This is a genomic window from Paraglaciecola sp. G1-13 (assembly GCF_055809255.1).
In genome coordinates this window covers 2,997,489-3,112,831 of sequence record NZ_CM147903.1, presented here as the reverse complement: position 1 = coordinate 3,112,831, position 115,343 = coordinate 2,997,489, and the positions used below count along the sequence as shown (strand labels likewise).

Genomic DNA, 115,343 nt, shown 5'->3' with positions numbered 1-115,343 from the left:
CACTGCATCCTGTGTATTCATCTCCATTTGCTGACGTTCGCTCTGCGCCAAATAAAAAGACATGTCTACTTCGTAACGTATATACCTAGGTGGCAGCTGGTTCAGTGCTAAACAACATAAATCTGCTAAGTAGTCCTCGTTCTGGGACAAAGGCAACTTTAACTTTGCAATGTGTTCAAGCACCAAGTGTTCGTAATAATTATGTATGTCATCATCAAGCTTCATCCTAATTGTTCCTGTGTTGCTTAAATAATTGATCTCGCGCGCACTTTTTAGCTCAGGTGCGTGTCAGAACGAAGTCAGCATAAACCAACACGAAAAATATGAAAGTCTTTGTTTCAGAGACTTATACTTTCCACCTCCCAATAAAATGTTTAATCGCCTAGATGAATAAATGTTGTCACTTTTACTTTGATGCCTTTCTCCAGCTAAACTTCAAATTATTTTTAACATCGCTTACCAAATTGAGTCTTGGACGTGCATTCCTAGTTATATAAGTGTCGGGAGAACAGGTTAAACGTTATGTATTGTAAATATAAATTTACTTTTACCGCCCTATATTGGTATTTCATTCATAACTTTTGAGTATTAGATGTTCTAAAGCATTGACCTAGGCAAGTTTGTTTGGATACTATTCAGATGAGGTTCACTACCTTTATTTAATAAAAAATCGCATTAGCGAATAAACACTAAACACATATAGTGGTCCAGGGAGACATACATGTTTACAAACTCAAAGTTGACGAAGTCGATTCGTCTTGCTATGGCTGTTGGTACAGTTGCAGCTATTTCATCTAGTAATGTTTACGCACAGGAAACAGCTAGTGATACTGATCAAGCTTCAATCGAAAAAATTCAAGTAACAGGTTCTCGGATTCAGCGCGCCAATATGGTTAGTGCAAGCCCAGTTACTGAAATTTCAGCTGCTGATATCAAAGTAAGTGGTATTACTCGCGTAGAAGATATCTTAAATGATATGCCAGCAGTGTTTGCTGGACAAACTTCAGGTACAGCTAACGGGGCTACCGGTACTGCTACTATTGATTTACGTAACCTTGGTCCTGAGCGTACACTCGTTCTACAAAACGGTCGTCGTTTACCATCTGGGTCACCTTCTGCTGGTGGTATCAGCGCGGATGTTAACCAAATTCCAGCTGCACTAATCGAACGTATCGAAGTACTGACAGGTGGTTCTTCTGCTACTTACGGCTCAGACGCGGTTGCTGGCGTAGTTAACTTTATTCTCAAAGATGACTTCGAAGGTTTCTCCTTTGATTATCAACATAGTTTTTACCAACACGACAATGATAACTCTGGCATTCAAGACCTAGTATCAGGCTCGGGTTTCCCAGTTGCCAGCGGCAGCGTTGATGATGGTAATGCGAACGACTTCTCATTTTTGTTTGGTGCTAATACAGCTGATGGACGAGGAAACGTTACCATGTACGGTACTTTCCGAGATATTCAAGCCGTGGTTCAGTCATCACGTGATTACAGTTCATGTGCAATAAATGGCTCACCAGATGCAATGGGGTGTGGTGGTTCAAGTACTACTCCTTTAGGTCGTTTTACCGATTTTGACACATTTAACTATCAATTAAGCGGCGAAGAGTTTGTGCCGTTTACTGACCTGTATAATTATGGTCCTTTAAACTACTTCCAACGCCCAGATGAGCGTAAGACGTTTGGCGCTACTGGTCATTATGAAATTAATGAGCATGCAGAAGTCTATGCTGAACTAAGTTACATGGATGATCGCAGCGTTGCGCAAATCGCTCCATCTGGTAACTTCTTCAGTACAGATCGATTATTTTGTGGTAACCCGTATCTTTCAGATTCTCAATTCGATCTAACATGTGGTGCTGCAGGTTTAACTGATGAAGATTATTATGAAGGCTTTTATATTGGCCGTCGTAATGTTGAAGGCGGCCCTCGTCAAGATGATCTTCGCCATACTTCATTACGTGGGGTACTAGGTGTTCGCGGTATTATCGATGACAACTGGTCCTATGACGTGTTTGCTAATTACGGAACAGTTTCTTACCTCGAAACGTACCGTAATGAACTATCTGTTGATCATATGAAAAAAGCGTTAGACGCTCGAATTGATCCTGATTCAGGCGACATTGTGTGTGCATCAGTCCTAGATGGGAGCGATCCTAGCTGTGTAACATGGAATATTTTCAGTGAAGGCGGAGTCACAGACGAGGCATTAGCCTATTTAATTAAGCCTCTTTACTCTCGCGGTGATACTAAATCAACGCAAGTGAGTGGTTATGTAACGGGTGATTTGACCGACTCAGGCATTGTTGTTCCGGGCACATCAACGGGTGTTGGTGTTGTAGCTGGTTTTGAATATCGTAAAGAACAACTTATTCTTGAACCCGATTTTGGGTTCACATCTGGTGACGGCGCAGGTCAAGGTGGACCGACTGCAGGTGTTCGTGGTGACTTCAGCGTTAAAGAAATTTTCGGTGAATTAAACGTTCCTTTATTAGAAGGAAAAGAGTTTGCTGAAGAACTAACATTAGAACTTGCATATCGTTATTCTGATTATTCGACTGATAAAACAACGAATACTTACAAATACGCAATGAACTGGGGGATTAACGACCAAGCACGCGTTCGAGCCAGCTTCCAACGTGCCGTAAGAGCCGGCAACATACGTGAGTTGTTCCGTCCTTCTTCTCTAGGTTTGTTCAACATGGATATTGATCCATGTGGAGTAGACGGAGACTTTACATTGGCCCAGTGTCTAAATACCGGCCTTACAGAGGCGCAGTATCAAACGAGTGCTTTAGAAAGCCCTGCTGGCCAGTATAACAGTATCACTGGTGGTAACACTGAAGTGAACCCAGAAGAATCAGATACGTTCTCCTTCGGTGTCGCTTTATCGCCTGATTTCTTACCAGGTTTCACACTTAACGTCGATTACTTCAAAATTGAAGTTAAAGATGCCATTTCATCAATACCTGAAACAACTATACTTCAGTTATGTGGTGATACCGGTAACTCCGCGTACTGTGATTTAATCAATCGTGGACCTAACGGTAATTTGTGGGTTGGTACTTCGTCTATCACAGCTACTGATTTGAACATCGGTTACTTGAAAACGGAAGGCGTTGACTTTGACGCTAACTACGAGATGGACTTAGGTGAAGGTGGTGAGCTTAGACTTGGCTTTATCGCGACATTACTTGATTCATTAGCTACACAATCAATTCCTGGTGGCGACATCGACGAGTGTGCTGGCTACTGGGACCGTACTGTATGTGGACAGCCGACCCCAGAATGGCGTCATAATTTGAAAGCGACTTGGGTTTCACCTTGGGACGTGAATGTGACGGCTACTTGGAGACATATGTCTGAAGTCAATGAGTACGAAGGTGTTGGCCAAGAAGATGGTCCAGGTAAAATTGATGCTCAAAACTATCTTGATTTGAGTGCTAACTGGCAAGCGCATGAGAATGTTAATTTACGTGTTGGTGTGAATAACATTTTAGACCGCGATCCACCTATCATTGTTAACGCGCCTTCTGGTACGGGTAATGGTAATACTTTCCCTGGATTCTACGATGCTTTAGGTCGTTATGTATTCGGTGGCGTTACAGTAACGTTCTAATTACTGATTTACCGTTTAAAAGGTCGGCTTATATGCCGACCTTTTTTTTGACATTTTAAATATTTAGAGTTTTTAAAACGAGAATAGATTTGCAAAATGTAGGATTGGAAAAAATAGTTGGCTTATTTGAATCGCTCAAGTTAGACGAGGCGGAAGAGAGTTGTTTAGCCTTGTTAAAGCAGGATAATCTTGAAAAAGAATCGTTATATATCATCCTCCTAGAGATATCAAAAAAGCGAAAAGATGACGCACTTACTTTTCGATACCTTGAGATTCTTATTGAACTCAATAATCAGAAAACGTGTTTCTATTACGAGAAGGCGGAACTTTGTTACAAGAGGGGAATGATAAAGGAAGGCATATCCTGCTATGAGAAGTTAATTGCTATAAGGCCTGACTATGCAAATGCAAGATATAACTTCGCTATATATTTAAAGAGATGCGGTGAGCCTAATCGAGCATTAGAAAGTTATCGTGTGGCGCTATCGTTAAATATTGATAACCCAAGCGAAGTTTATTTAAATATGGGAGTGACATACGCAGGAATTAACGATGCTCATAATGCGATTGAACATTATTTCAAAGCTCTGAAAGTTAACAAAAGTTATCTACCCGCTATGTATAATTTGGGGGGGATATACGAAGAGCTAGGAGAAAAAAATCAAGCTGCTGAACAGTATTTGAAAATTTGTAGCCTTGAACCTGACAATATTAAAGCACTCACCAGATTATTATATCTAAAAGGTGACCAAGCGTTAGGTAGCGAAGAGCTTCAGAGGCTCGAATCGATCCTAAGAAGGTCAGGTACAAATATTTCAAATATTGAATTAGAAGCTTCTTATTTTGCTTTAGGTCATAGCCATGATGTAGGTAGAGATTACCCTAAAGCTTTCTACTATTTTACGCTTGCAAATGATCTAGGAAGCAGGCGTGTGGATAAATATTTACCAATTCGGACTGAAAACGAAACAATAAAAATTCTTTCACATTTTACGGAGCTTTGGCGCGAAAAAAATCAACTTGATAATGATTTCGCTCCAATATTTGTATGTGGCATGTTTAGAAGCGGTTCAACTTTAATTGAAAGCTTATTATCAGAACATCCCCGTGTAGTACCGGGCGGAGAGCTTAACTTTTTACACCAATCAATTCGAAATTTGGAAGTTGACATTACGAATTTAGGAAAATCAGAGCTCAAAATAATTTCAGAAAATTATCGAAACCTTGTCTCAAAGGCAAACATACAGAATGGATTAGTAGTGGATAAACGTCCAGATAACTTTAAATATATTGGCTTAATTAAAGCTATTTTTCCAAACGCTAAAATCATCTGTACTGATAGGAATACCATAGATACTTGCTTATCTGTGTACTTTCAACAATTGGATTCATCATTGGGATACGCTGTTAAACTTGAGTACATTGCACACTATTATCAAGAATATAAAAAGCTTTTACGCCATTGGCAGAATCTTTTCCCAAATGATATTTACGTAGCTGACTATGAGCGTCTCGTCGACTTTCCTATGGAGGTGTGTACTGAAGTGTTCGAACACTGCAATTTGGTTTGGGATGACGATTACTTAAACTTTTATAACAGTAATAGATTAGTTAAGACCGCTAGCATATGGCAAGTTAGGAAACCTCTAAAAAGGGGCGTTTCGAGAAGTCAAAACTACAAATCTGAAATACATCATATTAAAGCTTTCGAGGGTTTTAATTCTACAGGCCAATAGAATGAGACTAATTTGAAAAGTAGATTGTTGTTTGATGGTGGAAATTATAAGATTGAAACTCAAATATAATAGACTTAAGTATATAAGTCACAGTTAAAAGGGAATATTCATGATTTTCAAAAAAATTATTGTTGTTGGTTGCATTGCACTAGTTTCAGCTTGCAGTACCAATAATAACGCAGACCAAGTGGAGGCTGAAAACCAAGAGAGTGCTTCAGCAGCTAGTAACACAGGTGATTTACGCTGTAAAAACGTCACGGTGACTGGAAGCCGTTTTCCTGTGAAGAGATGTACTACTGCAGCTCAAAGAGCCAGAGAACTAGAGGATGCGAAAAAAGTCTTAAATGATGCGCGAAATAATGTAGGTGCACAAGGTAGTTAACAGTAATAGCTCAGACCTGATCTGACAGGTAACTACATGTAATTTTCGTGGAGTTCTGGTTAGGTTCGAGCTAAATTAACTTTATACTTTGCAACTATCAATGGTCGTTCTGTTAGAGTCTGATTGCCTTAAATTCTCAAGCTCATGCTAAGCATTGAGGTAGTCTCTTAGAGCTCATCATAACTTGTGTAGTAAGATCTTGGGGGGGAGAGTCAATTTGAATGACGAAGTAGATAAATTATTAAAACTCCAAAAGGATTAAATGTTAACAGACACCTCGTGTATGGTTTTGTAATAGTTAACGCTTGGCTTTAGCATGGTTTAATTACACAACAACGATTACTAAAAGACCTCAATTGCCCAAGCAAATGGTTTAAAATTTCGATTAGCGCTCAAAACATCGATTTTAACGTTTCTAACCCCATTAGCTGTAAACGCTTCGACTGCTTTGTTCAACGATAAATTATTGAGTGAACTTTGAAGCATCAAAATCATTCTTTCTTGATAATTGGTTAACTCTTCTTCCATTTTAGTTAGCCAATGCAACACAGCAGACGTATCGAACCGAGTTAAATTTTCATACATGTAACGCGTGTCGTTAAATAGCCTAAGTAACTGTCCCCCAGCTGCATATGGTTGCCGCGTTACCAAATCAGAGACGTCATAAAGCGCATTCCTAAATGTTGCATCAATTTTTATGGAAAAATCTCCAGACATTTTGTCATCTTTTGCGTTAAAAGCACGCCTAGCATGTGCAAAAAAATCAATATCGCTTAAAGCATATAAGACTTCTAAGTTACGCTTACATTCGGCTTGAATAGCGCCATCTTGGTAGTGACATATAGCAATAAACCTACCGTCTTTACGCAATACACGACTGCATTCTTTAAATGCGCTGAGTCCACAGTACTCAATTCCAAATTGACTTACGATGAAGTTAAATGATTCATTTTTAAATGGGAGCTGTGCACAGTTAGTTTGCAAAACTTTGCTAAGTGGATATTTTGATTTAACAGAGTGTAAAGCAGAATAAGATAAGTCTGCAGAGTAAAATTCAGACAGTTTTTCAGGCAATATACAGTCTTGTCTAACCAAAGTTTCAAGCAATGCTCCCCCACCAGAGGCTATGTCTAATAACTTATTTCTCTCCAGCGAGATTGCACTGAACCTATTTTTCCAAAAATGGTTTAGGGTTTTTACGTGCGTTGCATTAGCATCATAAGCAGCGACATCAGACGTTTTGCCCCAGTGATTATTCCATGAATTGTTGTTCAGTTGTGATTTCAGGGGAACAGCAGAAGCCATAATATATCCCATTATTGAATGCTCCACGGGATAATAGTGCGTTATAGCAGACATTAGTATTCACAAAAGTATCACGGCAGACGCTCACCTCTAGCGGTTGATGATTTAATTAAGTCTTGGAGAAAATGTAGGTTCTTTTAAGTCTAAAAATTTTATTTATATTACAATACGGAAAATTCATGGGTATTCATTTAAGTATCAAGTTTTCTTATTTTTATAACTGTTAGTACTTACATTGTATAAAAAATAATCTCGTTTGGTCATGTAAAGCCAGTTTTGTTCGAAATTTGAGTAAGAACAATGAAAAACAGTGAAATCTCTATGCATTTAGTTCAGCTACTTTGTCGCTTAATATGAATGTGTCACCTTGACAATTCGCAGGGTTCCATGTGAATATCTTGAAGTCTTAGTGTTAAATTCCATTAATGCTAAGCCCCTATAACTTATAAAGCTTAGAAGCCCCTTGCGACGTTTTTTTACCTGTCGGCGAGGATCCAAAACAAGAAAATTGGTTGGGAATTATGTCCAAAATGAGCAAGAGAAACCTTATTGCTTCTACCGTTATCGGTGCACTAGCACTCGGTAGTAGTGCTGTTGTCTCTGCAGACCCGTTGAATGATCTTCATAAAGAAGAGTCAAAGATTCACGTGGATGCAGCGAAGTCTCAAGAAAAAATTAACAAACTATACGAGCAATCGTTAGACATCTTTTCTGAATATCGCCAAGTTGTTGATGAAACAGAAAACCTTAAAGTTTATAACGACTATCTAGCAACTTTGGTTGCAGACCAGCAGCGCGGTATCGATTCTCTTCAACGTCAAATTGACGGTATTGAAGGTGTTAAACGTGGTGTTGTTCCATTGATGTTCAGAATGATCGATAGTTTAGAGCAATTCATTGAACTTGATATTCCAATTAACCTTGAAGAACGTCGTGCTCGTGTTGAGCGTCTTCGTGACGTTATGGCTAATTCAAACGTAACTACGTCTGAACAGTTCCGTCAGGTAATTGAAGCTTACCAAATCGAAAACCAATATGGTCAGAACATTCGTGCATATCAAGGTAAACTTGATTTCGAAGGAACTGAAATTACGGTAGATTTCTTTAACCTAGGTCGTACTGTTTTAGCAGCACTTTCTTTGGATCAGAAAAACGCTTGGGTGTGGGATAATGACGCGAGAGCTTGGCAGAAATTAGGTGATGAATACCTAAGCTCTGTTGTAACGGCTGTTCGTATGGCCAACAAACTCGTGCCAGCTGACCTAATCAAACTACCCATTAAAGCTGCGGAGTAATATCGATGAAAACAATCTATAAATCAGTATTAGCTGCGGCATCGGTAGCTTTATTCGCATCCTCAGTGCATGCGGCTACGTCTCTAGAAGACTTACTGCAAGAAGTTAAGAAAAATCGAGTTTCTGAAGCTCGCATCAATAAAGAGCGTGAAGCAGAATTCCAATCTGCACGTGCCGATAAACAAGCTCTTTTGAGAAAAGCGCAATCTGCTCTTAAAGCTGAACAGACTCGTGGTGATAACCTTGCCAAGAAATATTCAGATAATGAAGTAGCCCTTGCTGAGAAAGAGCAGGAGCTTAATCAAGCAACCGGTACCCTTGGTGAAATGTTTGGTGTTGTTCGTCAAGCATCTTCTGAAGCATTCGGTCAGATTTCAACATCTATCGTAAGTGCTGAATTCCCAGGTCGTGGCGAGTTCTTGAAGAGCATGTCAGAAGAGTCTAAAGGTCTTCCGAATATTCAGGAATTAGAAGACTTATGGTTCGCACTTCAAACTGAGATGACTGAATCAGGTCAAGTATCACGTTTTCAAACTGAAGTTATCAGCTTGGATGGTGGTTCTACTACACAAGAAGTTGTACGTGTAGGTACGTTTAACTTGATTGGTGACCAAGGTTACTTGGTATATGATGATCAAAACGAAATCGTTCAGCCTCTAGGTCGTCAACCTGACGGTTACCTAGTTAGCTCAGCGCAAGATTTGCTATCAGCTACATCTGGCTTAGTGCCTTTCTACGCAGATCCATCACGTGGCGGTATTCTTGGCTTGCTTAAAGAAAAAGCAACTATGTCTGAGCGTTACCATGCTGGTGGTGTAGTGGGTTACGTTATTACAGCAATGTTGATTCTTGGTCTTCTTATTGGTCTTTATAAGATTATTACTCTGACTATTATCAGCGGCAAAATGCGTTCTCAGTTAAACAACACTGGTAACCCTTCAAATGGCAACCCTCTTGGTCGTATCCTTCAAGTTTACAAAGATAACAAAGCAACTGATGCTGAGAATCTTGAATTGAAACTTGATGAAGCGATCCTTAAAGAACTACCTAAGATTGAAAGCGGTATTAACATCATCAAGATTTTCGCAGCAATCGCTCCGTTACTTGGTTTGTTAGGTACGGTATTGGGTATGATTGCAACGTTCCAACAAATTACTTTGTTCGGTACGGGCGACCCAAGATTGATGGCTGGTAGTATATCAATGGCGTTGGTAACAACTGCTCAAGGTATTATTGCGGCATTGCCACTGATTCTTATGCACAGCATCGTTGCTGGTCGTAGTAAATCAATCGTTCATATTCTAGATGAGCAAACTGCCGGTATTATTGCGGCACACGCTGAGTCGGAGAAAGCCTAAGATGTTATACCTGATAGAACTATGGGAGTCTGTCAGGGACTTTATCGCTGCCGGCGGTGACGTTTTATACGTTGTCGCCCTAGCGCTCTTCTTAATGTGGGTTTTGATGATAGAGCGTTATTGGTACTTAGCTTCCGTATTCCCTAAAATGAGAAAAGAAATTGTCTCTAATTGGGATGCTCGAGAAGATACTACCTCTTGGTATGCGCATAGAATCCGTGACGCATGGATTTCGCAAGCATCCGATGGACTTAGTGCAAGAATGTTGTTGATTAAAACTCTTGTTGCAATGTGTCCACTAATCGGTCTTTTAGGAACGGTTACCGGAATGATCGGCGTTTTCGAAACAATGGCAACACAAGGCACAAGTAATCCGCGCCTGATGGCTGCTGGTATTTCAATGGCTACGATTCCAACGATGGCTGGGATGGTCGCTGCTTTATCTGGCGTATTTTTTAGTTCTCGTCTTGAGGCGAAAGTAAAAATGGCTAAAGAAAAGTTAGTTGACAGTTTGCCCCATCATTAGAGAGAGGAATTTATGGCTCGCAAAGTACGTGTTGAAGAAGAAGATGCTGCGATAGACATGACGCCGATGTTGGACATCGTGTTTATCATGCTGATCTTCTTTATTGTAACGACTGTTTTCGTTAAAGAAGCGGGCATCGAGGTTAACAAACCTGGTGCTACGCAAGCGATTATGCCCAAGAATGCCAACATCTTTATCGCAATTACTGAAGACGGTGACGTCTGGATGGATAAGCGTGAAATTGATGTTGACAGTGTTCGTGCTAATTTAGAGCGCCTGATGGCTGAACAGCCTTCAGATGTTGTAATAGTTCAAGCTGACGAAAATGCAGAACATGGTGTGGTGATCGACGTAATGGATCAAATCAAAGCTGCAGGTATAGATCGCATTTCTATTGCTGCGAAGGGGAACTAATATGGGACGTTTAATTGTTTCTGTACTCCTTGGTGGGGTAATCGCGTTTGTATTATTTGTTGTCATGGCCAAGTTAATTGCTAACTCGTCACGTCCAGCAGATAAGGTACCACCTGCGCCTGTAATTGATATTGTCATGTCTACACCGGATGATTCTACTCAAACTAGAACTCGTGTACCGCCTCCGCCTCCGCCTCCGCCCCAGCAGCCTCCTAAATTGGAGCCAGTTGAGCCGGATACAGCAGATGCTAATACTGATGGCTTGAGTTTTAATATGCCAGCTGTCGATATTGGTGGAGCTTCAGTTGACATCGGTGGTGTTGGTGCAATGCAACGAGATGGCGATGCAACACCTATCGTTCGAATTGAACCTAAGTATCCTGCACAGGCTGCTCGTGATGGCAAAGAAGGGTGGGTTAAACTGTCTTTCACCATTAATGAAGTTGGTGGTGTTGAAGATGTCGACGTTATCGAAGCTGATCCTAAGCGTGTATTTGACCGTGAAGCTAAACGTGCACTGAGAAAGTGGAAGTATAAGCCTAAGGTTGAAGACGGTAAGCCTATGAAGCAGTTCGGTATGAAAGTTCAGTTAGACTTTAAGTTGGATCAATCATAATGAATAAATATTTTAAAACATTGTTGGTTGGCGCAACGTTTGCTGCTTCTACATTAAGTTCCAGTTTCGTTAGTGCTCAGTCCGCAGCGATTGTTTGTCCTGGTTACAAACGTGGCCCTACAAATATTCCTAGTGAGCGAACCGGTAAAAAAGTTCAAAAAGCGTTCGAAGCATACAACGAAGATTTGGTTGATGAAGCCCTGTCTATTTTGTATGACATTGATACGTCGCAGACTTTTGACCGTGCTTTTACAGACAGATTTATCGGTAACTTGTTAGCGACTAAATCTGAATCTGGCCCCAAGGCCTTAGAATATTTGGAAAAGTCAGTAAACGCTAAAGCGCTCAATGACACTGAACAAGCTGGTACCTTACGTTTAATTGCAGATCTGAACATGCAAGAAAAGCGTTATGAACAAGCTGTTAAGCGTTATCAAGAGTGGATGGACTTTACCTGTAAAGAAGATGCTGATGTGTATCTTCGTATGGGGCAAGCGCTGTATGAGACGAAAGCATATGCAGATATGATTTCGCCTCTGAATAAGTCTATCGCACTGGATGATAAGCCCAACAAAAATGCATATGCATTGAAGTTGACCTCTTATTATAGTCGTAAGATGTATAAAGAAACTGTGGAAGTCGCTGAGGAAATGGTGAAAATCTTTCCTGACAACAAGGCGAATTGGACGCAGCTTGGTTTCTTCTACATGTTAGTTGAAGACTATAAGAAAGGTTTGTCTACGTTCGAAATGGCTTACGACCAAGGTTACTTGACGAAAGCAGCGGAAATTAAGGCATTGACTCAGTTGTACGCAACTAATGAGATCCCTTACAAAGCCGCTGTGGTATTCGAAAAGAACGTTGAAAGTGGTTTGATCAAACGTGATGATAAAGCACTAACTAATCTTGCGAACTCTTGGCATCAGGCTAAGAATCATTTGAAAGCTGCCAAGTACTATGGCGAAGCTGCTAAGATGAATTCAGACCCTGACCTTTATCGCAAACAAGGTACGTTATTGCTAACGGCTGAAAAGTACAGTGATGCACTTGCTGCCCTTCAAAAGGCATTGGATGAGGGCGCAGATGATCGCGGTCGTATTCATATGGCCATGATGGAAGCGAACTTTTATACAGGCAAATACAGAAGTGCTTACAAGCACGTCTTAGAAGCCAAAAAGGACAAATCAACTTCACGCAGTGCGAGAAGTTGGGAACCTTATATAAAAGAGAAAGCGAAGAATCGCGGTATTACGCTTTAGTCATACTAGACAGTAGTTGGTTAAAAAGGCTCCCTTGTGGAGCCTTTTTCGTTTCTAAAGCCCGTTTATTTGTCTATTGATGTCTTTTATCTCGAGACTTTTATACTTGATCAGTGCGTTATACATTAGGCGAATATCTGATAGTTTAGGAGTTCTGATAGACTACGAATTGAAGATGAATAATTTAAAGAGGACATTATGAAAAAAGGATTAGGATTTTTAGTTTTATTATTATTGCTTGCCGTAGGCGTAGCTTGGTACCTACTCAGTGGTGCGGGGGATTTCATTCGTACCCAAATAGAGGAGCAGGGGAGTGACTTTCTTGGTACTAGAGTTTCCGTTGCGAAAGTTGAATTAGCGCTTGCAGATGGCCGCATGAGCATTGGTGGCTTAAACGTAAAAAACCCACAGGGTTTTAGTGGTGAAAATGCGTTTAGCCTGGCAGACATCACCCTTGATATCGGTGAGGTACTCAGCGAGCCTTACGTGGTACAAACTATTAAAGTGAATGCGCCAGAAGTATTGTATGAAGTCGATGCAAGCGGTAAGGGAAATCTACTTGTATTAAAAAATAACGTAGAAAGTAAACTTTCAAACACAGAAAGTAAGGCTGAACCTGAAACGACCGGCGGGGCTAATCCGTTGGTCATTGTTGAAAACGTAACTGTGAGTAACGTACGCCTGAAGTTAAATTTTGAGCAACTTTCTACAGGAGACTTAGCACTTAAAACTAAAGCCTACGAAGTCACTTTACCGACATTCAATGCGGGACCTATTGGGGAACCTAGTGGTATGCCTGCTGATCAAGTCGGTGCAGCCGTAGTAAAGAGTATGCTCGATAATGTCATGGCAGCTGCTAAGTCTGAAGCAAAGAAGCGGTTAGCAGAGGAAGCTAAAAAGAAAGTAAATGAAGAACTTGAAAAGCAAAAAGAGAAGCTGCTAGATAAGGCGGGTGATAAGCTCAAAGGCTTATTTAATTAGATTGCTCATTATCCCTCAGGGCAGTTGATTATTGTTTAGTGTACGCCAACTAAGTAATTAAACTGCTCTGTTACAGGGCCATTTAATCTTACCTTGACTTAACTAATTCAGCCTATGCATCTTATTACCCTGTAAAGCGGTAATTATGTGGATTCATAAAGCTATTTATCCTATTTGCTGTGGCAGCAATCAAAACATTTAATGAAGAAATAATATTTTTACTTTACACTCCTGCGCTTTGTCTTCGAATAACTAACAGTGGATAACGTACAGCAGATATGGCAGCGATAGGTATTGATTACGGAACCTCAAATTCAGAGGTCTCTTATTTTGACGGAAAACAACATCACTTCATAAAACTGGATACGGATCTAGAAGGTGCGCATAAAATCCGTTCGTCTGTCTTTATCTATTACGAGAATGAATTACCTACTCCTCCTGTCTCGATGATTGAAGCGAAAGTAGCGCAAATAAAACGTGCTATTAGTGAGCAAATCGACAAAGCGAAGGACGGCTATTACGAAGCCCCTGATCCAAAAGAACAGCAGCGTTACAGCGATCGAATTGATTCCCTTCGAGTGGAATTTCACAACTTGCCTGAGCTGCAACGTCGCGCAATAGAAATATTACTTAAAGATATGACGGTGCAAGATCTGCCGTTAAAGCAGCTCGTTGAAACGGGTAAATTTGCCTTTGGCGAAGAGGGGTTCAGACGTTATCTGCAAACACCTGATAAGGGGCGTTTGATTTACTCACCTAAGAATTTCTTAGGTGCAAATTTGGTGGCAGGGCAGCAGCACGCTTTTGTCGGTCTTATTGCCAAGCAGCTAGAATTCTTTCGTTTAAGCGCTCAAGATCAGCTCAACATGGCCGTCGATAGTGCTGTAATAGGGCGTCCAGTAAAGTTCCATGGTACTCGCGGTCAAGAGGGAAATGAGCAAGCGATAGAGATTATGACCCAGGCCGCTCAGCAGGCTGGCTTCTTACATGTTGAGTTTTTAGAGGAGCCTATTGCTGCGGCTTATCAAATTGAGCGTACCCTCGATAAACAAACCAATGTGTTGGTGGCCGATATTGGAGGAGGTACCACCGATATCTGTTGTATCACGTTATCACCCGATAAGCAGATAAACCTTGACCGTCAGCAAGACGTATTATCAGTGACGGGGGCGCGCTTAGGTGGAATGGAGTGTGATAAAAATCTCATAATAAAGAGTATTGCACCCACAATGGGGCGTGGCTTATTGATGCGTAATGGGTTACCGGTACCGCCTACCTATTACTCTGATATGTGCGCAGTAGATGATATTCCGAAGTTAAATCATTTCTTTTCTGAAGAATACTGGTTAGCTATCGCACAAACCAAATCAGATGTGAAGGAGCCAAAGCTCCTAGCGCGATTACTCACGGTTCAGGAGGATAAGCTTTCTGCGCGGCTGGTTAATTCATCTCGCTTGGCAAAAGAAATGCTCTCATCAAAAGACAGCATTACCTTACCCCTGCATTATGTTGAGCAAGATTACGATGTCAATATCGATATAGAGGCGCTAAAAAGCTCTATGCAGCCTTGGCTGTCTCGCGTAAAGGGATTGGTTAAGGAGTGTCTGCAAAATAGTGCACAAGAGCCAGAGATGCTCTTTATTACGGGTGGTATGAGTTTATCTCCGATTGTAAGAAAAGAATTAGGAGAGGTTATGTTACCGCACTTACCTTTAATGCAGGGAGATGCGTTTAACTCAGTGTGCGAAGGGTTAGCCATCCAAGCAGCTAAATTGACTGCATGATAGAGGTTAAGTTGAAGCGTAATTCGTCGATGTATCTACTGATCTCCAAAAAAGAGCTGTTATGCAACTGATCAACGTTAACAAAGAGCGTTACCGTCGCCACTTGAACTGGGTTATTGGTATGTGTATTTTTGGATTAGCTGCTGGTAGCTTGGGCATTTCACAGCTATTGATTGCACTATTTCCGGATCAAAGCGGCAGCCACTTTCATTGGAATCTACTCGGTGTCATCGTATCTAGCGTCACCATTGGTTGGTTATTAAACAAATATCGCCATCACGACTTTATGACTGAAGTTACCTATGTTTGGGAACTGAAAAAAACGCTCAACAAAATTAATCGCAAGCTACCTAAACTTAAAGCTGCAGCGGCAAAAGGTAACCTTAATGCCATGATTGCATTGCAGTATAGCTACTCTGGCTCGCGTTTATTGTGGGAATTAGACGACAATACCATTGTGATGGAAGAATTAATGATAGAGCAAGCCAAGCTAGATGCACTAATTTCACAGTACCAACTCACTCTGCATGTAGAAGACTACAACGATTCACTCTTGAAGGAATTTTGACCCAAACCAGAGGGGGGCTAACTCTTCCCCGCAACAGGTTTTCAAAACGTAAGTTTGATGGCAATGTCATAGCGCCAGCTATACGACCATCATAACGGCTGCAGCACCTGTAGCGGCCAATATTAACCAACGATACTGCTTCTCTGGTATGTATCTCACTATCTTGATGCCAACGAACGCCCCGATCGCAATAAAAGGCAGCAAGGCCAAGTTCAACGAAAATGAATTGAGAGAAATGGTATGCCAGCTGAAAATATGGAAGGGTACCTTAAACACGTTCACTGCAAGAAAGAACCATGCTCCAGTGCCAATGTATTCGTTTTTCGGTAAGCGCATGCTGAGTAAGTAAAGCGCCATGACAGCGGCCGCCAAATTACCAATCATACTGGTGAAGCCACCTAGCAACCCCATCAATACGGCAAACCACATGTAATCAGGGATAGTCTCTTTGTTGGCGGTTTCCATCCACAACATGATGGCTAGGCTGACAAAGATAATACCCCCCATCACGACGCGAAATAGCTGATCGTCTATATAACTGCCTATTAAAGTGGCTAAAACAACCCCCACCGCCGCTGAGGGAAACAACTTCATCAAATAAGACCAATTGACATGCCTTCGGTAATAGGTAACGGCAAATAAATCAGCCATGACAAGCAAAGGTAACATCAAGCCTGACGAGTCTTTGCCGCCAAAAATGATAGCCATAATTGGAATAGTAAATAAAGCGACGCCACCGACACCGGTTTTTGACATGCCTATTAGAAAAGCCGTAAGCAGTAGCATGCCCGCAGTGGAGTAGGTCAATGAATACGAGAATAAATCAAACATTAGCAGTCGCTATTCGTACCCAGGTAAGCGAAATGGCTGACCCTTTAAGGAGGTGCTTCTTTGCAGTGATAGTTTAATTGTGAATAACCTTAACCCGGCCCACTTGACCGTCTTCGAGCCTTACTTTAATACCATGGGGGTGGTTAGGGGAGTTAGTCAGAAGCCTTGCAACGGTCCCCTGTGTTAATTCACCAGAGCGCTGATGCTCTTTTAGCACAACTGACACCTCAGCCCCTATTTTTACGTTCGCACGTTTAGTGCCGTCCATTGTTTGTTCCTTCTCGCATTAAAACTAAGGAGATCATTCGTCTGAAGTTTTCTCTTTAAACTCACATAAATCTTCCACTATACAGCTACCGCAACGCGGTTTACGAGCGATGCAGGTGTAACGTCCGTGGAGTATTAGCCAGTGGTGCACGTCCACTTTAAATTCAGCGGGTACGACTTTTAATAGTTTCTGCTCAACTTGATCAACGTTTTTGCCCATGGCGAACTTGGTGCGATTCGATACGCGGTCAATATGGGTATCTACCGCAATTGTCGGCCAGCCAAAGTATAAGTAAGGTAGAGGTTATTTCTAAGCGTTTAATATGATTACATTCGAATATTTACCCACAATATATTGAATGTGTGAATTCTAAAAGTAGAGATATTGTTTTATTGAAATGCTTAGGGGTATTTTCGCTTCATTTATAATTTTTTCTAGCATCAAAGCGTGAGTTCTGAGAAGGCATTCCAAATTTCAGTCGCTACTGGACCAAGCATTTTTGATTTGTTTTTTATCAAATAAAATGGAAACGTACTTGAACATTTTTTATCTGCGACCCTAATTTTCTGTAAGGCTCCCGAAGCTAATTGATTAGAAATGAAGTGTTCAGGCAACATTCCCCAACCTAGACTATGGGATATGAGTTTATGCTTCGCTTCAAAGCTGTTTACGTACCAGCGCTTTTGTCCTGTTTGTGTGTTGAAATAATTGTCCTGCGTTATTTTACCTGTGTCTTTCACTATGATCTGATTTTCATTGACAAGCGCTTCTATTGAATCCAATGGTTGATATCTTTCTAGCATTTGTGGTGTTGCTACGTTAATCAACTCACCTTCTGCGATCTGTTTTGAGAAAAGTTCGCTAGACTTGGCTAAGTAATCAATTGGGGCACCAGTCACGGCTAATTGTGCTCTACCTTCCGCCACAAGTTGTAAAGCGCCGGTCACATATTCTTGAGTTAACGAAAGTTGAGTCGAAGGGAATCGGTTCTTTATTTGTTCAAATACCGGAAAAAGCGGTTCAATAGGGAATGCTGCTTCAATAGCAATAATGACTTTTGCTTCATTTCCCAGATTTAAATGATTTGCATATTGTTCAATCAATGATACCTCTCGAAGGGCTTTAAGCGCCATTTGAAAAGTAGTTTTACCCGCGTTAGTTAAGCTTAACCTATAGCTATCTCTTGTGAACAGTTCCAATCCGAGTTGTGTTTCTAGCTGCTTAAGTGAATGGCTTAATGCGGGTTGTGTTTTGTTTAGTTTACTTGCTGCTGCCCTTAGTGACTTTTCTTCTGCAATTGCTTTCAACACTTTTAATTGTTCTATTGTAATCATGATAAAAATTATGCATCAAGTTTATGAGTTAATATCAATATATGTTAACTAAATGGTTGTTTATAGTCTACGCACTGAAATTGATAATCTTGAGAGAAAATGATGAAAAAAATATTACTTTGGGTGCCGCTGGTACTACTTGGATTGGTAATGATTTTGGCTGGTGGAGCCAAATTAGCTGGTTTACCGGAGGTACACGCTAGTTTTGCAAAAATGGGGTTGCCACAGTGGTTTGGGTATTTTATTGGGCTGGCTGAGTTACTCGCTGGTATTGCAATGTTTGTCCGCAAGTGGACCACACTGGCCGCTACTGGAGTCATTCCAGTAATGATTGGTGCTGTTTACTATCATATTGCTTATGAAGAACCTTCAGCAATTCCTGCTCTGATATTTATCGCTTTGGCAGTTTACGCGATTTTTATTCGTAAAAAAGATGCGATTTGGTATCCGGTATAACCTACAAAACGTATTTTATACATAAAAAAAAAATGTATTTTCTTTTTAAATTTGTCGCATTAGGCACAACACAATGTGCCTAATACGGTTAATAACCATGGTGACGAAAATTCTATAGTTGAATGGCAGTTTAGCGCTTTAAAAGCAAACGATTAACTAATCTACTTTATCTTTAAATTCACACAAATCTTCAATAATACAAGAGCCACAACGCGGCTTGCGCGCAATGCAGGTATAGCGACCGTGAAGAATTAACCAGTGATGCACATCTACTTTGAATTCAGCGGGTACGACTTTTAATAGTTTCTGCTCAACTTGATCAACGTTTTTGCCCATGGCGAACTTCGTGCGATTGGATACGCGGTCAATATGGGTGTCTACTGCTATAGTCGGCCAGCCAAAGGCCGTATTAAGCACCACATTTGCTGTTTTGCGACCAACGCCAGGTAATGCCTCTAGGGCTGCGCGATCCTCTGGAACCACGCTGTTATGTTGCTCGATAAGCATCTTGCAGGTTTTGATCACATTCACGGCTTTGGTATTAAACAGCCCAATGGTTTTAATAAACTCTTTTACGCCATCCACGCCCAAGGCGTAAACAGCTTCAGGTGTATTGGCTACAGGGAACATCTTGGCCATGGCTTTGTTAACGCTCACGTCGGTCGCCTGAGCTGAGAGCAAAACGGCAATCAGTAGCTCGAAGGGACTTGTGAAGTTCAATTCAGTTGTAGGGTGCGGGTTAGCATCACGCCACCTCGTTAACATCTCTACACGTTTCTGTTGGTTCATCTACGAGTAATGTCCTGTATTCGTCAAATTTCGCTTAGGTTTCGGCAGTGACACGAGCACGCTGAACGACTTTGGCTTCTTGTTTGGCTGCAAACATACGTTCAAAACGCTTATCAAGTATGTTCTTAGCGGCGATCAGCAAGCCCATACCTAAGAATGCCCCTGGAGGTAAAATGGCAAGTAAGAAGGGGGAATCTGTAGTGAAAATTTTCACTTTTAAACTGGTTGCCCAATCGCCTAACAGCAGGTTAGCTCCGGCAAATAAAGTACCGTAGCCAAGCAGTTCACGTATTGCCCCCAAAAGCACAAGCACCACGGTAAACCCGAGCCCCATCATCAACCCATCGAATGCGGCATAGCCAATAGGGTTTTTAGAGGCGTAAGCTTCAGCTCGGCCGATAATTGCACAGTTGGTCACAATAAGAGGAATGAATATACCAAGCGCCTGATACAACTCGTACGTGTAGGCATTCATTAAAAGCTGCACGACAGTGACAAACGCGGCAATAATCATGACGAAAATAGGAATTCGGATTTCATTTGGCACTAGGTTACGAATAATCGATACGGTCGCATTTGAGCCAATCAAGACCAAGGTCGTGGCTAAGCCTAGGCCTAGACCGTTGGTAACGGTCGCAGTAACGGCAAGTAGCGGGCACAAACCAAGTAGTTGTACTAGGGCCGGGTTATTCTTCCACAGGCCTTGCCAACTTAACTGTTTGAATTCATTCATTCTATTTTACCCTTGTGATGCAAGTTGGCTGCGACATTCGTTGCTGGCAGAAAAAATCGCCTCTTTGTTAGCTTGATAATACAGCGCGGTATTTTTAACGGCACTTACTACTGCCCGCGGGGTAATGGTTGCACCGGTGAACTGATCAAACTGACCACCGTCTTTTTTTACGGCCCAGTTGGATGCATTGTCTTCTGTCAGTTGCTGATTGTTAAAGCCCAAAACCCAATCACTGATACGTAAGTCAATTTTGTCACCTAGGCCTGGTGTTTCTTTGTGGTCTATCACTCTTACACCGGATACGGTTGCATCCCCTGACAACCCCACCACGAGCTCAATACGCCCGCTATACCCATTGGGAGCAGTGGCTTCGATGACTGCTGCAACTGGCTCGCCAGCTCTGGTTGCCCGGTAAATATGCTGCGGACTGTTGCTGCCAAGGTATGCCTGTGAGGTGACTAGCACACAGTCATGCTGCATCAGGTTATCGTAACTACCCCTTGGAACAAGTTCATCTAGGATCGCCAACAACGTTTGTTGACGTTGTAGCTCTATTTGTTCTTGTGTTCCGAAATAGGTGAGGGCAATCAAGCCGCTGGTAATAATTGCAAACAAACTTAGGATCAGTCCATTTTTGGCAATAACCTGCTTCATTTTGGCTCTCCCTTAGTGCGTTTTGTGTGGCCATAAGTGCGTGGGCGGGTGTAATAATCAATGAGCGGTACTGCCATATTCATGATTAAAACAGAAAAGGCAATTGCGTCAGGATAACCGCCCCATGTGCGGATCACATACACCCAAAACCCAATGGCAGCGCCAAAAATAATACGCCCTTTATTGGTGGTTGATGCGGATACAGGATCTGTCGCGATAAAAAATGCACCGAGGATCAAACTACCGTTAAAAATATGGAATAACGGAGACGCAAATCGGTCTGCATCGACTAGAAACATTACACCGGCACATAGAGCAGCGCCTGCAAGCATGCCGCCTGGAATATGCCAATTGATGATCTTAGCGCGTATCAGATATAAGCCACCAAGCAGGTATCCAGTGCTAACCCACCACCACCCAATGCCTAAACTGCCGTCAAAAATGGCCGACTGGAGTCCTTCTTCATAGGTTAAGCCCTGGGCAAGTCCTGTTTTAATGGCATCAAGAGGCGTTGCCATGGTATGACCATCTGCAGCGCCTTGCAGCTGAGCTAGGCTAAAACCATCGGCACTAAAGCCAGTAAAGACTGCATAGATAGCGTCGATAAGGCCGGGTTGATGCGCGGTGAGACTTTGCGCAGGTAGCCACTGGGTCATTTGTACCGGAAATGACACCAACAACATGACGTACGCCGCCATTGCCGGATTAAAGACATTGAAACCCAGCCCGCCGTATAATTGCTTAACCATGGCAATCGCGAAGAACGTGCCGATGACAATCACCCACCAAGGAGCAAAAGGTGGAATGCTGATAGCCAACAGAATAGCGGTTAATATCGCGCTGTAATCTTTGATAGCGCGCTCGAAGTTGCGCTTACGCATTTCTAATATTGTCGCTTCAGTGACAACCGCCGTTATTACCGCGAGTGCTATTTGCACCAACACCCCAAAACCGAAAAACCAAGTTTGCAGTAAAATGCCTGGTATTAATGCATAAATCACCATGCGCATAACCTGACCGGTGTTGCGTCGTACATGCTGATGAGGTGAACTGGCTAGTTTATAATTCATTGGCGCTTTTATTCTTCTGATGATTTCATTTGAGCCGCCTTTTTAGCTTTCGCTTTCGCTACGGCAGCAGCGATGCGGCGTTTCTTCTCGTCTAATGCGTGTTCTGCATCAGTTACTTGGGGCTCTTGGGTCTGTTGAGCATCTTGAGCCTCCGGTGAAGGCGTAATAGGTTTGTCATTCGGACTTTGCGTTTCACCCGACGTTTGGTCTTTAGCTAATTTTTTCGCTTTCGCTTTGGCTACCGCAGCGGCAATTCGTGCCTTTTTCTGTGCGGCAGGATCAAGCTCCTTAGATCCATGCTGTTCAGGTGCTTTATCTACCGGCTCTTGAGCAGGCTCACTGTGGTGGTTAGAAATCGACTCGGATGCCAAGCCGCTCTCGGCTGATGCATTCTCTATTACCTTTTGCACTTTTTTGGTTTTGGCTTTGTCGATAGCGGCTGCAACACGCTCATCTTTCGTCTTACCAGCGTCATTACTCTGTGTTTGTGCGTTCGGTTTATTTAACGAACGAATAGAAGCGCTATCAGATGCAGTAGTGGGGGCATCAAGCGAGGCGTCCGACTCAGTGGGGGGATTCGAAGCTAAATTTTCGGCAGATTTTTGTGCTTTTTTAGCTTTCGCTCTAGCAATAGCCGCTGCCACGCGCTCATCTTTGGCAGTACCAGATTTTTGGCTTGCGGTCTCTGCGCCTGTTGCTTGTGAGTTTTCCGCTGTCTTGGGCTGCGTTTCATGCTCAGAGCTTATATCAGCCTCCACCGGCGCCGAACGCTGTGCTTTCTTGGCTTTCGCTCTAGCAATAGCGGCTGCCACACGATCATCTTTGGAAGTACCAGATTTTTGGCTTGCGGTCTCTGCGCCTGTTGCTTGTGAGTTTTCCGCTGTCTTGGGCTGCGTGTCATGCCCAGAGCTTATATCAGCCTCAACCGGCGCCGAACGTTGCGCTTTCTTGGCTTTCGCTCTAGCAATAGCCGCTGCCACGCGATCATCTTTTGAAGTACCAGATTTTTGAGTTGCTGATTCTGTGCTTGTCACTGTCGCGGACTCAGCTGCTTTGGGCAGTGTTGCCTGTTCAGAACTGACATCTGGATTATTTGCCGTTGTTTGTACCTGCTCAGCCTTTTTAGCTTTGGCCCGGGCAAGCGCTGCGGCGATTTTATCTTGAGCGTCATTGCCTTTATTTTGCATGGCTGACTTGCGCGCTTCGGCTGCTTTGCGATGCTTTTCATCTCGGGCTTCTTGTTCTCGCACTAAGCGTGCCGCTCTGCTTTCAAAGCGCTCTCTCGCTTTGTCTGATTTTTGCTTTTCTTCTTGCTCCACTCGAATTTCGGCTTTCGCTACGCGGTAATAATGCACAAGCGGAATTTCACTGGGGCATACATACGCACAAGCGCCGCATTCTATGCAATCAAACAAATTGTAATCCTGGGCTTTGTCTAACTCTTTGGCTTTGCTGTGCCAGAATAACTGTTGTGGTAACAGGGATACAGGGCACGCATCAGCACACGCGCTACAGCGAATACAAGGTTGTTCCGCTTCAGGCTCAGCTATTTCATCAGATGTGGGGAGTAACAAACAATTTGTTATCTTAACCACGGGCACTTGATCGCTTGCCACGGTAAAGCCCATCATAGGCCCACCCATGATAATGTGTTTTTGCGCCTGCCTGTGGGCCACATAACCAGCAGAGGAAAGCAAATGCGCTACAGGGGAGCCGATCAACGCCCAAACATTTTTTGGGGTTTCAACTGCCTTGCCCGTAATTGTGACTACGCGTTGTATTAGCGGTTTGCCACTAAAAATCGCATCAGCAATAGCAAAACAAGTTCCCACATTATGCATGATCACCCCTACATCTATGGGCAACCCTTGTTTGGGGACTTCTCTGTTTGTGATGACTTGGATTAGCTGCTTCTCGCCACCCGCGGGGTATTTGGTCGCAATAGGAACGACTTTATATTGTTCGCTTTGCTGGCACGCGACGCGCATCGCTTCTATAGCTTCAGGTTTATTGTCTTCAATCGCGATATAAACTTGCTTAGGGGATAATAAATGACATAAGACATCGATACCTTGACGTATTTGCCAAGCGTGCTCCCGCATCAAACGGTCATCAGAAGTGATGTACGGCTCACACTCCACACCATTGATAATAATGAACTCGACATCTTTCTTCGGTGCCGCTTTTATATGCGTAGGAAACCCCGCACCGCCCATCCCTGATATGCCTGCATTACAAATCGCTTCAAGCACTGATACTTTGGGCAGTGATTGATAATCTTGTAATGGGCTTAAGAGTGCCCATTTGTCTAAATTATCAGGCTCAATGATAAGTGTTTGCTCGGGTAACGCAGACGGATGCGCTGAAATATGTGGACCGATACTCACAACCGTGCCCGAAGTAGGCGCATGCACCGGCACTGAAAATGGGTTTGCACTTCGCGTCAGTGGTTGGCCTTTTAGTACTTGCTCGCCTGGCGCAACGATTAATTGTCCTTCGACTCCGATGTGCTGCTTAAGCGGAATATACAGTCGTTCAGGCAGTGAGATACTTTCGATCGGTTGTTGATTAGATAATTCTTTTTGCTGTGCAGGAAAAACCCCGCCGGGGAAATCCCATAATTTGTTGTTCTGTACACGCGTCACGATGTCTTCGTAGGCAGGAATTAGTTCACGATTCATTAGCTCACCTGCTTAACGGGGATACTTTCAATGTTCCAGCGCCATGATGATGGCGTGGTCTGCGTAGGGATCATGTCAATACAATCAACAGGGCAGGGGTCGACACATAAGTCGCAGCCGGTACATTCGTCACTTATTACGGTATGCATTTGTTTGGCGGCGCCTAAAATCGCGTCAACGGGGCAAGCTTGAATGCATTTTGTGCACCCTATACATTCATCTTCGCGAATAAACGCGACTTTTTTTATGTCTTCACTGCCATGAGCCGCATCAAGAGATGTGGCTTCAACTCCCATCAAATCGGCAAGACGCTTTATGGTGGCGTCTCCTCCGGGGGGGCATTTATTGATATCATCACCATCAGCAATGGCTTGGGCGTAAGGTTTGCACCCCGGGTACCCACACTGACCACATTGGGTTTGTGGTAATAGTTCATCGATTTGTTCAACTAAAGGGTCGCCTTCAACCTTAAAGCGTATTGACGCGAAACCGAGTATGGCTCCGAATACTAAGGCAAGCAGCCCTACTGCGATAAGTGCGGTAAAAATGGCCCACATAAAACTCATTAAAATTTCACCAAACCAGTAAAACCTAAAAAGGCTAACGACATTAACCCTGCGGTTATCATGCTAATAGAGGCGCCTTTAAACGGCGCAGGTACATCTGCCACTGCTAAGCGCTCGCGCATCGCAGCGAACAAAATGAGAACTAATGAAAAACCAACGGCTGCACCAAACCCGTAAATAACCGATTCAATAAAGTTGTGATCATGGTTAATGTTCAGTAGCGCTACACCCAATACCGCGCAGTTCGTAGTGATCAACGGCAAGAAGATACCTAACAAGCGATATAACGTAGGGCTGGTTTTGTGCACGACCATCTCAGTAAATTGTACCACCACAGCAATAACAAGAATAAAGCTCAGTGTGCGCAGATACTCGATGCCTAAAGGCAACAAAATGTAGTGTTCAACCAAATAACTAGAAAGTGACGCTAGGGTTAAAACGAAAGTGGTCGCCATGGACATACCAATGGCGGTTTCGAGCTTCCCTGAGACTCCCATAAAAGGGCATAAACCAAGGAATTGAACCAATACGAAGTTATTAACTAGCACGGTTCCGATCAGTAAAAGTAAAAATTCAGTCATGTTGATTGCAACCTAGAAGCAATATCAAAATAATGAAACCTGTTTAAAGTAGTGCGTTAATGCGGCAATATCGGTCCACGGATAAACTAGGCGTTAAGGTTTACCCATTGGGTGTTTCAATCAGGTGTATATAGAAGGCACAATACGATTAATCAGCGTTAACGCGACATATCTCGTTTATCAGCAGCAAAATTACACCTTAGCGCGCACTAAAACCAATTACTCCCGTTAATGAACATAGATAAAAAGCAATTCGACATTAGCTGTATTAAATACAAGTTGGTCGAGCTGAATGCATCATCGAGAAAGTGTGCAGTATTATCCAAGTATTCAAGGCGATTAACAACTTGATATGCAAAAACTTTTGAAGGTAACTTGAGAATATAATGAAAGAGGATAAAGTAGATATTGAGCCTGATTGGCTCCCCCTCCCCGATTCGAACGGGGGACCTGCGGATTAACAGTCCGTCGCTCTAACCAACTGAGCTAAGGGGGAATCATATATCAAACTTATAGACCCAGAGGGAATATAATGCGCTTCGAATCAAACGTAATGAGCCAACTAATATAAAAAAATTGCTTATATCACGTTGGCTCCCCCTCCCCGATTCGAACGGGGGACCTGCGGATTAACAGTCCGTCGCTCTAACCAACTGAGCTAAGGGGGAATCGTATAACGCTCATCGAAACTCACTTTCATAGAGTTAATACTCTAGTAGAGTGTTGCCTTGGAGGCCGTTTCAACGGGGGCGAATATTAATGAGCATCCCGTCTTGTGTCAACACCGATTACAACTATTTTTAGGCTTTTTGCAGGTTTATTTATCAATTGATTTTTATTCGTACAATCTGTTGGGTTAATCGTACAAGAGTTGAACGTTTCCAAAATATTAAGAGATGAATTCATATTATTAAACCCAAAAAGAAAACATTTCCTTGGATATTGCTCCGTCGGGATACGGCGCTAAGGTGAACTTACCTTTTGACTATTATGATCTCAATACAAAGAGACGAGGGGGGAAGTCGCAAATAGTAATAACGGGTTTCTATATAACGAATAGTTATTTAAACTACAGTGATTACTGTATGTATAATCAGTGCTTAATAAAACTGTAACCTATTGTAAGACTGCTAGAGGTTAGTGACAACTTACAAACGGATCGCGCAATTATCATTCAAGTTCACGGATTTGTTGAGGCGGGGATAGTTATCCACTATATCTGTGGATAACTATGTGCATGAATTCGCAATGCATCCCGCCAGCCTAGTGAATTCGTTGTCAATACGAATTCTTAAAATCTTTTGATTTTTTGTTTTTTGCTTTTTAAATCATAGTGTTAAGCCTGTTGTTGGACATTTTAAGCTTAGCTTGGATGATTTTCGCTCAGGGCTTTTTTGCTTGTGTGTTGTTTTTAATTGCAACTAAAGTTTTATAAAAATAGTGCTTGAAATTACTGGATTTATGCCTACTGTTTTTGCCGGAAAAGTAGCAACTTAATGATCAATTCATCTGCAAATTGGTGCTAAGTGCATAGCAGTTGATCAAATATTGTCACTTTTCACATACAGTTCAGGGGTTTTGCTTGTGTGGTAATGAATTTAATTCATATAACCGTATTTTCTTATCTTTTTCCGCGACAGTGGGCCTGCTCGTATTTTGATACAGCTTTTCGTTAGTCATATGAAATGCGTTAGCTTAGTATAACCGGCTTGTTAACAAAGGAACCCCTAGAGTGAGTCAAAAATCTGAGTCTTCAGGCAGCCGTGATCTGTTAAATAACCCCATAGGTAAAACTCTTCAAAGTATGACAGTCCCTATGCTTGTGGGCATGATTATGATGATGTCTTTCGGATTGGTTGATACCTTTTTTATTGGGTTGTTGGGAACCGACGAGCTCGCAGCGATCAGTTTTACTTTTCCTGTCACTTTTACGCTCATCAGCTTACATATAGGTCTTGGCATAGGGACGTCAGCGGTTATTGCTAGGTTCCTAGGAAGTAATAGTCATAGTGAAGCACAGCTGTCTGGTACAGGTGCATTAATGCTGGCTTTTGTATTGGCAACTGTACTAGCGTTAATTGGGGTGTTTACCATTGACCCCATTTTTACCTTGCTTGGTGCCAGTGAAAATCTTCTGGAGTATATCCATCAATATATGGTGGTTTGGTACGCTGCAGGTGTGTTTTTGGCAATGCCTATGGTGGGCAATAGTATCCTGCGGGCATCAGGAGATACCAAAACACCCAGTTATGTTATGGCGGGCGGTGGGCTAGTTAACGTTATTTTAGATCCTATTCTGATATTTGGCTGGGGGCCTATTCCCGCCATGGGGATGCAGGGGGCAGCCCTTGCTACATTAATCGCTTGGGCGTTAGGGCTAGTATACATTCTTTATTTACTCGCTTATAAGCGCCGGCTCATACTATCTCGCTTACTTACTATCCCAGAGTTAAAGCAGGCCATCAGCGGCATTTTAAAAATTGGATTGCCTGCAGCCGGTGCAAATATGTTAACGCCGGTGGCTGGGGGGATCCTAACTGCTGTGGTCGCAGGATACGGTCCAGGCGCCGTCGCTGCATGGGGGGTAGGTGGCAGACTAGAGTCTATTGCCAGTATCGTTATTCTGGCTTTATCCATGTCATTACCGCCCTTTATCAGTCAAAATTACGGAGCAAATAATCTTTCTCGAGTCTCAAAGGCTTACCAACTTTGTGTGCGGTTTGTAATTCTTTGGCAGTTATTGGTTTTCGTTCTGTTTTATTTTTTATCTGGTGTTATCGCCAGTGCGTTTTCATCTGAGCCTGAAGTCATTGAGCTAATTCAAACTTATTTGATGATCGTTCCATTGGGATACGGTGTACAAGGCATTGTGATTTTAACCAACTCGTCATTTAATGCGATGCATCTACCTATGTCGGCTTTAATTATGAGTGTTTTACGCTTGTTTGTTTTTTTTGTACCCATATCTTATTTAGGGAGTTACCTATTCGATTTAAAAGGTATGTTTTGGGCTGGCATTTTAGCCAACATAATAACGGCCACGATCGCCTATTTGTGGTTCTGTCGTTCGCTTGCTAAGCGCATTGATGCATAACTTAATCGTTCTTTTCCCTTTTTCAAGGAGTATTCATGGCACGTGCCTTTCAACTTACGTCTAATTATTCACCGGCAGGGGACCAACCTAAAGCCATTCAGGCGTTGGTCGATGGGCTGGAAAGTGGACTGGCTGCTCAAACACTGTTAGGTGTAACCGGCTCTGGTAAAACATTTACTATGGCTAATGTGATTAATGAAGTGCAGAGACCGACCTTAATTCTTGCACATAATAAGACCTTGGCAGCCCAACTGTACGGTGAGATGAAGGAGTTTTTCCCGAATAATGCAGTAGAGTATTTTGTTTCTTATTATGATTACTATCAACCTGAAGCCTACGTACCATCGAGTGATACCTTTATTGAAAAAGATGCCTCGGTAAATGCGCATATTGAGCAGATGCGTTTGTCGGCAACAAAAGCATTGATGGAACGCAGAGACGTGGTCATTGTTTCTAGCGTGTCTGCTATTTACGGCTTGGGCGACCCTGATTCATACATGAAGATGCTGTTGCATTTTCGCCAAGGCGATATCATGAATCAGCGCGATATTTTGCGCCGCTTGGCTGAAATTCAATATAGCCGCAATGACGTAGCATTCGAGCGCGGCACTTTTCGTGTGCGCGGTGATGTCATTGATATATTTCCTGCTGACTCCGAGCGGGAAGCTGTGCGGGTGGAATTATTTGATGAAGAAGTCGAACGGATCAGTATTTTCGACCCGTTGACGGGGGCAGTGGAGAAAACTGTTGCCAGAGCAACCATCTTCCCTAAAACCCATTATGTTACACCCAGAGAAAAAATTCTCGATGCTGTAGAGCACATAAAAGATGAGCTGAAAGAGCGAAAAGCACAACTTTTGTCTGTCAATAAGTTGATTGAAGAGCAGCGTATTAGCCAGCGATGCCAGTTTGATATGGAAATGATGCAAGAGCTGGGGTATTGCTCCGGCATCGAGAATTACTCTCGTTATTTGTCTGGTCGTACGCCGGGCGATCCACCGCCTACCTTAATTGATTATTTTCCGGCTGATGGTTTGATGTTTATCGACGAGTCTCACGTTACCGTGTCGCAAATTGGCGCAATGTACAAAGGCGATCGCTCTCGTAAAGAAACGCTAGTGGAATACGGATTTAGACTGCCCTCAGCACTGGATAACCGCCCGCTGAAATTCGATGAATTTGAACAAATTGCCCCACAAACTATTTACGTCTCAGCCACACCAGGCAAATATGAGCTAGCTAAAACCCCAGACGACATTGTCGAACAGGTCGTGCGACCGACGGGATTGATCGATCCTGAAATTGAAATCCGCCCAGTGGGCACTCAAGTCGATGATTTACTGTCGGAAATCGAAAAGTGCGTAGCCCTTAATGAACGGGTCCTCGTGACCACGCTGACGAAGCGAATGTCAGAGGATTTAAGTGAGTATCTAGACGAGCACAACGTGAAAGCACGTTATCTTCACTCAGACATCGATACAGTTGAGCGGATCGAGATCATACGTGATTTACGCCTAGGTAAGTTTGATGTATTGGTGGGGATTAACCTATTGCGAGAGGGGTTAGATATGCCAGAGGTGTCGTTGGTCGCCATACTCGATGCAGATAAAGAAGGCTTTTTACGTTCCGATCGCTCACTTATTCAAACCATAGGTAGAGCGGCTAGGCACATTAATGGCCGCGCTATTTTATATGCCGATCGGATAACCGGCTCTATGCAGCGCGCGATGGATGAAACCGATCGACGTCGCGAAAAACAGCGGGAACACAATAAGAAACACAATATTGTGCCTACCCAGCTAAATAAACCCATCACAGATATCATGGATGTTGGGGAGAGCTCTGGCCAAGGGAAAGTCATGTTGCGTAAAGTGGCTGAGTCCGGCAAGAAATATAACGGCATGAGTGCCCCTGAGCTGATGAAAAATATTGCTGAGCTTGAAAAGAAAATGTTTCAAATGGCGAAAGATTTGGAATTTGAACAAGCGGCTTCTCTTAGAGATGAAGTGGAAACTCTGCGCAAGAAGCTTGTGGACATGTCATAGGTAAGGCGTTTCCTTTTCCGCTGACAATAAGAACTGCCCATTGCCAAAATTTTGGTAAATAAAATGCTCGCTTTTGAACGTTAGTCGAACTTTTGTGGTTTTTCGCGAAGGTTCGCCTCGTTTTCATGATATTTACATTGTAATCACATTTCGCCTTGCCTATTATGTTCTTAAGTATCAATAACTATACCTATAAGTGGTGCTAACCATGATTAATCGACTGCAAGAGTCTGATATAAAACTTTTACGTGTGTTTTACGCCGTTGCTTCGTGTAATGGCTTCACGGCGGCCGAGTCTGTATTGCGTATGCAGCGCCCGAACATCAGTGCTGCTATCAAGAAGTTAGAAGATCGCCTCGATCTTGTGTTGTGTCATCGCGGACGCGGTGGTTTCCAGATGAGTAAGGAAGGTGAGGTTGTCTTTCAAGAAACCAAACGTATCTTCAACTCATTCGATAATTTTGTATTCAACTTAAAAAGCTTGCACGACGATTACTCAGGGCATATTACTTTAGTGATGATGGCTGGCTTGCCGCTCAATTATCATCTTGCGGTGAGTAAAGCAGTCAAAAGCACCATGAAAAAATTCAACGATATACACGTTAATATTCAAACGCGTTTATACAACGAAGTTGAGCATGTGGCGTTGTCTGGCGAATGTCATTTAGTGCTGTCAACTTATGATATGGTCAAGCCTGAGTCGGTCACATTTCATCCCATAGATGTGAAATGTCGCGGGCGACTATATTGCGCGCCTACGCATCCGTTGGCAAAGTACGAAGACGGCTTACCTGATACGGTGCGTATCGATGATTACCCTGCTATTGGTATTTCTGGATTATCCTCTGGAAACTACATTGACGGTGAGCGACGCTTGTCTATTCAAACCTTTTCAGACTCGTACGATGGTTGCTTATCAGCAATCATGACGGGTGAATACATGGGGTTGCTGCCTGATTATATGGTTGAACATCAGGGCAAAGACTTAGGATTGGTGTCGATCAAAAACCGTCAGTTTGAGTTCAATCACGAGTTGTTCATGATGAACGGTAAAAATACGCGTTTGAATCCTGTTCTGCGCCATCTGATAAAAGAAGTGGCTTATTTTATTCAGCAAACCGAAAAGTAAACTTTATTAATGCGCGTAGTCCGTTCTTATTGAGCTTTTACGTGATTGAATACGCAGTCTTGCAGCGAATGTTGTTTGTGCAAGACTGACGAATTACCAAGTGAATTGATTGGGCTTTGAATAACGTGAATGCTTTATATTGAGTAGTGCCGCCCATACCCATATCGGCATTTATTCGTATTCTAATGGGTCTTGCGCGTTATTTTTGTCAAAGGCCTCTAAGCGTTCTTGGCAGGCACCACATTTTCCACAGGCTTTTTCTCGGCCGTTATAACACGTCCATGTCAGGTTATAATCCAGTCCCATGTTTAACCCTGCGGTTAAAATATCTATTTTACTTTGGTACAAAAAGGGAGACACGATTTCCACTTTTTCATAATTGGCAATTGCACAGACGTCATTCATGCGTTCAACAAACTCAGGGCGGCAATCAGGGTAAATGTCGTGATCGCCTGAATGCGCTCCGTAGTACACTTTATTTGCATCCAGCGAAACGGCGTAACCTACAGCCATGGATAATAAAATCATATTGCGATTAGGGACCACGGTCGACTTCATGCTTTCTTCGGCATAATGCCCTTCTGGAATATCCACATCAGAGGTAAGTGACGAGCCACCAATGAGCTCATTGATTGCGGATATATCAATAATTTTATGCGCCACGCCTAGGGTTTTACAAGCTCGGCTGGCGTAATCTAATTCTTTGCTATGGCGCTGTCCGTAGTTGAAAGACAGGGCATGCACTTCATAGCCCTCTTTGACAGCCATATTTAGCACGGTAAATGAATCCATGCCTCCTGAAAAAATTACCACCACCTTTTGTACCATTTGTTCTGCTTCTCTATAATCGACTGTTTCAAGATGCTAATGTTAAGCTATCCGGTCGATAAATCCCAGATAACCCTTAGTAAAACCACAGGAAAGCTGTTGAATACATACAAGATAAATGAGGTTTTTGAATCTCTGCAAGGTGAAGGCGCTCATACTGGAGTGCCTTCTATTTTTATTCGTCTTCAGGGCTGCCCTGTTGGCTGCCCTTGGTGCGATACAAAACACACGTGGGAAATAGACCAAAACTTAAAAGTAGCGGCGCCCGTTGTCATGGCGCAAAATGAAGATACCGCCCAATGGTTTGAACATACGCCCGAGCAATTGTTGGCCTTATTTAAACAGCATGAATATACAGCTAGTAATATTATTCTTACTGGTGGCGAACCTTGTATGTATGATTTAACCAATCTTTCCAGTGTTTTGATTGAAAATGGTTTTAGTGTACAAATTGAAACCAGCGGAACCTACGAAATTTTGACCCATCCTGACACATGGGTGACTGTGTCACCCAAAGTTAATATGCCAGGTAAACGTGATGTGTTAAAAAGTGCAATGCACCGAGCGAACGAGATAAAACATCCCGTCGCCATGGAAAAACACATTGAGGAATTAGAACATGTATTGACGCTGCTAGTGGGCTCTGACAACCCAAAACCTTTAATATACTTGCAGCCTATAAGCCAGCAAAAAAGAGCAACCGAACTGTGCATTAAAACCTGTATCGCCCGCAATTGGCGGCTATCTCTACAAACTCACAAATTCATTGGAATTGAATAACAAAGGTTTTTTATATGCAACGTGATGCAATAAAATTTTTACAAGACTATGCCCACGCGCTGGATCGTCGAGATGAGGAGCGTTTAATTGATTTTTGCTTATTACCAACGGTGGTGATGAATGATCATGACAAACGTGTGTTTATTCATGGTGAAGATTTAGCAAAATCTTGCCACGTGCTGGTGAAACGATTACAAGCAGCTGAAATTGTATACCATAAACCGAATTTGACTCAGGCGATCCGCTTGTCTGACTCGCTACATTTTTTGAAAATGCGCTGGCAGTTTTTAGATAAAGACAAACAAGTTATTTTTACCTGTGCTACCTCTTATACCTTGCAGCAAGTAAAAGACGGCTCCTTGAAAATTATTGTGGCTGTGGTGGATGATGATCGAAAGTCCATTTTCAGCTTTTTCTCAAATGATAGTGAGAGCGAAGTTAGTGGCTAAACTCATTATCCTGCTCAGCCTGTTGCTGTCTTTTGCAGTACAAGGGGCGACATGGCGCATCACTTATCCTAAACCGATGTCTGAATCAGACAAGCGTTCTAATTACCCGGTGAAGCTTCTTTCGCTAGCGCTTGAGAAAACAGGAGTGCAGTATTCCCTTATGCCATCAGAGCGGATCATGCTGCAGAATAAAGCGCTTAAACGCTTAATGGACAGCCGTGATGTTAATGTTGTTTGGAGTGTCACGGACAAACAGCGAGAGCAACAACTGCTACCAATCCGCATCCCCATTTACAAAGGATTAATTGGTTGGCGTTTGTTGCTGATACGTGACGATATGCCAGCGCGCTTTCAATATGTTCAAAAACTAGAGCACCTGATAAAGCTTATCCCGGTGCAAGGACGTGACTGGCCTGATACTAAGGTGCTGCAAGCTAATGGATTCAACGTTACTGCTGATAATTCTTATGGCAACTTGTTTAATTTATTGCGCCGTGCACAAGGGGATTTTTTCCCGCGCTCAGTTGTTGAGATATGGGATGAAATTGATAATCCTGCATACAATGCTGATTTGATGGTAGAGAAAGAAATCGCGATTCGATATCCAGAGGCGATGTACTTTTTCGTTAATAAAAAGAGCAGACCGCTGGCTAATTTATTAGAAAAAGGGTTAGAGAAAGCCATTGCCGATGGCTCATTTGAAGCGCTTTTTGTGCGCACATTTCAGGATAAGTTAAATAGGGCGAAGATGTCCTCTAGGCATGTATTTGAATTAGAAAATAGCTTTTTACCTTCTGTGACGCCTCTTGAACGAAAAGAGTTGTGGTATCAATTTGATGATCTCGCGTCTGGATCTGAAAAGTAGCGAATGTAGAGCAGGGTCTCTTGGATTACTTTTACTCGCAGTAACCTATAAAAATAGGCAGTGAAAGAGGCCACGGTGAATACTTCACTGTGGCCTTTCTGCGTTAGATATAGCGCTGGCGCAATCCGATAGTTGGGACCAAACCAGGCTCAACTGCTGTAATTTTATTCTTCTATGCCTCTTTTACATTGACCACATAACGGCCAACCACTTTGCCTTGTAGAAATCTATCCAAATATTCGGGAGTTTGGCTCAAGGTGATTTCTTGTTGATAGCGGTCTAAATTAGGTAGCTTCATGTCGGTCGCGACCCGCTGCCAAATGTGCTTCTTGTCTTTTAAGGGAATATACACAGAGTCCACACCCAGTAGGGATATACCACGAGTGATAAAAGGAATAACACTCATGGCAATGTCCGCAGAGGCTGCTAAACCAACTGAAGCCACACCGCCGCCAGGCTTAAGCTGTTTTAACAACCCTGTTAAGTAATCGCCCCCTAAGGTATCAATGGCGTGTGCCCACTTAGGCTTGCCTGCAAGGGCGTCTTTAACCTCTAAAAGACTGTCTCGGAGCAGGACATCACTGGCACCGAGTGCTTTTAACTTATCTGACTGCTCAGGTTTGCCTGAAAACGCTACCACTTCATAACCCAATTGCTTGAGTAGCGCGATGCTAATTGTGCCTACGCCGCCGGTGGCGCCCGTTATTGCCACGGGACCATCACTGGGCTTGGCGCCCATTTGCTCAAGCTTTTGAATACAAAGGGCCGCGGTAAGTCCGCCAGTACCATAGGTCATGGCTTCTTTTAACGACAAGGTGTCAGGGCAGACAACGGCCCAATCAGCGGGAATAGATATTATTTGGCCAAGGCCGCCCGGGGTATTCATTCCTAAGTCATACCCGAACACCAATACCTCGTCGCCAGCGTTAAACGTGCCTGATTTGTCGCTTATCACGATGCCGGCGGCATCTATGCCTGGTGTGTGAGGAAAGTGCTGGCTGATGCGTTTATTGCCGCTGGCGGACATAGCATCTTTATAATTAAGTGATGAGTAGTGCACTTCAATAAGCACGTCATTGTCTGGTAAATCACTGATGCTTCGCTGCACGATATTCTTGCTGAACGACTTGTCATTTTGCTCTTCAACAAGCAAAGCGTTAAAGGTATTGGGCTGAGACATAAAGTTATTACTCCGGTTATGAATATTGAAGACGGCTAGTGAACCAACGCTGCTGCCTAACTAGATTGAAGCAGTAGCATTACTAAACGATAAAAGCGCAAAGCAGCTAATGCAGCGGCCCCGATATTTTTGCTACCAGTAAATGTTGGGGGAGGTGTTCAGTATTCAAGTGGTAAATCAGATATTCTGAGGCATTGGGGAATGACAGGGGCATCTTGCTATGTGGATTTTCTATTCATCTGATGAAGTCAGATGAATTAGGCAAATAAAGTATATAAATCTTTCAAGCAGATTTACTCTAATATATAGAGAAAATCACGCGGGCTGGTTTTCATGCCAGACGGGTATTGCTTGAACCGGCTAGGCACCATTGAACGAGGAATAGCAATGTCGAATGAATTTACAGGTAAAACAGCCATCATCTCAGGTGCTGCTGGTGGGATAGGTCTCGCTTTAGCCGAAGCCTTAGGCAAACAGGGCATGAATATTGTTATGGGCGACATTGATATTCAGGCGTTGGCGGTATCTAGACAGTCACTGCTAGACAAGGGCGTCAATGTGCTGGCCTGTGAATTAGACGTGACAGATTATAAGCAATGGGAAGACGTGGTCGCTCGGGCGAAAGATACCTATGGCAATGTGCATATGGTGATTAATAATGCTGGTGTGGGCGGTATCCCCGGTAAGATCGAAGATACTGAACACGAAACGTGGCGCTGGGTAATGGATGTTAATGTCATGGGCGTTCTGTACGGTGCGCAGGCGTGTGTACCTGCCATAAAAGAGCATGGTGAAGGGGGATGGGTCGTTAATGTAGCCTCTATGGCCGGCATGTTGGGGATGCCTTATGCCGGAGCGTACTGCGCCTCAAAAGCGGCCGTGGTGTCTATGACAGAAAGCTGGGCAGTAGAGCTTGCACCGCATAATATTCACGTGTCGGCGTTGTGCCCTGCATTTGTAAAAACTCGCATTCACGAATCTCATCGTAATCGACAAGAAAAATACGCGGTTGCCCCCGCAGATCGTCAAGATAAGAAGAAATTACAAGCTGGCGCTAATGCTGCGACTTTGGCGGTAGAGTCGGGCATACCCGCTGGCGTACTTGCACAGCGCGTGCTGGAAGCTCTGAAGTCAAAGCAGACTTATATTTATACTCATCCGAATTACCGTAAGGTGACAAGTGGTCGTTCAAAAGCAATTGATAAGGCCTTTGTTGATGCCCAAGAAAGCCCAGTTGTAGGCCACTTGATTGATGAAGAAATAGTGACTTTCTAATAGATATTAGTTCATTTTGTAAATCAGTGAATAAGGGGCGTAAGCTCCTTTTTTATGACTGTTTTTGATATTTATTAGACTTTTTCCGACTTCCATTAACACTCGCAGGTACACGATTCGCCGATTAACAGGCACAAAAAAACCGCCGAAGCGGTTTTTATTAGTTTGCTAATCGTATTGAACCACTCAACTAGTTAGCTTGGTTGTGCACATCTCGCATAGCTCGTCCCGAAGGGTCAGCATTGCCTTTAAAGCTTGCATCCCATTCGAGTGCTTCAACGGTACTGCAGGCGATTGACTTACCACCTGGTACACAGTTTGCGGCACTTTCTTGCGGGAAGAAAGACTCAAACACTGTACGGAAGTAGTATCCTTCTTTCGTATCTGGTGTATTGATAGGAAAACGGAACGCAGCAGTTGCGAGTTGTTGATCAGTGATGTCTTGCTCAACTTTTTCTTTAATCGAGTCAATCCATGAATAGCCTACGCCATCACTGAACTGCTCTTTTTGACGCCATAGCACTTCAGCAGGCAAGTACTCACCGTTATCAAACGCTTTACGTAAAATCCATTTTTCCATTTTGCCGTCAAGACACATTTTGTCTTGTGGGTTTAAGCGCATGGCGACATCCAAGAATTCTTTATCAAGGAATGGTACGCGAGCTTCTACGCCCCAAGCTGAGGTAGATTTATTTGCACGAGCGCAATCAAACATATGTAAACGCTCAAGTTTACGCACGGTTTCTTCATGGAATTCTTTGGCGTTTGGTGCTTTGTGGAAATACAAATAGCCACCAAAAATTTCATCCGCGCCTTCACCAGACAACACCATTTTAATCCCCATAGCCTTGATTTTACGGCTCATTAGGTACATGGGTGTGGCGGCACGAATAGTTGTGACATCGTAAGTTTCAAGGTGGTAAATCACGTCACGAATAGCATCTAGGCCTTCTTGCACGGTGAAATGTACTTCGTGATGCACTGTGCCAATCATATCCGCTACTTTTTGCGCAGCGATTAAATCTGGCGCGCCTTCAAGACCCACAGCAAAAGAGTGTAAACGCGGCCACCAAGCATCAGACTCGTCATTATCTTCAACCCGCTTTGCCACGTATTTGGCCGCAATAGCAGATACTAATGATGAATCTAAACCGCCTGAAAGTAACACACCGTAAGGCACATCAGACATCAAATGAGATTTGACTGACTTTTCAAATGCCACTTTCAAATCGTTTAAATCAGTGGTGTTGTCTTTAATATTTTCATAGCTCATCCAGTCGCGCTGATAGTATTTTTTCAGCTCGCCTGATTTACTCCAAAGATAATGTCCTGGAGGGAATTCTTGTACCGTCTTACAAACAGGTACTAGAGACTTCATTTCAGAGGCCACGTAGAAGTTACCGTGCTCGTCAAACCCTGTGTACAAAGGAATAATGCCCATGTGGTCACGAGCGATAAGGTAGGCATCTTGTGCTTGATCGTACAAGACGAATGCGAACATACCTTGCAGTTGGTCGATAAACTCAACCCCTTGCTGTTCATATAACGGAAGAATAACTTCACAGTCAGATTTTGTTCTAAAATCATATGGTTGAGCGAGGTTTTGCTCAAGAGCCTTGTGGTTGTATATCTCACCATTAACGGCAAGTACATTATTATTATTTCGGCTGATAAGTGGTTGCGCGCCTTTGTCAACGTCAACGATCGCTAAGCGCTCGTGACACAAAATGGCATTATCATTATTCCATACACCTGACCAGTCAGGACCGCGATGGCGCAGTAATTTGGAAAGTTCTAATGCTTGCGTTCTAAGTTCTGATACATCAGTTTTGATGTCCAGAATGCCGAAAATACCACACATAAAAAGGCTTCTCTCTTGGTTATTTGTTACTAACTCATATAGCTGATTCGCTTGGTTTCATTGAAAACCAAACATGCGTGCGGGGAAAGTGCTGGTTATAGTATTTATTATTACTTTCTTGCGCCCTTGAATTTGCCAGCATGAGAAAAAAAAGCAAGGGGAAACTGTAATTTTTTTACACTTGTTGGCTATTAGTTAGATTAACGGCTGTTTATTAGCATTAATCAAACATAATTTCGTCAGTTAAAAGGCAAATGACCGGTTGGTTGGAAAACTCACCAACCGGTTTTGACGGGACAATTCAGCAGCAGAAAATTACTTACGCTGAAACTCACTGCTGGCATTCCACTTAGGCCAATCTGCCGATTGGGCTATATCGTATCCTACCTCGAACAACAGTTGGGCATCTTCACGTACACCTGAAAAATCCCAGTTTTCACGGAATTGATCGCAAACTTGGTGATAACAGCCTGTAATCAATACTTTAGTGCGCTTCTTGTACTGTGCGGTTTGTGCATCGATAGGGATATTTCCCCCTTTCGCATACAAAGCAGGCACCCCTTGTTTGGCGAAGCTGAAATGATCTGAACGATAATATGAGCCGGCCTCAGGGCGTGATTCTTGGGTTAATGTCCGGTCTTGACGTGCCGCGGCTTTGGCCAAGTAAGTTTCTAGTTCTGACTTGCCCATGCCAACAACTGAAACATCTTTCGTTCGCCCTAGTACGTTCATGGCGTCCATATTGATATTCGCGACTGTTTTGTTTAGCGGAATAATTGGGTGTTCTGCGTAGTACTGTGAGCCCAGTAAGCCTTGCTCTTCAGCGGTGACGATAAGAAAATCAACAGAACGTTTTGGAGCAGAGCCCAGCGCTTTATACGCTTTTGCTATGGCAAGGGCGCTTGCTGTACCGGTGGCGTTGTCGTGGGCACCATTGTATATATTATCGCCTTCTTTGCTCTCGTCTTTGCCTAAGTGATCCCAGTGGGCACTGTAAATGACATGCTCGTCAGGTGTTTCTGAGCCGGGTAGGGTTGCCATTACATTATAGCTAACCGACTTTTTCATTGTGCTGTTTACCGTCACTGAGGCTTTTTGTTTTAGGCTAGTGTGGTAGGGGCCTTTTAAGGCCTTGGCTTTTTCTTTGGCAAAATCTAATCCGGCAGCCGAGAAAACCTGTTTTGCCGCATCATTCGACAACCAACCTTCCACTGCAACACGATCTGCATTGCCATTTTCGCTGACCAAGCTATATTGCGGACCGCTCCAACTATTTGCCACCACAGACCAGCCATAAGATGCAGGGGCTGTTTCATGCACTATGATTGCTGCGGTTGCACCTTGACGGCTCGCTTCTTCGTATTTGTAAGTCCAGCGCCCATAATAGGTCATGGTTTTCCCTTGAAATTTTCCGCTGTCAGGGCGCTCAAAGCCTGGGTCGTTGACCAGAATAACCACTGTTTTGCCTTTAACATCAAGGCCCTCGTAGTCATTCCAATCGTATTCTGGGGCGTTAACGCCAAAGCCAACAAATACGACGTCCGAGTCAGTCACCCTGACTTGCTGTTGCTCGCGTTTTGTTGAGGCAATCATGCCTTCTTTATAGGCGAATTGGTTGTCACCTATGGTCATGGTCATGTCTGGTGAGGCTGTCATTTCTAATAGATTAACCGCTTGTAAATAGCTGTCGCCGTTACCCGGTTGATAGCCCATCTGCTTAAAATTGCTGACTAGATAATCAAGAGTGACTTTCTCACCTTTTGAGGTGGGTGAGCGTCCTTCAAATTCATCAGAGGCTAAGGTTTTGGTGTGCGCTTTGAGCGTTGCATCTGTAATGTTCTGATATGCAAGGCTAAAGTCGTTATCTGCACTGGACGTAGAGAAGTTATCGCTATTCACACCACAGGCAAACAAAGTTGCGCTGATTAGCGGGATAGCGGCCAGTTGAATTCTTTTCATTGTTATATTCACCTAGTTTTAATTTATGTCATGCCTATATGTATTCTGTGGATACGAGACACAAAGGAGTTGATATAATGCCACTCATCAACTTACTCGCAACGAATTTTGTTTTTCTTTTTATGTCGTTACCCTGGAATGAACCCTTTACACAGCAATTATCTTGCGCCCCGTTAGCCCGTTTAAACGCTCAGTTTTTTCTCAGTGATTTTACCGATTGGCCGAATGCTGAAGGGTTAAATACCTTGAAACAACGATTTTTAGCAGATGTTCGAAACGTCCCAGATTTTATTGACCAAGACACTTTGCTCCCGACTGATAATTACTATGAGCAAATTATATTCAACCAAGGGCATATTCCTACCAGAGCTAATGGTTGGCATGACTTGTTCAACGGTTTGGTATGGTTGCAATATCCCCTCACCAAAACGCGTCTAAACCAACTGCATGTTGAAGACATTAAACAGAACGGCCTGAGCCCACGTAGTCGCCAGCGCAACCATATTACTCATTTTGATGAATGTGGAGTAATTTTGGCGGTTGAATCACCAGCGGGCAAAAAGGTGACTAAGTTACTGAGTGAGCATCACTGGACTGAGGCGTTGTACCGCAATAGAGCGCAGTGGGGAGAAGGCATTCATGCCCGCATGTTTGGTCATGCCAACTATGAAATGTTGCTCAACCCGTTTATTGGATTAACAGGAAAATGGCTGGCGGTCCGTGTTGAGCCAGGGTTTGCTCAGCGAAGCATGCTTGAGCAAAACGCTGAAGTTGACCGGTGTTTGTGTGGGCTGATAAATACCACTGAACTCTTTAAGCAAGCAAAACCCTTATTACCTTTACCGCTTTTAGGGATTGCCCAGTGGAGTAAACTTAATACAGACGTACAATTCTATCAAAATACCGATTATTTTCGCCCTAAACGTGGTTAAGCACCTCGTCCTTTATCAAACCTGACAACCAAATGCATTTAGTCAAAGGCGATAATTAACGCCCAAGCTAGCCAGAGAGTCAGACAAGGGGCAAACGCAATCACTAATGCTCTTCGCCGACTTAGCGTGACCCACTGGCTAATGCCTATGGCGAGTAAGTACATGCTCCAAAATATTTCCAGTTTGATGCTACTGGCTAATCCAAACCATGAGGAGGACACGGGAATAGCAAATAGGAACGATAAGGCGCTGGGAGACACAGCATCAAAGCTAATTTGCCCATGATCTAGCCAAAAAAGGATGACGCCGCTAAACAGTGCGCCCACGCACGATGGCAATAAGATCCACCAAGTAAAACCAAACCAGTCACTAAAGCTATTGATGTTCTGGGGATCTGATTTGGTCACCACATTAAGGTAAAGCGCGATAATAGACACCAACACTAACAACATAATCACAGGGGTAATCACGGTGCCAACAATGCTTTTAGTTGCGTCGAGTGAAGCGCTTATCGCTTGTTGTTCTCCGGGGCTGATGTTGGCAAATTGACTGGCAATAATGACCTCTTTATACCACTGAAAATCAACCACCTGAAAATAGTAATAAACCGGTAAAACAGCGGCAAGTGTAACCAACAAAAACGGCAACCACGACCAGTTATGTTGCTCTTTTAACTGTGCAAACGTTGCCTTAGGATGGCGCAGTACACCGATACAGGCACTGAAGGGATTGAGATGAGAGACCATGAAACGTGTCCTTGTATAACCTATTTTGTGGTTGTTGAAATAACTAATCTTATGATTTTAAACATGATTGTCGCATTTTTCAGCTACTAGGTTGTAGCTATTTGGGCTAAAGTAACAAACTATTTGCAACCTAAGGCAAGCAGCGGGCTGGAGCAAAAAAACAGCCGTGAGCAAAAAAATAGCCGTGAGCGAAAATAATGGCCGTGAGCGAAAAAGCAGTCGCGAGTTAAATAGGGTAAAAGAATGATCGAGATAGTTGGCTTAGCCAAAAAGTTTTCAGTTGAAAATCCTAAAAAACTCAGTGAGCAAGAACGTAAAGATCCCAGACTTAAAGGGCGCTTTTTTCATTCTGTCATTGATGTGTCTTTCACCTGCCAGCAAGGGGAAGTATTAGGTTTGCTGGGCCCAAATGGTGCTGGCAAAACCACGACATTACGCATGTTGTCCACGGCACTCAAACCCGACAGTGGCAGCATTACCATTAATGGTACGGATGTGTTGCAGGATCCGGTAATGGCGCGAAAAAAAATAGGTTTTCTATCAGGCTCGACAGGCTTATACGGGCGGCTTTCTGGTCGTGAAAACATTGAATACTTCGCTAAATTACATGGCATGACGCCAGTGCAAATCAAACACAAAATTGAGGCACTTGCTGAGCTCCTTGATATGCATACATTTTTAGACCGGCGCAGTGAGAACTTCTCTACCGGTATGAAACAAAAAGTCGCGATCGCCCGAGCGGTGGTGCATGACCCCGAAGTTGTGATCTTGGATGAGCCGACAACCGGCCTAGATATTATGGCGACGCAAACCGTATTGCGCTTCATTCGCGGCCTAAAAGAGCAGGGCACGCCGGTGATATTCTCTACCCACCATTTAGATGAAGTGAGCAAATTATGCGACCGCGTAGCGGTTATCGACCAAGGGTTGAGCAAATTTGACGGGGAGTTGAAGGCGTTTACCCAGCTCGCTAATGGTTCATTACATCAAGCTTTTTTAACCAGCATCGATACTGAGCGTCAATAAGGAGGGAAAATACTATGTGGTTAGTCTTTTTTAAAGAAATAAAAGAATTGCTGCGCGACCGTAAAACGTTGTTTTTTATGATTGCGCTACCGATCCTCATTTTCCCGTTAATTTTTGGCGGAATGGCGTATTTCACCGCTCAGGCATTCGAAAAAGCGGAAAGCAAAGTCCTGAAATACGCGGTGGTGAACGACCAGTATGCGCCAGAGCTAACAAATGACTTGGCAGCCTCAGATAAATTTGAGCGCGTAGATATTGCCATTAACGCCGATTACACGGCGTTAATTAACAGTGACACCGTTGATTTTGTAATGGTACTGCCGGAAAACTACAGTGCAGATATCCTTCGAAGCGGTCAGCTAAACATAACACTTTATTTAAATGACGCGGGATTAAACATGGTGCGCAACCGTGTGAATTCAATGGTGCAAAAGTATGCCGATGCGTATCAAACATCAGCGTTTTCTGAACTTGGTGTCACCCTAGTGCAGCAAGATGCTTTGTTAAACCCCATCGTTCTTGAGCAAATAAGCACAGCGGGTCAACGGGAAAGTTGGGGCGAGAAAATAGGTGGTATGCTGCCATATTTACTGTTTGTATTGTGTTTTCAAGGGGCGATGTTTCCTGCGACCGACATTGGTGCCGGTGAAAAAGAACGGGGCACATTAGAAACGCTGCTTATTTCACCTATCGATCGTACGAAAATTGTTTTAGGTAAATTTTTAACAATTGCTTGTGCTGGCGCCACCACCGCATTGATTACCGTTGTTAGCATGGCGGTATGGGGGTTAGTGCTCAGCCGCGGGTTTGCTATGCAGTTTGTAGCTGACTTTATGAGCCAAATTGGCATTGTTGATTTTGTTTTGATGTTTTTGATGCTGATCCCGCTGGTGGCTATCTTTGCGGCAGTATTGCTGAGTATTTCAATTTACGCTCGTAGCTTTAAAGAGGCCCAGAGTTATATGGGGCCGTTAGTGATTTTCGTTATCATGCCGGTCATGGTGGCACTCATGCCGGGAGTTGAACTTAAAGGCGGTTGGGCTTGGGTGCCTTTGACAAATGTAGCGCTGGCCATGAAAGAGCTGGTAAAAGGTACCATGGACTATTTTCAGTTAATTGGCATTTTTGCTTCGACGGCATTGATTGCTGCATTACTGCTGGGATTTTGTGTGTACTGGTTCAAACAAGAAAAAGTGTTGTTTAGATAAACGACTCAACCAGCTAAACAGACAAATTTGCTAAATTAGCTAAGCGCTCGGCAGTGATTCACTTCGGGCGTTTTTTAGTTTTGGTGCTGTGAGCAACCAGCTTAAGTGTTAGCTAAGGGGTTAGTGAGTCAAATATAGATATCTGCTGATGGCTGTTTTGCGAGGCTGGTAATACTAATGCAGGCAGCGGAGCATCAGGGTAGGTAAGGTTGTAATCATGAATAAAGGTCGCCGCTAACCAAGGTGCATCTTTGTTATCAGGCATATGAAAGAAAATAGAAGGGCTTTTACCCTCATCCAGCCAATATTTTATTTTCTTGATCCAGGGGCGATAAAACGACGTGCATTTGTCAATCTGCTGATGGCCGACAAAGCGTACGACAGGTGAATCACCGGTAGCGATAACATTGGTGGGGACCCGCGGCTTTTTACGTTGAACATCGATGACTAATTCGCGCTCTTCACCGGTGAATTGACTTGGATCACAAGCAAATAAGGCGCGGGTATCCATTATCACTCGGTCTGCTTTATGTGAAAGTAACAACTGATTCAACGCTTTTTCTTGTTCGCCCTTTTGAAAAAACGCCAAGTGGCGGACTTCCACACTCATAGGTAAATCTGTTGGTATGGTGTCAAGGAGGACGCCAAGTTGGTTGATATGTGCTGGGGTAAATTGCTTTGGTAGCTGTAACATAACGCCGCCAAGGGTTTCGCCGAGCACAGCTAAGTTATCGATCGCGTGCTTTAGTTCGCCTGTGCATATATCGAGTTGACCCGAATGACTAATACTGCGGGGTAACTTTAGAACAAAGCGAAAATCATCAGGCACGCTGTCGCGCCATTTTTTAAGGGTGTCTTGATTGGGTAAATGATAAAAACTGCTATTGCATTCTACGCTATTAAACAGCCTGCTATAGGATTGCAGGGCAGTCTTTTTACTGCTTTTGGGCGGGTAAATACTGCTAAACCAAGCATCATGGGTCCAAATAGGACAGCCTATATTAACTCTTAGCATAAGGACTCTCGTGACTATGAGTCACAAGAATAACAATTATTGCACTTACGTAAAATAATGCAGGGCCGGAAATTCGAATTTGTACCCATTCTAGGGAATTTTCGCTGAGTGGTTAATTGTTTATAGGTATAAAGTCCCGCGAAAAGCGTCAATGTGGGTCATATTTGTGCAACTTAATCATTAACGTCACTCATTATCTTTATGACTGCCTCAGCTCTTGGGGATTGTGTGCTTTGGGTATATACTACGCGGCCTTATTTTTCTTATATTATAGTAGCTTGGTTTAGAGGCTTATTTCATCATGCGCACAGATTATTGCGGCAACATCAATGCATCACACATCGGACAAACAGTCACTCTTTGCGGTTGGGTAAACCGTCGCCGCGATTTGGGTGGGGTTATTTTTATCGACTTGCGCGACCGCGAAGGTATCGTTCAAGTGGTTTACGATCCAGACTTGGCCGAATTGTTTGATACCGCAAACAGCTTGCGTAGCGAATTTTGTGTTCAAATTGAAGGTCTGGTTCGTGCTCGTCCGCAAGGGCAAGTGAATAAAGACATGGGCACCGGCGAAATCGAAATCTTAGGCAAAGGCTTAACGATTTTGAACAAATCAGCTGTCTTGCCACTGGACAGCAATCAAGAGAACTCAGAAGAGCAGCGTTTGAAATATCGCTACCTTGATCTTCGTCGTCCAGTGATGAGTGACCGTCTTAAGTTTCGTGCAAAAGTCACCAGCGCCGTACGCAGTTATCTTGAAGGCGATGGCTTCCTTGATATCGAAACGCCTATGCTGACCAAAGCGACCCCTGAAGGCGCTCGGGATTATTTAGTGCCAAGTCGTACCCATAAAGGGAAGTTCTTTGCGTTACCCCAGTCACCTCAATTGTTTAAGCAATTGTTGATGATGTCCGGTATGGACCGCTACTACCAAATCGTTAAATGTTTCCGTGACGAAGATTTACGTGCCGATCGTCAGCCTGAATTTACTCAAATCGATATCGAGACCACCTTTCTGGGTGCCGAGCAAGTAATGGAAATCACTGAAGGGATGATCCGCAACTTGTTCATGAAAATGCTGAACGTTGATTTAGGCGAATTCCCGCAAATGACTTATGCCGATGCCATGCGCCGATTTGGCAGTGACAAGCCTGATTTACGTAACCCATTAGAGTTGGTTGACGTGGCGGATATCTTAAAAGATGTAGAGTTTAAAGTGTTCTCTGGCCCAGCAAATGATGCTAAAGGCCGCGTAGCGGTTATCCGCGTCCCAGGCGGTGCGAGCATGACCCGTAAGCAAATCGATGAATACACTAAATTTGTCGGGATTTATGGTGCTAAAGGCCTAGCGTGGATGAAAGTAAACGATATCGATGCTGGCCTTGAAGGTTTGCAATCGCCTATCTTGAAATTCTTAGGTGAAGATGTGGCCAAGCAAGTGCTATCAAGAGTTGAAGCACAAAGCGGTGATATTCTATTGTTTGGGGCTGACAGCGCAACGGTTGTAACCGAAGCATTGGGGGCACTGCGCTTGAAAGTGGGTGAAGATTTAGACTTGCTTGAAGGTGAGTGGAAACCGCTTTGGGTGATTGACTTCCCTATGTTTGAAGAATTCGATGGCCAGTTTTATGCGCTGCATCATCCATTTACCGCTCCTCGTGACATGACGGCAGAGCAACTTGCTGCAGACCCCGCCAATGCGTTATCAAATGCTTATGACATGGTATTGAACGGCTGTGAATTAGGCGGTGGTTCGGTGCGTATTCATAACCAAGACATGCAAGCTAAAGTGTTTAATATCTTGGGGATCAGCGAAGAAGAAGCGGAAGTGAAATTTGGCTTCTTACTGGATGCCCTCAAATTTGGTGCGCCACCTCATGCCGGTTTAGCATTTGGTTTAGACCGCTTAGTAATGCTGATGACGGGGGCAACGTCTATTCGTGACGTGATGGCGTTCCCGAAAACAACAACCGCTGCGTGTCCATTAACGGATGCCCCTGGTATTGCCAGTGACGAGCAATTGAAAGAGTTGTCAATCAAGACTGACATCGTTCAGGAAAAAGCCCCAAGCGCGGAGTAATTTTTCTGCAAACTAGCAAAAATGCTTATCGGCGTCCTGAATCGGCATTGGTGGTCATATATGACTGCCAATGCCGAGTGTTAGTGATGCAGCGCCAAGATGATCCTAACTTTTGGCAGTCGGTGACCGGTACACTGGAAATCGGCGAGTTGGCTATCAATACCGCCCTAAGAGAAGTCAAAGAAGAAACCGGCATTGATATTCAACAAGCGGGTTATCACTTACACGATCATCAGCAGATCAATCGTTACGCCATTCGTGACATCTGGCAACATCGCTACCCGCCAAACACGCCCTTTAATACCGAGCATGTATTTTCAATACAAGTAAAGGATGATGTAGCTATTATCCTCACCGAGCATTTAGCCTATCAATGGTTAGAAAAAAACGCTGCCATGGCTAAAGTCTGGTCTGATACAAATCGGGCTGCAATCAAAGATTGCGTACCTGATGCGAACATGCCAACGTAAATCGGCAATATATAATTAATAGGTACATTGAAACTCGTGGCAATTATTCTCGGCATCGATCCTGGCTCACGCATTACTGGCTACGGCGTAATACAAAGGGCAGGGCGACAACAACAATATTTAGGCAGTGGTTGTATTCGAATGCAGGGGGACGCACTGGCGCCGCGATTACAGCAAATATTTGACGGTGTCAGCCAGTTAATACTGCAATATAAACCCGATATGTTCGCTATTGAGCAAGTCTTTATGGCTAAAAACCCTGATTCAGCGTTAAAACTGGGTCAAGCCCGAGGCGCGGCTATTGTTGCAGCGTCCAACCAAGGACTTGATGTGGCGGAGTATTCCGCTCGGCAAATTAAACAATCTGTGGTGGGCAACGGGAACGCACAAAAAAGCCAAGTACAACATATGGTCACGTTTATTTTGAAGCTACCGGGCACGCCTCAAGCTGATGCTGCAGATGCATTAGCGGTTGCGCTTTGCCATAGCCACACCAACGAAAACCTCATCAAGATGTCAGGTCAGGTGAAAAAAACCGTACGCGGCAGATTACGATAAATAACAACACTAGAGAATGAACATGATAGGCAGAATACGCGGCACAGTAGTAGAAAAACAGCCACCAGAGGTACTCATCGATGTAGCTGGGGTCGGTTATGAAATTCAAATTCCCATGACCAGTTTTTATCAATTACCTGAGGTAGGTGCCGAGGCCAGCGTTTATACTCATTTTGTGGTGCGTGAAGATGCACAATTGTTGTTTGGTTTTGCTGATAAAAATGAGCGCGCCGTATTTAGAGAGTTAATTAAAGCCAGCGGCGTAGGGCCTAAATTGGCATTAACGATTTTGTCGGGCATGTCGGGGCAGCATTTCATGCAGTGTGTTGCACACGAAGACATTACCGCTTTGGTGAAGTTACCTGGCGTTGGTAAGAAAACCGCAGAGCGTTTAGTGATAGAAATGCGCGATCGCTTTAAAAAACTAAGCTTAGAGCAATCTGCAAGTGATGATTTTGCTCTGCAAGGCAATACTAATAGTATTGAAAATACCTTTGTTACTTCAAGTGATGCGAAAGAAGAAGCCCTAAGCGCACTGATAGCACTTGGGTATAAGGCGCCTCAAGCGAGTAAAGTGATAAATTCTGTGTATGTAAAAGACATCACCAGTGAAGAATTAATTCGCGAAGCATTGCGGGCAATGATCTGATTTCACCTAGGAAAATACAGGCCTAAAAGCCCGTTATTAAATAGTCTATGCAGTTTGCTTGAGTATCCGTCTCGACTCTCATAGACTACGCACTGTATATAAAACCACTACCAAAAGTTAAATAATTCTCATGATAGAAGCCGATCGTCTCATTCAACCTACCGCCCTACGCGAAGATGAAGTCATCGATCGTGCTATTCGCCCTAAAATGCTGGCGGATTATACAGGGCAAGACCATGTGTGTGAGCAAATGGATATCTTTATTCAGGCCGCGCGTAAACGCAGTGATGCGTTGGATCATTTATTGATTTTTGGCCCCCCAGGCTTAGGCAAAACGACCTTGGCGAATATCGTGGCGAACGAAATGGGCGTGAGTATCAAAACGACCTCAGGGCCGGTGCTTGAAAAAGCGGGGGACTTAGCGGCGCTGCTAACCAATTTAGAAGAAAACGATGTGTTGTTTATCGATGAAATTCATCGTTTGAGCCCAGTGGTGGAAGAAATTCTGTACCCTGCGATGGAAGATTATCAGCTGGATATCATGATAGGAGAGGGGCCTGCTGCCCGCTCAATTAAACTTGAGTTACCGCCGTTTACCTTGATTGGTGCAACAACACGAGCAGGCTCATTGACGTCACCATTGCGCGACAGATTCGGTATTGTGCAGCGCCTTGAGTTTTACAATATTAAAGATTTAACCCAAATCGTAAAGCGTTCTGCCCATTTCCTGGAATTAAATTTAGACGAGGAAGGCGCGATGGAAATCGCCAAGCGCTCCCGCGGTACACCGCGTATCAGTAACCGCTTGCTGCGCAGGGTACGAGATTATGCCGAAATAAAAGCAAACGGTGAAATTAGCAGTGAAGTTGCTTCAGCTGCGCTGGATATGCTGGATGTAGATAAAGAAGGCTTTGACTACATGGACCGAAAATTGCTGATCACCATCATAGATAAATTTATGGGTGGGCCTGTGGGTCTCGATAACTTAGCGGCGGCGATTGGTGAAGAACGAGACACGATAGAAGATGTGATAGAGCCCTTTTTAATTCAACAAGGGTTCTTGCAGCGTACCCCAAGAGGGCGAATTGTGTCTCAGCGGGCATATTTGCATTTTGGTTATGATTACGAGCCTAATTGATTTTGTATACCGCCAAAGGAGTGGTATTACTTTTTAGGTCGTAAAAAATAGGCAAAAAAAAGCCCGCATAAATTATGCGGGCAAAGCAACAAATAAAGTTGAATGGAATAAAATTCCAGGGAACATGTCAGTCAACAGGGAGTCGACATAGCATCTGATTAACGCCTGGTTGGAAACATTCGCTAATCGAGAAGACAACGTCATTATAGCCTCGCCGCGAAGAACCACAATTGAGAAAAATTACCATTTTATGATTAGTTTTTCTAATGCGTAATGTCTTTACTTATTTTGTATAAAACTTGTTAATACCTGTCATTTTTTATTTTTTTTATTAAAAACAATGATTTATGTTTTACTGAGTGTTATTTAACCTATTATTTTTTTTGTTACAAATATCTTTGATAAACGTATTTTTGCGAAAATATTGAATATCTATGCATATTTGTCGCGCTTATTATGTTGTATTGCAACGCTGGGTTTAGTTAAATGGATCTATCTTTTTGAATTTTAATGCTTTAATTTTTAGTGGCGCATCATGATTAGTCTTTTGCATCGCATAGTTATGCGCTGGTTGGAGACGGTATGTAATAGTGTGGGGGAAAAGTGACGTTGCAGAAAAACTTAGCAGTATTTGAACACCAAATAAGGGTGTATTATGAATATACGGATGCAGGCGGAATTGTTTATTACGCGAATTATTTGAAGTTTCTAGAGCGCGCCAGAACAGAGTGGTTGCGCTCGATGGGGATTGAACAAGATGGGTTATTGGAACGATCTATCGGTTTTGTCGTCAAACGTGTCGAAATGGACAATCAAGCGCCTGCACGATTTAATGAACTATTGAGAATTCAAAGCGAAATAGTAGAATTGAAACGCGCAAGTTTGGTGTTCAAACAAACAATAATAAGTCCAAGTGGTCAACGCTTGGTCAGTGCTTTAATTAGGGTGGCGTGCGTGGACCTTCAGCAAATGAAACCTATCGCCATCCCCGGATTTATACTAGAGGAATTCTCGCGTGTCGGCTGAGTTATCAATATTTGGATTATTTTGGCAAGCTAGCTTATTAGTTCAGCTTGTGATGTTGTTGTTATTAGCCGCGTCTGTGGCATCTTGGACGTTTATTTTTCAGCGTTCGCAGGCGTTGAGCCGAGCAAAAAATGATATGAAAAAATTTGAGGATAAATTTTGGTCAGGGGTCGATTTAAATCGCCTTTATCAAGAATTAGCTGCTCGAGAATCAGTGCAAGGTATGGCCAGTTTATTCTGTGCTGGCTTTAAAGAATTTGTCCGCTTGCGTAAGTCGTCATCTACCCCATCTGAGGCGATAATGGACGGTACTTACCGTGCGATGCGTGTTTCCTTGTCTAGAGAAATTGACGAATTAGAGAGCCGTTTACCGTTCTTGGCGACTGTGGGCTCAATTAGCCCGTATATCGGTTTATTTGGTACTGTGTGGGGGATCATGAATGCGTTTATCGCTTTGGGTGAAGTCCAACAAGCCACGCTAGCCATGGTGGCGCCTGGTATCGCTGAGGCGTTGATCGCAACCGCTATGGGGCTGTTTGCCGCTATCCCTTCAGTTATCGCTTATAACCGTTTCAGCCATCAAGTAGAAAAGCTCGAAAACAACTACGGTAACTTTATGGAAGAGTTTTCCAGCATATTGCATCGTCAGTCGCTGGTAACAAAGGCGGATACCGTCACCAACGGTCCAGCTCAGGGCTAATAGGCAACGATTATGTATGTAAGAAAACGCCGTCGTCCGGTGTCTGAAATCAATGTTGTGCCCTACATCGATGTGATGTTGGTGTTGCTGATTATCTTTATGGTAACCGCACCGCTTGTGACTCAAGGTGTTAAGGTAGATTTACCAAAAGCAGAAGCGCAACCGTTAGAAGATGATAGCAAGCCACCGCTAATTGCTTCCGTTGATGCAGATGGAAATTACTTCCTGAACATCGCTGAAGACCAAGAGCAGGCCATGACAGCTGTAGATGTGGCCACATTAGTTGCGGCGCATTTGCGAATTGAACCTGAAACCCCAGTCGTGGTGAAAGGGGATGGCGCAGTGCCGTACAGCAATATAGTGCAGTTGATGGTGCTTTTGCAGCGTGCTGGTGCGCCTTCTGTCGGTCTTATGACTGACCCTCCTGAGAAGTAAGCATTTAGCAGATATGAAGTTAAAATTGTCGCTACCTTTGATTAAATCACTGAGTTTGCATCTCGTTTTCGGAGTGCTTCTCTTTGCAGGCATGGATGTTAAGTTGCCTCAAGAAACGCCTGAAATGGCGTCATCTCAACCGGTTATAGAGGCCGTGGCGGTAGATGCCAACGCGGTTGATGACCAAATTAAGCGGATTGAAGATCAGAAGAAGCGCAAGCAAAAGGTTGAAGAAGACCGAATCGCTGAACTGGAACGGCGTGCGAACGAGGCCGAACGCAAGCGTAAACAACAAGAGCAAGAAGCGGTTGAAATAGAGCAACGCACCAAGCGCCAACGTGAAGAACGTAAACAGGCTGAGCAAGCTGCAATTGCTGCGCGTAAAAAGCAAGAGCGAGAAAAGGCCAAAGCGAAAGCAGCGGAGGCGGAGCGTAAACGCAAAGAGTTAGAGCGTAAGAAGGCGGAAGAGCGAGCTAGAAAGGCCAAGGAAGCGCGCGAGAAGGAAGAAAAAGCCTTGAAAGAGGCGCAGCGTAAGAAAGCAGAAGCAGCGGAGAAAGCGCGTCAAGAGCGTGCCTTGCAAGATCAACTTGAAGCTGAGCAGGCTGTGCGCCAGCAGCGACGAAGCAAGCAAGTTCTAACCGAAGTACAAAAGTACCAAGCCCTGATCCATCAAGCTATTCAGCGACAGCTAATTGTAGATAACTCAATGCGCGGAAAATCCTGCCAGTTGAATATCCGTTTAGCATCGTCTGGTTTAGTTATTCAGGTAAAAGAACTAGGTGGAGATCCTATCTTATGCAGAGCTGCTAAATCTGCTGTTTTCAAGGCCGGTACCCTTCCGGTATCAAAGGAAGCTGATGTGTATGAGAAGCTCCGTGATATTAATTTAACTGTAGAGCCCGATTTATAATGACAAGATTGACCCGTGTTTTAACGTTTTTAAGTGTAATGCTCACTGCATCTAGCCAGGCGAGTTTGGAAATTGTGATCACCGAAGGAATCGATTCTGCGCGACCAATTGCCATTGTGCCATTCAAGTGGAATGGCCCAGGCCAAATGCCAGAAAGCTTATCCGAAGTGGTTAGCGGCGACCTATTACGAAGCGGTAAGTTTAGCCCTATCGATAGCACTGACATGCCAGGGCAACCTCATAACGACAGTGAATTGGATTATAGTGCTTGGGCAGCAACCGGCGTCGAAGCTATTTTGGTGGGTTCGGTCACCCCTGAAGGCCCTGATCGTTATCGTGTTAACTTCACATTAGTCGACGCTATTAGAGGTCAAATCACCGGTGGCAATGCGCGGGCATTAAGCGGTGGTAAATTAACCAACAGTAACGACCACATTTTAGATAGCCGCCAGACTGTTATTACAGGCCAAGGATTTAGACAATACGCTCATCGCATCAGTGATGTGGTGTACGAAAAATTAACGGGTGAGAAGGGCGCCTTTATGACGCGTATTGCTTACGTTGTTGTGCGGGACCGTAAAACCAATGAGTTTCCTTATCAGCTCGTTGTTGCAGACTATGACGGTGTTAACGAGACGATGTTACTGCGCTCTAAAGAGCCTTTGATGTCTCCTTCTTGGTCGCCTGACGGGACCAAGCTGGCTTATGTCACATTTGAAAATAAGCGCTCACAGATATACATTCAAGACTTATACACCATGAGCCGAACGCAAATGACCGATTTTCCTGGCATAAACAGTGCGCCGGTTTTCTCACCCAACGGTAGGCAATTAGCCATGGTGTTATCGAAAGACGGTAACCCAGAGATTTACGTGATGGACGTGGCTTCTAAACGCCTAGAGCGGATAACTCGCAACCGAGCGATAGACACGGAACCGAGCTGGACACCCGACGGTAAGAGCTTGATATTTAGTTCCGAACGGGGTGGTAAACCGCAAATATATCGCGTAGATTTAGCCAGTAACAACGTCAGAAGGGTAACGTTTGATGGCGAAATGAACCTTGGGGGAACCATCACCCCAGACGGCGGTCGCATGGTTATGGTCAACCGTACCAGAGGGAACTACCATATTGCCGCTCAGGATTTAGAAAACGGAAATATTCAGGTATTAACCAAAACCTATTTGGATGAATCCCCGAGTATTGCACCAAATGGAAGTATGATTATTTACAGTACGTTACACCAAGGCAAGCAAGTTTTATCCTTGGTTTCCTTGGATGGTCGCTTTAAGGCGCGTTTACCCGCTTCTGATGGGCAGGTTAAGTCGCCAAGTTGGTCTCCATTTTTGTTGTAACAAGTTCAACCTATTTATAAATTTAATAATAATAAGGAATTAGAAAATGCAACTTAGCAAAATATTCAAAGGCATCACACTTGCACTACCTATTGTGACAATGGTTGCTTGTTCATCAGGTCCTAGCGAAGAAGAGTTAGCCGCAGAGAGTAACCGTGTTGCTGCTGCCCAAGCTGAAGCTGACCGCAAGGCGGCAGAAGAAGCAAAAGTGCAAGCAGGCAATATGAAGCCTATGTTGTCTCCTGAAGAAGTCATGCAGAAAGAAAAAAGTGCATTGATGGAAGATCAGGTTGTTTATTTTGATTTCGACCGTTCAAGCGTCAGTTCTAAGTATTACTCTTTGCTTGATCAACACGCTGCATTCTTGGTGAAAAACCCAGGCCAAGCAGTAGTTATTGAAGGCCATTGTGATAACCGCGGTACGCCTGAATACAACATTGCGTTAGGTGAACGCCGTGCTAAATCAGTTGAGACATACTTGATGAATGCTGGTGTGAGCGCATCTCAAGTTTCTGTTGTTTCATATGGCGAAGAAAAGCCAGTTGATACATCAGGCACTGCAGCTGCATTTGCTGAAAACCGTCGTGGTGTTCTTGTATATCAATAAAAGTTGGATTTATGAATAAACGCATTCTTGCGCTTACTCTGACAGCGATATTTGGAGCCGCAGTAAATGCGGCTCCTGCGCCTGTAGCGGATGTAAGCAGTGGCAGTACAGAGTCACGTCTAACCACCTTAGAGCGCCTTTTTAATACACGTACAGCGCAGCAACATCGCGTTCAGGAGCAGCTGGATTTGCTTCAGAATGAAGTGAATGAGTTACGTGGCAGTATTGAGAAGCATAATTATCAACTAGAGCGGATATTAGAGCGTCAACGAGAGCTGTATTTAGAGATTGATAAACGCATTGCTGCTGTGATGACACAAAATGGCAGTGGAGCCACTGACGAGTTTAATCAGACTAATCAAGTTAGCCAACCTAGCTCCCAAACTAGCCTGAATGAAGATCAAGCGTATGATAAAGCTGTCAACCTTATCTTAAAAGACAAGCTGTATGATGATGCTATTCCTGAGTTCCAATCCTTCTTGCAAAACTTCCCTAATTCTAGTTATGCCTCAAATGCGCATTACTGGTTAGGGCAATTGTTATTTAATAAACAAGATTGGGCGGCAGCGGCAAATCAGTTTGAAACATTGATGAATCAATTTCCGGATTCTTCGAAGCGCGCAGATGCCATGTTGAAATTAGGTATTTGTGAGCAAGAGCGTTCAAATATTGCCCGAGCAGAACAATTATGGAAAAAAGTGTTAACGGAATACCCGACTTCTTCAGCAAGGAAACTGGCTGAAATTAAATTAAATGCCGTTAAATAGATAACGGCATTCCTTATTTTATTAGTGTTAATGCTTCGTTTTAGCGTAAAAAATAACCGTGCAACATGCGTTTTGTATGCTTTTTCAGCAAACGATACGAATTATGAAAATAAAGCTTAATTTAAGGTTGCATGAAGTTTCGAATTCAGTATTATATGCGCCCTCGTCACCGAGAGACGAGAAGCAAAGCAAGAAAGGTATATTTTCCCTTAGTTGATTTGCAGTTAGATTTAATTTGATGGGTCGTTAGCTCAGTTGGTAGAGCAGTTGACTTTTAATCAATTGGTCGCTGGTTCGAATCCAGCACGACCCACCAGTTAAATCAAACAATTCAAAGCGTTACAATTAGATGGGTCGTTAGCTCAGTTGGTAGAGCAGTTGACTTTTAATCAATTGGTCGCTGGTTCGAATCCAGCACGACCCACCATCTAATCTCCAGTTTATTTTATCTCTTCGTTTGATTTCCCATTTTGCTAAAACAACCTAATTTATTTTTGCAGCGATACATCTTCGACGTGCTTGTGTTCTGTAATCGCTATTCTTGTGGTGCTTAAATCAATCTGTAATTTTACTTCTTTGCAAAGCGTTCGGTTCTGATCAAAATTTCGTCATCAGTTATTCGCTTTCTTTAAGGTTGATTAGTCGGTACTGTGTCTCTGTATGATTATACTTTAGTATTAATTGAGCAAGGTTTTACCGATGGAATTTAATTTACCTTGTAACTATTCTTCATTTTTCTATTTACATAGCGTTAGATGTATTAATCTTGAACATTAGAGATGGGTTGACTTACACTCTTACATAATCAAATTAAGGATAAACGTGCGTATGAATGCTCTTGAGTATGCCGAAAAAGCAGGTGATTTGTTTGTATTGCCTGACTCAGTCACAAAAATAAAACAGCTTATTGATGATGGCAGTGCTTCTATCAACGAAGTGGCAGAGGTCATAAATTACGATCCGGCGATTGCAGCGCAAATTTTGAAAATAGCTAACAGCGCCTTATACAAATTTCCCACAGTGATAACCACCGTTAATAAAGCGATTCAAGTCATAGGAACAGACTCAGTTTATGATTTAGTGCTCGCGTACGGCATCTCACACGCTTTTAAAGATATGAATGACAGTGAGGTGGACTTCAGTGTTTTTTGGGAGCTAGGGGTGAGCTGTGGCTTGTTAGCAAAATACATTGCTCAAGAGACGTCCGCTAAAAATCCCGATAAGATGTTTGTGTGCGGTTTACTACACAATATTGGCGAATTAGCCGTGTTGCAGCTTACACCGGACGTAGCAACGCAGTGCAGTTCATTTTCGGCGGAGCATTGCCCTGTCACCTTGCAGAATAAGTATCTTGGTTTGAGCTACGCGCAAATAAGCGCTGAATTGCTCAAGCTTTGGGGGATCCCCAGTGAAATTTATGGGCCTATTGCCCACCAGCATGCTTCTTTGCACAAAGCACAAAGTCATGAAGAGAAAATACTGCAGCTTGCGTCTAGTTTGGCGCTCAATAACGTATACAGTGAGATCTATAATCGACTCGATAATATCGAACCTGCGCAATATGAAATCCTCGACTTAGATGACGAAGATTTGGACGCGGCGCTCGATTTTACCAATATGCAGCTGATCAGTACCTTGGCTATTTTTAGCCCGTCAACCTTTAGCATTTACTAAATTGGGCTGAACCTTATCCCGTAGAGAACTAACTAGTTACGAGTAGGATAAAAAAAGAGCGCTTATCAGCGCTCTTTTTAGTGGTGTTCAATATGGCTTATTCTCACTAATCAAACACGGCAATGGTTTGTCTACTGATTGCAATTAACTGCCCTCGGGTATCCCATATATTCGCTTCAGTTTGTGCGTAGCCATCTGCGGCTTGACGTGTGCGCACTTGATAGGCAAACCAGTCTTCAGGGGAAAAGGTGTAATGAGGGTAAATAAATTCAATGTTCCAACTCATAGTACTTGCGGGTGCTGGCCATTTAAGCATTTGCAAAGTGGTGGGTGGCCATCCATCGATAAGAGCGATTAGATGGGCATCAGTTAGTTCTTTTGGTGGTTTAGTAAATCGCATCCAACCATCAATTTTGCTTTCTTTACTTCCTGTAAAGGGCAGGCCTCCACCTTGTCTAGCCAAGTCTATATGGCGTAAAAACTTAGGCGTAATCTTAGGGATTTGAGGCAGAAAATCTGCTTTGGTAGGGGCTCGCATTGCATGTGTATCAGTATTGCGTACATCAATTTTTGAGTCTCGTGAAACACCAAAGGCAGCTTGCACCATCACGCATACCTTGCCATCTTGAATTGCCTTACCTATCACTTGCGTAACATTCCTACCTTCTCGCAATATTTCAACTTCGATGTCAAAGGATGCCTCAGTCATAACTGGGCCGACAAAATTGCATGCAAACGATCTAAGTACTCGATCGTTACTGACTTTTTGACGGATAGCGCTATATACCAAGGCGCCAGTTAAACCACCATATGCGGTGCGTCCTTGGGCCCATTCTTTAGGGATAGTGAGTTGGGCTCTAGCTTGTTCATCACTATTGATATAGTGATTTGTCGCGTCGATAAGGTCATCAATATGCATAAATCCAGTCACTTATGTTGGGTCTGCACGCATAGCAGAACTGGTCGGATGTCTGTGGGCAATTCTACCACGTAAAAATTCTAACATCCTAGCTATTCAATAGAACAATTTGCTCGTGTTATATGGGTATATAAGTGTTTGTTATGTTTACATTTATTTTACATTGTTGATACAAAATGGCTTGTTATGTAGACACCGACAAGATTACTATGAGGGTGTTTATTGTGGGCAGAATATCTAAATTGAGGGAGCAATAATGACAGTGAATACCAGCGAAAGCCCTGTTGTTCAGCAGGAAGATTTTAATCAGGTGAGCAAACCTTATCGTACCTACGTATTAACAATATTGACCTTGGTTTATGCCTTTAATTTTATCGACCGACAAATCATCGGTATTTTATCGCCCTTTATTAAAGCTGACTTGGGTTTAAATGACGCGCAATTAGGCTGGTTAAAAGGGCTCTATTTCGCGGTGCTTTACACGGTGGTGGGAATTCCTATTGCTTGGTTAGCAGACCGCTATAGTCGCGTTAACATCGTTGCGATTTCCCTCACGCTTTGGAGTGGTTTTACCGCACTGTCTGGTATGGCTACGACCTATACGCAACTTGCCATTGCGAGAATTGGTGTGGGGATCGGTGAAGCGGGTGGCAGTCCACCTTCTCATTCTATCTTGTCTGACCTTTACCCCAAAGAAAAACGTGCAGGTGCGTTAGCGATTTATTCGTTAGGGATCCCATTTGGGATCATGCTGGCGTTTTTTGCTTCCGCTTTTATTTTAAAAGGTGGGGATGCTAACTGGCGGCTTGTCATGCTCAGTGTGGGTATCCCTGGGGTACTACTCGCTATTTTGCTTAAGTTAACGATAAAGGAGCCGCCTAGGGGAGGGAACTTACATTCCGCGGCTGCTAAAACACCTTCCTGGCAGTCCATCAAAGTACTGTTAACAATACCGTCGTGGTGGGGCATGTGTATTGCGATTTCTTTAGCCTCATTTGGAAGTTATGCCATTTCTACTTGGATGATGGACTTCTATTTACGCGCCTATCCGAACTTGGACTTGACTAGCCTGCTAATCAAAGTGGGTATTATCAACGGCACTGCTTATGCGTTTGGCGTTTGGTTCGGTGGAGCAATCACAGATAAATGGGGCAAAACTAACAGAGGGGCGTACGGTTGGGTGCCTGCTCTTGGGCTTTTAGTTGGGGTGCCTGCATATATTTATTCTGTGCAGGTTACTGATTTAAACACGTCTCTGATGCTGCTGACGGTGCTGCTATTTACCAGTGGTTTTTATTTGGGGCCATCGTTTGCCTTGGCGCAAACACTGGCACCGGTTAAGGTGCGTGCTATGTCGACAGCCTTATTCTTCTTTGTCTTAAACATTATTGCACTGGGCGGAGGTCCTACTTTCATCGGAATTTTGAGTAAATCGTTAACTGCTGAGCATGGTGAAGTGGAAGCTTTGCGTTTAGCCTTGTCGGCTGTTTCAGTACCCTATGTTTTGGCGATTGTCGCTTTCATATGGACCGCTCGCAAAATCCCTGCTGATTGGGCTGCTGCAGAGAAACGTAATGGATAGAGCTACTATGAATTTAAGGGGGATGAGGTTGGAACAAAATAACGATGTGCATCTGCATTTTGCCCATGCAAATGGCTTCCCAGCAGGGAGTTACCGTAAGTTATTTAGCGCGCTCAATAGCGACTATTGCGTGTCTGCTATAGAAAAATTTGGCCATACAAACCGGTTTCCAATCTCTAAAAACTGGGGTAATCAAACCCAAGAGTTAATCACCCATATTGAATCTACCGAAAACCAGCCAGTTTACGGCATAGGGCATTCATTTGGTGGGGTGGTGTCTTATATGGCTGCATGTACCCGTCCTGATTTATTCAAGGGGTTGATTATGCTTGATCCGCCCATGATCACGGGCTTAACTCGCGTCTTCTTTAGGGGGGCCAAAGCCACACCGTTAATTGACAAGATAACCCCCGCGGGTAAAACAGTAACGCGCTGTAAACAGTGGGGAAAAGATGAAGATTTAGTGGCTTACTTTCAAGCTAGAGCGCTGTTTAAAAATATAGATAGTGACTGCATTGCGGATTATGTTAGCAGTGTAACGCACGTTCAAGAGCAACACCGACACTTGCATTTTGAACCTGAGGTCGAGGCTTCTATTTTCAGAAACCTTCCTCACAATATATATAAGTACTATGGGAAACTTACCTGCCCAGCGCTACTGGTCACGGGCTCTCAAACCCATGTGTGTACTGAGCGTCGTATTAGGCCATTTATTAAGGCTAATCATCTCACTCATGAGGTGTTTAGCGGCGGGCATATGTTTCCTTTGGAGTCACCGGTAGAAACGGCTGAGTTAATAAACCGAACAATTGACGCCTGGCGCGCAGAAACGTCTGATAGTAATACGGCGGTCGCCACAGATAAGTAACGTTAGGGCACAAAAAAACCAGACTGAATCTGGTTTTTTTGTTGGCAACTTTTTCTATATATTCATCATATTCCGACTTTCAGACCTAACATTTCTCGGGTAACTAACACAACACCCTTGTTTGTGACTCTGAAGCCCCTTGCTCGGTCTTCATCATGGTTATGACCAATGACAGTGCCTTCAGGCACGATACAACCACGATCGATAATTGCTTTCTTGATTTTACAATTTCGCTTTATTTCTACATCCGGTAACAGTACTGACTCTTCAATTTCACTGTAGGAGTGAACGTGGACATTAGAAAAGCACAAACTCTTGCGCACGGTTGCCCCAGATATTATGCAACCACCACTGACCACGGAATCAATGGCCGCGCCGCAGCGGTTGTATTCTTCCCAGACAAACTTAGCGGGGGGCAACTGTTCTTGATACGTCCAAATAGGCCACTTTTTATCGTAAAGATTAAGGGGAGGTTTGGGCGATACCAATTCCATGTTGGCCAACCAAAATGAGTCTAATGTACCCACATCACGCCAGTAAGAGACTTCACCATCGTCGTTTGAAAATGGATAAGCGAATACCGGGTGATCCTTAATAATCGACGGAATGATATCTTTACCAAAGTCACGCTCTGAGCCTTCGTTTTGCGCATCATGTTTTAAATGCTCAAACAAAAACTCAGTGTCGAAAACGTAATTACCCATAGAGGCAAGACAACGGGTAGGGTCGTTAGGCAAAGGAGTCGGATTCTCAGGTTTTTCTTCAAATCCAAGAATACGATAATCTTCGTCTACAGACATGACCCCAAATGCACCAGCAGCTTCTTCTATAGGTACAGGCATACAACTGACAGTCATTTTTGCGCCAGATTCCACATGATGAGCAAGAATGTTCGCATAATCCATGCTGTATATGTGGTCACCGGATAAAATCATCACGTATTTAGGAATTTCATCGCGAATAATATCGATATTTTGGAATACCGCATCGGCAGTTCCTTCATACCAATTGCCTGAAGAGCGTTGAGAAGCAGGTAATATCTCAACTGATTCACCTAGTTCTTTTCTAAAATGTCCCCAACCCCTGACAAGGTGTCGGATCAATGAATGAGATTTATATTGGGTTACCACCCCTATGCGTTTAATACCGGAATTAATGCAGTTAGATAGTGGAAAGTCGATTATTCTAAATTTTCCTCCAAAATATAAAGCGGGTTTAGCCCGCCAGTCGGTCAGTTCGTGTAGTCGGGAGCCTCTTCCGCCAGCTAAAATCAGGGCGTAGGTATCTCGGGTCAGGTTGCTAATATAACGTGGGCTTGGATTGGGCATAACACTTGACTCCATTCTTATTTGATTTTTAGACGTTCTCGTTGCGCAGGAAACACAGAATCACGGAGCGTAAAGTGTACGTCATCAGATACTGTGAACTTCAGTGTGTCACGGGCTCGCTTGAAATTCAATTTGCTTCCAGCTGATTTATTATGTCTTTTTACATATTAGTAACGTTTGAAGCCGTTAAAAACTGAATCTGTACAATAAAAGAACACTCTGTTTTGTGCACAGGGCAAAAACACTACTATTAGTGCAGCTATATAGCGATGGAAGCATGATCTAATTTTCGCCAAACAGGTTGCTTTTCTTCTCGCTTTACAATGCAAACCTATGGCATATTTCTGATTTGCATAGATTTTTTGATTGTTTTATGTACAGTATGTAGTCGCAATTAATGAAAAAGTTAAAAAAATGTTATAAAAGCCGCCGGTGAGTGAAGGGGAAAGAGCATGTTGAAAAAAATGGCAATTGGGATCGCTGCAATACTGATGTTTTTTGTGGTGGTCGGATGGTTGTTACCATCCGAATTTAAAGTGGTTAGAACCATCAGAATTGAAGCTCCTGCAGATATTATTTTTAAACATGTGAAAGATTTAAAGAAGTGGCAGCATTGGGGAGTCTGGTTTGAACGCGACCCTGATATGCAAGTGGCTTACGCAGGCCCTGATTCCTCAGTTGGTATGAAATCTACTTGGCAAAGTGAAAGCCAAGGTAATGGCGAAATGGAGATTGTGGCCATAGAAGAAAACCAGCGATTCATATATACCCTTGTTTTTCCTGATATGGGAGTTGGCTCAACCGGTGAGCTAACCTTACGAGATAAAGAGGGAGAAACGGTCGTTATTTGGCACGATTATGGCGACGTTGGGGCTAATCCGTTGTTACACTATGTGGCGTTTTTTATGGACCGAATGATCGGTGAAGACCTACAAATGGGCTTAGAAAACCTTAAAGTTATTGCAGAGGCTGAGTTTCAACAAACGCGGTGAGCGCATCGACTTACCGGTGACATTTTGCCGAGCGATAGGTTTTCTTTGCTCGTAAAGGGTGTAAATGGCTTTCAACGCCATCGCAGGTTAATGTGCGCGCTTTTAACGTTGAACTGTTCAATAAGGTATTGATTTAAGGAAGTATATGAGTCGATTTCCAACCCATGGCAGTATTGAACTTGATATAGAAGAAAACATATTGCTCGTTGAGGGCTGTGGTCCATGGAATTTAGAATCTGTGGTCGAGGCTGAATTAGAGGTGGCGCCTTTACTGAAGCAATTAAGTGTTGGCCCATGGGGGGCTTTGGTTGTACTTAGAGGCGATCCGATTTATGTACCAGACGCTGCTGCCTTTATGTCAAAAGCAATTCGTGAACAAAAAACGTTGGGGCGAGTGGCATCCGCTTTGATTATCGAGCACTCTGCAACGCCAGAGTTTTCAAAACGCCACCTTGGGTTAATCTATGACGACGCTGGCGAGCGTTATCGTTTCTTCCCGAATAAAGAGCAGGCAAAATGGTGGTTAATACAGCAGATCATCCACGCTTCGCCCTGAGCGATCTGCTGGTATGGTTACGTCTCGGCAAGGGGGAGATTACTGAGTTAGGGATTTATTGGCGTAAACGTTTGCCACTTTTGATACAGAGTTTATGCCTAACTTCGTACACACGTCTTGTCCTGCCTTGACTAACATTGATAAATCAATACCTGTGGCAATGCCCATTCCATGTAACATGTAAACCACGTCTTCAGTGGCTACATTACCTGATGCACCCTTGGCATAGGGGCATCCGCCTAGGCCGGCTACCGCGCTATCAACTACGTTGATCCCCAATTGTAACGCCACCAAAATATTCGCTAAAGCTTGACCGTAGGTATCGTGAAAATGCACCGCAACAGCGCAGAGGGGGACCACATCTAATACGGCATTGAGCATTTTTTGTGTGGCGATAGGAGTGCCTACGCCTATCGTGTCGCCTAACGAAATTTCATAGCAGCCCATCTCGAACAAGGTTTTAGCCACACTGGCCACATTGGCAGGCGCTATCTCTCCTTCGTAGGGGCATCCCAGAACGCACGACACATAACCACGTACTTTTATATTTTTAGCTTTCGCCGCAGCAATAACCGGTTCAAAACGCGCTAGACTCTCAGCAATTGAGCAGTTTATATTTTTTTGTGAAAAGGATTCAGAAGCAGAACCAAAAATAGCGACTTCATCAGCGCCTGCTTCTAGCGCGGCTTCAAATCCTGTTAGATTAGGCGTTAATGCACTGTAAATTACGGCGTTTTGGCGATTTATTGCAGCAAAGACTTGGGCTGAGTCAGCCATTTGTGGCACCCACTTAGGTGATACAAAACTGCCTGTTTCAATCATGCTTAAGCCTGATTTAGCAAGCGCCTCAATCAAAGATACCTTAGTGGCTAAATCAATATTTGTTTTCTCATTTTGCAAGCCATCTCGCGGACCTACTTCAACTATTTTTACTTTACTTGGTAAAGCACTCATCATGATAAAGGCTCCTCATCAGCTATAAAGTCTAATAAGGCTGCGCCGCCGTCAACCAATTCGCCAGCCTGATAGTAGAATTCCTGCACATGACCATTTTGTGTCGCTTTAATGGCATGTTCCATTTTCATGGCTTCCATTATCATTAAGGTTTGACCTTTTTTAACACTTTGCTTTGGCTCAACTAAAAGGGTCACTACTGTGCCGTTCATTGGTGCTACGAAAGCACCGTGCTGGTCGTTTTCATCAGCAACACCTAAGTCTTTCTGAATATGGCTAAATTTAGTCATGCCATTGGCATGAAAGAGCGCGTAGTCATGTTCAATTCTATTGATGGTGACGCTCTCACTATGCCCATTAACGGTTGCCAGTAATCGATTGCCTGCTAATTGCCCTTCGCACTGATAAGTTTGTTCCCCTAATTTAACAATAAATGTACCCTGCTGATGGGGGGCGTGGTTGTCACTTTTTATCCGTTCAACCACAGTTTCATAAGCCTCACCATGCATCTGGATGCAGTAGCGGCTTTGAAAACGTTCATTAGCTCGCCAATCACTTACGGATCCCCATGGAGACTGACTATCTTGATTATTAGGGGAGGTGATGGCTTGTTCATTTAAAGATAAGTACATGGCCAAATTCAGTATTTGATGCTTATTGGTTTGCTTATCCTTGTTAAAAATCTCATCGTGGTGAGTTTCGATAAAACCAGTATCGATCTCTTCATCTTTAAACGCTTGGGTGTCAATAAGGCTGCGCAGGAATGGAATATTTGTTACCACACCATCAATACGATATTCAGCCAAAGCTTGACTCAAGCGTGCTAAAGCGCGTTCTCGATCTGTATCCCACACAATCAACTTAGCGATCATGGGATCATAATAAACCGATACCTCATCACCCTGAACCACACCGCTATCAATGCGTACATGTTCTGATTCTTGCGGTGTTTCTAATAGATGAAGTGTACCTGTGGCAGGCAGGAACTCATTATCTGGATCCTCGGCGTAGATTCGTGCCTCAAATGCATGCCCATTAATATGTAATTCGTCTTGTGTTTTGGGCAAGGTTTCATTGGCGGCGACCCGCAGTTGCCATTCCACCAAATCTTGTCCTGAAATCATCTCACTGACCGGATGTTCCACCTGCAAGCGAGTATTCATTTCCATAAAGTAGAAGCTGCCATCCGTATCGAGCAGAAACTCGACGGTACCTGCACCTACGTAGTTAATGGCTTGGGCGGCTTTTAACGCCGCATCGCCCATAGCTACACGTAATTCAGGGGGCATCTTAAACGCGGGGGCTTCTTCAACGACTTTTTGATGACGTCTTTGCACTGAACAGTCGCGCTCAAATATATGCACACCATTTCCATGGTGATCGCAAAATACTTGTACCTCAACGTGACGCGGTTGGGTTAAGTACTTTTCAACCAACATTATGTCGTCATTAAAACTCGACATCGCTTCACGTTTAGCTGCGGCTAATGCGTCATCAAATTCATCTTCGCTCCAAACTTGGCGCATTCCTTTACCACCACCACCGGCAGCTGCTTTGAGTAATACGGGATAGCCCATGTCATCGGCATGTTTTTTTATCAGCGCCGGTGACTGATCGTCGCCGTGGTACCCCGGCACTAAGGGCACATTGGCCTGTTGCATAATATGTTTAGCAGCAGATTTTGAGCCCATTGCGTCAATTGCTTCAACAGGTGGGCCCACAAAGATAATATTGTTATCTGCACAGGCTTTGGCAAATTCAGCGTTTTCAGATAGAAACCCATAACCAGGGTGGATGGCATCCGCGCCGGTTGCTTTAGCGGCAGCAAGGACCTTATCTACTTTTAAATAACTTTGGTTAGATGGCGAAGGGCCAATATGTATCGCTTCGTCGGCCATTTTTACATGCAACGCGTTCTTATCAGCATCAGAATAAAGCGCAACGGTTTGGATACCCATACGTTTGGCAGTGTTGATAATACGGCAGCAAATTTCGCCACGGTTGGCAATTAGAAGTTTTTTAATCATGAGATATACCAATTAGGTCGACGTTTTTGTAAGAAAGCACCGAGGCCTTCTTGGCCTTCAGATGATACCCGGGTATTGGCTATGCGTTCGCTTGTCATGTTTCTAAGCGCTGTATCAGGGACGCGATTTGCCACGTCTGTTATCAATTGTTTGGCTGCAGAAACCGCATGCGGACCATTCTTCAGAATATGCTCCAGGAGAGATTCAATTGTGCTATCTAGCTCTTCTTCGGTCACGCTTTCACTGAGTAGTCCAATGCGTCTTGCTCTACGTGATGAAAATACTTCAGCGGTCGTGAAATAACGCCTAGCGTTTCGCTCGCCAATAGCTTGAATAACATATGGGCTAATAGTGGCGGGTATTAAACCAAGCTTGACTTCGCTTAGGCAAAACTTGCTCAGTTTACTGCCCACAGCCATATCGCAGCAGGCAATTAAGCCTATAGCCCCGCCAAAGGCAGCACCTTGCACCCGGGCTATGGTCGGTTTTGATAGCGAATTTAAGGTATGCAGCATGGTTGCCAATGCATTTGCATCATTGAGGTTTTGCTCATATGAATAGCTTGCCATGCGCTTCATCCAGTTTAGGTCCGCCCCAGCGCAGAAGCTCTTGCCAGTCGACGCGAGAACGACAGCCCTTACAGTATTATCAGAGTCTAACCGGCTGAATGTCTCGGTTAGAGCTGCTATGAGAACATCGTCAAATGCATTGTGCACTTCAGGGCGATTAAGGGTGACAGTGGCAACACCACGCTCATCAATGTCGCAAAGCACATACTCTGGAGAGGGGGAATTAGTTTGGCTCATTCTAGGATCCATATTCAATGCACCTTACATTCTGAACACCCCAAACTGGGTGTCCTCAATGGGTTTATTTAAGCTAGCTGAAATGCACAGGCCCAACACCATGCGTGTGTCGGCGGGATCTATCACACCATCATCCCAAAGACGGGCTGATGCATAATAAGGGTGCCCTTGATGCTCGTAGGTATCGACTATGGGTTGTTTAAACTGCAACTCTTCCTCTTGGCTCCAAGTTTCACCGACGCGCTCCCGCTGTTCGCGTTTAACTTGCGATAACACGCCGGCGGCTTGTTCACCACCCATTACCGAAATACGTGCATTTGGCCACATGAACATAAAGCGCGGGTCATACGCCCGACCACACATACCGTAATTACCGGCACCAAAGCTACCACCAATGAGTACTGTGAATTTAGGGACCTTGGCGCAGGCGACCGCGGTGACCATTTTTGCGCCATGCTTAGCAATGCCACCGGCCTCGTATTGTTTGCCGACCATGAAGCCAGTGATATTTTGTAAAAACACTAAGGGGATTTTACGCTGTGCACATAGCTCAATGAAGTGCGCTCCTTTTTGAGCTGATTCACTAAATAAAATGCCATTGTTGGCGATAATACCTACCGGATAGCCGAAGATGCGTGCAAAACCGCAAATTAAAGTATTACCATAAAGAGCCTTAAATTCATCAAATTCAGATCCATCAACTACGCGAGCAATGACTTCGCGCACGTCATAAGGCTGGCGTGCATCCTTAGGTATAATGCCGTAGATGTCTTCTTTGGGGTATGCAGGTTCAACGCTGGGCTTAACGTCTAATGCTATTGGTTTTGTTCGGTTTAACCGTGTAATAGCGTCTCTGGCTATGTGCAAAGCGTGCTGATCGTTATTGGCCAAATGGTCCACCACACCAGATGTTCTGCAGTGCACGTCACCGCCGCCTAACTCTTGTGCGGTGACCACTTCGCCGGTTGCCGCTTTAACTAAAGGGGGGCCACCAAGAAATATAGTGCCTTGGTTTTTGACGATAATGGACTCGTCGGCCATCGCTGGTACGTAAGCACCGCCTGCGGTGCAACTTCCCATGACCACAGCTATTTGCGGAATATTTTGCGCCGACATGTTCGCTTGGTTGAAGAAAATACGCCCGAAATGTTCACGGTCGGGAAAGACTTCGTCTTGGCGAGGTAAGTTAGCGCCGCCTGAGTCTACTAGGTAGACACAGGGCAAATTGTTCTGCTGAGCTATGGTTTGCGCACGTAAGTGCTTTTTCACCGTTAACGGGTAATAAGTACCGCCTTTGACCGTCGCGTCGTTCGCGACAATCATGCATTCGATGCCAGATACTCGGCCTATCCCTGCAATGACACCTGCGCTGGGCACATAGTCTTCATAGACTTCCCATGCAGCCAGTTGCGATATCTCTAGAAAAGGGGAGCCTGCATCGAGTAGCGCATTGATTCGGTCGCGAGGCAGTAATTTACCGCGATCGGTATGGCGTTTATTGGCTTTATCGCCGCCTCCCTGTTTTATCAAAGCTATCTTGTTATTTAAATCATCAATTTGCCCCTGCATGTGCGCTGCATTGTCGGCAAACTCTTGGGCTTTGGCGTTTATTTTACTGATAATTCGGGGCACGTTATTGCTCCAATTTAATGGCCACCGAATCAACGATGGCGCGATGGAAGTGTGATAGTTAGGGTTCGTTTTTTGACGTGAAACTCCGCTTTACGCTGACTCTTTAAATAGCTCTCGGCCAATCAACATGCGGCGGATTTCGGAGGTACCGGCTCCAATTTCGTATAGTTTTGCATCTCTTAATAAACGACCGGCAGGAAACTCATTGATATACCCATTGCCACCAAGTAATTGGATGGCATCGAGGGCCATTTTAGTCGCCAGTTCGGCAGAATACAGTATGACTGCAGCGGCATCTTTACGCGTGGTTTCGCCGCGATCACAAGCGCGAGCTACTGTATAAACATAAGCTCTCGCTGCGTTCATTTGGGTATACATATCAGCAACTTTACCCTGAACTAGTTGGAACTCGCCGATAGATTGACCGAACTGCTTGCGGTCATGAATGTAAGGTACGACTAAGTCCATACAGGCTTGCATAATGCCAAGAGGGCCACCTGAGAGAACGAGGCGTTCATAATCAAGGCCACTCATCAGAACACGTGCACCATCGCCTTCATTGCGAATTAAATTCTCGGCTGGTACTGGGCAATCTTCAAATACAAGTTCGCAGGTATTGGATGAGCGCATACCAAGCTTATCAAGCTTCTGTGCTTGGCTGAAACCTGGCGTGCCCCGTTCAACGATGAAAGCACTCATGCCTTTTGAACCTGCACTTATATCGGTTTTGGCGTAAATCACGTAAGTGTCAGCGTCAGGGCCATTTGTGATCCACATTTTATTGCCGTTAAGCACGTAATGGTCACCTTTTTTATCGGCCCGCAATTTCATGCTAACCACATCTGAGCCAGCATTAGGCTCACTCATTGCTAATGCACCTACATGCTCGCCGCTGACAAGCTTAGGTAGGTATTTTTCTTTTTGTGCATCTGAGCCATTTTTATGAATTTGATTAACGCACAAATTGGAATGGGCGCCATAGCTCAAGCCTATTCCTGCGGATGCTCGGCTGACCTCTTCCATGGCGACAACATGGGCTAGATATCCCATGTTGGAACCACCATATTGTTCAGCCACGGTCACACCTAGCAGTCCCATTTCGCCTAATTTTGGCCATAACTGGTTAGGGAAACTGTTGTCGATGTCAGACTTTTCAGCCAAAGGAGCGATTTCCCCTTGAGCAAAGTTATAAACGTGGTCACGTAACATATCGATGTCTTCACCTAGGCCGAAGTTCAGTGTTGGATATGGAGCATTCATGCGATTTGTCCTCGCTTAATCGTGGTGAGTTCGTCCTTACAACGGGCTTCGACTTCGTCTAATTCCATCATTAAGGCTTTAATATCTTCTAGTTGCTGATCCATTACAGCGCGTTTTTGTTCTGTCATCAGCAACATGGCCTCTAACTGGGCTTCTGAGTTCTGATTGCTGTCATATAAATCAAACAATGTTTTAGTTTCAGCTAATGAAAAACCTAAACGTTTGCCGCGTAAAATTAGCTTAAGCCGAACCTTGTCTTTTTTCTTGTACACTCGGTTTTGACCATTACGGGTGGGGTTCAGTAGCCCTGACTCTTCGTAGAAACGGATAGAGCGGGAGGTGATATCTAGCTCTTTTGCTAACTCGCCAATGGTGTAAAATTTTTCAGTCATGGAACAGCCTTGTGACAAATTGATGTGTTATCCAGCAATTACTTATTCTATTTAATAATGGATATTTGCTTTACGTTTACGTAAAGAGTAACTTAACGTAAAGGTAAAGTATGAGTTACAATTCGTCAACATCGAAGTATGAAAAATATTCTACGGACGCGCGAAGATGTATAAATAGGTAGTTTTCATTAATGTAATGTTTATTATATATTTATTAATTGTTTAATTATTAGTGTCTTGAAGTGATACGGTTGTACCAAAAATATAAGGGGTAAATTAATGAGTAACAGTTCAGTAGTGATTGTTAGTGCTAAACGTACACCAATGGGTGGGTTTATGGGGGGCTTGTCAGCACTGAGTGCCTGCGAGCTAGGTGCAAATGCGATTACAGCGGCATTAACAGATGCGGGTGATGATGCACCTGTTGTTGATGAAGTCATTATGGGCTGTGTTTTACCTGCTGGATTAGGGCAAGCGCCGGCTCGTCAAGCGAGTATAAAAGCGGGTTTGCCACTTGGTACTGGTGCGATAACGTTAAATAAGGTGTGCGGTTCAGGTATGAAGGCAGTGATGCTTGCCCATGATTTGATTAAGTCTGGTAGTGCTAAGACGGTTGTGGCGGGTGGTATGGAGAGTATGTCCAATGCGCCGTATATCTTACCCAAAGCGAGGCAGGGGTATCGCATGGGGCATGGACATATGTTGGATCATATGATGCTGGACGGTTTGGAAAACGCCTATGACGGTAAAGCGATGGGCTGCTTTGCTCAGTCTAAAGCTGACGAAGAGCACGTGACTCGAGAGCAAATGGATGAGTTCGCATTAGGCTCGCTAACTAAGGCCAGTGACGCGATAGCTAATGGATTGTTTAAAGACGAAATTACACCGGTGAAAATCACTTCTCGCAAAGGTGAGGTCGTCATTGAAAACGATGAAGGGCCAGGAAACGCTCGCCCTGAGAAGATCCCTTCTTTGCGCCCCGCATTCACGAAAGACGGTACGGTAACGGCGGCGAATTCTAGCTCTATTTCAGATGGAGCTGCTGCGTTGTTGGTCATGGGCGAAGAAGAAGCAAAAGCAAAAGGGTACACACCGTTAGCACGTATTGTTGGACATAGCTCAAATGCTATTGAGCCCGAGAATTTCACAGTGGCACCTGTTGGTGCTATGGAAAAACTGTTCGCGAAAACGGGTTGGTCAAAAGAAGATGTAGACTTATTTGAGATCAACGAAGCCTTTGCCATGGTCACTATGTTGGGTATGCGTAAACTTGGTCTAGATCCCGCTAAAGTAAACGTGAAAGGTGGAGCATGTGCTCTTGGTCACCCGATTGGGGCCTCAGGCGCGCGTATTATCGTGACTTTACTGCATGCACTTAAGCAGCGTAGCCTGAAAAAAGGCGTAGCTGCTATTTGTATCGGCGGTGGTGAAGCGACCGCGATAGCGTTTGAAATGCTAGTTTAATATCGCGCTTTTTTTACCTCATATATACGCTGGTGGTGTAATCGCGCTACCAGCATCTTCCCTCTGTCATTGCCGACATTCTTTTAGTTGTTCCTCAACGCTTCAAATTTTTACCTGCATCTGTTCTACTTCTGCCATTCGATAAGATAACTACGCATAAATGCTATAGAGAGATAATGAGAATTTCGTACAGCCTTTTCCCGCTATTCGTATTTTTTGTGGTCGCTTGTACCTCAAGTTTACCGAAGCACACATCAGAGCAAGAGCAGGTACTAAAAAATGCTGAGGTCTTAAAGACTACCACTTTGCAAAATGTAAGCTTTGCGCAAGTGATGGCGTTAGATGTAGCGGCCAATGCCAGTGAAAAAATCGCATATGGCAGTGATGAATTACAGTATGGACAATTGTATCTGCCGGAGAATGTGCGGGGTAAAGAGATTGAAGATACTGCACCATTAGTCGTTTTTGTTCACGGTGGCTGTTGGCTTAACGCTTTCAGCGTTGATCATAGCGAGGCGTTTAGCCAAGCGTTGTCAAAAGAGGGATACGCGGTTTGGTCTGTAGAGTATCGCCGCACAGGCGATGATGGCGGCGGTTGGCCTGGTAGCTTGAATGACGTCTTAAAAGGAGTGAGTTTCGTGCAAACCTTTAAGGATTATCCGATTGACTTAAACAAGGTGATTTTGGTCGGGCATTCAGCAGGCGGACATTTGGCGTTATTGGCCAGCGCCCCAGAACGACAGGTTTTTAAAGGCGGGGCCAAGTTGCTAGGCGTCATCGGTTTAGCTGCTATTGTTGATGTGGTTCGTTATTCACAAGGTAATAACAGTTGTCAAACTGCTACGCCTGCTTTTTTTGGTGGCGGTGCTGAGCAAAAGCCAGAAGCTTACGCTTCAGGCTCGCCCGATCATTACGCGCTAAAAGAGCATTCACTCTTATTGCAAGGCAGTGCTGATGAAATAGTCGAGCAGAGCCAAGCACTGAAGAGTGATTTTGAATATCAAATTGTAAAGGGGGCAGGGCACTTTGATTGGATCCATCCTCAGACAAATGCGTATCAAGTTTTTTTATCAGCGTTAAAACAACGGGTCAGTGAATAATGGAAAACATCAGTGAAGAGCAAATAGCACAATGGGATTTGATAGACCCTTTGGCTGAAAAGCGTGAAGCGTTTACGCTTCCTGCTGATACTGTTTATTTAGATGGCAACTCTCTAGGAGCCATGCCAACTGCTGCAGCGCTGCGTGGTAAAGAGGTGTTAGAGCATCAGTGGGCCAACGATCTCATTACCAGTTGGAACACACATTCGTGGATTGACCTGCCGACAACCGTAGGTGAAAAAATTGCGCCACTCATTGGCGCAGCACCAGAGCAGGTGATTTGCTGTGATTCTACCTCTATCAATTTGTTCAAAGTACTTGCCAGTGCGGTGACGCTGCAAAAAAATCGCTCTCAGGTATTGTCTTTAACGGGGAATTTTCCCACTGACTTATACATGGTTGAAGGGCTTACATCACTGTTGGGCGAAAGTCATTGTTATCTTAAAACGATTGAGGAAGACACGCTAGAAGAAGCTCTTACTTCTGAAGTGGCAGTTTTAATGCTGACTCAGGTTGATTTTCGCACTGGTCGCTTGCTGGATATGCAGCGCATAACGCACTTAGCGCATGAGCAAGGAATTTTAGTGATATGGGATCTCGCTCATAGCGCGGGAGCGTTGCCTATCGCGCTTGATGAATGTGACGTAGATTTTGCTGTGGGGTGCGGTTATAAATACTTTAACGGTGGGCCTGGCGCACCGGCATTTGTTTACGTAGCCAAACGCCTTCAAGCTCAGGTATCTCAGCCGCTGAAAGGATGGATGGGGCATAAGCAACCTTTTGCTTTTGCACAGGGTTATGAGCAAGCGGGTAATATTACTCAGTATCTATGTGGTACGCCAAATGTGGTATCTATGAGTGTATTAGATGCTGCACTTGAGGTATTTTCTGATGTGAAGATGCAGCAAATACGTGAAAAATCAGAGGCGTTAAGTGAATTGTTTATTGCGCTAGTGGAAGCCGAGGTGGCGCTATCTGATTTAGTACTCGTATCGCCACGAGCGACGAAAGACAGAGGCAGCCAATTGGCATTTAAACATGAACACGCTCATGGGATTTGTCAGGCATTAATCGAGTTTGGTGTGATAGCCGATTTTAGAGCACCGAATATTTTACGGTTCGGCTTTACTCCTTTGTATTTACGCTACCAAGACATTCTGACCAGCGTGCAGATTCTCACGCAGGTTATTCAGCAAAAAGTCTATCTTCAAGCACAGTACAACAAGCAAAATAAAGTAACTTAGCGTAGGTGAAATCATCCGCTGGTTTAATCGTTAATACGAAAATACATTAGGGGCAGTGTCACTTTGTTGAACGAGTTTTGGTCAATACATCGAAATACTTTAGAGCGCGAAACAGTCTCGAAGGCCTAATGGGCAATGCAAAGAACTGAGATAAAGAGCAAATTGTTTCACTTACGCCCAAGGTTGGGTAGCAGCTGTTAGTCATTTATTTCATGTTGAATGATTTCTGTACAGAGCGACCAGTTTCATAAGCATCCATCATGCTCAATTTAGTCACAAACTGTTGCCCAAATGTACCGCTAATATCAACAAGGCCTAGGCGATGTCGTCTAATAATTCACGTATTTTGATGTAACGATTTTCCTGCTCATCATTCAGTGAGCCGGCTTCAACCGTGCGCACGCAGCGCTGGATCGTTTTTTGATAATTGTCGTCTGTGTGCAAGCGTTTTATAGTCATCACCTGCAGTAAGTTAAGCGCAATTGCGGGAGTTTTAGGCATAATGGTAAAGGCATCGGCGAAGGTACCCAATGCACTGTCGATATCACCTTCTTGAAAACGCTGGACCGCTAAGTTATTCAATTCTTTGGAGCTTTGCTTGATTCTACTTTTTTCCTCTTGCTCTTGTTCAACATAGTGAAGAAATATTTCATTACCTTGCTCGTTTTCATCACAACGGCGCATAATCTCACTTAATATCTCTTGGCTACGCTCGTGTATGCCTATCTCATGAAATGCTTTGGCTTTATCGAGCAAAGCTTCGATTGTTTCATTCTCCCAGTTGTCGTTGTCTAGTTGCTCAAGCAATGCTTTGGCGTTATCTTTTTCATCCGCTAAATACATGAGTCGAGCGTTGATTACATTGATTTGGTCTTGCATATCCGCCTTCGGGAATGCTTGGCGAGATTGGCGAATGTACTCATTTGCTTGCTTAACCAGCGCACTCGTTTGCTCTTCATCAGCCGTCATGGCGTAATCAATACTAGCGCGGGCGACATTTAGGTAGTGCTCCGGCGTGTCGTGAATAGAATTTTTAGCAAATTTAACGATTTTTTTGGCTGCCTCAAGCTGCGTATGATAATCGTGGGTAATTCTGGATAAATCCAACGCGGTTTTATGCCGTCTTATATTTCTAGGGGATATTTCAGATGCCATTAAAACGCATTCAAGAGCAGTATCAAAATCACCTTGCTTAATTTGCAACGACATTAGTAAATCATATGCGGCCAATTGTGATTCCGGTTTAAAGGCGAGACGAAGTACGAGCTTCTCTGCCGCTTCGTCTTCATTCAAGTGTAAATACGTTTTTACTAAGCCCAATTGAGCCCAAGTAAACGTTTGAACATTAAGAATCGCCTGGTAGAACGCTTTAGCTTGAGGAAAGTGACCGCATAGCTGCAACACTTCGCCTTTAATTTTCAACGCCAAGGGAAAAAACTCTGAGTTTTTAGGTTCACTCAAAAACACTTCTACTTCTGATAGTGCCTTTGGGAAATGTTTCTTTTCAATACACCAATACACACTCTGTAAAGCTCGTTTACGCCCCAGAATGCGCGACAAGCGTCGGTCTAACTCTTTGACGGTAAACGGCTTAGCGAGAAAATCGTCAGGTTGTAACTCAACAATACTTTGTACTAGATCCGCTGTGGTATCAGCACTGATAAACACGAATGCGGTGCTCAGAGGTAACTCGCCGTTTCGGTTTATTTCATCGTAAAAGTAGTACCCATCTTGCTCATGTTTTAAGTTGTATGAGCATACGATGAGATCATACCGCTGGTGGCGGATTTTATTAAGAGCGAGGTGTACCTTGTCCACATAGGTGATATCGCTAAAACCAAGCTCTTCCAAAGAATACTTCATGTACCCTTTAGCGAGAACCTGATCATCAACGATCAGCACTTTGGTTTCTTTAGCGATCAGTGGATTCATATATGTATTTCAAAGGGTTGATTATTAAAGGTTATCGTACTTTTACTCATAATTATAAGTACAAATAAGCATCAATGAAGAAAATATACGTTTTGAATGCAAACGAGCCAAAAAAGAAACGCTATTGAGATACCTAGGTTTGTCTTCGCTACTGAGCTTGAATCACGTCGCCTGTGCTTTTGTGAATAATGGCGATGCGCATTGCAGATATAGTTACGCTACTTAGATAATGAAGTGTGTATAACTGGAGATATAACTAAAGAAGTGGTGGTCGCTACCGGACTTAAATCACGTCGCCTGTGCTTTTGTGAAAAGCGGCGATGGGTATCGCAGATACAGCTATGCTACTCAAATAATGACGTTTACATAAATGGGGGTATAACTAAAGAAGTGGTGGTCGCTACTGGACTTGAATCACGTCGCCTGTGCTTTTGTGAGGGGCGGCGTTGGGTATAGCAGATATAGTTATGTTACTTAAAGAATGAGGTTTGTATAAATTGAGATATAACTAAAGAAGTGGTGGTCGCTACCGGACTTGAATCACGTCGCCTGTGCTTTTGTGAAAAGCGGCGATGCGTATCGCAGATACAATTGTACTACTTAGATAATGAAGTTTGTATAAATGGAGATATAACTAAAGAAGTGGTGGTCGCTACTGGGCTTGAATCACGTCGCCTGTGCTTTGTGAAGAGCGGCGATGCGTATCGCAAATACAGTTATGCTACTTAAATAATGAAGTTTATATAAATGGAGATATAACTAAAGAAGTGGTGGTCGCTACTGGGTCTGAATCACGTCGCCTGTGCTTTTGTGAAGAGCGGCGATGCGTATCGCAGATACAGTTATGCTACTTAAATAATGAAGTTTATATAAATGGAGATATAACTAAAGAAGTGGTGGTCGCTACTGGGTCTGAATCACGTCGCCTGTGCTTTTGTGAAGATCGGAGATGCGTATCGCAGATACAATTGTACTACTTAGATAATGAAGTTTATATAAATGGAGATATAACTAAAGAAGTGGTGGTCGCTACTGGGCTTGAACCAGTGACCCTCGCCTTGTAAGGGCGATGCTCTCCCAACTGAGCTAAGCGACCGTTTTTGTGAAACGTTATACTACACTGGCTTGAACCAACGACTCTCGACCGTTTCTTGTCGAAAAGTGGTGGTCGCTACTGGGCTTGAACCAGTGACCCTCGCCTTGTAAGGGCGATGCTCTCCCAACTGAGCTAAGCGACCGTATATTGAAACGTTGTACTAACACCGACTTGAACCAGTGACTCTCGACCGTTTCTTGTCGAAAAGTGGTGGTCGCTACTGGGCTTGAACCAGTGACCCTCGCCTTGTAAGGGCGATGCTCTCCCAACTGAGCTAAGCGACCATATATTGAAACGTTGTACTAACACCGACTTGAACCAGTGCCTCTCGACCGTTTCTTGTAGAGAGTGGCGATGCTCTTCTCTTTTTCTAACTGAGCTAAGCGACCGTTTTTGTTTCACTTAAAGAGTTGCCTCGGTAAGTGGAGCGCTATTATAGGTATGCGTTTGTGAGTGTCAACTGTAAATTTAAAAAAGTGTTCAAGTGCTATAAAAACGACCGAATAGCGTGAATATTGTGCAGTTTTATTGGTAGTAAATGCACTGGAATAGAAAAACAGCTTTATTTGATTGGTTATAAATGAGGTGACAAAAAATTTAATTGGCGTTTATGTCAAATTTAACCTTTAAAATGCATTGTATTATGCAGCCCACCCAAAACTAACTACGCTAGTGCAAATCGGCTACGCTTTATCAATTTTGTCATTTTTTATTAATTGGTTCGTTAGGTAACTGGATGTAAAACATCCGTTTAGATAAGACCAGAGCCAGTGTTTTATTGGTAATGAAAGCGCTGAGACCACTGCAAGTAAAATTAAACAGCAATATATGTTCAATTCTTCAGGGCCCTTTGTTCGTTTAACCTTTCTTATAAGGGCCATTGACTGGTAAAATGCTGCCAATTTTTTGTAATAGGATTATTTATACCATGACAGCGGTTACCCGTTTTGCTCCAAGCCCTACCGGTTTTTTACATGTTGGTGGTGCACGTACTGCACTTTATTCTTGGCTTTATGCAAAAAGCCAAGGTGGAAAATTTGTACTTCGAATTGAAGATACGGATATAGAGCGTTCTACTCAGGAAGCCATCGATGCGATTTTGGAAGGTATGGAGTGGTTAGGATTAACATGGGACGATGGCCCATATTATCAAACAAAACGGTTCGACCGATATAAAGCGCTCATTAATGAGATGCTTGAAGAAGGTAAGGCTTATAAATGTTTTATGAGCAGTGCTGAGCTTGATGAAATCCGCGAAAAACAAAAAGCGAACGGTGAAAAACCAAGATACCCAGGCACTTGGCGTGACCGTACTGATCATCCAGAAGGCGAACCTTTTGTTATTCGCTTTAAAAACCCATTAGAGGGTAAAGTGCTGGTAAAAGATCATATTCGCGGAAACATCGAAATTGCAAACAGTGAGCTAGATGACCTCATTATATTACGAAGTGATGGAACGCCGACCTATAACTTCTGCGTTGTGGTTGATGATTGGGATATGGGGATTACGCATGTGGTGCGCGGTGAAGACCACATTAATAATACCCCACGCCAAATTAATATTTTACAAGCACTTGGGGCACCAGTACCTGAATATGCCCATGTATCTATGATATTAGGTGATGACGGCAAAAAACTATCTAAGCGTCATGGTGCTGTTAGTGTAATGCAATATCGTGATGACGGCTTTCTACCGCAAGCACTATTAAACTACCTAGTTCGTTTAGGTTGGTCTTATGGTGATCAAGAGATTTTCTCTAAAGAAGAGATGATCGAGTTATTTAGTTTAGATGCGATAGGTCAATCAGCTTCAGCTTTTAATACTGATAAACTCATTTGGTTAAATCAGCATTATATTAAGGAGCTACCAGTCAGTGAGGTGTTACCTTATGCAAAATGGCACTTTGAGCAACAAGGCATCGATGTGTCTAACGGCCCTGCACTAGAAGAAGTCATTAAAGTACAAGCAGATCGCGTAAAAACGTTGAAAGAGTTGGCCGAGATCAGTGGCTATTTTTATCAAGAGTATGAAGACTTTGATGAAAAGGCGGCTAAAAAGCATCTTCGCCCTGTGGCGCAAGAGCCTCTTGAGGCGGTTAAGGCTGCTTTAATGGCGTTATCGACTTGGAATGCTGAAACCATCCATGAAGCGATTAACAAAACTGCGGAAACTTTAGGGGTAGGTATGGGCAAAGTTGGAATGCCATTGAGAGTTGCCGCTACCGGTTCAGGTAATTCGCCTTCACTTGATGTGACATTGAATTTGCTAAAACCTGAGCAAATTGCTCAACGTATAGACAAAGCGCTCATATATATAGCAAACAGACAACAATCATAGATAAAATTTAAAAAAGTCGTTGACATAAAAGGGGGGGGTGCCTAGAATGCGCCCGCTGTCAGGGAATGACACCCAATAAGTCAAAGCGAGTTCGCTTGTAAAACTTAAGTATGGGGCCATAGCTCAGCTGGGAGAGCGCTTGCATGGCATGCAAGAGGTCGGCGGTTCGATCCCGCCTGGCTCCACCATATCAAGGAGCATTTACGGCATACCTAGGCCAGTAAATGTAATGATATAGACAGATTTTAGTTTTTGTAAGATTAGGTCTTTCCTCTCGCAGGCTCGACTCACCTTACAGAAACTTATCGAAGCTTGCTTCGATGAACAAAGTTTCTGTCCCCATCGTCTAGAGGCCTAGGACACCGCCCTTTCACGGCGGTAACAGGGGTTCGAATCCCCTTGGGGACGCCATACAAAAGAACGAAGTGATAGCATTTATACGTCACATGGGGTGAGAACCCCTTAGTTCGACAAATTCGTAGGGAACGAATTTGAACGTGCATAGCACGGCCGCAAAGCGGTAAAATACAGGACGTATTTTATAATCCCCTTGGGGACGCCATATTAAGTAAACCTACGGATAAGGTTTATGTTTTAACAACAAGGACATTCACGGCATACCTAGGCCAGTGAATGCTATGTTTGACAGATTTTGTTTTTGTAAGATTAAGTCGTTCCTCTCGCAGGCTCGACTCACCTTACAGAAACTTATCGAACTTGCTTCGATGAACAAAGTTTCTGTCCCCATCGTCTAGAGGCCTAGGACACCGCCCTTTCACGGCGGTAACAGGGGTTCGAATCCCCTTGGGGACGCCATACAAAAGAACGAAGTGATAGCATTTATGCGTCACATGGGGTGAGAACCCCTTAGTTCGACAAATTCGTAGGGAACGAATTTGAACGTGCATAGCACGGCCGCAAAGCGGTAAAATACAGGACGTATTTTATAATCCCCTTGGGGACGCCATATTAAGTAAACCTACGGATAGGGTTTATGTTTTAACAACAAGGACATTCACGGCATACCTAGGCCAGTGAATGATATGTTTGACAGATTTTGTTTTCGTAAGATTAAGTCGTTCCTCTCGTAGGCTTGACTCACCTTACAGAAACTTAAAAGCTTATTTTGTAAGGCAAGGTCGCTCAGTTTACTGACTCACTTCGCCTTACAGGAAATCTCGAAAGCTTGCTTTCGGAAGCTGATTTTCTGTCCCCATCGTCTAGAGGCCTAGGACACCGCCCTTTCACGGCGGTAACAGGGGTTCGAATCCCCTTGGGGACGCCATATAAGAAAAGCCGTACAGTGATGTACGGCTTTTTTTGTTTATTTAAATGGCGATCACGGATGGTCAAAATGGTGAGCGTTTTGTCCGCTATCACCTTGTTTCAGCCACGTTTATGTAGTCAAAGCTAAACGTCAATAGCGTTGTATATTCATGTCTCATCAGTCTAAATTGCCCCCTGCATCTTACCAAATTAACGTCAAATCACGTCTTATTGCTGTTAGAACAACGGGTGAGTGGAGCTTACAAACTGATATGGCATATCTGTCTGACCTCGGTGAAGCAATGCACTCCATGCGCGGTAATGTTTGGGCGGTTCTTGTGGACATGCGAGGCTGGGTGGTGCCTGCGTCAGTGAGTACATCCCCCCTTAAATCAGATGTAATATTAGACCGACGCAATCAAAAACTTGAATGTTGGATAGTAGACGAGCCAAGTCAAGGCGAAGCGTTACTCCCCTATTTTAAGCAAGCGGGCATTGTACCAAAGCGTTTTACGGATCCAAAAGACGCCCATGCCTGTTTAAAAGACGCTGGGTTTATTGATAGCTAATTATTTAATGGCGTTGGTATTCATCAACTCACATTCTTCACTATGTCACTTTCTCGCATTGGCTATGCGTTCTCTCAACAATGGATGGGTTTGTAACCATTTATCCATTTTTGACTGTTCAGGCGAGGTTTGTGCTAATTTCTCAAGGGCTAGAGCGAAGGCCTCAGTGCTTATATTTGCACTTTTCATTGTTTGTAACGCAAAGTTATCTGCTTCCCATTCTAACTGAGATGAAAACTGGTTTTGAACTAGTGTGGTGGATACACCGGCAAAGATATCGATTAATCCACTGACATCAGCGAAAAAGTAATCAATGACAAGGGAGGAAAATAGCGTCTGGGAGATGAGTCGCATTGAATGATGCTGCTCAACATGCCCTATTTCGTGCAGTAACACCGCGTGCAGTAATGACGGGTTTTCTTCTATCAAGTCCATAAATTGATCAGTAACAACAATCGACCCGTTCGGAAAAGCAAACGCATTGGCACCGAGTGTTTCACTGTCTCTAAATTGCAAGGAGTAGGCATTGCTGTTTAACCGCAGTTGATTGAGTTGCTCTTCCCACTGAGTCCTAAAAGCCTCTTGTTCGTTTTGGCTCAGCTTGCTTGGCTTTAGAACGCTACTGTCCATAGCATGCAATGTATGGGTTGAAGCTAACTCCACTGCACTATCAGGAATGATTGTCGCGAATTGCTGTGCGGCGTAAGGAATGCCATATTTAAATATCAAAAACAGGCTAAAGGGCACTAATATCAAGCTGATGATAATTGCTTTGTAACTACTTTCGAGTTTGGCTGCCCATTGCAATTTATTCGTTGGGTAGATGAGCTCATCAATCTCATTGGAAGCGGGGATGACTAACTGCCCAACATCAGGGATTGATACTTCCCGATTTGTGGACGCGAGTTTCGACGCGACAATCAACTCGCGCTTAAAAATAGTGTGGAGAACTTCGTTATCTTCGTTGCTAATAACGAGATGATCTTTGGTGAAATTCAAGGAAACGAGCAAGCAGCGTGAACTGCCTGCCGGATATAAATTTGCGCTGTGCACGGCTTTATCCTAGTGCAATGTCGACATCAAACACATTGGCGACTTCTTCGCCCAGTGCGCTGGTGTCGTCTTGAGCACCATCAACGACCTCGTCAATTCCTTGCAAAATAGTGACTTGAGTCACATTTGCATAGAACTGAGACGTTCTAATGTGGATCCAGGGCAAAGCAAACCCGAGCGTGATTATTAATGCGACGAAATTGCTCAATCTTAAACCGATCAATTTCGTTGTTGCCACTGTCGAGGTAAACCGTGCCACGCCCTCTATGTGGGTACTGTTAAACAAATGATTACGCACATGAGCTTGGTAAAAGCTCGTTGCGATTAGAAATACCACCAAATAACCAAACATTATGCCGATAGTGGTCATTGAAAAAGTGGATGCTTGTGCTGCATCGGCGCTCAATGTACTAAAAGAAGCCCCCAAAGCGAATAACGACAGACCTGCCACAACAACACCTAAAATAAGAGCGCCAATTGAAGCAATGTAATATTCAGAGCTCTTTAACTCAGTGCTGAAATTCTGCTGTCCATAGGTCATATTATTGTGTAAAAACTCATCTATTTTTTTCAGCACCCAAGGCAGCGCCAGATACAATGTGAAGACACTCACAATAGGCAGTAGAATAAACGTCGCGAAGGCGTCGCCATACTGGCCTTTGAAGCCAAATTTGACGTTACGATAAGATGTCATGCGCATTTTAAAACGCACCGCAGAGATGATCATAATAGGGGTTAGGAAGACAAAAGCGACGATGAAAATAAGTAACAAAGTTGGACTGAAGGCACTCGCAATCGAGTACACAGCAAATAGAATAACAGCAATTATTCTTCCTTTTAAAATTTGGATTGGGTCTGCTAGATAGGAAAAACAATGGCCATCAATTTCAGTATTGCTATAAAAATATCTGTTCGTGCGTACAGTAGCCCAGGCTGAATAGATACCTAAAGTTACTATCGTGAGCATTATGTTCACTATCCAAATACCAAAAAACTCTGCGGTTTTACCATGGAAAATAACGTCAGATTGGCGTAGTTGAGAACGGTTGAGCGCTGGCGGGGATGTTGACTCAAGCGCTTTCTGGCGCTTCTCAGATATTAATCTATCAAGTTCAGCAGCCCGTTCTGGGTAGGTTTCTTGATCGAGTCCTGCTCTCGCGCTGAGTAAGTCTTCATAACTGTACTGTGAATAATCTATATGTTTGTCCATATTTTTTCCTTTGTTATATTTTTTATTTATTTCCCTGATCCATGCGACGAGCGCGTTTTATATTACGGTAAAAATGCTTGCTAGTTAAGGGGCAATCTAGAGGTCACTATATTTATGAGCACTGAGGCTATGGTACAATTATTCATAACATCTGTTGTTGCAGAGGCGGGTACACGCTGGCGCAAAGTAACCTAAAGTAGTGAAATCCATTATGGAAGATAAAGAAATTGCTTCTCCGTGCGTACGAAATTGTTGTCTTGATCAACAAGATATGTGCGTGGGATGTTTCCGAGTTTTGGATGAAATTGTTGGTTGGGGCGCTGCGTCAACAGAGCGAAAACAACAGATCCTCTTGTGCTGTGCAGCAAGAAGGCGTTCTGACAATGTGGGCCAAGTTAGCTAAGTTAGTCTCATAAACTCACTTTATTTCGTTAACCTCTCTGGCCATTCTTTATAGTCGTTGTGCTGTCGTGACGATTTCACTTTAATATTGAGTAAGCAAGTTGCAAGTTATTTTAGCACCGATGGAAGGGGTGGTTGATCACCTCATGCGTGACATGTTGAGTAAAGTGGGTGGCTTTGACTTATGCGTAACTGAGTTCGTAAGGGTGGTGAACTGCTTACTACCGAAAAAGGTTTTTTATCGTATTTGTCCTGAATTACATCATGGCGGGTTTACACCCAATGGCACGCCGGTGCGGGTGCAATTATTGGGACAAAACCCACAGCCCTTAGCTGAAAACGCGGTACGTGCTGTTGAATTAGGCTCTCATGGTGTCGACTTAAATTTCGGTTGCCCAGCCAAAACCGTCAATAAAAGCAAAGGTGGGGCGATTTTATTACGTGAGCCACAAGCCTTATACGATATTGTGAGTACTGTGCGCGAAGCAGTGCCTAAAGAGCACAAAGTCACGGCCAAGATGCGCTTAGGGTTTGACGATAAAAGTCTCGCGTTTGAGAATGCTGCTGCTATTGAGGCCGCTGGGGCTGATTTACTGGTGATCCATGCCAGAACCAAAGTAGAAGGATATAAGCCGCCTGCTTATTGGTCGTGGATCGCGGACATTAAACAGAAAGTCAATGTTCCCATTATTGCGAACGGTGAAATTTGGTCCCATGAAGATGCACTCAATTGCCAAACACAATCAAATTGCCAAGATATCATGTTAGGGCGTGGCATTCTGGCGATGCCTAACTTGGCGCAAGTCGTGCGCGGCGAGCAAGATGTGATGAGTTGGTCCCAGGTGAATCAATTGTTGATAGATTATTCTGGCTATGAGTTGTTCGGTGATAAAGGCAAGTACTTTCCTAATCGTCTTAAACAGTGGTTGGGATATTTGTCACGGCAATACCCAGAAGCTGAAAATTTGTTTATGCAAGTCCATAGATTGCGTGATTCCAAAGAGATTGTGCAAGTTTTACGGCAAGACACGTAAGAGAGTTTTAGCTGCGCTGTATAGGCAAAAGCCAAATTATAATAATAATTTGGCTCATCTATCTTTAGCGCTTTTTTTACAACGTTTTGAAATATAGTGGTATTAAACCTGCACATCCACTATCGAGCCAACCCGCTGGTTAGGATCAGCAGCTTGAGAGGCTGAGCTGGTTTGGGAGCTCGATTCTGGGCTAGACAGGGTTTGAGTTTGTGAAGTTTGCGGGGGAGGCCGACGTTCGACCTCTTGTCTTGGCGCTGGTGCATTGGTTTGTACTGAACTAGCGCTTGAAGCACTGACTTCCATAACATTATCCTCTTAATCAAAACGGTTACACAAGTCTAGACATTCAACTTGTCAGTTACCAGTTTGAGTGCAAAATTAACCTGCGTGTTTGCTACCAACCTGCCTGAGGCGTCACTCAAATCTTACGTCGTTATTCAATCAATCTAGTGTATCAAAGGGCCGAGCGCGGCTTGCATTGATTTGGCGATCATAGGTTGTGCTTTGGCATTCGGATGAATTCCATCGGATTGCATTAGCTCGTTGTTAAGGGCAATGTCTGCTAGAAAAAAAGGCAATAAGGTGACATCACGTTCACTAGCCACTGTGCCATACGCCTGAGTAAACAGCTCTGTGTACCTGCGTCCATAGTTCGTGGGGATCTGCATTTCTTGCAAAATAACCGTTGCACCTGACTCTTGGCTTAACTTGACTATTTGAGTCAGGTTGTCGCGCATTTTGCTCACTGAATGCCCCTGCAAACCGTCATTCCCGCCCAATTCCACATACACGTGACTCGGGGTATGTTGAGTCAGTAATCTTGGTAAGCGGGCCAAAGCCCCGTCAGTTGTTTCACCACTTATCGCCGCATTTACGACGGTAATGTCGCTTTTTTGCCACGCATCTTGTAACAAACTTACCCAGCTTTGTGCTTGCGTCAAACCATAACCAGCACTTAGGCTATCGCCTAATATTAGCAATTTACTGGATTTCGCCCAAAGTTGATCTGAAACCAATATTATCGGTAAAAGTATCAATATGACTTTGGCGCGCATGCGCAATGAATTCGTTATCAATTTAAACACTATGGCTCCTACAAATATGATTAAAACGTCCGCGATTACAAAAACGGTTACTACGTCTCAGGGTGAACTTTCGATCCTCCAGCCAATTAGTTTTGAAGTCAAGGCGGGTGAGTCGATTGCCATTGTAGGTGCGTCCGGCTCCGGTAAATCAACTCTATTGAGCCTTCTAGCGGGGCTCGATGAAGTGAGTAGTGGAAGCATCTATCTCGACGGTCAAGGGCTGCATGATATGAATGAAGAGCAGCGAGCTCAACTACGCGGCGAAAAAGTCGGTTTTATTTTTCAAAGTTTTATGTTGGTTCAAAGTTTAACAGCGCTGGAAAACATCATGTTGCCTGCGGAAATTGCAGGATTGGACAACGCCAAGCAACTTGGGCAAGAAATATTAGAGAAGGTCGGTCTGGGGCATCGCGGCGATCATTATCCGAATCAATTATCGGGCGGTGAGCAGCAGAGGGTTGCCATTGCTCGCGCGTTTATCACAAAACCCAAAATTCTGTTTGCCGATGAGCCTACCGGTAATTTAGATGCTGCTAACAGCGGTAAAATTGAACAGTTACTCTTTGATTTGAATCGGGATTCGCACACTACTTTAGTGTTGGTTACCCACGATAATGAATTGGCAAAGCACTGTCAGCGCCAATTATTGATGAACGCGGGTGAGCTTAGCGAAGTGACTGTTTCTAATAAGACCACTGATCCTATTGATGTATTAACGCCCTCAGAAAGTCAGGCAGGGTAATACATGACTAAGCAAACTTTTAATTTAGCTTGGCGTTTATTCAAACATGAGGCAAAGCGCGGTGAGCTAACAATTATTTTGTTGGCCATTATTTTGTCTGTGGCGTCAGTGTTGTCGCTATCGCTCTTCAGTGAGCGATTACAATCAGCCCTGACAGATAAAAGTGCTGAGTTTATTGCCGCCGACAGAGTGCTGAATTCGCGTAAGCCGGTGGATGAGGCCTGGATCGAGAAAGCCAAAGAGTTTGGACTAAATACTGCGAATCAAGTCTATACGCGCTCTATGGCATTCTCTGGCGACAACATGATGTTGGTTGATTTGAGGGCGGCCGCGCAAGGTTATCCTTTGAAAGGCACAGTCAAAATTGCTGAGCAGCCGTTCGCTCCCGGGCAGGCAACAGACACCTTGCCACAACCTGGAAATGCGTGGGTCGAGTCCCGTTTATTTCAAAATTTAGGGTTGAGCTTAGGGCAGGTAATTGAAGTAGGTGACAAAGCATTCACCGTCAGCAAGGTTTTGTCAGAAGTGCCTGATGCGGGTTTCAGCGTGTTTGGCGGCGATCCAAAGGTGTTGATAAGCGAGCAAGATTTAGCTGCAACGAACATTATTGGTCCTGGTAGTCGTGCCTCTTTCAGTTACTTCTTTACGGGCAGTGATGCGGATTTAAATGATTATTACGACTGGCTGTTGCCGCAATTAGATAAAGAGCTACAAAGCTGGGTGTCAGTCAGCGACGATGACTCAGCAATCGGCCGCTCTATCGCCAAGGCAGAGCAATACTTTTTATTGGCTAGTTTGTTAGCTATCGTTTTAGCAGCCGTTTCAATTGCGGTAGCGGCGCAAAGATACAGTCAACGCCACTATGATCCTGTTGCGATCATGAAGACATTAGGCGCTAGTAAAAAAATGGTGCAGCAAGTGTATTTGCTGCAAATCACTTTCATTACTGTATTGGGAATTGCGATCGGTACTGTACTGGGCTTTTTGATCCAACAAGTTGTGGTCTTGGCGCTAGCTGGCAGCGTAGATGTGTCACTTGACGTGTGGTTTTGGCGACCACTGATTATCGCTGTTTTTACTGGTGCTATCTGCGCAGTGCTATTTTCACTTTATCCTCTACTTAAACTTTTCTCGGTTTCACCGCTGCGGGTTTTGCGGCGTGACTTGGGGGCATCATTAAGTTCACGCTTCATTCAATTTTTAGCATCAGGGGGGGCTATTTTCAGTTTGATGTGGGCGTACAGTGGTAATTTGGGCTTAAGCGCTATTTTGTTCGGCTCAGGTATTTTACTGGTGATGAGTTTACTGCTTGTCACCTTCGGTTTGATTTGGCTTGGCCGCAGGCTTGGCAGTGGTAAAATGGGAGCATGGCAACTTGCATGGGCACGTATACGTCGCAGGGCCATGGATAATGCTGTTCAGCTTATTAGTTTTGCTGTAACCATCATGCTGTTATTGATTGTGTTGGTCATGCGCAACGACATGATAGCCCAGTGGCAAAATCAGCTTCCCCAAGGCACGCCGAATTACTTCCTCGTGAATATTACACAACAGCAGCTACCTGACTTACAGGCGCATTTTGCGCAAGAAAATGTCGATATTGAACATTTTTACCCGGTGGTACGTGGTCGATTTGTGGCTATTAATGATGAAAAGGTTTCAACAGCAGTCAGCAAAGAAGATGAAGAGCCTGGTGAGCGACAGGGGCGCGAGGGGTTAGGGCGAGAAGCCAACCTGACATGGAGTGATGAATTACAGCATGAGAATGTTATCACTGCTGGTAAATGGTTTGATTCTAGTGAGCCTCTTGAAAGTGGTTTGTACGGGGTATCTGTTGAAGCGCGAATTGCTGATAGGCTTGATATTCAACTAGGTGACAAACTAACCTTTAATGTCGGCAGTGAAATCATTAATACACAAGTATCCAGTTTACGTGAAGTGAATTGGCAAACTATGCAGCCAAACTTCTTCTTTGTTATTCAGCCGCAGGCGATGGAAGGGTATTTGCCGACGTATTTATCCAGCTTTTACTTAGACAAGTCGAGAAAATCAGATATCACAGATTTGATGAAGCCTTTTGCCAGTGTCACCTTATTTGACGTTGATGCCCGCATAGAGCAACTTCGCGGTATCGTGCAACAGGTATCATTAGCGGTTGAGTTTATATTGGTGCTTGTGCTTGCTGCAGGTGCATTAGTACTAATTGCACAGGTGCAAGCCAGTATGGACGAGCGACAGCAAGAGCTAGCCATCTTACGTACCTTGGGGGCGAAAGGGCGTTTGATACGAGCCAGTGTGTTGTTCGAATTTATTATTATTGGTTTGGTTGCAGGGCTAATGGCTGCCTTTGCCAATGAAGTCAGCCTGTTCTTTTTACAAAGCCAAGTGTTTGAAATGGAAGCCATGTTGCATTGGGAGTACTGGTTTATTGCTCCTGTTGTGGGTGCTATCGTCGTAGGGGCTTTAGGTATGGTTGGTTGCTGGCGTTTGCTGCGCTTAAATACCAGCCATCTCCTGCGTCAAATGGTGTGATCTGTTAAACAAGCTCTGTAGATAAAGCTGATTTTATAAAAGCCAAAAGTAAAAAGCCGATAAATCGTAATTAATTTATCGGCTTTTCTGGGTTTACTTATCTTGTATTTCAGTGCGTCTTGTTTGCTTGGTCATAGCGCTACAGTCGTAAGCACTCCAACGCATGTTCCAACTCAGGGTACTGAAATTGATAACCGCTTTCTTGCAATCTTTTGGGAATGACGCGTTGCCCGTATAGCAGTAGATCTGCTGCCTCGCCCATTATTATTCGCAGGGCGAAAGACGGCATTGGTAGCAAGCTTGGGCGATGCAGCACCGACGCAAGTGTTTTACTGAACTGGGCGTTTGTCACGGGGTTCGGTGCCGTAAAGTTGTATATCCCTTTGCACTCAATATTGTCAATAATATGAATCAGCCCGTCTAGCATGTCTTCTAAGTGGATCCAAGACATGTATTGTTTCCCTGACCCCATCGGGCCACCCAAGCCAAACTTAAAGGGTGGGACCATTTTCATTAATGCCCCGCCTCGACGGGTGATAACGATCCCAGTGCGAATAATGCACACGCGTGTGCGCTCTGATTCGGCTTGCTTGGCTAAAAACTCCCATCTTTCACATAACTGATGGCTAAATTCATCATTCGGCGAGTCGAAATCTTCATCGATTATCTCGTCGCCTTGGCGACCATAATAGCCAATGGCAGAGCCGTTGACGAATAACGATGGAGGATCGTTACTGGCTTTCATCAACGAGATTAACTTTTCAGTGATATCCCATCGACTGTGCTCGATAACTTTTTTCTGTTCATCTGACCAACGTTTATTGATTATTGGTTCGCCCGCTAGGTTGATGACCACGTGAAAATTATCAAGGTTTTCGAATTCGTCTAATGACGAAATCAACGTGACCTTGTGACCTAGTATCAGCTCTGCTTGCGATACGTTGCGAGTGACCACTGTGATATCATTTGGCTTTAACTTTGGGATTAAATTAGAACCAATTAATCCTGTACCTCCAGTAATCAAAATACGCATAGAAAATCCTTGTTTTGTTACGTTTTAGAGCACGAAAGACGAAGGGAAACTGAATCTGAAAACCGTAAAGCATGAGGTTTGTCAACTTCGGCTTCAGCATAAATCACCCTAGGGTGTTCCGCTGCAATTGCCAACACATCAGCGGTTAATTTTTCCAATAACGCAAAGCGATTATCTTCAACCAATTGAATAATGCGTTTGGTAATAATCTTATAATTAAGGGCATCGTCCATGTTATCGGAACCTGTCGCTTGATCTGCCTTGTATTCAATTTTCACGTTTACAATGACATCTTGCTTGTTTTTTATTTCATCTTCATTAATACCAATATAGGTACGCAAGCGTAGATTTTTTATCCTGATCGTCGCTGGATTTAACTTCATATTGTTACCACTCTTGTTTTACGACGTAAAAATAACCTAAAATCAGTACGTTAATATCTTTTAAAGGTTTTGTACACGGATAATATCAAGTTGTCATTGATATATTTCATAATACTAAATACACAGCGTAAGGCTATAAAACAACCTAACTTTCCACTATCTTTTTTCACTCACTATACAGGTGACATCAACCATGCAAATGAAATACTCTCCTTCGCTGAAAGTGTTATTAATACTCGCGTCACTTGTTGTTGTTCTCGCAGGCGTTAAGGCGGCAAGCACAATCGTCGTACCATTCCTATTATCAATTTTTATTGCGATGTCTTGCAGCCCCATAATTAACTGGGCTAATCGTTATCGGGTGCCAAGAGCGTTATCCGTTGTATCGGTTATACTGCTTATCGTTGTTTTTGGATTTATGCTCGCGGGGCTTGTTGGGCAATCTATGAATGACTTTAGCGAAAACGTACCAAAATACCGTAAACAATTGGTCGAGCAATTCTCTTTCGTTATCGGGCGCTTAAACGATTTCAATATACAACTTAATCAAGACCAGCTGTTGTCTTATCTTGACCCTGGCGCAGCTATGAATATGGCAACTAGCTTATTAACTAGCCTTGGTGGTGTTCTAACAAACTTTTTGCTTATTCTTCTGATTGTGGTGTTCATGCTGTTTGAAGCCGAATCGTTTCCTCGCAAAATTCATATTGCTTTAGACGATCCGAACATGAAGATGCGGCAAATAGACAAGTTCTTACTGTCGGTCAAAAACTACTTGGCGATTAAAACTCTCGTAAGCTTAGCTACTGGTTTGGTGATTGGCCTTTGGTTGTATTTCTTAGGTGTAGACCATTACCTGTTATGGGCGATGATGGCGTTTCTATTAAATTACATTCCAAATATTGGCTCGATAATCGCCGCTATTCCAGCGGTATTACTTGCGCTAGTGCAATTAGGGCCAGGTGTTGCAGGTTTAACCGCGTTGGGGTTTGTTGTGACGAATACCGTGATGGGCAATATAGTTGAGCCAAGATATATGGGACGTGGCTTAGGCTTGTCCACGTTGGTGGTATTTCTATCCTTAATCTTTTGGGGCTGGTTGCTTGGCACCGTCGGTATGCTGTTGTCAGTACCTTTGACTATGATCGTTAAAATCGCTCTAGAGTCCGGCCAAGATACCCGCTGGATTGCATTGCTATTAGCCAGCGATGGCCCAGAACTTAAACAGTTAGAGCAGGAAGAGGGACAAGAAGACAGCGGGCAAGAAGATAGCGCGCAAGGACCAAGCGAACAAGAAGATGAGAAAGCCTAAGTCAAAGCTAAAGCCGAAAGCGCAATAAATGCTTGTCCTGCTTTCCTTAGTGAAGCAAGGGAAGGGAATTGCGTTTTTACCAGATGTGTATGTACAAAAAGAACAGGCCAATAGCTCTTTAAGGAGTCTTATGTCATTTTAGACCTTAACGTTACTCATCAATCTGCTTCACGTATCTAACCGACAGGTTACGCCTTTGCTAACAGCGCTTGTAGTACAATATTAGCATTAGTAAAGGCGATGCCAACACTGGTGACTGTGCTCTGTAGTCTTGTTAAAGCGACCATAAGCTTAGGCCTTATAAAAAATATCAGGCACCTATTGCAATATCTCGCTGACAATATGCCTTCGTGGGCGTGTATTCCGCGCTGGAACTTCTCATTTTAGGCAAAGAGCGTACTTTCTAATTTATTCACAGCAGTGCTAATTCTAGTCGCGTCAGCATCAATGATCTCAAGGCGAGAATCTGGGCTTTCATCAAGGTCAATACAGGTCAGCACCTCGTCAACTTTATCGAATCCGAAAATACCCTTTTCAGTAATAAGCACGGCTTTTAACCTATCCACCTCAACCACACTGAGCAAGTTCATCGCCTGAGTGAAATCAAATATTTTATCGCCATTGAATATCCAGCCTTGAGAGGAAAACCCCTGTGCGGCGTTTTCTATTGTAACGCGGCCAGTTCGCTGTAACGCTTGCTGTAAATCATCAACTAGCGACTCTTCTTTTTCGTGTTCATGTTTATGTTCAGACTTGTCAGATAAAGCCTGAGCTTTAACTGTAACACTGCCGGTCGTGCCCGCAAGTATAGACAGATCAGCCAGAGGACTATCTAACATAGTCAAAGGCGTATTGGCTAAGCCTTGCTCTGCAAGATAGCTTTTTAAATGGCCAACTTCATCACCTTTATATAAATCGATTTTGGTCGCAATAATACGATCGGCAATGGACAACTGTTCTTGGTAAATGAGGTTTTCACGATAACGCGGCTGAGCGATTACGCGGGCATCCACTAACGTAAGCGTTGCCTGAATATCAAACACATCTTGATAATGGGGTTGCTGCAAGGCAGCGAGTACTTCTTTAGGGTGGCCTACACCTGTCGGCTCAATTAACAGCCGGTGGGGTTTAGCATAGGAAATTAACTGATTGAGCGCTATTCGCATGGGCAAGCCCGAGGTGCAACACATACAACCCCCGGGCACTTCTCTGATGTAAATATTATCTTCAGGTCGCCCTTTGAAAAAAGCGCCATCTATTCCAACTTCACCGAACTCATTGACTAAAATCGCCCAGCGCTCATCTTTGGGTTTTAGGATAAGTAACTGCTTAATAAGGCTGGTTTTCCCTGTTCCTAAAAAGCCTGTAATTATGTTTGTGGGAATGGCTGATGTAGGAGCAGGCAACAACATTATATATCTCTCAGAGGGGAGTAGGTGTGAAAAATGTGATGTTATAACAATTTGGCAGGCGAGACTATCCTTCAACGCTGTTTTATCCAATGCCTCTTTCATTTTCAATGCTGGACACGGCTCATTTACCCTTCACTGCGTAGTTGGTGGTTTGTCATCTGCACTTCAATCTTTGTCATAAGAGAGACATTGGTAGAAACTAGATAAGAGCCATAAACAATACAACATAAGCGACTCACTTTTTTTAGGTGCTTATTTGCACGCGTTACAAGCAATGTAATTCTAGGTAAATATCCACATACAATCGTTCATTTGTGCGATTATTGAATATATCAAGCGGGTTTAAATTTGAATTAAGGGACCGATAATATGGGCACGAAGACTAAAAAGGGCACGATAAATAAGAGTTTATTCGTGGGGTTAATTACCCTTAGTGTATTCGGCCTTGCTGCTTGCGATGATTCATCAGAATCACCCGCAGGGAAAGAGTCAACCAAAAATGCGGGGTTAGAGGTTTCGTTATTTGCTGACGGGGCATTTTTACAACCGCCTAAAATGGTTGATTGCGAAACAGCCCAGGGTACCGCTACCACCTGTTACCAATTTATCACTTCTGGCGCGCCAGCAGGGCGAGCACCAGGCCCATTTTGCCCCAGAACAATCGACGATGGCGCTGACGTCTCAGGAAGTTGGTTCAGCAAAGATGCAGAGGGGGACTTAGTCGACCTTACCGGTAACTTCATCTTAACGCTTGATGAATATTACGGTGATGAAAAATGGTTACTCTACGATGCTAAAACAGGAAAAATACGTTACACCGCTGACAAAGAATCTTGCTCAGGGGCAGCTAGACCTGATGTTGAAGAACAATATAAGCAGAACTGCATTGAGTGTGAGTTGAGCTATCTTGATGAGGATTTTTCTTTAACCTATTTAATTCCAACCACACCCATTCCCTCTGCTAACACCGGGCGACTGCATACGGTGGGTATCGCGTTAGATGGAACAGAGTTATCTGGCCCTGCACCGGTTAGCGAGATTTTGGGTAGCTACACGATTGCCGCTTTTGATGACTGTGGTGGTCATATTAATCTGCATCAAGGGTATCACTATCATTCAACAACAGGCTGTAGCGATGCTCAAGCAAGTGATGATGGGCACGCACCGTTAATTGGCTATGCTGTTGATGGGTATGGCATTTATGCCATGCGCGATGCTAAGGGTAACGAAGAATCTTTGGATGAGTGCAGAGGGACGACTGATGATACAAGAGGCTATCATTATCATGCAGCAAGCCCAAGCGAGAACATGTTCATTGGTTGTTTACATGGAGAGTCTGTGCGACCTGCAGGTGGCCCTCCTGGCGTAGGTCCTGATGGGGGTCCTCCCGGTGGCAGACCGGATGGAGCGCCAAACGAAGCAGGCGGCCCACCGCCTAGGGAGCGCTAAATGAGAGCCGCTGGGGGAGTATCCCCTGTGACGTTAACTCGAGAGCTTATCATGAAGTGTCGCATTCTGTGCGCTGCGATCTTACCACTGCTAGCCAGTAGCAACGCAACGGCACATGTAGGCCAACTGAATATAAAAGCCCTTGATGCATGTGAACTGAAAGAGCGGTCTCAGGCCTGTGATTACCGAGGGGCCCATAATGATTTATACATCGGCACCTGCCAGTACATGTCAGATGCCCTATCGTGCGTTCGAAATCAGCCTATTCAACGAACAGAAACGCCCGTTAAAAAAGATACCCAGTTCAACCTTGAAGAAAATAGAACCTTAGAAAAGCAATAACGTCGCACAATGTCTCAATCGTCATTGATACAGAGGCTCTGTCGTCCTCTTATAGGAAGAACCACACAGCTTAAACGCTGGCTTATCTAAACAAGCATACGTTGCAACGTTAACCTCGAATGACAAACTAACCTACTTTTTGTCTCTTATTGCGGGATGAGAAAAATACTGTAGTGGTATTAATAAGTATTTTTCTAATCCTGCGTCAACTCAGAACACGAACTTGTAACTGAGTGAGCCCATGAGCAACAACATTGAAAACGTGAGCGTCGTTCGTACCATTTTAGGACCATATCGGATGGCTGAGCTACTGCCGACGTGATTACCAGCTAAATTGGCGATAACTAAAGGGATAGCTAGCACATACAACACTTTACCCGCCAAGATGAAAGCGATTAGCGCACCAATATTAGACGAAAAGTTGAATAGCTTTGAGTTGGCAGAGGCCGTAATTAAATCAAAGCGTAAAATATAATGCAGTGCCAATATTAGGAAACTTCCTGTTCCCGGGCCGAAAAAGCCGTCATAAAAGCCAATCACAAAAACGGTTAATGGGACACCAATATAAAGCTTGAACGGCGTGATTTTACCTGTCTCAGAGGGGCCGCTCGTTTTTGGTATGAACGAGAGTAAAATGCCGAAAGGCATTAAGCCCAGAATAATTTTGCCTACTGTGCTTGGGTCAAAATATAAGATCATTTCAGCCCCAGCGTATGCCCCTATTAACCCCGCAGGTATCCCGGCTATGACAGCTTTGTAAATTACTTTTTTATCGTTAATAAAATTACGAATGGCGGCGATTGTCCCTAACGTGCTGACAATTTTCTCTTGGCCTAATGCTACCTGTGGAGGGAGACCAGCGAGTATAAATGAGGGCACGAGAATGAGTCCTCCGCCACCAGCGACGCTGTCGATGAAGCCCGCTGCGAACGCTGACAATATCAGTGCACCAATGACCCACAAAGTTAGATCTATGCTTAAAAAGTCCATGTTTATGCTCCTTAAATATCACCTAGATTGATTTGGCTATTAAGGCTTTGAACTAATGCTGATGTATCGCAGCGCCCAAATCCTTGGGTTTGTAATTCAGCATAAGCGCTGTCCACTTTTTGAGTCATAGGCAGTGGAATGTTGTAGGCCTGGGCCTGGGCCAAACAGATAGCCAAATCTTTGCGCATCCAATCGATTGCGAAACCAAAGTCAAATTGACCTTGGGCCATGGAGTTAAGCCTATTCTCCATTTGCCATGAGCCCGCAGCTCCATGTTTTAATGTGTCTACGACTTGATTGATATCTAAGCCAGCAGCTTTTGCCATTAACAATGCTTCACTCAAACCATTGAGCACACCGGCAATACAAATTTGATTCACCATTTTGCAGCGTTGCCCTTGACCAGTTTCGCCAAGTAGTTGAATTTGTTGAGCATAACTTTCCATTAATGGCTTAACTTTTTGGAATATGTCTCTGTCTCCACCGCACATTACAGTCAATTTGCCATTTTGCGCACCGGCTTGGCCGCCGGACACTGGAGCGTCAATAAAAAAGCAGCCTGCCTCATTACATGCAGTGGCAAGTGATAAGGCTAGATCTGCCGATGTGGTCGTGTGGTCGACCAATATCGCACCTTTATGCATCCCGGCTAACACACCATTAGGCCCAAAAACCACAGAACGAACGTCTTGATCATTGCCGACACAAACAAAAACGATATCAGCACCGGTGGCCGCCTCTCTCGGTGAGGTCGCTGTCGCTCCTGCAAACTCTTGCTTCCAACGCTCGGCCTTAGTCGTGCTTCGATTAAACACTCGAGTGTTATAACCATTATTGTGTAAATGTCCCGCCATGGGATATCCCATGACTCCCGTTCCAATAAATGCCGTGCTTAGTTTCATTTCTGTGCTTCCTTTTTAGTGTTAATCCAGCCCGATATGGCGTAACAGTCGCCCCTTATTCTCATTTTGATAAGCAACGGGCATGACATTAGTTAATTGATATATTCCAATGTTAAGTGCGCATACTAAGGGGATGTGCTCCGGCGTTAAATAATCTTGGTAAGGTGTGGCTGGCAATTGCTTTTCGGTCGGGAGTCCTCTGATGGTTAAACAGGTAAATCTGTCTTGGGAGCCGAATGCATTAAGGACATCGATAACGTTGCTCGGTAGTAATTGTCTCAGCTGCTCGGCTATCCAAGGTGCTGCCGCAATTAAGTCGAGGTCCGTATTATACCTTCCCTCAGATAGCCTATTTTTAATCCTTTCGGCCACAGCATTAGAAATGAACAGCTCTTGTGTGGTTTTGTCACCACCAATTCCTACGTCCCTCAGTAATTGTTCCATTGTTAATAGTCCTTCAAAATCTCAGTGTACGAGTTATAAGAAATTATCTTGGCGTATATTATTAATCGAATTGATATATATCAAATTAAAATTGAGTGTTATTTTGATATAACATATAACGGTAGGTTGCTTCTTCTAATAATTGAGTTGCGATGACGCGCTAGGTATAATTCTGATTTGTGCAGGTAAAGAAGTTGGAATATGAAAAGCAGTAAGTATCAGGACATTGCCCGCGTTATCGAAGCCAAAATTGATATAGGTGAATTTCAGGTTGGTAATAAATTGCCGACACACAGGGCGCTGGCAGAGGAACTTGACACGACAGCAGTGACTGTTTCCAAGGCTTATTCGTTACTTGCGCAAGAGAATAAAATTGAGTCCTTTGTTGGAAGAGGTAGCTATGTCGCTGATCCCGCATCTTTATCCAATGTCATTCGTTCGACTCAATCTCAGAATGAATACAATTTCTCAATTCTTCAGCCTCGTGTATCTAAGCATATTATTGCTCTTCACAATCAGTTTAAACGTTGCTTCAGTGGGGACATTAACGCTGATTTATATGCTTACTCAGAAAATACCGGATTAGCTCAACACAAGGAAATTGGCAGGTTGTGGCCTGCTAAATACGGCTTGTATGAGCCAGAGGTAGAACAAGTTCATCTAACTGGTGGAGCACAGCATGCGCTCTCTACGCTGATACAGTTATATACTCAACCAGGTGACCTAATTGCACTGGAAGAGCAAACCTATCCAGGTATTTTATCTATCGCTACATTTTTAGGACGAAAAGTAGTGGGTGTTAAAATGGACGAACAAGGTATGCAACCTGCGGCGCTTATCCACATAATGAAGACGTTGTCTCCAAAACTTGTGATTGTTGTTCCGTCACATCAGAATCCTACCGGCGCCACTATGTCCATCGAACGCCGTCAACAGATTGCACACGTTATAGAGGCTTCATCTTGCTGGTTGATTGAAGACGACATCTATGGATTTCTGAATAAAGACGTATTGCCAGCAATTAGTTGCTATGTTCCTCACAAAAGTTTTCATGTAAGTAGCTTATCCAAAGCCATCAGCCCCGGAATGCGCTGCGGTTTTATTGTCTCCCCTAAAGGGCAAAGCACTCGTTTGTCTGCATTTATTCGAGCGATGATGTGGTTACCCACTCCTTTGGTATTTGAAGTGGCGAGTCAGATTATAGAAAGTGGAATGGCGTTTGATTTAGCAGCCCAACAGCGAGAAATTGCTGAGTCGCGACAACTAATATTTCAGCAATACTTCGATGAGTATTGCTACAACTGTCAGCCTACCAGCTACCAAGTATGGCTTACGTTACCAGATGGGTGGGGGGCTGATAATTTCGCGATGATAGCGAAAAGTCAGGGTTTACTCGTTAGCAGCGCATCCTATTTTAGCGTAAGTGGTGTTTCATCTAACGAAGTAAGATTGTCTGTGATGGCGATTGATTCTGAGCAACACTTTGCTGCAGGTTTAGGTAAACTCAAAATGTTACTTCGACAATCTCCCAAAGAATTGTCACCATTTTAATGTATCACTTTGTTGTGCCAATAGACTAGGAAGAAAGCTTACTCGAATTTTAGTTGGCTTTTTAGGTCGAAAAATGGCCGGAGTGCTTCGAGTACTTTCAACTTAGTTTCTGCCGAATACCCACAAGAGGATTGTAAACATATGGACGACCTGAAGAATATTGTATTGCTATTATCTTGGGTGGATTATTTGGGTATCGCGTTGTTTTTTAGTTGTTGGATGGGTTATCGCTTTGTATTAGAGCGCGGTGAAATGGGTCGCAAAGGGCTTATCGGGATCACGCACGAATATCGCCTGCAGTGGGCGATGGAATCAGCGGCGCGGGAAATTCCGGTTGCCTGTGCAGGTCTGACGAGTAATCTAATGGCAAGTGTGTCTTTTTATGCTTCAACCACGATTTACATTATTGCCGGCTTGTTTGCTTTGGTGGGCTCAGTAGAGCGCTTGCTAAGTTTTTCAGAGGATATGCCCTTTGCTCAAGCGGTATCCAGCGGTTTAATTGAGCTTAAACTTATCTTACTTATTTTCATTTTTGTTAACGCTTACTTCAAATTCACTTGGTCTTTAAGACAGTTTAACTTTTTGTGTATTTTGATTGGCGGCAGCCCATATCGCGGGAATATGCCTTCAGAGGAATATAGAATCAAAACCGCTAAGCGTATGGCTAGAGTTAACTCTTGCGCTGGTAATGAATTCAATCGTGGCATTCGCTCATATTATTATGGTATCGCCGCATCTACTTGGTTCTTGCACCCAGTGGCATTTATTGTTGCAACGATTTGGGTGACTTATATTCTGTACGTACGCGATTTTCATTCCCCCGTACTTGAAATACTCAGAGATACATATCCGCCAGAACTGCGAGACTACACCTTAGATAATGAAAAAAACGAGAATGGCGATACATTAAATACCGTCAAATAACGCATTTAATACAAAGCAAACTGTAGGCTAATTAGTTGAGAATTTTTCGGTTGAGCTTCGTTTCGTTATGCCGATTTGCTTTACTTGTTGATGGCAGTCAGTACATGTACTAAGCGGTTAGATAAGTGCTTTAGGTGGACATGCAGGTAAAAAGCATGTCCACTTTTTTTGTTTTTGAAGCTGGTCACGTTGTCAGCACAGTTCGGCTGCGGTTTGTAGGCTTGGCGTCCTCAAGTAGGATCGATGATCCCCTCTGCAATCATGCGTAATGCAGTCAAGCTGGGGATAAAGAAATAGTCACCACCTCGGGTTTCTACAAATCGTGGCATGCCGGAACACATAAAGGTGGGTTGCCCTAGGGCTCTATTTGCATTTATTACCGTTCTGCCATCGGGGTTTCCGTCATGTGTCTCACCATGATTTCCCAGTAAAACGTCTTTTTCGTTACTGAGTTTAAAGTCGTTTCCATAGTTAATCCATTGTTGCTGCACGAATTCAAACTGGCGCTCAATACTGGCGTTGATGACTATGAAAATAGTACCGTGCTCTGCGCTGTTATTCGTTCGATCGCTGGAATGACCGTAGGGTAAACCTCTTCTTAGAATACGACGACGGTTGACCATTGCCCCTGGCGTGTCGAAAGCGCCTTGAGTATTAAATTCGAGAGACCCTCTAGGGTTAGTGCGCCGAGTATGAGCGCCTAACGGGCATTTCGCCCCTTCAATGTCGTGATCGTAATTGAATCCACGTCTTTGTGTTTTTAAGATTTCGTATATTTCTCTGGCTTTATTCTTCTCATCAGGTGTGGCATCTGGTTGGTAAAACAACACGTCAGTGGCGCTTTGCCATTGTTCGCCAAATTCTTTCGCCGAAGCGTAATCAGGGTAGGTCGATAAAGGCGCGCCATTTGACCAGCGACCAGCAAATTTCGCTTTCAATATTTCCTGTTTTTCTTCAGTGCTTAAATTAGCATCACTGTAATGCTCGCTTGTCGTTTTTAAGTAGGAGGTAAATTTACCCACGTTTTGATGAAGTTTGCGATAGACCATAAAACTACCGTTAAACGACAGTAACCTTGGCTTGGGCGCAATAGGGTACTCGCCACTTTCGTCTCTATGCCCTAACACAAATTCACCGGCTTCAAGGGGCTCCCAGCCGTCTTCACTTGTCGCTGTTGCTCTAGTAGGTTTACCTGCCCCCACTGTTTCAGCGCGATTTCTGCCTTGCCCTTTAAAAACCGGGTTACTGATGCCATCCACATAGTGAAAATGTTCATTTGCCGTCGGTTTACCATCAATAACGATGGCATTGCCTGATTGGTAGTCACTTAAGGTACTGCCATCACCAGCCCGATGACCACTGAGTAGAATTACTCCATCGCCTGTCTTATCAATAAGCTGCAAAATCTGTTCGTAACGCTGCACTAGTTGCGTGTCTGATGTTGCATTAATACTTAAAAACACGTGCACGTCATATTGATTCAACCAAATAGGATCCCAGTGCTCTGGGGCACTAGGACCATCGTCACCCAGTATGTCTTTGCGCGCTTTCATGCCCATGCGAAAGTCTTGAGGAAAGCTGCGCATGGACTCATCAGGTAAGCCCAGTTCGCGCAGACCGGCGTAGGTAAAGGCGATATTGGTAGTGGCTTGTGACGCAGTACCGTTATTTTGTTTATCAAGCGGGGCGGAGCTAGTGATGAGAGGAATCAGGTCTTTCACGAACGCCATGCCTTGGCGCTTATTGTTAATTTTAAAAAATAGATAGCGAGACACCGGGTAGCCCCAACGCCCGTAACCGAACACTATGTTTCCTTGGATGTCATGTAAATCTAATACCGTATTACGCGTATTCATTTGCTCGCCTCCTTGTGACCAATGATTGTGGCTTTCACGTCTTGCTCTATTTCGACCGGTACATGGGTAGCGGCAACGGGCCAGGTGTTACCGTCAAGGTTTTCAATATCAATTAACGTGACGAATTTCTTGAAGGATTGCTGAAGATTGATTGCTCCCTCGTCACCTTGATTGCGCAAATGTTGCGTTAAGTACGCGAAGTGAATAAAGGCTTGTTTGACGTACAACGCTTTGAGTTGCTCTGGCAGCGGCTTATCGTTGGAACCATTGAAAAACAGGCTGTTATTGATCTGACATTTTTTAATATATCGCACAAATTCAGTGGCCGAATGAACACTTTCAAAAGCAAAACAGTATTTAAGTAATACTTGCAGTACATCGCTAATCTCCTCCCACATACCATAAAGGTAGGTGTCGAGGTCGCCATGAAAATTGCTGGTGAACACGAGGTACTTGTTTTTCAGGTGTTCTTCAACAGCGGGAGCTCCTTCGTAAAACACATCTTGTAGTAAAAAGACTCTGGCAAGATAGGTATTTGGTACCCGAGCTAGGGGAGACTCATTATGTTTTGGCCAACTCTGTAGCTGGTCGCGAATAATTTTATCATAAGCTCTGTTATTCTCTGTGCCTGGCTTAACGGGGATCAGCACCGTAAGGCCGTAAGCATCTCCAAATCGATTTCCCATGATTTACGCCTCCCTTTGCATAACTGCTTCGGCTGACAAGCTAATGATAGGAGTAGGCGCCATCAACCCTAAATTACGCTGTTGCTCGTCTAGCAGTAGTTCGAAGCGCCGCTGAAATAACTCCGGGTTATTGTTTAGATCGCTTTCGTCAATGAATTTTTTGAGCACATTGGTCAATGCCTCTGCGCCCTTAATATCGTTCGATGCCGCTAGTGGGTAAGCGTTATAATAATGATTGGTCCAAATCTGGTTGTAGGTAATGTAATTGTGAAAGGGTTGCAGCGGGACGGAGTTTGGGTACTTAACATTTTTGTACCAGAGCATGTCCAGCCCGTTGGGTATGGCCATATGAAATGAATCGACATATTGCTTCCAACTGCCATTGAAATTACTGAAAAACATCATGTAATGGTACTTGAGCTGCTCTTTTGGTTGCGAGGCATGTATGTGTGGAAATTTCTTGATTACCGTCCATCTAGCATAATGAATGAGCGACAAGGTTAATAATCCGTTTAAACGCTCATAGATTAAATCCGCTAGTTTCATTGGCACCAAATTACCCCAAAACCCAGTGGTGCCTAGTTTCCTTGAAACTGAAAATTGAACAGCGGCGAATTTCACTCTATTCCAATAATATACCCAGCCTGTGAGCGGTGTGATAACGTTCATAGCATAGGATTTACCAGCGATATTAGACATCAATCTTTCCTTTTTATGATGTGTAAAATAATGGCTCTTTATTCAAGTTGTGCTAGAACTCGTCTGAATCGAGAGGGCTAATGTAAGTATTAGATTTTCTTTTTATGCTTTCTTGTCGCCATTTTATTCCGCGGCATTAAACACAACATAAGCGTAGTATCTGTTTGAAAAATGAACAATAAAGGTAAGGCGAACAAATGTTTGGAATGGAGGTGTTTGCGCTGAGTCCTCACAGTGGATGGTGAGCGAGTGCTTTGTCGTTAGTTTAGGTGATAATCAAGACCAGCGCCGGTGTCGATATGTTGAGTTCAGAGGCCAAATAGGCTGGTATGCTTGCTAAAGTCAGTTAATAACTCTGCCAAACTACATATGCGATAAACCCAATCCAACTCAGGGCTAAAAGGCCCCATGGTAAGGGATTAAAAGCTGCGGTTGGGAGAACTTGGATTGTTGGCTCATTAGGTTTATCAGCAACGTGTTTGGCTTTTTGTTTACGCTGTTTGTCAATTTCACGTAATTTTATCCCCTGTTGCTTCTTGTAATCCGCAATGCCTTTTTGAATGCCTTGAGCAATCAGCTTGGTTTGCTCTTTCGTTTGGCCACTTTTTTGTCTTCCCTTAGCAAACTTCATCGCTTGCTGTTCAACTTGTGGTGATACTTTAGGTTTCATTTTTGATTGTTCCACAGCATTTAATTAAGCAGCCTAGTTTACTGTATACGCTAAATTGAAGTCGATTACCCTTACCTCAAATTCTGTTGAGATGATGCCTCATTTTACCGAAATAGGCGCACGTTTTTCCATAGTCATAGCTAACAAAGCGTATAAATGCATTAACGATCGGTCTATGCGTGCTGAGCTGATAAAAAAGCCCTGCTAATGCAGGGCTTGATTGAATTTACCAGTAATTTAGTGATAATTCTGGTGACACATCTCATGAACCGCGTTCACTACAAGTTAGCCACTACAAACTGGGGGAGTAACGAATAGCTAATCCAATTGTTCTGCCTATTACATCGTAATCACTGACTGTATTGAAATGATTTGCTCCTGCTGATGGAGTAGGCGGTTGCTTGTCAAACAGGTTGTCGATACCGAAGTTTAACACCACTTGCTCGGTTGCTTGCCAAGATGCGGCGAAGTCAAAATAATCTTGGGCGCTAATGCTAGTGGAGCGGTCAGACGCGTAATCTACATCGCCTATTCGTCTCCAACCTAGCTGCATGTTTATGGTGTCTAATTGCCAATCAAGGGTTGCTCTGTGCTTGTAGTCAGCTTGCAACACGCTGGCAAAGTCGCCGGAGCAGGCGCTGCCGTAGGTCCCCTTACAATCAATAGCCGCCACTGTGGCATTGTTTTGGCGGGTTTGCTTGGTAACTAGGTTACCTTGATAACTAAACTTGAGCTTACCTCCAATGGCGTCAGGCGCATCCATGATGTAATTGGTCGCTATATCAATACCGCTTTGTTCAATCGATGCCAAGTTGAAGTCATTAACGATAGCTGTGGTGATAAAACCAGTGGTTGAGTCACGCAAAACAGCGCCACATAATGGATTGTTCGCATCAGGGTTATCGATATAGCAGCTTTGTAACGCCGCGCCAGGTTGAATTTGGCTAACGGCATCAGAGATATCAATGTGATAATAATCGATTGAGATATCGAAACCGTCAATGTACTCAGGGGTGTAGACGATACCCAGGGTCTCAGATTCGGCCTGTTCAGGCTTAATGTCTGGGTTGCCTCCATAGGTATACTCCGCTGTGCTCGAATCATAAGCTGTACCGATCGCAGGTGCACCGTAGCGTTCGCACTGAGCTGTATCGCCTGTGCCCAATAAGCAAGGATCTCCGTTATAACGCCCAGCAAATCGGGCTACAAACTGATCACTTGTTTGATCGAATAAGGCAAGTGATAAGCCACTGATTGGGCTAGCAAACTCACCTAGGTTGGGTGCTCTAAACGCGGTTAGTTTGTTCGCACGTAAGCGAATATCATCGTTAATCGCCCAGTTAAGGCCAATTTTATAGGTATCTTCTGCTTCGGTATTAGAATACTCGGAAACACGATAAGCCCCTTCAATGCTCACCTCTTTGGCAAAGGCGACGTCTGATACCACAGGGATTAGCAGCTCGGCATAAAATTCCTCACTGTCAAAGCTAGCATCCATATCAAATGCGCTTACAGTTGCAAAACTGGTGCCGTTTCTGAATGCGTCCCCTGGCGTCTGTTCGCCCGTTTCTTTGCGATATTCATAACCTACTGCAAAATCGATGGGACCATCCGGTAATTCAAAGAAGGCTGATGAGTCACCAGACAGAGTTGCTGCAAGCACATTTTGAGTGCGCTCTCGGGTGGTATAAATAAGTGGGTCACTGAAATTGGATAAATCCAAATTCGGGTCGAACAAATCGACACTATTGGCCAACGCCGCAAAGCGATTATTGCCAGCGCCGTCAACTGTATAGGCGTTATTATATAAGGTCGCGGTTTCATCTGTTTTACCGTACTGCCCGTAAACATCGTAACGTAAGTAATCAGTGATATCGCCCTTGATGCCTAATTGTAGTTGAATTGAATCTCGTTCAGCTTCTGTGTGCTGTACACCAAGGCCTAGATTTCGTTCTACGTTTACTTGTGCATTGCCGTTAGTATCAAAGGTTAGTCTATTGCGAATGTCATCAGTTAAAAAGGCATTATCTGCGGTTAGCGTCACTGCTTGATTGACCGATATCGGTGCTTGTCCGCTTGCGCCAGCACCCTCAACCGTGACTTGAGAGTACATGACTCGACCATAAGCCGTGGCGTTGTCAGTTAGATCAAAGTCAAATAATAGGCCGCTCGACAAACGTTTCATCGGTTGAGTCAGGTACAGATCAGCCGTTGAGCTTGTTGTTTGGCGCTCATCAAGCACATTTCCGCCTCCACCAATGGCAAAGGCATTGCCTGTTGCCACGTCGGTATAGTAACCGCCAGTGTTAATGATGGCGTTGGCATTTTGCATTGCATAATCACGCTCGCCGGCTAATAACTCTTTTCTTTCAGAGTAGCCGAGGTAGCCTGTTATATGACCTAAACCATCAGCGATATCACCGCCGAAAATACCTTCAAAATTAAGAGTTTCGTTACCGCCATCAGCGGTTTCGTAGCTGCTGGAAAACTCAGCACCAGTAAAGTCATCGTTCAGGATGAAGTTAACCACACCAGAAACTGCATCAGCGCCATACACAGCGGCGGCACCGCCGGTGAGTACATCAACACGCTTGATTAAGCCAGTGGGGATCATGTTAACATCCACAGAATTACGGAAACTAAATGGCACTGCGCGCGTGCCATCAATCAATACTAGGGTGCGGTTTTGCCCTAAGCCTCGTAAATCAATGGTTGAAGAGCCGAATGAATCACCTACGGTCGAGCCGGTACTGTTTGCACCCGCCGCTGCTTGGGGTAATTTTGTTGTAATATCTTCCACGTTGACGGCGCGATCTAGTTTAATCTGTACTTGGTCAACACTGGCTACTGCACTGCTTGATACCAGCTCTGTGCGTTGTATTCTAGAGCCTGTAATGGAGATAACTTCGGTTTTATCTGCTTTTTGCGATTGCTCTTGCGCCATGGGGGCACAACTGAAAAAAGCAGCTGTTACTGCAAGCGTGATGGGCGTTAGGGTGAGTCGTTGCAACTTGCTAGTATGCGTTTTGTGTTTCATTTGTCTTCTATCCCGAGGTCAATATTCGATGGAAAGCGCAATAAAAAGCACGATGGAAAAATGTGCTTTTGGTGATTCTTATTTGTACACAAGACTCATTATTTACTCAGCAAAATACAAATTGCAATAAAACTTTCTTGTTAATTTTATATTTATTGATAAATTATTCTTACTCAGTCGTAATTAAGAGCAGATTAAATAATGAACAAGCACATCGAGCAACTATATTGCAGCGCTAAAAAACGCTCTCGCTTAATCATTGGTTTGATGAGTGGCACCTCCCTAGACGGACTAGACGTGGCATTGTGCCGCATTGAGGGGCACGGCACTGACACGCAAATCGAGTTAGTGGCATTTTGCACCGTGGATTACGACGATGGTTACAAACAAAAAATAAAAAGTGTGTTTGCTAAGCGCCATGTGGACTTGCAACAGGTGACCTTGCTAAACCCTTGGGTAGGCGTTTTGCATGGTCAGATGGTCAATCAATGTTTAGAAAAGTGGAATATAGCTGCCACAGACATCGATGCCATCGCTAGCCACGGGCAAACGATTTATCACTGCCCGTTACGTCAACATGGTCAAAGTGAGTTTGGCAACGCCACTTTGCAAATTGGTGATGCGGATCACCTAGCCGTAACCACTGGTATTTTGACCATAGGGGATTTTCGCCAGAAACATATAGCAGCGGGAGGTGAGGGCGCGCCGCTAGCCGTTTATGGGGACTACTTGTTTTTCACCAGTAAGCAAGAGAATCGCATTTTATTGAACATGGGTGGCATCGCTAATTTGACCTTTTTGCCCTGCTCAGCAGATGCAAGTGCGGTATTTAGTTCAGATATTGGGCCTGGCAACACCATCATGGACGCATACGTGCAGCGCCATTTTTCGCCATTACACTATGATAAAGACAGTGCAATTGCATCTCAGGGCAAGGTGCACTTAGGGTTATTGGATAGCTTGTTAGAGCATGCGTTTTTTGCGCTAGATTTTCCTAAAACCACTGGCCCCGAAGTATTCAATTTGGACTATTTAAGTGTTGCTCAGGCGCACTCAGCTACCCAACAATTAGCCCATGAAGATGTACTTGCCACCTTGAATTTATTTTCGGCGAGAACAATTGCAAATGCCATTAATGATGCCGCAATCGAGCTTGAAGAATTCAAAGTTTACGCAAGCGGCGGTGGCATTCATAACCCGCTGTTGATGGAGCATATTTTGCGATTGTGCCCCAACGTGACGGCCATCCAAGATACCAGCAAGCTAGGGATAGACCCAGACGCCAAAGAAGCGGTGCTATTCGCCATATTAGCCAACGAATGCCTAGTTGGTGGGCAACAGCCGTTTGGCAACCTAGAGCAGGGGATCCCGAATATCACCATGGGCAAAATAAGCTTTCCCGATTAAACAGCCTAAATGGGATAGTGAATTACGTAGGAAATTGGCAGTGCTGCGCTCAACTTAGTGGTAGAAAAAAGTCAACAGTACCCTGTGCTCAGGCTATCTTAAACATTTGCCGCACACCGCTTTCATTTCAAGCTCGAAGTAGTCGTCTCATATTGCTTTGCACGGTTTTTAGTGCGGCGCTTCGTACGCATTTTTGCATACCTATTAGTATGATTTTCGTAATTTCTAGCATTGTTTCATCTTACGAATAGAGCCAAAACGATACTCTTTCAACCAGAGCAAAGTCTTCGCGGTATCCTTCTGATTTTGGCGGTTCGCCGACGTTCAGCTTAGTTTGCCGATGTTAACCAAATGTTATATGTTGTTGACTGAAAACTGACCGTATTTTTAGATGCAAAGTGCTAAGCATTAAAATGGGTTTGTCTTGTTTATCTATTCAGCCAACGCTAGGAAAGCAAAAAATGAAGTATATGAATAAATTCACTCAGTTCGGCCTACATGCAAGTCGTTTTTTGTCCTTATCTTTAACGTTATCAATATTCACCACTGGCATAATAATTGGTCATGCTTCTGCCGGTATACGTTCTGATGATGCGTTTATCGAAAAGAGTAAATTAGTGGAGCGCAGCAGTGAAATACTCTTTTGGACCCAAGAGGAGCGTGCGATCGGTTTTAAAAACATTAGCAGAATGTGGCCGACGCGAGTGGTTGCAAAATCTAAAAATGCAAAACCCATGGTGTTAAATGATCTCGGTCTAGGAAGTGTTACCTACCAGGTTGGAGAAACGAAGTATACCATCGAAGATTTCATTGCACTTAAAGGCGCGATAGGGATGGTGGTGCTAAAAGACGGTGAGTTGGTATACGAAAATTACACAGAAGGAAATGATAAGAACACCCGCTGGATATCGTTTTCAGTCACTAAATCTGTTTCATCGTTACTGATTGGCGCTGCAATCAAAGACGGCTATATAGCAAGCGTAAATGATCAGATGGTTGACTACTTGCCCCAGCTGAAAGGCTCGGCTTATGAGGGCGTAACCATTAAAAATGTGTTGCACATGAATTCTGGCGTTCAGTGGAACGAAGATTACAGCGACCCAAATTCGGATGTGTCAAAAGCAGGCGGAGCAAATGGCATAACATTAATTAACTATGTCAAAGCGCTTTCAAGAGCGCACGAGCCGGGTACCGTGTTTAATTACAATACTGCAGAGTCGAACTTGATTGGCGAGCTTTTACGCTCAGCGATTGGTAACAATGCTGCTACCTATTTACAAGATAAAATATGGCAACCCAACGCCATGGAAAACGATGCGTTTTGGGTACTTGATAGACCAAACGGTGTTGAAACCGGTGGTTGTTGCTTACTGGCTAGCCTGCGAGACTTTGCTCGGCTAGGGCAGTTCGCCTATGAACAATTGTCGTCACCGCTCAATTCACCATTGCCGCGCAACTGGGTAAAAGACTCGATAACGCCATCGACCACGTACCCTCATTATGGTTACCAATGGTGGTTAGAAACTGGCAACGAGGAGTTTCGCGCATCCGGTATTTTTGGCCAATCAATTGCCATTTATCCTGAGCTCGGAGTCGTTATAGCCAAACACGGCAACACTCCCCAAGCCACAGGGTCTAGCGTATTTAAGGAACACGAAAAAGCGCTAGATGAAGCTATATTAGCAAGGATTAAAGCACTATAGCTCCTCGACTGAGAGCCTTTATAAAATGAGAGCTCTATTAACAGACGGCTTAGCCACTGGTGGGTGATTGAGCCATCTTACTAACCTTGCTTTTCCTGAAAATAATTTGCACGTTAATAATGATACATTCGACCAGCGATATGAGCTTACGCCATGAATGACTCTAGCGTATTAGGTTCGATGATGGTTAGAGATAAATTGATGGGGGTACGTGAAGCGCTGAGAAAATTTCGTATATGCACAAAATAACACCTTAGTTACCCAGCTTGGCGCCTAAGTTATTTTAAGATGCTAAGTATACTTACCCACCACACGTCTGAGCAATACATAAGCGATTGAGGTTGTTTATCATTTTCAAGCTTCACTCAAACATTGGGGGAATAGTCTACACTGGGTGTGAACTTATGTTTCAGGGAGGAAATAGGGATTAAATGTAAATATTTTTCTTGCCGGTGAAATATTCATTTACATCGTTGGGTCTTATCACTTGTAAGCAAGATTACACAAAATTATTACTTCTACTTAAGGTGTCAAATATGAAACAAATTAAACAAACTACTATCGCTACAGCAATTGGTGCAGTTGTACTAGGCTCACTAGCTTCAGTTAGCTTTCAAGCAAACGCGGCACCTTTTGGGATGCAAACATTAGAGTCTGGTTATATGCAAGATGTTGCTGAAGGTAAGTGCGGCGAAGGCAAATGTGGCGGCGACAAAGCAGCTAAAATGACCAAAGAAGGTAAGTGCGGCGAAGGCAAATGTGGCGGCGACAAAGCAGCTAAAATGACCAAAGAAGGCAAGTGCGGCGAAGGTAAATGTGGCGGCGACAAAGCAGCCAAAGAAGGCAAGTGCGGCGAAGGTAAATGTGGCGGCGACAAAGCAGCCAAAGAAGGCAAGTGCGGCGAAGGTAAATGTGGCGGCGACAAAGCAGCTAAAGAAGGTAAGTGCGGCGAAGGTAAATGTGGCGGCGACAAAGCAGCTAAAGAAGGTAAGTGCGGCGAAGGTAAATGTGGCGGCCAAGCTTAATTCTTAACTAGAATTTTCTGAATAAAGGCCAGCTTTGCTGGCCTTTATTGTTTAGGCGACGTAAGTTGTCGGCTAGGTTAAAACAGTCGTTATAACGGCAGTGAAGAGGTAAGTGATGCAGAGTAAGCATTTATCAGGCGTGGGTTTAGGATTACGCCGTGAGATGATCAACGAACTAATTGACGATATTCCCAGCGCTGTCGATTTTTGGGAAGTCGCTCCCGAGAACTGGATCCCGCTGGGAGGAAAGTACCAAAAGCAGCTCAATCAGTTTACCAGCACCAGCGAGTTTACAACCCACGGACTTTCACTGTCTATTGGTGGCCCCGAGCCGCTGGATATTAATTTCGTTAAAGACGTAAAAGCATTTCTTGATACGCATAATATTCAGCATTACAGCGAGCACCTAAGTTATTGTTCAGGTAAGGGCCATCTCTACGATTTAATGCCAATCCCATTCAGCGAAGACGCAGTGAAGTACGTGGTTGAGCGAGTCAACATGGTGCAAGACATCATTGAGCGGCCGCTCATACTAGAAAACGTATCATACTATGCAGCGCCCAACGCTAATATGAGTGAACAAGACTTCACACTAGCAGTATTGGAAGAATCGAATTGTAAAATGCTGTTGGATGTAAACAATATCTATGTAAATTCAATTAACCATGGTTATGACGCTGAGGGGTTTTTGAAGGCAATGCCAACAGCACGAATTGTCTATGGTCATATTGCTGGGCACTATGATGAGGCTGACGATTTGAAAGTGGACACCCACGGCGCTGATGTGATTCAACCTGTATGGGATTTACTCGAAAAAGCGTATGAGATCCACGGTGTCTTTCCCACCTTGTTAGAGCGTGATTTTAATATTCCTCCGATTGAAGAACTCTTGCTTGAAGTTGACAAAATTCGACAAATTCAGCTTAAGCATAGGGTGGCCGAGACACACAAGGATTTGGCATAAATGTACGACTTTCAAAAGACTCAGCTGGCGTTCATTGATCACCTAAAAGATCCTGCTACTCACTCTTTCTCACATGGCATTGAGCCAAGGCGAATGGAAATCTACCGAGATTTGTTCTTTAACAATATCAAGGGGTTTCTTAGTTCGGGCTTTCCTGTACTTGAGAGTTTGTATACCGAAGCGCAATGGAACAGCCTTGCTCGGCAATTTTTTGCTGAGCACGAATGCCGTTCGCCCTATTTTACGGATATCAGTAAAGAGTTCGTTGAGTATTTAAGCAATGAGTACGAACGCCAACCACATGATCCCATTTTTATGGCCGAACTGGCCCACTATGAATGGATGGAGCTTACGGTATCTATCAGAAAGCAAACTCACTCTCAAACATACGACGCAGCAGAAAAGGTAACAGCAGTGCAATTATCACAACTGGCCAGCGTGGTGAGTTACCAGTTTCCTGTACACCAAATTAGCCAAGATTATCAACCAAGCGAACCTGGCGAGCCTGTTTATTTAGTGATCCACCGTGATAGCGACGATCAAGTAGATTTTACGCTGATAACCGCTATGACAGCCCATTTGCTCGTCACGATTGAAAATAATCAGCATTTGTCACTCGAGTCGCTGAATCAAAGTATGATTGAAACGCTCCCGCAAATAGAACCAGCGCAAGTGATACAAGGCGTAAATCAAATTGTGCAGCAAATGTTAGAGCAACAGATACTCGTGCCGTATGCGATTAGCACGTAAATAGGCTATCAATTTTTATTTGTTTGAATTACCATTTACGGCTGAATTCATATTAGTTAAATCGCGACGAATGGGGTTTTCAATGCAAGATAATAATGGTTCTCAAGATCCGTTCAACTTCACTTATCTGGCCGCTGGGCTGTTGACGTTATTGGCACTGCCATTAATGCACGTCATCCTTGGTTGGATGGTTTTCCTTTAACCGTCGTTTTTTAATTATCCATCACAACGGGGAAAGCTGTGCCCGCTGCTTATATAAAGTCGGTTATTAAAACCGTACCTGATTATCCCAAACCTGGGATTTTATTTCGTGACGTGACTTCGATTCTTGAAGATCATAAAGCGTACACGACGAGTATCGAACTTTTGGTAAAAGAGTTCGCTCCATACAATTTCGATAAAGTGGCTGGCACAGAAGCCCGCGGCTTTTTGTTCGGTGCGCCTCTGGCGATTGAGCTAGGTATCGGTTTTATACCTGTACGTAAGCCCAATAAACTGCCGCGTAAAGTGATCAGCGAAAGCTACGATCTTGAATACGGCACTGACTGCCTAGAGATCCATGAAGATGCGGTCAAACCGGGTGAGAAAGTATTGATGCTAGATGACTTGCTTGCCACTGGTGGCACAATGATCGCCACTGCTAATTTAATTAGACGTTTAGGCGGTATCGTTGAGCATGCTGGTTTTGTTATTTCATTACCTGATTTAGGTGGTGAAGCCAAACTGCAAGAAATCGGTGTACAAAGTCATTCAATTTGTGAGTTCGAAGGCGAGTAATCCAATAACATGAGCTATCAAGTTCTAGCGCGAAAATGGCGGCCAAATAATTTCAGTGAATTAGTTGGTCAAGA

At 43.9% G+C, this 115,343-nt stretch carries 103 protein-coding genes, 11 tRNA genes and 1 pseudogene (2 of these 115 cut by a window edge); 67 read left to right on the top strand and 48 right to left on the bottom strand.

Translation table 11 applies throughout. The features are described 5' to 3' along the window. A protein-coding gene (locus tag AC0L6N_RS13185) for a late competence development ComFB family protein (protein WP_473475114.1) crosses the window boundary here: on the bottom strand, positions 1-225 show its 5' portion. The gene continues 42 nt to the left of window position 1, outside the view; only the first 225 of its 267 coding nucleotides appear in the window; its start codon is at positions 223-225; its stop codon lies off the left edge, out of view. Between the two features lie 496 nt (positions 226-721). Here AC0L6N_RS13185 and AC0L6N_RS13180 point away from each other — a divergent pair, with 496 nt between their 5' ends. From AC0L6N_RS13180 to AC0L6N_RS13170, 3 genes are all read left to right on the top strand, one after another. Further along, a complete protein-coding gene (locus AC0L6N_RS13180) occupies positions 722-3,622 on the top strand; it encodes a TonB-dependent receptor domain-containing protein (RefSeq protein ID WP_473475113.1) in 2,901 nt (966 codons plus the stop codon). Positions 3,623-3,711: 89 nt separating this feature from the next. Beyond that, positions 3,712-5,358, top strand: coding sequence for a sulfotransferase (locus tag AC0L6N_RS13175; RefSeq protein WP_473475112.1), 1,647 nt, complete (start codon positions 3,712-3,714; stop codon positions 5,356-5,358). Between the two features lie 109 nt (positions 5,359-5,467). Then, a complete protein-coding gene (locus AC0L6N_RS13170) occupies positions 5,468-5,740 on the top strand; it encodes a hypothetical protein (protein WP_041713938.1) in 273 nt (90 codons plus the stop codon). Between the two features lie 342 nt (positions 5,741-6,082). Here the strand turns inward: AC0L6N_RS13170 and AC0L6N_RS13165 are convergent, their stop codons facing one another. Further along, positions 6,083-7,057, bottom strand: a complete 975-nt coding sequence (locus tag AC0L6N_RS13165) for a class I SAM-dependent methyltransferase (protein ID WP_473475109.1) — start codon at positions 7,055-7,057, stop codon at positions 6,083-6,085. A gap of 518 nt (positions 7,058-7,575) precedes the next feature. On the opposite strand from AC0L6N_RS13165, the gene AC0L6N_RS13160 reads away from it, so the two are divergent. From AC0L6N_RS13160 to AC0L6N_RS13120, 9 genes are all read left to right on the top strand, one after another. Beyond that, positions 7,576-8,340: a DUF3450 domain-containing protein gene (locus AC0L6N_RS13160; RefSeq protein WP_011575747.1), complete on the top strand. Its 765-nt coding sequence runs from the start codon at positions 7,576-7,578 to the stop codon at positions 8,338-8,340. 5 nt (positions 8,341-8,345) lie between these two features. Then, a complete protein-coding gene (locus AC0L6N_RS13155; RefSeq protein WP_473475107.1) occupies positions 8,346-9,698 on the top strand; it encodes a MotA/TolQ/ExbB proton channel family protein in 1,353 nt (450 codons plus the stop codon). A gap of 1 nt (position 9,699) precedes the next feature. Next, positions 9,700-10,224 carry a MotA/TolQ/ExbB proton channel family protein gene (locus AC0L6N_RS13150; RefSeq protein WP_006993661.1) on the top strand — a complete coding sequence of 175 codons (525 nt, stop codon included), beginning with the start codon at positions 9,700-9,702 and terminating at the stop codon, positions 10,222-10,224. A 12-nt stretch (positions 10,225-10,236) separates the two neighbouring features. Further along, positions 10,237-10,638: an ExbD/TolR family protein gene (locus tag AC0L6N_RS13145; RefSeq protein WP_011575745.1), complete on the top strand. Its 402-nt coding sequence runs from the start codon at positions 10,237-10,239 to the stop codon at positions 10,636-10,638. Between the two features lies 1 nt (position 10,639). Beyond that, on the top strand, positions 10,640-11,254 hold the full coding sequence (locus AC0L6N_RS13140) for an energy transducer TonB (RefSeq protein WP_006993659.1): 615 nt from the start codon (positions 10,640-10,642) through the stop codon (positions 11,252-11,254). Further along, on the top strand, positions 11,254-12,513 hold the full coding sequence (locus AC0L6N_RS13135; RefSeq protein WP_011575744.1) for a tetratricopeptide repeat protein: 1,260 nt from the start codon (positions 11,254-11,256) through the stop codon (positions 12,511-12,513). The genes AC0L6N_RS13140 and AC0L6N_RS13135 overlap by 1 nt, the downstream gene beginning before the upstream one ends. Positions 12,514-12,711: 198 nt before the next feature. After that, the gene (locus AC0L6N_RS13130) at positions 12,712-13,494 is read left to right on the top strand and encodes a hypothetical protein (RefSeq protein WP_473475104.1); all 783 of its coding nucleotides are present in this window, start codon (positions 12,712-12,714) and stop codon (positions 13,492-13,494) included. A gap of 278 nt (positions 13,495-13,772) precedes the next feature. Beyond that, the gene (locus AC0L6N_RS13125; RefSeq protein ID WP_473475102.1) at positions 13,773-15,278 is read left to right on the top strand and encodes an Hsp70 family protein; all 1,506 of its coding nucleotides are present in this window, start codon (positions 13,773-13,775) and stop codon (positions 15,276-15,278) included. A gap of 61 nt (positions 15,279-15,339) precedes the next feature. Then, positions 15,340-15,846, top strand: coding sequence for a DUF3087 domain-containing protein (locus AC0L6N_RS13120; RefSeq protein WP_473475100.1), 507 nt, complete (start codon positions 15,340-15,342; stop codon positions 15,844-15,846). Between the two features lie 78 nt (positions 15,847-15,924). Here the strand turns inward: AC0L6N_RS13120 and AC0L6N_RS13115 are convergent, their stop codons facing one another. The 4 genes and pseudogenes from AC0L6N_RS13115 to AC0L6N_RS13100 form a co-directional block, all read right to left on the bottom strand. Continuing rightward, positions 15,925-16,677: a sulfite exporter TauE/SafE family protein gene (locus AC0L6N_RS13115; RefSeq protein ID WP_473475098.1), complete on the bottom strand. Its 753-nt coding sequence runs from the start codon at positions 16,675-16,677 to the stop codon at positions 15,925-15,927. 73 nt (positions 16,678-16,750) lie between these two features. Beyond that, positions 16,751-16,945, bottom strand: a complete 195-nt coding sequence (locus AC0L6N_RS13110; RefSeq protein ID WP_006993653.1) for a YwbE family protein — start codon at positions 16,943-16,945, stop codon at positions 16,751-16,753. A 33-nt stretch (positions 16,946-16,978) separates the two neighbouring features. Then, positions 16,979-17,230 (bottom strand): annotated as a pseudogene (locus AC0L6N_RS13105) (endonuclease III); the annotation flags it as partial. A 155-nt stretch (positions 17,231-17,385) separates the two neighbouring features. After that, positions 17,386-18,279, bottom strand: coding sequence for a LysR family transcriptional regulator (locus AC0L6N_RS13100; RefSeq protein ID WP_473475096.1), 894 nt, complete (start codon positions 18,277-18,279; stop codon positions 17,386-17,388). A 99-nt stretch (positions 18,280-18,378) separates the two neighbouring features. Here AC0L6N_RS13100 and AC0L6N_RS13095 point away from each other — a divergent pair, with 99 nt between their 5' ends. Then, on the top strand, positions 18,379-18,735 hold the full coding sequence (locus tag AC0L6N_RS13095; RefSeq protein WP_348362158.1) for a DoxX family protein: 357 nt from the start codon (positions 18,379-18,381) through the stop codon (positions 18,733-18,735). 156 nt (positions 18,736-18,891) lie between these two features. On the opposite strand, the gene nth is transcribed toward AC0L6N_RS13095, so the two are convergent. The 9 genes from nth to AC0L6N_RS13050 form a co-directional block, all read right to left on the bottom strand. Beyond that, a complete protein-coding gene (nth, locus tag AC0L6N_RS13090; RefSeq protein ID WP_473475094.1) occupies positions 18,892-19,524 on the bottom strand; it encodes an endonuclease III in 633 nt (210 codons plus the stop codon). Between the two features lie 34 nt (positions 19,525-19,558). Then, complete coding sequence (locus tag AC0L6N_RS13085; protein ID WP_473475092.1) at positions 19,559-20,257, bottom strand: electron transport complex subunit E; 699 nt, start codon at positions 20,255-20,257, stop codon at positions 19,559-19,561. A 6-nt stretch (positions 20,258-20,263) separates the two neighbouring features. Then, the gene (gene rsxG / locus AC0L6N_RS13080) at positions 20,264-20,911 is read right to left on the bottom strand and encodes an electron transport complex subunit RsxG (protein WP_473475090.1); all 648 of its coding nucleotides are present in this window, start codon (positions 20,909-20,911) and stop codon (positions 20,264-20,266) included. Further along, positions 20,908-21,981 carry an electron transport complex subunit RsxD gene (gene rsxD / locus AC0L6N_RS13075; protein ID WP_011575728.1) on the bottom strand — a complete coding sequence of 358 codons (1,074 nt, stop codon included), beginning with the start codon at positions 21,979-21,981 and terminating at the stop codon, positions 20,908-20,910. Before rsxD ends, rsxG begins: the two co-directional genes overlap by 4 nt. 8 nt (positions 21,982-21,989) lie before the next feature. Next, a complete protein-coding gene (gene rsxC / locus AC0L6N_RS13070; RefSeq protein ID WP_473475088.1) occupies positions 21,990-24,662 on the bottom strand; it encodes an electron transport complex subunit RsxC in 2,673 nt (890 codons plus the stop codon). Further along, the gene (rsxB, locus tag AC0L6N_RS13065; RefSeq protein WP_011575726.1) at positions 24,662-25,228 is read right to left on the bottom strand and encodes an electron transport complex subunit RsxB; all 567 of its coding nucleotides are present in this window, start codon (positions 25,226-25,228) and stop codon (positions 24,662-24,664) included. The genes rsxC and rsxB overlap by 1 nt, the downstream gene beginning before the upstream one ends. Continuing rightward, a complete protein-coding gene (gene rsxA / locus AC0L6N_RS13060; protein WP_007989830.1) occupies positions 25,228-25,809 on the bottom strand; it encodes an electron transport complex subunit RsxA in 582 nt (193 codons plus the stop codon). The genes rsxB and rsxA overlap by 1 nt, the downstream gene beginning before the upstream one ends. A 419-nt stretch (positions 25,810-26,228) precedes the next feature. Then, a tRNA-Asn gene (locus AC0L6N_RS13055) sits at positions 26,229-26,305 on the bottom strand. Positions 26,306-26,400: 95 nt separating this feature from the next. Further along, positions 26,401-26,477, bottom strand: a tRNA-Asn gene (locus AC0L6N_RS13050). Positions 26,478-27,541: 1,064 nt separating this feature from the next. On the opposite strand from AC0L6N_RS13050, the gene AC0L6N_RS13045 reads away from it, so the two are divergent. The 3 genes from AC0L6N_RS13045 (at position 27,542) to AC0L6N_RS13035 (ending at position 32,077) form a co-directional block, all read left to right on the top strand. Then, positions 27,542-28,903, top strand: a complete 1,362-nt coding sequence (locus tag AC0L6N_RS13045; RefSeq protein WP_473475085.1) for an MATE family efflux transporter — start codon at positions 27,542-27,544, stop codon at positions 28,901-28,903. 35 nt (positions 28,904-28,938) lie between these two features. Further along, the gene (gene uvrB / locus AC0L6N_RS13040) at positions 28,939-30,948 is read left to right on the top strand and encodes an excinuclease ABC subunit UvrB (protein ID WP_473475083.1); all 2,010 of its coding nucleotides are present in this window, start codon (positions 28,939-28,941) and stop codon (positions 30,946-30,948) included. Positions 30,949-31,156: 208 nt separating this feature from the next. After that, a complete protein-coding gene (locus AC0L6N_RS13035) occupies positions 31,157-32,077 on the top strand; it encodes a LysR family transcriptional regulator (protein WP_473475081.1) in 921 nt (306 codons plus the stop codon). Positions 32,078-32,248: 171 nt separating this feature from the next. On the opposite strand, the gene queC is transcribed toward AC0L6N_RS13035, so the two are convergent. Beyond that, complete coding sequence (gene queC / locus AC0L6N_RS13030) at positions 32,249-32,905, bottom strand: 7-cyano-7-deazaguanine synthase QueC (protein WP_473475079.1); 657 nt, start codon at positions 32,903-32,905, stop codon at positions 32,249-32,251. Between the two features lie 39 nt (positions 32,906-32,944). Here queC and queE point away from each other — a divergent pair, with 39 nt between their 5' ends. The 3 genes from queE (at position 32,945) to AC0L6N_RS13015 (ending at position 34,999) form a co-directional block, all read left to right on the top strand. After that, positions 32,945-33,685, top strand: coding sequence for a 7-carboxy-7-deazaguanine synthase QueE (gene queE / locus AC0L6N_RS13025; protein WP_473475077.1), 741 nt, complete (start codon positions 32,945-32,947; stop codon positions 33,683-33,685). 14 nt (positions 33,686-33,699) lie between these two features. Next, on the top strand, positions 33,700-34,134 hold the full coding sequence (locus AC0L6N_RS13020; RefSeq protein WP_011575721.1) for a hypothetical protein: 435 nt from the start codon (positions 33,700-33,702) through the stop codon (positions 34,132-34,134). A 76-nt stretch (positions 34,135-34,210) separates the two neighbouring features. Then, positions 34,211-34,999: an amino acid ABC transporter substrate-binding protein gene (locus AC0L6N_RS13015; RefSeq protein ID WP_473481329.1), complete on the top strand. Its 789-nt coding sequence runs from the start codon at positions 34,211-34,213 to the stop codon at positions 34,997-34,999. A gap of 172 nt (positions 35,000-35,171) precedes the next feature. Here AC0L6N_RS13015 and AC0L6N_RS13010 read toward each other — a convergent pair whose 3' ends face one another. Beyond that, positions 35,172-36,179: a YhdH/YhfP family quinone oxidoreductase gene (locus AC0L6N_RS13010; RefSeq protein ID WP_473475075.1), complete on the bottom strand. Its 1,008-nt coding sequence runs from the start codon at positions 36,177-36,179 to the stop codon at positions 35,172-35,174. A 387-nt stretch (positions 36,180-36,566) separates the two neighbouring features. On the opposite strand from AC0L6N_RS13010, the gene AC0L6N_RS13005 reads away from it, so the two are divergent. After that, positions 36,567-37,454, top strand: coding sequence for an SDR family NAD(P)-dependent oxidoreductase (locus AC0L6N_RS13005; RefSeq protein WP_473475073.1), 888 nt, complete (start codon positions 36,567-36,569; stop codon positions 37,452-37,454). 190 nt (positions 37,455-37,644) lie between these two features. On the opposite strand, the gene asnB is transcribed toward AC0L6N_RS13005, so the two are convergent. Together asnB and AC0L6N_RS12995 are read right to left on the bottom strand one after the other, a co-directional pair. Continuing rightward, entirely contained in the window at positions 37,645-39,315 is a 1,671-nt protein-coding gene (asnB, locus tag AC0L6N_RS13000) for an asparagine synthase B (protein WP_011575717.1), read from the bottom strand. A gap of 315 nt (positions 39,316-39,630) precedes the next feature. Then, entirely contained in the window at positions 39,631-41,274 is a 1,644-nt protein-coding gene (locus AC0L6N_RS12995) for a M28 family metallopeptidase (RefSeq protein WP_473475071.1), read from the bottom strand. A 77-nt stretch (positions 41,275-41,351) separates the two neighbouring features. On the opposite strand from AC0L6N_RS12995, the gene AC0L6N_RS12990 reads away from it, so the two are divergent. Next, entirely contained in the window at positions 41,352-42,206 is an 855-nt protein-coding gene (locus AC0L6N_RS12990) for a DUF3025 domain-containing protein (protein ID WP_473475069.1), read from the top strand. A gap of 38 nt (positions 42,207-42,244) precedes the next feature. On the opposite strand, the gene AC0L6N_RS12985 is transcribed toward AC0L6N_RS12990, so the two are convergent. Continuing rightward, positions 42,245-42,952 (bottom strand): Yip1 family protein, encoded by a 708-nt coding sequence (locus AC0L6N_RS12985; protein ID WP_473475067.1) that lies wholly within the window; start codon positions 42,950-42,952, stop codon positions 42,245-42,247. Between the two features lie 243 nt (positions 42,953-43,195). Between AC0L6N_RS12985 and AC0L6N_RS12980 the strand changes: the two genes are divergently transcribed. Continuing rightward, positions 43,196-43,978 carry an ATP-binding cassette domain-containing protein gene (locus AC0L6N_RS12980; protein WP_473475065.1) on the top strand — a complete coding sequence of 261 codons (783 nt, stop codon included), beginning with the start codon at positions 43,196-43,198 and terminating at the stop codon, positions 43,976-43,978. A gap of 14 nt (positions 43,979-43,992) precedes the next feature. Then, complete coding sequence (locus tag AC0L6N_RS12975; protein WP_473475063.1) at positions 43,993-45,186, top strand: ABC transporter permease; 1,194 nt, start codon at positions 43,993-43,995, stop codon at positions 45,184-45,186. A 112-nt stretch (positions 45,187-45,298) separates the two neighbouring features. Here the strand turns inward: AC0L6N_RS12975 and AC0L6N_RS12970 are convergent, their stop codons facing one another. Then, positions 45,299-46,201, bottom strand: coding sequence for a DUF72 domain-containing protein (locus AC0L6N_RS12970; RefSeq protein ID WP_473475061.1), 903 nt, complete (start codon positions 46,199-46,201; stop codon positions 45,299-45,301). Positions 46,202-46,502: 301 nt separating this feature from the next. On the opposite strand from AC0L6N_RS12970, the gene aspS reads away from it, so the two are divergent. From aspS to AC0L6N_RS12895, 15 genes are all read left to right on the top strand, one after another. Further along, a complete protein-coding gene (aspS, locus tag AC0L6N_RS12965) occupies positions 46,503-48,281 on the top strand; it encodes an aspartate--tRNA ligase (protein WP_473475059.1) in 1,779 nt (592 codons plus the stop codon). Between the two features lie 5 nt (positions 48,282-48,286). Beyond that, positions 48,287-48,751 (top strand): dihydroneopterin triphosphate diphosphatase, encoded by a 465-nt coding sequence (gene nudB / locus AC0L6N_RS12960; RefSeq protein ID WP_081429944.1) that lies wholly within the window; start codon positions 48,287-48,289, stop codon positions 48,749-48,751. A 36-nt stretch (positions 48,752-48,787) separates the two neighbouring features. Then, positions 48,788-49,309 carry a crossover junction endodeoxyribonuclease RuvC gene (gene ruvC, locus AC0L6N_RS12955; protein WP_006993621.1) on the top strand — a complete coding sequence of 174 codons (522 nt, stop codon included), beginning with the start codon at positions 48,788-48,790 and terminating at the stop codon, positions 49,307-49,309. A gap of 22 nt (positions 49,310-49,331) precedes the next feature. Beyond that, positions 49,332-49,958: a Holliday junction branch migration protein RuvA gene (ruvA, locus tag AC0L6N_RS12950; protein WP_473475056.1), complete on the top strand. Its 627-nt coding sequence runs from the start codon at positions 49,332-49,334 to the stop codon at positions 49,956-49,958. A gap of 130 nt (positions 49,959-50,088) precedes the next feature. Further along, positions 50,089-51,096, top strand: coding sequence for a Holliday junction branch migration DNA helicase RuvB (gene ruvB / locus AC0L6N_RS12945; protein WP_473475054.1), 1,008 nt, complete (start codon positions 50,089-50,091; stop codon positions 51,094-51,096). Between the two features lie 603 nt (positions 51,097-51,699). Further along, positions 51,700-52,122: a tol-pal system-associated acyl-CoA thioesterase gene (ybgC, locus tag AC0L6N_RS12940; protein ID WP_473475052.1), complete on the top strand. Its 423-nt coding sequence runs from the start codon at positions 51,700-51,702 to the stop codon at positions 52,120-52,122. Continuing rightward, positions 52,112-52,822, top strand: coding sequence for a protein TolQ (gene tolQ, locus AC0L6N_RS12935; protein ID WP_011575705.1), 711 nt, complete (start codon positions 52,112-52,114; stop codon positions 52,820-52,822). The genes ybgC and tolQ overlap by 11 nt, the downstream gene beginning before the upstream one ends. A 12-nt stretch (positions 52,823-52,834) precedes the next feature. Beyond that, entirely contained in the window at positions 52,835-53,257 is a 423-nt protein-coding gene (gene tolR / locus AC0L6N_RS12930) for a protein TolR (RefSeq protein WP_011575704.1), read from the top strand. A gap of 13 nt (positions 53,258-53,270) precedes the next feature. Beyond that, a complete protein-coding gene (gene tolA / locus AC0L6N_RS12925) occupies positions 53,271-54,167 on the top strand; it encodes a cell envelope integrity protein TolA (protein WP_473475049.1) in 897 nt (298 codons plus the stop codon). Further along, complete coding sequence (gene tolB, locus AC0L6N_RS12920) at positions 54,167-55,522, top strand: Tol-Pal system beta propeller repeat protein TolB (RefSeq protein WP_473475047.1); 1,356 nt, start codon at positions 54,167-54,169, stop codon at positions 55,520-55,522. Before tolA ends, tolB begins: the two co-directional genes overlap by 1 nt. A 46-nt stretch (positions 55,523-55,568) precedes the next feature. Then, the gene (gene pal / locus AC0L6N_RS12915) at positions 55,569-56,129 is read left to right on the top strand and encodes a peptidoglycan-associated lipoprotein Pal (protein WP_011575701.1); all 561 of its coding nucleotides are present in this window, start codon (positions 55,569-55,571) and stop codon (positions 56,127-56,129) included. 11 nt (positions 56,130-56,140) lie between these two features. Then, entirely contained in the window at positions 56,141-56,896 is a 756-nt protein-coding gene (ybgF, locus tag AC0L6N_RS12910) for a tol-pal system protein YbgF (protein WP_011575700.1), read from the top strand. Positions 56,897-57,136: 240 nt separating this feature from the next. Continuing rightward, positions 57,137-57,212 (top strand) — tRNA-Lys (locus AC0L6N_RS12905). A 35-nt stretch (positions 57,213-57,247) separates the two neighbouring features. Continuing rightward, positions 57,248-57,323: transfer RNA gene (locus AC0L6N_RS12900), tRNA-Lys, on the top strand. A 401-nt stretch (positions 57,324-57,724) separates the two neighbouring features. Then, positions 57,725-58,570 carry an HDOD domain-containing protein gene (locus AC0L6N_RS12895; protein ID WP_473481327.1) on the top strand — a complete coding sequence of 282 codons (846 nt, stop codon included), beginning with the start codon at positions 57,725-57,727 and terminating at the stop codon, positions 58,568-58,570. Between the two features lie 106 nt (positions 58,571-58,676). Here AC0L6N_RS12895 and AC0L6N_RS12890 read toward each other — a convergent pair whose 3' ends face one another. Next, a complete protein-coding gene (locus AC0L6N_RS12890; RefSeq protein ID WP_473475044.1) occupies positions 58,677-59,489 on the bottom strand; it encodes an acyl-CoA thioesterase in 813 nt (270 codons plus the stop codon). 256 nt (positions 59,490-59,745) lie between these two features. On the opposite strand from AC0L6N_RS12890, the gene AC0L6N_RS12885 reads away from it, so the two are divergent. Together AC0L6N_RS12885 and AC0L6N_RS12880 are read left to right on the top strand one after the other, a co-directional pair. Next, entirely contained in the window at positions 59,746-61,071 is a 1,326-nt protein-coding gene (locus AC0L6N_RS12885) for a spinster family MFS transporter (RefSeq protein WP_473475042.1), read from the top strand. A gap of 22 nt (positions 61,072-61,093) precedes the next feature. Then, a complete protein-coding gene (locus AC0L6N_RS12880) occupies positions 61,094-61,939 on the top strand; it encodes an alpha/beta fold hydrolase (protein WP_473481325.1) in 846 nt (281 codons plus the stop codon). Positions 61,940-62,004: 65 nt separating this feature from the next. Here the strand turns inward: AC0L6N_RS12880 and glgC are convergent, their stop codons facing one another. Next, entirely contained in the window at positions 62,005-63,267 is a 1,263-nt protein-coding gene (gene glgC, locus AC0L6N_RS12875; protein ID WP_011575695.1) for a glucose-1-phosphate adenylyltransferase, read from the bottom strand. Positions 63,268-63,719: 452 nt separating this feature from the next. On the opposite strand from glgC, the gene AC0L6N_RS12870 reads away from it, so the two are divergent. After that, positions 63,720-64,259 (top strand): SRPBCC family protein, encoded by a 540-nt coding sequence (locus AC0L6N_RS12870; protein WP_011575694.1) that lies wholly within the window; start codon positions 63,720-63,722, stop codon positions 64,257-64,259. 145 nt (positions 64,260-64,404) lie between these two features. Then, positions 64,405-64,815 carry a hypothetical protein gene (locus AC0L6N_RS12865; RefSeq protein ID WP_473475040.1) on the top strand — a complete coding sequence of 137 codons (411 nt, stop codon included), beginning with the start codon at positions 64,405-64,407 and terminating at the stop codon, positions 64,813-64,815. Positions 64,816-64,854: 39 nt separating this feature from the next. Here AC0L6N_RS12865 and AC0L6N_RS12860 read toward each other — a convergent pair whose 3' ends face one another. The 6 genes from AC0L6N_RS12860 to AC0L6N_RS12835 all read right to left on the bottom strand — a co-directional run bounded on the left by AC0L6N_RS12860 (position 64,855) and on the right by AC0L6N_RS12835 (position 71,886). After that, entirely contained in the window at positions 64,855-65,772 is a 918-nt protein-coding gene (locus tag AC0L6N_RS12860) for a hydroxymethylglutaryl-CoA lyase (RefSeq protein WP_473475038.1), read from the bottom strand. Continuing rightward, positions 65,769-67,796: an acetyl/propionyl/methylcrotonyl-CoA carboxylase subunit alpha gene (locus AC0L6N_RS12855; protein WP_473475036.1), complete on the bottom strand. Its 2,028-nt coding sequence runs from the start codon at positions 67,794-67,796 to the stop codon at positions 65,769-65,771. Before AC0L6N_RS12855 ends, AC0L6N_RS12860 begins: the two co-directional genes overlap by 4 nt. After that, positions 67,793-68,614 (bottom strand): enoyl-CoA hydratase/isomerase family protein, encoded by an 822-nt coding sequence (locus tag AC0L6N_RS12850; RefSeq protein WP_473475034.1) that lies wholly within the window; start codon positions 68,612-68,614, stop codon positions 67,793-67,795. Before AC0L6N_RS12850 ends, AC0L6N_RS12855 begins: the two co-directional genes overlap by 4 nt. Positions 68,615-68,626: 12 nt before the next feature. Then, positions 68,627-70,234 (bottom strand): carboxyl transferase domain-containing protein, encoded by a 1,608-nt coding sequence (locus AC0L6N_RS12845; protein WP_473475032.1) that lies wholly within the window; start codon positions 70,232-70,234, stop codon positions 68,627-68,629. Between the two features lie 90 nt (positions 70,235-70,324). Further along, positions 70,325-71,494, bottom strand: a complete 1,170-nt coding sequence (locus AC0L6N_RS12840) for an isovaleryl-CoA dehydrogenase (protein WP_473475031.1) — start codon at positions 71,492-71,494, stop codon at positions 70,325-70,327. Further along, the gene (locus tag AC0L6N_RS12835) at positions 71,491-71,886 is read right to left on the bottom strand and encodes a MerR family transcriptional regulator (RefSeq protein WP_011575688.1); all 396 of its coding nucleotides are present in this window, start codon (positions 71,884-71,886) and stop codon (positions 71,491-71,493) included. The genes AC0L6N_RS12840 and AC0L6N_RS12835 overlap by 4 nt, the downstream gene beginning before the upstream one ends. Before the next feature lie 279 nt (positions 71,887-72,165). On the opposite strand from AC0L6N_RS12835, the gene AC0L6N_RS12830 reads away from it, so the two are divergent. The 3 genes from AC0L6N_RS12830 to kynU all read left to right on the top strand — a co-directional run bounded on the left by AC0L6N_RS12830 (position 72,166) and on the right by kynU (position 75,694). Beyond that, complete coding sequence (locus tag AC0L6N_RS12830; RefSeq protein WP_473475028.1) at positions 72,166-73,350, top strand: thiolase family protein; 1,185 nt, start codon at positions 72,166-72,168, stop codon at positions 73,348-73,350. Between the two features lie 176 nt (positions 73,351-73,526). Continuing rightward, complete coding sequence (locus AC0L6N_RS12825; RefSeq protein WP_473475027.1) at positions 73,527-74,450, top strand: alpha/beta hydrolase family protein; 924 nt, start codon at positions 73,527-73,529, stop codon at positions 74,448-74,450. Further along, entirely contained in the window at positions 74,450-75,694 is a 1,245-nt protein-coding gene (gene kynU, locus AC0L6N_RS12820) for a kynureninase (RefSeq protein ID WP_473475026.1), read from the top strand. Before AC0L6N_RS12825 ends, kynU begins: the two co-directional genes overlap by 1 nt. 315 nt (positions 75,695-76,009) lie before the next feature. On the opposite strand, the gene AC0L6N_RS12815 is transcribed toward kynU, so the two are convergent. The 4 genes from AC0L6N_RS12815 to AC0L6N_RS12800 all read right to left on the bottom strand — a co-directional run bounded on the left by AC0L6N_RS12815 (position 76,010) and on the right by AC0L6N_RS12800 (position 79,006). Further along, entirely contained in the window at positions 76,010-77,626 is a 1,617-nt protein-coding gene (locus AC0L6N_RS12815) for a response regulator (protein ID WP_473475025.1), read from the bottom strand. Positions 77,627-78,646: 1,020 nt separating this feature from the next. Next, positions 78,647-78,722, bottom strand: a tRNA-Val gene (locus tag AC0L6N_RS12810). Between the two features lie 66 nt (positions 78,723-78,788). Beyond that, a tRNA-Val gene (locus tag AC0L6N_RS12805) sits at positions 78,789-78,864 on the bottom strand. A 66-nt stretch (positions 78,865-78,930) separates the two neighbouring features. Next, positions 78,931-79,006: transfer RNA gene (locus AC0L6N_RS12800), tRNA-Val, on the bottom strand. Positions 79,007-79,650: 644 nt separating this feature from the next. Here AC0L6N_RS12800 and gltX point away from each other — a divergent pair. The 6 genes from gltX to AC0L6N_RS12770 all read left to right on the top strand — a co-directional run bounded on the left by gltX (position 79,651) and on the right by AC0L6N_RS12770 (position 82,895). Continuing rightward, complete coding sequence (gene gltX / locus AC0L6N_RS12795; RefSeq protein WP_011575683.1) at positions 79,651-81,060, top strand: glutamate--tRNA ligase; 1,410 nt, start codon at positions 79,651-79,653, stop codon at positions 81,058-81,060. Between the two features lie 112 nt (positions 81,061-81,172). After that, positions 81,173-81,248, top strand: a tRNA-Ala gene (locus AC0L6N_RS12790). 147 nt (positions 81,249-81,395) lie between these two features. Next, positions 81,396-81,471 (top strand) — tRNA-Glu (locus tag AC0L6N_RS12785). A gap of 329 nt (positions 81,472-81,800) precedes the next feature. Further along, positions 81,801-81,876: transfer RNA gene (locus tag AC0L6N_RS12780), tRNA-Glu, on the top strand. Between the two features lie 393 nt (positions 81,877-82,269). After that, positions 82,270-82,345 (top strand) — tRNA-Glu (locus tag AC0L6N_RS12775). 151 nt (positions 82,346-82,496) lie between these two features. After that, positions 82,497-82,895 (top strand): hypothetical protein, encoded by a 399-nt coding sequence (locus AC0L6N_RS12770; RefSeq protein ID WP_473475024.1) that lies wholly within the window; start codon positions 82,497-82,499, stop codon positions 82,893-82,895. A 45-nt stretch (positions 82,896-82,940) separates the two neighbouring features. Here the strand turns inward: AC0L6N_RS12770 and AC0L6N_RS12765 are convergent, their stop codons facing one another. Both AC0L6N_RS12765 and AC0L6N_RS12760 read right to left on the bottom strand, forming a co-directional pair. Further along, positions 82,941-83,948: a M48 family metallopeptidase gene (locus tag AC0L6N_RS12765; RefSeq protein WP_473475022.1), complete on the bottom strand. Its 1,008-nt coding sequence runs from the start codon at positions 83,946-83,948 to the stop codon at positions 82,941-82,943. A gap of 4 nt (positions 83,949-83,952) precedes the next feature. Continuing rightward, positions 83,953-85,158 carry a YjgN family protein gene (locus AC0L6N_RS12760; RefSeq protein WP_473475020.1) on the bottom strand — a complete coding sequence of 402 codons (1,206 nt, stop codon included), beginning with the start codon at positions 85,156-85,158 and terminating at the stop codon, positions 83,953-83,955. Positions 85,159-85,369: 211 nt separating this feature from the next. Here AC0L6N_RS12760 and AC0L6N_RS12755 point away from each other — a divergent pair, with 211 nt between their 5' ends. Together AC0L6N_RS12755 and AC0L6N_RS12750 are read left to right on the top strand one after the other, a co-directional pair. Next, complete coding sequence (locus tag AC0L6N_RS12755) at positions 85,370-85,561, top strand: DUF1289 domain-containing protein (protein ID WP_473475019.1); 192 nt, start codon at positions 85,370-85,372, stop codon at positions 85,559-85,561. A gap of 100 nt (positions 85,562-85,661) precedes the next feature. Further along, entirely contained in the window at positions 85,662-86,594 is a 933-nt protein-coding gene (locus AC0L6N_RS12750) for a tRNA-dihydrouridine synthase (protein ID WP_473475018.1), read from the top strand. Positions 86,595-86,696: 102 nt separating this feature from the next. Here AC0L6N_RS12750 and AC0L6N_RS12745 read toward each other — a convergent pair whose 3' ends face one another. Together AC0L6N_RS12745 and AC0L6N_RS12740 are read right to left on the bottom strand one after the other, a co-directional pair. Then, positions 86,697-86,897: a hypothetical protein gene (locus AC0L6N_RS12745; protein WP_473475016.1), complete on the bottom strand. Its 201-nt coding sequence runs from the start codon at positions 86,895-86,897 to the stop codon at positions 86,697-86,699. A 143-nt stretch (positions 86,898-87,040) separates the two neighbouring features. Next, positions 87,041-87,679, bottom strand: a complete 639-nt coding sequence (locus tag AC0L6N_RS12740) for an arylesterase (protein WP_011575678.1) — start codon at positions 87,677-87,679, stop codon at positions 87,041-87,043. Positions 87,680-87,695: 16 nt separating this feature from the next. Between AC0L6N_RS12740 and AC0L6N_RS12735 the strand changes: the two genes are divergently transcribed. Continuing rightward, positions 87,696-88,421, top strand: coding sequence for an ABC transporter ATP-binding protein (locus AC0L6N_RS12735; RefSeq protein WP_473475014.1), 726 nt, complete (start codon positions 87,696-87,698; stop codon positions 88,419-88,421). Between the two features lie 3 nt (positions 88,422-88,424). Continuing rightward, positions 88,425-90,953, top strand: coding sequence for an ABC transporter permease (locus tag AC0L6N_RS12730; RefSeq protein ID WP_473475012.1), 2,529 nt, complete (start codon positions 88,425-88,427; stop codon positions 90,951-90,953). A 139-nt stretch (positions 90,954-91,092) separates the two neighbouring features. Here the strand turns inward: AC0L6N_RS12730 and AC0L6N_RS12725 are convergent, their stop codons facing one another. Both AC0L6N_RS12725 and folX read right to left on the bottom strand, forming a co-directional pair. Next, positions 91,093-91,986: a TIGR01777 family oxidoreductase gene (locus tag AC0L6N_RS12725; RefSeq protein ID WP_011575675.1), complete on the bottom strand. Its 894-nt coding sequence runs from the start codon at positions 91,984-91,986 to the stop codon at positions 91,093-91,095. 17 nt (positions 91,987-92,003) lie between these two features. Continuing rightward, positions 92,004-92,369: a dihydroneopterin triphosphate 2'-epimerase gene (folX, locus tag AC0L6N_RS12720; protein ID WP_011575674.1), complete on the bottom strand. Its 366-nt coding sequence runs from the start codon at positions 92,367-92,369 to the stop codon at positions 92,004-92,006. Between the two features lie 193 nt (positions 92,370-92,562). Between folX and AC0L6N_RS12715 the strand changes: the two genes are divergently transcribed. Beyond that, positions 92,563-93,681 carry an AI-2E family transporter gene (locus tag AC0L6N_RS12715; RefSeq protein WP_473475011.1) on the top strand — a complete coding sequence of 373 codons (1,119 nt, stop codon included), beginning with the start codon at positions 92,563-92,565 and terminating at the stop codon, positions 93,679-93,681. Between the two features lie 383 nt (positions 93,682-94,064). Here the strand turns inward: AC0L6N_RS12715 and AC0L6N_RS12710 are convergent, their stop codons facing one another. After that, positions 94,065-95,093 carry a CobW family GTP-binding protein gene (locus tag AC0L6N_RS12710; protein WP_473475010.1) on the bottom strand — a complete coding sequence of 343 codons (1,029 nt, stop codon included), beginning with the start codon at positions 95,091-95,093 and terminating at the stop codon, positions 94,065-94,067. Between the two features lie 369 nt (positions 95,094-95,462). Between AC0L6N_RS12710 and AC0L6N_RS12705 the strand changes: the two genes are divergently transcribed. Both AC0L6N_RS12705 and AC0L6N_RS12700 read left to right on the top strand, forming a co-directional pair. Then, positions 95,463-96,542, top strand: coding sequence for a YHYH protein (locus AC0L6N_RS12705; RefSeq protein ID WP_473475008.1), 1,080 nt, complete (start codon positions 95,463-95,465; stop codon positions 96,540-96,542). After that, entirely contained in the window at positions 96,543-96,884 is a 342-nt protein-coding gene (locus tag AC0L6N_RS12700; RefSeq protein ID WP_473475007.1) for a hypothetical protein, read from the top strand. Between the two features lie 210 nt (positions 96,885-97,094). Here the strand turns inward: AC0L6N_RS12700 and AC0L6N_RS12695 are convergent, their stop codons facing one another. From AC0L6N_RS12695 to AC0L6N_RS12685, 3 genes are read right to left on the bottom strand one after another with little or no spacing between them, the layout of a single operon-like run. Then, positions 97,095-97,874 (bottom strand): sulfite exporter TauE/SafE family protein, encoded by a 780-nt coding sequence (locus tag AC0L6N_RS12695; protein WP_473475005.1) that lies wholly within the window; start codon positions 97,872-97,874, stop codon positions 97,095-97,097. Between the two features lie 11 nt (positions 97,875-97,885). Further along, a complete protein-coding gene (locus AC0L6N_RS12690; protein ID WP_473475003.1) occupies positions 97,886-98,776 on the bottom strand; it encodes an NAD(P)-dependent oxidoreductase in 891 nt (296 codons plus the stop codon). A 21-nt stretch (positions 98,777-98,797) separates the two neighbouring features. Then, positions 98,798-99,220 (bottom strand): hypothetical protein, encoded by a 423-nt coding sequence (locus tag AC0L6N_RS12685; RefSeq protein WP_473475001.1) that lies wholly within the window; start codon positions 99,218-99,220, stop codon positions 98,798-98,800. Positions 99,221-99,421: 201 nt separating this feature from the next. On the opposite strand from AC0L6N_RS12685, the gene AC0L6N_RS12680 reads away from it, so the two are divergent. Both AC0L6N_RS12680 and AC0L6N_RS12675 read left to right on the top strand, forming a co-directional pair. Continuing rightward, on the top strand, positions 99,422-100,771 hold the full coding sequence (locus AC0L6N_RS12680; RefSeq protein ID WP_473474999.1) for an aminotransferase-like domain-containing protein: 1,350 nt from the start codon (positions 99,422-99,424) through the stop codon (positions 100,769-100,771). A gap of 141 nt (positions 100,772-100,912) precedes the next feature. Beyond that, positions 100,913-101,695 carry a DUF599 domain-containing protein gene (locus AC0L6N_RS12675; protein WP_473474997.1) on the top strand — a complete coding sequence of 261 codons (783 nt, stop codon included), beginning with the start codon at positions 100,913-100,915 and terminating at the stop codon, positions 101,693-101,695. A 230-nt stretch (positions 101,696-101,925) separates the two neighbouring features. On the opposite strand, the gene AC0L6N_RS12670 is transcribed toward AC0L6N_RS12675, so the two are convergent. The 5 genes from AC0L6N_RS12670 to AC0L6N_RS12650 form a co-directional block, all read right to left on the bottom strand. Further along, the gene (locus AC0L6N_RS12670; RefSeq protein WP_473474995.1) at positions 101,926-103,551 is read right to left on the bottom strand and encodes a Dyp-type peroxidase; all 1,626 of its coding nucleotides are present in this window, start codon (positions 103,549-103,551) and stop codon (positions 101,926-101,928) included. Then, positions 103,548-104,237 (bottom strand): hypothetical protein, encoded by a 690-nt coding sequence (locus AC0L6N_RS12665; RefSeq protein WP_473474993.1) that lies wholly within the window; start codon positions 104,235-104,237, stop codon positions 103,548-103,550. The genes AC0L6N_RS12670 and AC0L6N_RS12665 overlap by 4 nt, the downstream gene beginning before the upstream one ends. Before the next feature lie 3 nt (positions 104,238-104,240). Further along, the gene (locus AC0L6N_RS12660; protein ID WP_473474991.1) at positions 104,241-104,936 is read right to left on the bottom strand and encodes a hypothetical protein; all 696 of its coding nucleotides are present in this window, start codon (positions 104,934-104,936) and stop codon (positions 104,241-104,243) included. Positions 104,937-105,282: 346 nt separating this feature from the next. After that, positions 105,283-105,606, bottom strand: a complete 324-nt coding sequence (locus AC0L6N_RS12655) for a DUF2956 domain-containing protein (RefSeq protein ID WP_473474989.1) — start codon at positions 105,604-105,606, stop codon at positions 105,283-105,285. Between the two features lie 292 nt (positions 105,607-105,898). Further along, positions 105,899-108,643 (bottom strand): TonB-dependent receptor domain-containing protein, encoded by a 2,745-nt coding sequence (locus AC0L6N_RS12650; protein ID WP_473474988.1) that lies wholly within the window; start codon positions 108,641-108,643, stop codon positions 105,899-105,901. A gap of 201 nt (positions 108,644-108,844) precedes the next feature. Between AC0L6N_RS12650 and AC0L6N_RS12645 the strand changes: the two genes are divergently transcribed. The 7 genes from AC0L6N_RS12645 to dnaX form a co-directional block, all read left to right on the top strand. Then, entirely contained in the window at positions 108,845-110,050 is a 1,206-nt protein-coding gene (locus tag AC0L6N_RS12645; RefSeq protein ID WP_473474986.1) for an anhydro-N-acetylmuramic acid kinase, read from the top strand. 461 nt (positions 110,051-110,511) lie between these two features. After that, complete coding sequence (locus tag AC0L6N_RS12640) at positions 110,512-111,753, top strand: serine hydrolase domain-containing protein (protein ID WP_473474984.1); 1,242 nt, start codon at positions 110,512-110,514, stop codon at positions 111,751-111,753. Between the two features lie 536 nt (positions 111,754-112,289). Then, positions 112,290-112,778, top strand: a complete 489-nt coding sequence (locus AC0L6N_RS12635; protein WP_473474982.1) for an HvfA family oxazolone/thioamide-modified RiPP metallophore — start codon at positions 112,290-112,292, stop codon at positions 112,776-112,778. Positions 112,779-112,893: 115 nt separating this feature from the next. Continuing rightward, entirely contained in the window at positions 112,894-113,742 is an 849-nt protein-coding gene (locus AC0L6N_RS12630) for an HvfB family MNIO-type RiPP peptide maturase (protein ID WP_473474980.1), read from the top strand. Next, complete coding sequence (locus AC0L6N_RS12625) at positions 113,743-114,492, top strand: HvfC family RiPP maturation protein (protein ID WP_473474979.1); 750 nt, start codon at positions 113,743-113,745, stop codon at positions 114,490-114,492. A gap of 240 nt (positions 114,493-114,732) precedes the next feature. Beyond that, complete coding sequence (gene apt / locus AC0L6N_RS12620) at positions 114,733-115,269, top strand: adenine phosphoribosyltransferase (protein ID WP_006991928.1); 537 nt, start codon at positions 114,733-114,735, stop codon at positions 115,267-115,269. Between the two features lie 9 nt (positions 115,270-115,278). After that, on the top strand, positions 115,279-115,343 hold the beginning of the coding sequence (gene dnaX, locus AC0L6N_RS12615) for a DNA polymerase III subunit gamma/tau (protein WP_473474978.1). It continues 2,668 nt past the right edge of the window; only the first 65 of its 2,733 coding nucleotides appear in the window; it begins with the start codon at positions 115,279-115,281; the stop codon falls past the right edge of the window.

Bases quoted from the DNA above. Each gene is read 5' to 3' on its own strand.
- AC0L6N_RS13180 (WP_473475113.1), top strand. From the start codon at position 722: ATGTTTACAAACTCAAAGTTGACGAAGTCGATTCGTCTTGCTATGGCT.
- AC0L6N_RS13170 (WP_041713938.1), top strand. From the start codon at position 5,468: ATGATTTTCAAAAAAATTATTGTTGTTGGTTGCATTGCACTAGTTTCA.
- AC0L6N_RS13165 (WP_473475109.1), bottom strand. From the start codon at position 7,057: ATGGGATATATTATGGCTTCTGCTGTTCCCCTGAAATCACAACTGAAC.
- AC0L6N_RS13160 (WP_011575747.1), top strand. From the start codon at position 7,576: ATGAGCAAGAGAAACCTTATTGCTTCTACCGTTATCGGTGCACTAGCA.
- AC0L6N_RS13155 (WP_473475107.1), top strand. From the start codon at position 8,346: ATGAAAACAATCTATAAATCAGTATTAGCTGCGGCATCGGTAGCTTTA.
- AC0L6N_RS13150 (WP_006993661.1), top strand. From the start codon at position 9,700: ATGTTATACCTGATAGAACTATGGGAGTCTGTCAGGGACTTTATCGCT.
- AC0L6N_RS13145 (WP_011575745.1), top strand. From the start codon at position 10,237: ATGGCTCGCAAAGTACGTGTTGAAGAAGAAGATGCTGCGATAGACATG.
- AC0L6N_RS13140 (WP_006993659.1), top strand. From the start codon at position 10,640: ATGGGACGTTTAATTGTTTCTGTACTCCTTGGTGGGGTAATCGCGTTT.
- AC0L6N_RS13135 (WP_011575744.1), top strand. From the start codon at position 11,254: ATGAATAAATATTTTAAAACATTGTTGGTTGGCGCAACGTTTGCTGCT.
- AC0L6N_RS13130 (WP_473475104.1), top strand. From the start codon at position 12,712: ATGAAAAAAGGATTAGGATTTTTAGTTTTATTATTATTGCTTGCCGTA.
- AC0L6N_RS13125 (WP_473475102.1), top strand. From the start codon at position 13,773: ATGGCAGCGATAGGTATTGATTACGGAACCTCAAATTCAGAGGTCTCT.
- AC0L6N_RS13120 (WP_473475100.1), top strand. From the start codon at position 15,340: ATGCAACTGATCAACGTTAACAAAGAGCGTTACCGTCGCCACTTGAAC.
- AC0L6N_RS13115 (WP_473475098.1), bottom strand. From the start codon at position 16,677: ATGTTTGATTTATTCTCGTATTCATTGACCTACTCCACTGCGGGCATG.
- AC0L6N_RS13110 (WP_006993653.1), bottom strand. From the start codon at position 16,945: ATGGACGGCACTAAACGTGCGAACGTAAAAATAGGGGCTGAGGTGTCA.
- AC0L6N_RS13100 (WP_473475096.1), bottom strand. From the start codon at position 18,279: ATGATTACAATAGAACAATTAAAAGTGTTGAAAGCAATTGCAGAAGAA.
- AC0L6N_RS13095 (WP_348362158.1), top strand. From the start codon at position 18,379: ATGATGAAAAAAATATTACTTTGGGTGCCGCTGGTACTACTTGGATTG.
- nth (WP_473475094.1), bottom strand. From the start codon at position 19,524: ATGAACCAACAGAAACGTGTAGAGATGTTAACGAGGTGGCGTGATGCT.
- AC0L6N_RS13085 (WP_473475092.1), bottom strand. From the start codon at position 20,257: ATGAATGAATTCAAACAGTTAAGTTGGCAAGGCCTGTGGAAGAATAAC.
- rsxG (WP_473475090.1), bottom strand. From the start codon at position 20,911: ATGAAGCAGGTTATTGCCAAAAATGGACTGATCCTAAGTTTGTTTGCA.
- rsxD (WP_011575728.1), bottom strand. From the start codon at position 21,981: ATGAATTATAAACTAGCCAGTTCACCTCATCAGCATGTACGACGCAAC.
- rsxC (WP_473475088.1), bottom strand. From the start codon at position 24,662: ATGAATCGTGAACTAATTCCTGCCTACGAAGACATCGTGACGCGTGTA.
- rsxB (WP_011575726.1), bottom strand. From the start codon at position 25,228: ATGAGTTTTATGTGGGCCATTTTTACCGCACTTATCGCAGTAGGGCTG.
- rsxA (WP_007989830.1), bottom strand. From the start codon at position 25,809: ATGACTGAATTTTTACTTTTACTGATCGGAACCGTGCTAGTTAATAAC.
- uvrB (WP_473475083.1), top strand. From the start codon at position 28,939: ATGGCACGTGCCTTTCAACTTACGTCTAATTATTCACCGGCAGGGGAC.
- AC0L6N_RS13035 (WP_473475081.1), top strand. From the start codon at position 31,157: ATGATTAATCGACTGCAAGAGTCTGATATAAAACTTTTACGTGTGTTT.
- queC (WP_473475079.1), bottom strand. From the start codon at position 32,905: ATGGTACAAAAGGTGGTGGTAATTTTTTCAGGAGGCATGGATTCATTT.
- queE (WP_473475077.1), top strand. From the start codon at position 32,945: ATGTTAAGCTATCCGGTCGATAAATCCCAGATAACCCTTAGTAAAACC.
- AC0L6N_RS13020 (WP_011575721.1), top strand. From the start codon at position 33,700: ATGCAACGTGATGCAATAAAATTTTTACAAGACTATGCCCACGCGCTG.
- AC0L6N_RS13015 (WP_473481329.1), top strand. From the start codon at position 34,211: ATGTCTGAATCAGACAAGCGTTCTAATTACCCGGTGAAGCTTCTTTCG.
- AC0L6N_RS13010 (WP_473475075.1), bottom strand. From the start codon at position 36,179: ATGTCTCAGCCCAATACCTTTAACGCTTTGCTTGTTGAAGAGCAAAAT.
- AC0L6N_RS13005 (WP_473475073.1), top strand. From the start codon at position 36,567: ATGTCGAATGAATTTACAGGTAAAACAGCCATCATCTCAGGTGCTGCT.
- asnB (WP_011575717.1), bottom strand. From the start codon at position 39,315: ATGTGTGGTATTTTCGGCATTCTGGACATCAAAACTGATGTATCAGAA.
- AC0L6N_RS12995 (WP_473475071.1), bottom strand. From the start codon at position 41,274: ATGAAAAGAATTCAACTGGCCGCTATCCCGCTAATCAGCGCAACTTTG.
- AC0L6N_RS12990 (WP_473475069.1), top strand. From the start codon at position 41,352: ATGCCACTCATCAACTTACTCGCAACGAATTTTGTTTTTCTTTTTATG.
- AC0L6N_RS12985 (WP_473475067.1), bottom strand. From the start codon at position 42,952: ATGGTCTCTCATCTCAATCCCTTCAGTGCCTGTATCGGTGTACTGCGC.
- AC0L6N_RS12980 (WP_473475065.1), top strand. From the start codon at position 43,196: ATGATCGAGATAGTTGGCTTAGCCAAAAAGTTTTCAGTTGAAAATCCT.
- AC0L6N_RS12975 (WP_473475063.1), top strand. From the start codon at position 43,993: ATGTGGTTAGTCTTTTTTAAAGAAATAAAAGAATTGCTGCGCGACCGT.
- AC0L6N_RS12970 (WP_473475061.1), bottom strand. From the start codon at position 46,201: ATGCTAAGAGTTAATATAGGCTGTCCTATTTGGACCCATGATGCTTGG.
- aspS (WP_473475059.1), top strand. From the start codon at position 46,503: ATGCGCACAGATTATTGCGGCAACATCAATGCATCACACATCGGACAA.
- ruvA (WP_473475056.1), top strand. From the start codon at position 49,332: ATGATAGGCAGAATACGCGGCACAGTAGTAGAAAAACAGCCACCAGAG.
- ruvB (WP_473475054.1), top strand. From the start codon at position 50,089: ATGATAGAAGCCGATCGTCTCATTCAACCTACCGCCCTACGCGAAGAT.
- tolR (WP_011575704.1), top strand. From the start codon at position 52,835: ATGTATGTAAGAAAACGCCGTCGTCCGGTGTCTGAAATCAATGTTGTG.
- tolA (WP_473475049.1), top strand. From the start codon at position 53,271: ATGAAGTTAAAATTGTCGCTACCTTTGATTAAATCACTGAGTTTGCAT.
- tolB (WP_473475047.1), top strand. From the start codon at position 54,167: ATGACAAGATTGACCCGTGTTTTAACGTTTTTAAGTGTAATGCTCACT.
- pal (WP_011575701.1), top strand. From the start codon at position 55,569: ATGCAACTTAGCAAAATATTCAAAGGCATCACACTTGCACTACCTATT.
- ybgF (WP_011575700.1), top strand. From the start codon at position 56,141: ATGAATAAACGCATTCTTGCGCTTACTCTGACAGCGATATTTGGAGCC.
- AC0L6N_RS12895 (WP_473481327.1), top strand. From the start codon at position 57,725: ATGAATGCTCTTGAGTATGCCGAAAAAGCAGGTGATTTGTTTGTATTG.
- AC0L6N_RS12890 (WP_473475044.1), bottom strand. From the start codon at position 59,489: ATGCATATTGATGACCTTATCGACGCGACAAATCACTATATCAATAGT.
- AC0L6N_RS12885 (WP_473475042.1), top strand. From the start codon at position 59,746: ATGACAGTGAATACCAGCGAAAGCCCTGTTGTTCAGCAGGAAGATTTT.
- AC0L6N_RS12880 (WP_473481325.1), top strand. From the start codon at position 61,094: ATGAGGTTGGAACAAAATAACGATGTGCATCTGCATTTTGCCCATGCA.
- glgC (WP_011575695.1), bottom strand. From the start codon at position 63,267: ATGCCCAATCCAAGCCCACGTTATATTAGCAACCTGACCCGAGATACC.
- AC0L6N_RS12870 (WP_011575694.1), top strand. From the start codon at position 63,720: ATGTTGAAAAAAATGGCAATTGGGATCGCTGCAATACTGATGTTTTTT.
- AC0L6N_RS12865 (WP_473475040.1), top strand. From the start codon at position 64,405: ATGAGTCGATTTCCAACCCATGGCAGTATTGAACTTGATATAGAAGAA.
- AC0L6N_RS12860 (WP_473475038.1), bottom strand. From the start codon at position 65,772: ATGATGAGTGCTTTACCAAGTAAAGTAAAAATAGTTGAAGTAGGTCCG.
- AC0L6N_RS12855 (WP_473475036.1), bottom strand. From the start codon at position 67,796: ATGATTAAAAAACTTCTAATTGCCAACCGTGGCGAAATTTGCTGCCGT.
- AC0L6N_RS12850 (WP_473475034.1), bottom strand. From the start codon at position 68,614: ATGGATCCTAGAATGAGCCAAACTAATTCCCCCTCTCCAGAGTATGTG.
- AC0L6N_RS12840 (WP_473475031.1), bottom strand. From the start codon at position 71,494: ATGAATGCTCCATATCCAACACTGAACTTCGGCCTAGGTGAAGACATC.
- AC0L6N_RS12835 (WP_011575688.1), bottom strand. From the start codon at position 71,886: ATGACTGAAAAATTTTACACCATTGGCGAGTTAGCAAAAGAGCTAGAT.
- AC0L6N_RS12830 (WP_473475028.1), top strand. From the start codon at position 72,166: ATGAGTAACAGTTCAGTAGTGATTGTTAGTGCTAAACGTACACCAATG.
- AC0L6N_RS12825 (WP_473475027.1), top strand. From the start codon at position 73,527: ATGAGAATTTCGTACAGCCTTTTCCCGCTATTCGTATTTTTTGTGGTC.
- kynU (WP_473475026.1), top strand. From the start codon at position 74,450: ATGGAAAACATCAGTGAAGAGCAAATAGCACAATGGGATTTGATAGAC.
- AC0L6N_RS12815 (WP_473475025.1), bottom strand. From the start codon at position 77,626: ATGAATCCACTGATCGCTAAAGAAACCAAAGTGCTGATCGTTGATGAT.
- gltX (WP_011575683.1), top strand. From the start codon at position 79,651: ATGACAGCGGTTACCCGTTTTGCTCCAAGCCCTACCGGTTTTTTACAT.
- AC0L6N_RS12770 (WP_473475024.1), top strand. From the start codon at position 82,497: ATGTCTCATCAGTCTAAATTGCCCCCTGCATCTTACCAAATTAACGTC.
- AC0L6N_RS12760 (WP_473475020.1), bottom strand. From the start codon at position 85,158: ATGGACAAACATATAGATTATTCACAGTACAGTTATGAAGACTTACTC.
- AC0L6N_RS12755 (WP_473475019.1), top strand. From the start codon at position 85,370: ATGGAAGATAAAGAAATTGCTTCTCCGTGCGTACGAAATTGTTGTCTT.
- AC0L6N_RS12745 (WP_473475016.1), bottom strand. From the start codon at position 86,897: ATGGAAGTCAGTGCTTCAAGCGCTAGTTCAGTACAAACCAATGCACCA.
- AC0L6N_RS12735 (WP_473475014.1), top strand. From the start codon at position 87,696: ATGATTAAAACGTCCGCGATTACAAAAACGGTTACTACGTCTCAGGGT.
- AC0L6N_RS12730 (WP_473475012.1), top strand. From the start codon at position 88,425: ATGACTAAGCAAACTTTTAATTTAGCTTGGCGTTTATTCAAACATGAG.
- AC0L6N_RS12725 (WP_011575675.1), bottom strand. From the start codon at position 91,986: ATGCGTATTTTGATTACTGGAGGTACAGGATTAATTGGTTCTAATTTA.
- folX (WP_011575674.1), bottom strand. From the start codon at position 92,369: ATGAAGTTAAATCCAGCGACGATCAGGATAAAAAATCTACGCTTGCGT.
- AC0L6N_RS12715 (WP_473475011.1), top strand. From the start codon at position 92,563: ATGCAAATGAAATACTCTCCTTCGCTGAAAGTGTTATTAATACTCGCG.
- AC0L6N_RS12710 (WP_473475010.1), bottom strand. From the start codon at position 95,093: ATGTTGTTGCCTGCTCCTACATCAGCCATTCCCACAAACATAATTACA.
- AC0L6N_RS12705 (WP_473475008.1), top strand. From the start codon at position 95,463: ATGGGCACGAAGACTAAAAAGGGCACGATAAATAAGAGTTTATTCGTG.
- AC0L6N_RS12700 (WP_473475007.1), top strand. From the start codon at position 96,543: ATGAGAGCCGCTGGGGGAGTATCCCCTGTGACGTTAACTCGAGAGCTT.
- AC0L6N_RS12695 (WP_473475005.1), bottom strand. From the start codon at position 97,874: ATGGACTTTTTAAGCATAGATCTAACTTTGTGGGTCATTGGTGCACTG.
- AC0L6N_RS12690 (WP_473475003.1), bottom strand. From the start codon at position 98,776: ATGAAACTAAGCACGGCATTTATTGGAACGGGAGTCATGGGATATCCC.
- AC0L6N_RS12685 (WP_473475001.1), bottom strand. From the start codon at position 99,220: ATGGAACAATTACTGAGGGACGTAGGAATTGGTGGTGACAAAACCACA.
- AC0L6N_RS12680 (WP_473474999.1), top strand. From the start codon at position 99,422: ATGAAAAGCAGTAAGTATCAGGACATTGCCCGCGTTATCGAAGCCAAA.
- AC0L6N_RS12675 (WP_473474997.1), top strand. From the start codon at position 100,913: ATGGACGACCTGAAGAATATTGTATTGCTATTATCTTGGGTGGATTAT.
- AC0L6N_RS12670 (WP_473474995.1), bottom strand. From the start codon at position 103,551: ATGAATACGCGTAATACGGTATTAGATTTACATGACATCCAAGGAAAC.
- AC0L6N_RS12665 (WP_473474993.1), bottom strand. From the start codon at position 104,237: ATGGGAAATCGATTTGGAGATGCTTACGGCCTTACGGTGCTGATCCCC.
- AC0L6N_RS12660 (WP_473474991.1), bottom strand. From the start codon at position 104,936: ATGTCTAATATCGCTGGTAAATCCTATGCTATGAACGTTATCACACCG.
- AC0L6N_RS12655 (WP_473474989.1), bottom strand. From the start codon at position 105,606: ATGAAACCTAAAGTATCACCACAAGTTGAACAGCAAGCGATGAAGTTT.
- AC0L6N_RS12650 (WP_473474988.1), bottom strand. From the start codon at position 108,643: ATGAAACACAAAACGCATACTAGCAAGTTGCAACGACTCACCCTAACG.
- AC0L6N_RS12645 (WP_473474986.1), top strand. From the start codon at position 108,845: ATGAACAAGCACATCGAGCAACTATATTGCAGCGCTAAAAAACGCTCT.
- AC0L6N_RS12640 (WP_473474984.1), top strand. From the start codon at position 110,512: ATGAAGTATATGAATAAATTCACTCAGTTCGGCCTACATGCAAGTCGT.
- AC0L6N_RS12635 (WP_473474982.1), top strand. From the start codon at position 112,290: ATGAAACAAATTAAACAAACTACTATCGCTACAGCAATTGGTGCAGTT.
- AC0L6N_RS12630 (WP_473474980.1), top strand. From the start codon at position 112,894: ATGCAGAGTAAGCATTTATCAGGCGTGGGTTTAGGATTACGCCGTGAG.
- AC0L6N_RS12625 (WP_473474979.1), top strand. From the start codon at position 113,743: ATGTACGACTTTCAAAAGACTCAGCTGGCGTTCATTGATCACCTAAAA.